At 72.3% G+C, this 114,452-nt stretch carries 97 protein-coding genes and 4 pseudogenes (1 of these 101 cut by a window edge); 41 read left to right on the forward strand and 60 right to left on the reverse strand.

The annotated features are described in order from the left end of the window. Window positions 1-22: 22 nt before the first annotated feature. Window positions 23-805 carry an SDR family oxidoreductase gene (locus RWE79_RS16720; RefSeq protein ID WP_475940872.1) on the forward strand — a complete coding sequence of 261 codons (783 nt, stop codon included), beginning with the start codon at window positions 23-25 and terminating at the stop codon, window positions 803-805. 249 nt (window positions 806-1,054) lie between these two features. Further along, complete coding sequence (locus tag RWE79_RS16725; RefSeq protein ID WP_475940873.1) at window positions 1,055-2,581, forward strand: sodium:solute symporter family protein; 1,527 nt, start codon at window positions 1,055-1,057, stop codon at window positions 2,579-2,581. Between the two features lie 271 nt (window positions 2,582-2,852). Here RWE79_RS16725 and RWE79_RS16730 read toward each other — a convergent pair whose 3' ends face one another. The 14 genes and pseudogenes from RWE79_RS16730 to RWE79_RS16795 form a co-directional block, all read right to left on the reverse strand. Next, entirely contained in the window at window positions 2,853-4,031 is a 1,179-nt protein-coding gene (locus RWE79_RS16730; protein WP_475940874.1) for an IS4 family transposase, read from the reverse strand. A 242-nt stretch (window positions 4,032-4,273) separates the two neighbouring features. Continuing rightward, window positions 4,274-4,588, reverse strand: a complete 315-nt coding sequence (gene trxA / locus RWE79_RS16735) for a thioredoxin (RefSeq protein WP_475940875.1) — start codon at window positions 4,586-4,588, stop codon at window positions 4,274-4,276. Next, window positions 4,585-5,046 (reverse strand): MerR family transcriptional regulator, encoded by a 462-nt coding sequence (locus tag RWE79_RS16740; RefSeq protein WP_475940876.1) that lies wholly within the window; start codon window positions 5,044-5,046, stop codon window positions 4,585-4,587. Before RWE79_RS16740 ends, trxA begins: the two co-directional genes overlap by 4 nt. A gap of 71 nt (window positions 5,047-5,117) precedes the next feature. After that, window positions 5,118-6,224, reverse strand: coding sequence for an ADP-ribosylglycohydrolase family protein (locus tag RWE79_RS16745; protein ID WP_475940877.1), 1,107 nt, complete (start codon window positions 6,222-6,224; stop codon window positions 5,118-5,120). A gap of 124 nt (window positions 6,225-6,348) precedes the next feature. Further along, window positions 6,349-8,938 (reverse strand): annotated as a pseudogene (locus RWE79_RS16750) (bifunctional FO biosynthesis protein CofGH). 252 nt (window positions 8,939-9,190) lie between these two features. Then, a pseudogene (locus RWE79_RS16755) lies at window positions 9,191-9,475 on the reverse strand (roadblock/LC7 domain-containing protein); the annotation flags it as partial. Continuing rightward, on the reverse strand, window positions 9,472-10,272 hold the full coding sequence (locus RWE79_RS16760) for a sensor histidine kinase (RefSeq protein WP_475940878.1): 801 nt from the start codon (window positions 10,270-10,272) through the stop codon (window positions 9,472-9,474). The gene RWE79_RS16760 and the pseudogene RWE79_RS16755, both read right to left, overlap by 4 nt. Before the next feature lie 341 nt (window positions 10,273-10,613). After that, window positions 10,614-11,528, reverse strand: a pseudogene (locus RWE79_RS16765) (nitrate- and nitrite sensing domain-containing protein); the annotation flags it as partial. 170 nt (window positions 11,529-11,698) lie between these two features. Beyond that, a complete protein-coding gene (locus RWE79_RS16770) occupies window positions 11,699-13,432 on the reverse strand; it encodes an N-acyl-D-amino-acid deacylase family protein (protein ID WP_475940879.1) in 1,734 nt (577 codons plus the stop codon). 159 nt (window positions 13,433-13,591) lie between these two features. Beyond that, window positions 13,592-14,719 (reverse strand): LLM class flavin-dependent oxidoreductase, encoded by a 1,128-nt coding sequence (locus tag RWE79_RS16775; RefSeq protein ID WP_475940880.1) that lies wholly within the window; start codon window positions 14,717-14,719, stop codon window positions 13,592-13,594. A gap of 93 nt (window positions 14,720-14,812) precedes the next feature. Then, window positions 14,813-15,589, reverse strand: coding sequence for an SDR family NAD(P)-dependent oxidoreductase (locus RWE79_RS16780; RefSeq protein WP_475940881.1), 777 nt, complete (start codon window positions 15,587-15,589; stop codon window positions 14,813-14,815). Window positions 15,590-15,602: 13 nt separating this feature from the next. Further along, window positions 15,603-16,493, reverse strand: a complete 891-nt coding sequence (locus RWE79_RS16785) for a TIGR03619 family F420-dependent LLM class oxidoreductase (RefSeq protein WP_475940882.1) — start codon at window positions 16,491-16,493, stop codon at window positions 15,603-15,605. A gap of 107 nt (window positions 16,494-16,600) precedes the next feature. Next, window positions 16,601-17,833 (reverse strand): amidohydrolase family protein, encoded by a 1,233-nt coding sequence (locus tag RWE79_RS16790; protein WP_475940883.1) that lies wholly within the window; start codon window positions 17,831-17,833, stop codon window positions 16,601-16,603. Between the two features lie 147 nt (window positions 17,834-17,980). Then, window positions 17,981-18,685, reverse strand: coding sequence for an AMP-binding protein (locus RWE79_RS16795; RefSeq protein WP_475940884.1), 705 nt, complete (start codon window positions 18,683-18,685; stop codon window positions 17,981-17,983). Window positions 18,686-18,959: 274 nt separating this feature from the next. Here RWE79_RS16795 and afsR point away from each other — a divergent pair, with 274 nt between their 5' ends. Together afsR and RWE79_RS16805 are read left to right on the forward strand one after the other, a co-directional pair. Next, entirely contained in the window at window positions 18,960-21,971 is a 3,012-nt protein-coding gene (gene afsR / locus RWE79_RS16800; RefSeq protein ID WP_475940885.1) for an SARP-family global regulator AfsR, read from the forward strand. Between the two features lie 166 nt (window positions 21,972-22,137). Continuing rightward, window positions 22,138-22,275, forward strand: a complete 138-nt coding sequence (locus RWE79_RS16805) for a hypothetical protein (RefSeq protein WP_475940886.1) — start codon at window positions 22,138-22,140, stop codon at window positions 22,273-22,275. A 254-nt stretch (window positions 22,276-22,529) separates the two neighbouring features. Here RWE79_RS16805 and RWE79_RS16810 read toward each other — a convergent pair whose 3' ends face one another. Together RWE79_RS16810 and RWE79_RS16815 are read right to left on the reverse strand one after the other, a co-directional pair. Then, window positions 22,530-23,228: a class I SAM-dependent methyltransferase gene (locus tag RWE79_RS16810; RefSeq protein ID WP_475940887.1), complete on the reverse strand. Its 699-nt coding sequence runs from the start codon at window positions 23,226-23,228 to the stop codon at window positions 22,530-22,532. A 44-nt stretch (window positions 23,229-23,272) separates the two neighbouring features. Beyond that, complete coding sequence (locus RWE79_RS16815) at window positions 23,273-24,838, reverse strand: FadD3 family acyl-CoA ligase (RefSeq protein ID WP_475940888.1); 1,566 nt, start codon at window positions 24,836-24,838, stop codon at window positions 23,273-23,275. An 80-nt stretch (window positions 24,839-24,918) separates the two neighbouring features. On the opposite strand from RWE79_RS16815, the gene RWE79_RS16820 reads away from it, so the two are divergent. From RWE79_RS16820 to RWE79_RS16830, 3 genes are read left to right on the forward strand one after another with little or no spacing between them, the layout of a single operon-like run. After that, window positions 24,919-26,076, forward strand: a complete 1,158-nt coding sequence (locus tag RWE79_RS16820) for a lipid-transfer protein (protein WP_475940889.1) — start codon at window positions 24,919-24,921, stop codon at window positions 26,074-26,076. Window positions 26,077-26,082: 6 nt separating this feature from the next. Next, window positions 26,083-26,490 carry a Zn-ribbon domain-containing OB-fold protein gene (locus RWE79_RS16825; RefSeq protein ID WP_475940890.1) on the forward strand — a complete coding sequence of 136 codons (408 nt, stop codon included), beginning with the start codon at window positions 26,083-26,085 and terminating at the stop codon, window positions 26,488-26,490. After that, window positions 26,459-27,241, forward strand: a complete 783-nt coding sequence (locus RWE79_RS16830) for an enoyl-CoA hydratase/isomerase family protein (protein ID WP_475940891.1) — start codon at window positions 26,459-26,461, stop codon at window positions 27,239-27,241. The genes RWE79_RS16825 and RWE79_RS16830 overlap by 32 nt, the downstream gene beginning before the upstream one ends. A gap of 5 nt (window positions 27,242-27,246) precedes the next feature. On the opposite strand, the gene RWE79_RS16835 is transcribed toward RWE79_RS16830, so the two are convergent. The 3 genes from RWE79_RS16835 to RWE79_RS16845 all read right to left on the reverse strand — a co-directional run bounded on the left by RWE79_RS16835 (window position 27,247) and on the right by RWE79_RS16845 (window position 31,402). Then, the gene (locus RWE79_RS16835; RefSeq protein WP_475940892.1) at window positions 27,247-27,819 is read right to left on the reverse strand and encodes a hypothetical protein; all 573 of its coding nucleotides are present in this window, start codon (window positions 27,817-27,819) and stop codon (window positions 27,247-27,249) included. A 68-nt stretch (window positions 27,820-27,887) separates the two neighbouring features. Continuing rightward, window positions 27,888-30,254, reverse strand: coding sequence for a serine/threonine-protein kinase (locus tag RWE79_RS16840; RefSeq protein WP_475940893.1), 2,367 nt, complete (start codon window positions 30,252-30,254; stop codon window positions 27,888-27,890). A 164-nt stretch (window positions 30,255-30,418) separates the two neighbouring features. Further along, on the reverse strand, window positions 30,419-31,402 hold the full coding sequence (locus RWE79_RS16845; protein ID WP_475940894.1) for a VOC family protein: 984 nt from the start codon (window positions 31,400-31,402) through the stop codon (window positions 30,419-30,421). 177 nt (window positions 31,403-31,579) lie between these two features. On the opposite strand from RWE79_RS16845, the gene RWE79_RS16850 reads away from it, so the two are divergent. Continuing rightward, window positions 31,580-32,227, forward strand: coding sequence for a TetR/AcrR family transcriptional regulator (locus RWE79_RS16850; protein WP_475940895.1), 648 nt, complete (start codon window positions 31,580-31,582; stop codon window positions 32,225-32,227). A 165-nt stretch (window positions 32,228-32,392) separates the two neighbouring features. Here the strand turns inward: RWE79_RS16850 and RWE79_RS16855 are convergent, their stop codons facing one another. Together RWE79_RS16855 and RWE79_RS16860 are read right to left on the reverse strand one after the other, a co-directional pair. Then, window positions 32,393-32,875, reverse strand: a complete 483-nt coding sequence (locus RWE79_RS16855) for a nitroreductase family deazaflavin-dependent oxidoreductase (protein ID WP_475940896.1) — start codon at window positions 32,873-32,875, stop codon at window positions 32,393-32,395. 14 nt (window positions 32,876-32,889) lie between these two features. Continuing rightward, entirely contained in the window at window positions 32,890-34,116 is a 1,227-nt protein-coding gene (locus tag RWE79_RS16860) for an acyl-CoA dehydrogenase family protein (RefSeq protein WP_475940897.1), read from the reverse strand. 52 nt (window positions 34,117-34,168) lie between these two features. On the opposite strand from RWE79_RS16860, the gene RWE79_RS16865 reads away from it, so the two are divergent. Then, window positions 34,169-35,356: a thiolase C-terminal domain-containing protein gene (locus RWE79_RS16865; RefSeq protein ID WP_475940898.1), complete on the forward strand. Its 1,188-nt coding sequence runs from the start codon at window positions 34,169-34,171 to the stop codon at window positions 35,354-35,356. Between the two features lie 166 nt (window positions 35,357-35,522). On the opposite strand, the gene RWE79_RS16870 is transcribed toward RWE79_RS16865, so the two are convergent. The 4 genes and pseudogenes from RWE79_RS16870 to RWE79_RS16885 all read right to left on the reverse strand — a co-directional run bounded on the left by RWE79_RS16870 (window position 35,523) and on the right by RWE79_RS16885 (window position 37,604). Further along, window positions 35,523-36,122: a hypothetical protein gene (locus RWE79_RS16870; RefSeq protein ID WP_475940899.1), complete on the reverse strand. Its 600-nt coding sequence runs from the start codon at window positions 36,120-36,122 to the stop codon at window positions 35,523-35,525. Between the two features lie 25 nt (window positions 36,123-36,147). After that, window positions 36,148-36,738, reverse strand: coding sequence for a GNAT family N-acetyltransferase (locus RWE79_RS16875; RefSeq protein WP_475940900.1), 591 nt, complete (start codon window positions 36,736-36,738; stop codon window positions 36,148-36,150). Between the two features lie 8 nt (window positions 36,739-36,746). Continuing rightward, a pseudogene (locus tag RWE79_RS16880) lies at window positions 36,747-37,155 on the reverse strand (Zn-ribbon domain-containing OB-fold protein). Further along, window positions 37,155-37,604, reverse strand: a complete 450-nt coding sequence (locus tag RWE79_RS16885; protein ID WP_475940901.1) for a DoxX family protein — start codon at window positions 37,602-37,604, stop codon at window positions 37,155-37,157. The pseudogene RWE79_RS16880 and the gene RWE79_RS16885 overlap by 1 nt, the downstream one beginning before the upstream one ends. Before the next feature lie 276 nt (window positions 37,605-37,880). On the opposite strand from RWE79_RS16885, the gene RWE79_RS16890 reads away from it, so the two are divergent. The 4 genes from RWE79_RS16890 to RWE79_RS16905 all read left to right on the forward strand — a co-directional run bounded on the left by RWE79_RS16890 (window position 37,881) and on the right by RWE79_RS16905 (window position 43,148). After that, window positions 37,881-39,059, forward strand: a complete 1,179-nt coding sequence (locus RWE79_RS16890; RefSeq protein WP_475940902.1) for a flavin-containing monooxygenase — start codon at window positions 37,881-37,883, stop codon at window positions 39,057-39,059. 280 nt (window positions 39,060-39,339) lie between these two features. Next, the gene (locus tag RWE79_RS16895; RefSeq protein ID WP_475940903.1) at window positions 39,340-41,547 is read left to right on the forward strand and encodes an acetate--CoA ligase family protein; all 2,208 of its coding nucleotides are present in this window, start codon (window positions 39,340-39,342) and stop codon (window positions 41,545-41,547) included. Next, entirely contained in the window at window positions 41,540-42,376 is an 837-nt protein-coding gene (locus RWE79_RS16900) for an enoyl-CoA hydratase/isomerase family protein (protein ID WP_475940904.1), read from the forward strand. Before RWE79_RS16895 ends, RWE79_RS16900 begins: the two co-directional genes overlap by 8 nt. Window positions 42,377-42,530: 154 nt before the next feature. Beyond that, window positions 42,531-43,148, forward strand: a complete 618-nt coding sequence (locus tag RWE79_RS16905) for a flavin reductase family protein (RefSeq protein WP_475940905.1) — start codon at window positions 42,531-42,533, stop codon at window positions 43,146-43,148. On the opposite strand, the gene RWE79_RS16910 is transcribed toward RWE79_RS16905, so the two are convergent. Then, a complete protein-coding gene (locus RWE79_RS16910) occupies window positions 43,133-44,503 on the reverse strand; it encodes a hypothetical protein (protein ID WP_475940906.1) in 1,371 nt (456 codons plus the stop codon). The two genes, RWE79_RS16905 and RWE79_RS16910, sit on opposite strands and share 16 nt — an antisense overlap. An 82-nt stretch (window positions 44,504-44,585) precedes the next feature. After that, entirely contained in the window at window positions 44,586-46,007 is a 1,422-nt protein-coding gene (locus RWE79_RS16915; RefSeq protein ID WP_475945870.1) for an MFS transporter, read from the reverse strand. A gap of 19 nt (window positions 46,008-46,026) precedes the next feature. Here RWE79_RS16915 and RWE79_RS16920 point away from each other — a divergent pair, with 19 nt between their 5' ends. Further along, window positions 46,027-47,016: a GlxA family transcriptional regulator gene (locus tag RWE79_RS16920; protein ID WP_475940907.1), complete on the forward strand. Its 990-nt coding sequence runs from the start codon at window positions 46,027-46,029 to the stop codon at window positions 47,014-47,016. Here RWE79_RS16920 and RWE79_RS16925 read toward each other — a convergent pair. From RWE79_RS16925 to RWE79_RS16940, 4 genes are read right to left on the reverse strand one after another with little or no spacing between them, the layout of a single operon-like run. Continuing rightward, window positions 47,006-48,055, reverse strand: a complete 1,050-nt coding sequence (locus RWE79_RS16925) for a Zn-dependent alcohol dehydrogenase (RefSeq protein ID WP_475945872.1) — start codon at window positions 48,053-48,055, stop codon at window positions 47,006-47,008. The two genes, RWE79_RS16920 and RWE79_RS16925, sit on opposite strands and share 11 nt — an antisense overlap. Before the next feature lie 14 nt (window positions 48,056-48,069). Next, complete coding sequence (locus RWE79_RS16930) at window positions 48,070-49,542, reverse strand: aldehyde dehydrogenase family protein (protein ID WP_475940908.1); 1,473 nt, start codon at window positions 49,540-49,542, stop codon at window positions 48,070-48,072. Next, entirely contained in the window at window positions 49,539-50,690 is a 1,152-nt protein-coding gene (locus tag RWE79_RS16935) for an acyl-CoA dehydrogenase family protein (RefSeq protein WP_475940909.1), read from the reverse strand. Before RWE79_RS16935 ends, RWE79_RS16930 begins: the two co-directional genes overlap by 4 nt. Before the next feature lies 1 nt (window position 50,691). Further along, complete coding sequence (locus RWE79_RS16940; RefSeq protein ID WP_475940910.1) at window positions 50,692-51,606, reverse strand: SDR family oxidoreductase; 915 nt, start codon at window positions 51,604-51,606, stop codon at window positions 50,692-50,694. A 93-nt stretch (window positions 51,607-51,699) separates the two neighbouring features. Here RWE79_RS16940 and RWE79_RS16945 point away from each other — a divergent pair, with 93 nt between their 5' ends. Further along, entirely contained in the window at window positions 51,700-52,626 is a 927-nt protein-coding gene (locus tag RWE79_RS16945; RefSeq protein ID WP_475940911.1) for a cyclase family protein, read from the forward strand. Between the two features lie 19 nt (window positions 52,627-52,645). Here the strand turns inward: RWE79_RS16945 and RWE79_RS16950 are convergent, their stop codons facing one another. The 4 genes from RWE79_RS16950 to RWE79_RS16965 form a co-directional block, all read right to left on the reverse strand. After that, complete coding sequence (locus RWE79_RS16950; RefSeq protein ID WP_475940912.1) at window positions 52,646-53,110, reverse strand: ATP-binding protein; 465 nt, start codon at window positions 53,108-53,110, stop codon at window positions 52,646-52,648. A 387-nt stretch (window positions 53,111-53,497) separates the two neighbouring features. After that, on the reverse strand, window positions 53,498-54,412 hold the full coding sequence (locus tag RWE79_RS16955) for an acyl-CoA dehydrogenase family protein (RefSeq protein WP_475940913.1): 915 nt from the start codon (window positions 54,410-54,412) through the stop codon (window positions 53,498-53,500). 6 nt (window positions 54,413-54,418) lie between these two features. Beyond that, on the reverse strand, window positions 54,419-55,546 hold the full coding sequence (locus RWE79_RS16960; RefSeq protein WP_475940914.1) for an acyl-CoA dehydrogenase family protein: 1,128 nt from the start codon (window positions 55,544-55,546) through the stop codon (window positions 54,419-54,421). 5 nt (window positions 55,547-55,551) lie between these two features. Next, window positions 55,552-56,745: an amidohydrolase family protein gene (locus RWE79_RS16965; protein ID WP_475940915.1), complete on the reverse strand. Its 1,194-nt coding sequence runs from the start codon at window positions 56,743-56,745 to the stop codon at window positions 55,552-55,554. A 170-nt stretch (window positions 56,746-56,915) separates the two neighbouring features. Between RWE79_RS16965 and RWE79_RS16970 the strand changes: the two genes are divergently transcribed. Together RWE79_RS16970 and RWE79_RS16975 are read left to right on the forward strand one after the other, a co-directional pair. Then, window positions 56,916-58,469, forward strand: a complete 1,554-nt coding sequence (locus RWE79_RS16970) for a class I adenylate-forming enzyme family protein (protein ID WP_475940916.1) — start codon at window positions 56,916-56,918, stop codon at window positions 58,467-58,469. 59 nt (window positions 58,470-58,528) lie between these two features. Further along, complete coding sequence (locus RWE79_RS16975; RefSeq protein ID WP_475940917.1) at window positions 58,529-59,557, forward strand: tetratricopeptide repeat protein; 1,029 nt, start codon at window positions 58,529-58,531, stop codon at window positions 59,555-59,557. Window positions 59,558-59,600: 43 nt separating this feature from the next. On the opposite strand, the gene RWE79_RS16980 is transcribed toward RWE79_RS16975, so the two are convergent. Further along, window positions 59,601-59,975, reverse strand: coding sequence for an STAS domain-containing protein (locus tag RWE79_RS16980; RefSeq protein WP_475940918.1), 375 nt, complete (start codon window positions 59,973-59,975; stop codon window positions 59,601-59,603). A 210-nt stretch (window positions 59,976-60,185) separates the two neighbouring features. Here RWE79_RS16980 and RWE79_RS16985 point away from each other — a divergent pair, with 210 nt between their 5' ends. Together RWE79_RS16985 and RWE79_RS16990 are read left to right on the forward strand one after the other, a co-directional pair. After that, window positions 60,186-60,758, forward strand: a complete 573-nt coding sequence (locus RWE79_RS16985; protein WP_475940919.1) for a sigma-70 family RNA polymerase sigma factor — start codon at window positions 60,186-60,188, stop codon at window positions 60,756-60,758. Then, on the forward strand, window positions 60,755-62,128 hold the full coding sequence (locus tag RWE79_RS16990) for a maleylpyruvate isomerase N-terminal domain-containing protein (protein WP_475940920.1): 1,374 nt from the start codon (window positions 60,755-60,757) through the stop codon (window positions 62,126-62,128). Before RWE79_RS16985 ends, RWE79_RS16990 begins: the two co-directional genes overlap by 4 nt. A gap of 44 nt (window positions 62,129-62,172) precedes the next feature. Here RWE79_RS16990 and purU read toward each other — a convergent pair whose 3' ends face one another. Both purU and RWE79_RS17000 read right to left on the reverse strand, forming a co-directional pair. Beyond that, window positions 62,173-63,042: a formyltetrahydrofolate deformylase gene (gene purU / locus RWE79_RS16995; protein ID WP_475940921.1), complete on the reverse strand. Its 870-nt coding sequence runs from the start codon at window positions 63,040-63,042 to the stop codon at window positions 62,173-62,175. 61 nt (window positions 63,043-63,103) lie between these two features. Continuing rightward, complete coding sequence (locus RWE79_RS17000) at window positions 63,104-63,550, reverse strand: SCO4402 family protein (RefSeq protein WP_475940922.1); 447 nt, start codon at window positions 63,548-63,550, stop codon at window positions 63,104-63,106. A 202-nt stretch (window positions 63,551-63,752) separates the two neighbouring features. On the opposite strand from RWE79_RS17000, the gene RWE79_RS17005 reads away from it, so the two are divergent. Beyond that, window positions 63,753-65,024, forward strand: a complete 1,272-nt coding sequence (locus RWE79_RS17005) for an ABC transporter substrate-binding protein (RefSeq protein WP_475940923.1) — start codon at window positions 63,753-63,755, stop codon at window positions 65,022-65,024. A 6-nt stretch (window positions 65,025-65,030) separates the two neighbouring features. Here the strand turns inward: RWE79_RS17005 and RWE79_RS17010 are convergent, their stop codons facing one another. Both RWE79_RS17010 and RWE79_RS17015 read right to left on the reverse strand, forming a co-directional pair. After that, window positions 65,031-66,302: a hypothetical protein gene (locus RWE79_RS17010; protein ID WP_475940924.1), complete on the reverse strand. Its 1,272-nt coding sequence runs from the start codon at window positions 66,300-66,302 to the stop codon at window positions 65,031-65,033. A 227-nt stretch (window positions 66,303-66,529) separates the two neighbouring features. After that, on the reverse strand, window positions 66,530-67,912 hold the full coding sequence (locus RWE79_RS17015) for a transcriptional regulator (protein WP_475940925.1): 1,383 nt from the start codon (window positions 67,910-67,912) through the stop codon (window positions 66,530-66,532). Window positions 67,913-68,142: 230 nt separating this feature from the next. On the opposite strand from RWE79_RS17015, the gene RWE79_RS17020 reads away from it, so the two are divergent. The 3 genes from RWE79_RS17020 to RWE79_RS17030 are packed head-to-tail and all read left to right on the forward strand — an operon-like array spanning window position 68,143 to window position 71,306. Beyond that, on the forward strand, window positions 68,143-68,811 hold the full coding sequence (locus RWE79_RS17020) for a bifunctional DNA primase/polymerase (protein WP_475940926.1): 669 nt from the start codon (window positions 68,143-68,145) through the stop codon (window positions 68,809-68,811). 48 nt (window positions 68,812-68,859) lie between these two features. Next, on the forward strand, window positions 68,860-69,726 hold the full coding sequence (locus RWE79_RS17025) for an ABC transporter ATP-binding protein (RefSeq protein WP_475940927.1): 867 nt from the start codon (window positions 68,860-68,862) through the stop codon (window positions 69,724-69,726). Then, window positions 69,723-71,306: a transporter gene (locus RWE79_RS17030; protein ID WP_475940928.1), complete on the forward strand. Its 1,584-nt coding sequence runs from the start codon at window positions 69,723-69,725 to the stop codon at window positions 71,304-71,306. Before RWE79_RS17025 ends, RWE79_RS17030 begins: the two co-directional genes overlap by 4 nt. Before the next feature lie 52 nt (window positions 71,307-71,358). Here the strand turns inward: RWE79_RS17030 and RWE79_RS17035 are convergent, their stop codons facing one another. Further along, window positions 71,359-72,339 carry an alpha/beta fold hydrolase gene (locus RWE79_RS17035; protein WP_475940929.1) on the reverse strand — a complete coding sequence of 327 codons (981 nt, stop codon included), beginning with the start codon at window positions 72,337-72,339 and terminating at the stop codon, window positions 71,359-71,361. A gap of 395 nt (window positions 72,340-72,734) precedes the next feature. Next, the gene (locus tag RWE79_RS17040) at window positions 72,735-73,427 is read right to left on the reverse strand and encodes an iron-dependent transcriptional repressor DtxR (RefSeq protein WP_475940930.1); all 693 of its coding nucleotides are present in this window, start codon (window positions 73,425-73,427) and stop codon (window positions 72,735-72,737) included. Window positions 73,428-73,539: 112 nt separating this feature from the next. On the opposite strand from RWE79_RS17040, the gene RWE79_RS17045 reads away from it, so the two are divergent. Beyond that, window positions 73,540-74,301, forward strand: coding sequence for an SIS domain-containing protein (locus RWE79_RS17045; protein WP_475940931.1), 762 nt, complete (start codon window positions 73,540-73,542; stop codon window positions 74,299-74,301). Between the two features lie 79 nt (window positions 74,302-74,380). Here RWE79_RS17045 and RWE79_RS17050 read toward each other — a convergent pair whose 3' ends face one another. After that, window positions 74,381-75,481 (reverse strand): citrate synthase 2, encoded by a 1,101-nt coding sequence (locus RWE79_RS17050; protein ID WP_475940932.1) that lies wholly within the window; start codon window positions 75,479-75,481, stop codon window positions 74,381-74,383. A gap of 159 nt (window positions 75,482-75,640) precedes the next feature. Between RWE79_RS17050 and pdxH the strand changes: the two genes are divergently transcribed. After that, on the forward strand, window positions 75,641-76,261 hold the full coding sequence (gene pdxH / locus RWE79_RS17055; protein ID WP_475945874.1) for a pyridoxamine 5'-phosphate oxidase: 621 nt from the start codon (window positions 75,641-75,643) through the stop codon (window positions 76,259-76,261). Window positions 76,262-76,600: 339 nt separating this feature from the next. Beyond that, on the forward strand, window positions 76,601-77,947 hold the full coding sequence (locus tag RWE79_RS17060) for a PAS domain-containing protein (protein WP_475940933.1): 1,347 nt from the start codon (window positions 76,601-76,603) through the stop codon (window positions 77,945-77,947). A gap of 29 nt (window positions 77,948-77,976) precedes the next feature. On the opposite strand, the gene RWE79_RS17065 is transcribed toward RWE79_RS17060, so the two are convergent. Next, the gene (locus RWE79_RS17065) at window positions 77,977-80,787 is read right to left on the reverse strand and encodes an FAD-binding and (Fe-S)-binding domain-containing protein (protein ID WP_475940934.1); all 2,811 of its coding nucleotides are present in this window, start codon (window positions 80,785-80,787) and stop codon (window positions 77,977-77,979) included. A gap of 82 nt (window positions 80,788-80,869) precedes the next feature. Here RWE79_RS17065 and serC point away from each other — a divergent pair, with 82 nt between their 5' ends. After that, complete coding sequence (gene serC / locus RWE79_RS17070; protein ID WP_475940935.1) at window positions 80,870-81,988, forward strand: phosphoserine transaminase; 1,119 nt, start codon at window positions 80,870-80,872, stop codon at window positions 81,986-81,988. Window positions 81,989-82,026: 38 nt separating this feature from the next. Here serC and RWE79_RS17075 read toward each other — a convergent pair whose 3' ends face one another. Then, window positions 82,027-83,061, reverse strand: a complete 1,035-nt coding sequence (locus tag RWE79_RS17075; protein WP_475940936.1) for a TolB-like translocation protein — start codon at window positions 83,059-83,061, stop codon at window positions 82,027-82,029. 166 nt (window positions 83,062-83,227) lie between these two features. Between RWE79_RS17075 and RWE79_RS17080 the strand changes: the two genes are divergently transcribed. The 3 genes from RWE79_RS17080 to RWE79_RS17090 all read left to right on the forward strand — a co-directional run bounded on the left by RWE79_RS17080 (window position 83,228) and on the right by RWE79_RS17090 (window position 86,507). Continuing rightward, window positions 83,228-83,902 carry a GDSL-type esterase/lipase family protein gene (locus tag RWE79_RS17080; protein ID WP_475945876.1) on the forward strand — a complete coding sequence of 225 codons (675 nt, stop codon included), beginning with the start codon at window positions 83,228-83,230 and terminating at the stop codon, window positions 83,900-83,902. Window positions 83,903-83,936: 34 nt separating this feature from the next. Continuing rightward, window positions 83,937-84,932: an aldo/keto reductase gene (locus tag RWE79_RS17085; RefSeq protein WP_475940937.1), complete on the forward strand. Its 996-nt coding sequence runs from the start codon at window positions 83,937-83,939 to the stop codon at window positions 84,930-84,932. A gap of 240 nt (window positions 84,933-85,172) precedes the next feature. Beyond that, window positions 85,173-86,507: a M28 family peptidase gene (locus tag RWE79_RS17090; RefSeq protein WP_475940938.1), complete on the forward strand. Its 1,335-nt coding sequence runs from the start codon at window positions 85,173-85,175 to the stop codon at window positions 86,505-86,507. A gap of 59 nt (window positions 86,508-86,566) precedes the next feature. Here RWE79_RS17090 and thpR read toward each other — a convergent pair whose 3' ends face one another. The 3 genes from thpR to RWE79_RS17105 all read right to left on the reverse strand — a co-directional run bounded on the left by thpR (window position 86,567) and on the right by RWE79_RS17105 (window position 89,022). Beyond that, a complete protein-coding gene (gene thpR, locus RWE79_RS17095; protein ID WP_475945878.1) occupies window positions 86,567-87,172 on the reverse strand; it encodes an RNA 2',3'-cyclic phosphodiesterase in 606 nt (201 codons plus the stop codon). 21 nt (window positions 87,173-87,193) lie between these two features. Beyond that, complete coding sequence (locus tag RWE79_RS17100; protein ID WP_475940939.1) at window positions 87,194-88,567, reverse strand: MFS transporter; 1,374 nt, start codon at window positions 88,565-88,567, stop codon at window positions 87,194-87,196. 77 nt (window positions 88,568-88,644) lie between these two features. Next, a complete protein-coding gene (locus RWE79_RS17105; RefSeq protein WP_475945880.1) occupies window positions 88,645-89,022 on the reverse strand; it encodes a MarR family winged helix-turn-helix transcriptional regulator in 378 nt (125 codons plus the stop codon). Between the two features lie 198 nt (window positions 89,023-89,220). On the opposite strand from RWE79_RS17105, the gene RWE79_RS17110 reads away from it, so the two are divergent. Further along, a complete protein-coding gene (locus RWE79_RS17110; RefSeq protein WP_475940940.1) occupies window positions 89,221-89,421 on the forward strand; it encodes a ribbon-helix-helix protein, CopG family in 201 nt (66 codons plus the stop codon). On the opposite strand, the gene RWE79_RS17115 is transcribed toward RWE79_RS17110, so the two are convergent. Beyond that, the gene (locus RWE79_RS17115) at window positions 89,388-90,845 is read right to left on the reverse strand and encodes an NCS2 family permease (RefSeq protein WP_475940941.1); all 1,458 of its coding nucleotides are present in this window, start codon (window positions 90,843-90,845) and stop codon (window positions 89,388-89,390) included. The genes RWE79_RS17110 and RWE79_RS17115 overlap by 34 nt on opposite strands. A gap of 195 nt (window positions 90,846-91,040) precedes the next feature. Between RWE79_RS17115 and RWE79_RS17120 the strand changes: the two genes are divergently transcribed. Beyond that, on the forward strand, window positions 91,041-91,361 hold the full coding sequence (locus RWE79_RS17120; protein ID WP_475940942.1) for a DUF2530 domain-containing protein: 321 nt from the start codon (window positions 91,041-91,043) through the stop codon (window positions 91,359-91,361). A gap of 75 nt (window positions 91,362-91,436) precedes the next feature. Continuing rightward, window positions 91,437-93,851, forward strand: a complete 2,415-nt coding sequence (locus RWE79_RS17125; protein WP_475940943.1) for an HAD-IC family P-type ATPase — start codon at window positions 91,437-91,439, stop codon at window positions 93,849-93,851. Between the two features lie 15 nt (window positions 93,852-93,866). On the opposite strand, the gene RWE79_RS17130 is transcribed toward RWE79_RS17125, so the two are convergent. From RWE79_RS17130 to RWE79_RS17145, 4 genes are all read right to left on the reverse strand, one after another. Then, window positions 93,867-94,709 carry a hypothetical protein gene (locus RWE79_RS17130; RefSeq protein ID WP_475940944.1) on the reverse strand — a complete coding sequence of 281 codons (843 nt, stop codon included), beginning with the start codon at window positions 94,707-94,709 and terminating at the stop codon, window positions 93,867-93,869. A gap of 267 nt (window positions 94,710-94,976) precedes the next feature. Beyond that, entirely contained in the window at window positions 94,977-95,759 is a 783-nt protein-coding gene (locus RWE79_RS17135) for a calcium-binding protein (RefSeq protein ID WP_475940945.1), read from the reverse strand. A gap of 147 nt (window positions 95,760-95,906) precedes the next feature. Beyond that, window positions 95,907-99,089: a sacsin N-terminal ATP-binding-like domain-containing protein gene (locus RWE79_RS17140; RefSeq protein WP_475940946.1), complete on the reverse strand. Its 3,183-nt coding sequence runs from the start codon at window positions 99,087-99,089 to the stop codon at window positions 95,907-95,909. 204 nt (window positions 99,090-99,293) lie between these two features. After that, window positions 99,294-100,175, reverse strand: coding sequence for a DUF3027 domain-containing protein (locus tag RWE79_RS17145; RefSeq protein WP_475940947.1), 882 nt, complete (start codon window positions 100,173-100,175; stop codon window positions 99,294-99,296). Between the two features lie 225 nt (window positions 100,176-100,400). On the opposite strand from RWE79_RS17145, the gene RWE79_RS17150 reads away from it, so the two are divergent. The 4 genes from RWE79_RS17150 (at window position 100,401) to RWE79_RS17165 (ending at window position 103,940) form a co-directional block, all read left to right on the forward strand. Further along, window positions 100,401-101,828 carry an MFS transporter gene (locus tag RWE79_RS17150; protein WP_475940948.1) on the forward strand — a complete coding sequence of 476 codons (1,428 nt, stop codon included), beginning with the start codon at window positions 100,401-100,403 and terminating at the stop codon, window positions 101,826-101,828. An 82-nt stretch (window positions 101,829-101,910) separates the two neighbouring features. Then, on the forward strand, window positions 101,911-102,393 hold the full coding sequence (locus RWE79_RS17155; protein WP_475940949.1) for a hypothetical protein: 483 nt from the start codon (window positions 101,911-101,913) through the stop codon (window positions 102,391-102,393). A 9-nt stretch (window positions 102,394-102,402) separates the two neighbouring features. Continuing rightward, window positions 102,403-103,089: a futalosine hydrolase gene (locus RWE79_RS17160; RefSeq protein ID WP_475940950.1), complete on the forward strand. Its 687-nt coding sequence runs from the start codon at window positions 102,403-102,405 to the stop codon at window positions 103,087-103,089. Further along, the gene (locus RWE79_RS17165; protein WP_475940951.1) at window positions 103,086-103,940 is read left to right on the forward strand and encodes a 1,4-dihydroxy-6-naphthoate synthase; all 855 of its coding nucleotides are present in this window, start codon (window positions 103,086-103,088) and stop codon (window positions 103,938-103,940) included. The genes RWE79_RS17160 and RWE79_RS17165 overlap by 4 nt, the downstream gene beginning before the upstream one ends. 33 nt (window positions 103,941-103,973) lie before the next feature. On the opposite strand, the gene RWE79_RS17170 is transcribed toward RWE79_RS17165, so the two are convergent. After that, entirely contained in the window at window positions 103,974-104,357 is a 384-nt protein-coding gene (locus RWE79_RS17170; RefSeq protein WP_475945882.1) for a cold-shock protein, read from the reverse strand. 152 nt (window positions 104,358-104,509) lie between these two features. Here RWE79_RS17170 and RWE79_RS17175 point away from each other — a divergent pair, with 152 nt between their 5' ends. Next, window positions 104,510-104,755 (forward strand): hypothetical protein, encoded by a 246-nt coding sequence (locus tag RWE79_RS17175; RefSeq protein ID WP_475940952.1) that lies wholly within the window; start codon window positions 104,510-104,512, stop codon window positions 104,753-104,755. Here the strand turns inward: RWE79_RS17175 and RWE79_RS17180 are convergent. Further along, window positions 104,734-105,384 carry an HAD family hydrolase gene (locus tag RWE79_RS17180; protein WP_475940953.1) on the reverse strand — a complete coding sequence of 217 codons (651 nt, stop codon included), beginning with the start codon at window positions 105,382-105,384 and terminating at the stop codon, window positions 104,734-104,736. The genes RWE79_RS17175 and RWE79_RS17180 overlap by 22 nt on opposite strands. Window positions 105,385-105,450: 66 nt before the next feature. Next, window positions 105,451-106,416, reverse strand: a complete 966-nt coding sequence (locus tag RWE79_RS17185; protein ID WP_475940954.1) for an HAAS signaling domain-containing protein — start codon at window positions 106,414-106,416, stop codon at window positions 105,451-105,453. 103 nt (window positions 106,417-106,519) lie between these two features. On the opposite strand from RWE79_RS17185, the gene RWE79_RS17190 reads away from it, so the two are divergent. Further along, window positions 106,520-108,964: a helicase C-terminal domain-containing protein gene (locus tag RWE79_RS17190; protein ID WP_475940955.1), complete on the forward strand. Its 2,445-nt coding sequence runs from the start codon at window positions 106,520-106,522 to the stop codon at window positions 108,962-108,964. On the opposite strand, the gene RWE79_RS17195 is transcribed toward RWE79_RS17190, so the two are convergent. Continuing rightward, window positions 108,927-109,544, reverse strand: coding sequence for a VanZ family protein (locus RWE79_RS17195; protein ID WP_475940956.1), 618 nt, complete (start codon window positions 109,542-109,544; stop codon window positions 108,927-108,929). The two genes, RWE79_RS17190 and RWE79_RS17195, sit on opposite strands and share 38 nt — an antisense overlap. 276 nt (window positions 109,545-109,820) lie before the next feature. Between RWE79_RS17195 and RWE79_RS17200 the strand changes: the two genes are divergently transcribed. Beyond that, window positions 109,821-111,494 carry a DNA repair helicase XPB gene (locus RWE79_RS17200; protein ID WP_475940957.1) on the forward strand — a complete coding sequence of 558 codons (1,674 nt, stop codon included), beginning with the start codon at window positions 109,821-109,823 and terminating at the stop codon, window positions 111,492-111,494. 171 nt (window positions 111,495-111,665) lie between these two features. Next, on the forward strand, window positions 111,666-112,580 hold the full coding sequence (murQ, locus tag RWE79_RS17205; RefSeq protein WP_475940958.1) for an N-acetylmuramic acid 6-phosphate etherase: 915 nt from the start codon (window positions 111,666-111,668) through the stop codon (window positions 112,578-112,580). Between the two features lie 42 nt (window positions 112,581-112,622). On the opposite strand, the gene RWE79_RS17210 is transcribed toward murQ, so the two are convergent. The 3 genes from RWE79_RS17210 to RWE79_RS17220 form a co-directional block, all read right to left on the reverse strand. Further along, window positions 112,623-112,838, reverse strand: a complete 216-nt coding sequence (locus tag RWE79_RS17210) for a PIN domain-containing protein (RefSeq protein ID WP_475940959.1) — start codon at window positions 112,836-112,838, stop codon at window positions 112,623-112,625. Beyond that, window positions 112,835-113,029 carry a type II toxin-antitoxin system VapB family antitoxin gene (locus tag RWE79_RS17215; RefSeq protein WP_475940960.1) on the reverse strand — a complete coding sequence of 65 codons (195 nt, stop codon included), beginning with the start codon at window positions 113,027-113,029 and terminating at the stop codon, window positions 112,835-112,837. The genes RWE79_RS17210 and RWE79_RS17215 overlap by 4 nt, the downstream gene beginning before the upstream one ends. 79 nt (window positions 113,030-113,108) lie before the next feature. After that, a protein-coding gene (locus RWE79_RS17220) for a HelD family protein (RefSeq protein ID WP_475940961.1) crosses the window boundary here: on the reverse strand, window positions 113,109-114,452 show its 3' portion. The gene runs 684 nt beyond the window's last position; the window shows 1,344 of its 2,028 coding nt (coding positions 685-2,028); the start codon falls outside the window, past its right edge; its stop codon occupies window positions 113,109-113,111.

Genomic DNA, 114,452 nt, shown 5'->3' on the forward strand with positions numbered 1-114,452 from the left:
AAAAAAGGGGGGAGCCCCCGTCATGCTGCTCCAGGGCAAGACCGTCGTGGTTTCCGGCGTAGGCGCCGGTCTGGGGCACCAGGTCGCGGCCGCCGTCGTGCGGGACGGCGGCCGCGCGGTGCTCGGCGCGCGGACCGGGGAGTACCTCGCCAAGGCCGCCGAGGCGATCGACCCGGAGGGCCGCAGCACGGCCTGGCGGGAGACGGACATCGCGGACGAGCGGCAGTGCGAGGCGCTGGCCGCGCTCGCGGCCGAACGCTTCGGCGGGATCGACGCGGTCGTCAACGTGGCCGCCCTGGACGCCCACTTCGGCGGCCTGGAGGACGCGGACTTCGCCACCTGGCACAAGGTCGTCGACGTGAACCTCTTCGGCACCCTGCGGATGACCCGGGCCTGCCTGCCCGCCCTGAAGGAGCGCGGCGGCTCGGTGGTCCTGATCGGCACCCAGTCCGCCGTCGCGGCGCCCACCCAGGTCCGGCAGGCCGCGTACGCCGCCTCGAAGGGCGCCCTCACCTCGGCGATGTACTCGCTGGCGCGGGAGCTGGGCCCGTACCGGATCCGGGTCAACACGGTGCTGCCGGGCTGGATGTGGGGACCGCCGGTGCAGGCGTTCGTGCAGTACACGGCGCACGTCGAGAGCGTGCCCGAGCAGGAGGTGCTGGCCCGGCTCACCGAGCGCATGGCACTGCCCGAGCTGGCCACCGACAGCGATGTGGCGGAGGCCGTGACGTTCCTGGCCTCCGACCGGGCGCGGGCGATCACCGGGCAGTCGCTGCTGGTGAACGCCGGTGAGCTGATGAGGTAGTTCGGGACGGGGCGTTCCGGCGAAGTACCCGCTCATGGTGGGGCGTCGCGCGGGCCGCCAACAACGCCGAGGTGGGTCAAGAACAGGCAAAATCGTTCTGCTTGCTGACCTATGTTCACGTCCTTGAACTTGTGCGGTCTTGACCACCCCTTGAACAGGCGGTTCAATCTGGGGCGCCGCCCCATGACGGACGTACCGGCGAAGTACGTACCCGTTCACAAGGCGGACCCCTGGAGGGGGTGTCAAGACATGAACAGTCTCGACTGGGCCGTGCTCATCACGTACTTCGGCGTGATGGTCGCCATCGGCCTGTGGTCCCACAAGCGTGTCGACAACGTCAGCGACTTCTTCACCGCCGGCGGCAGAATGCCCTGGTGGCTGTCCGGCATCTCGCACCACATGTCGGGCTACAGCGCCGTGATGTTCACCGGCTACGCGGGCATCGCGTACACCTACGGCATCACCTCGTACGTCACCTGGTCCCTGCCGATCGCGATCGGCGTGGCGGTCGGCGCCAACCTCTTCGCGCCCCGGATCAACCGGCTGCGCTCGCGGCTGCACGTCGCCTCGCCGCTGGAGTACCTCAAGAACCGCTACAACGTGCCCACGCAGCAGGCGCTGGCCCTGTCCGGTGTCCTGCTCAAGATCGTGGACGTCGGCGCGAAATGGGCCGCCATCGCGACCCTGCTGTCGGTCTTCACCGGCGCCTCGCTCAACCAGGGCATCCTGATCACCGGCGCGGTCACCGCGGTCTACTGCACGGTCGGCGGGCTGTGGGCGGACGCGCTGACCGAACTGGGGCAGTTCGTCATCCAGTTACTGGCCGGGCTGGCCATGCTGATCGCCGTGCTCGGCAAGATCGGCGGCTTCAGCGGGCTGTGGACCGTGTGGGACCGGCTGCCGGACGTGCACACGCATCCGACCGCCGGGCCCTACACGGTGACCTTCCTGCTCGCGTACCTGTTCATCAAGACCTTCGAGTACAACGGCGGTATGTGGAACCAGGCCCAGCGCTACATGGCCACCGGCTCCGCCCGCGAGGCCACCCGGTCGGCCCGGCTGTCCTCGGCACTGTGGTTCGTCTGGCCACTGGTGCTCTTCTTCCCGATGTGGGTGGCCCCGCTGCTGGTCAAGGCGCAGAAGCCGGACGCCTCCGACTCCTACGGCCTGCTCACCGAACAGCTCCTGCCGCACGGCCTGCTCGGGCTGGTCGTCGTCGGCTTCTTCTCGCACACCATGGCCATGTGCTCCTCCGACGCCAACGCCATCGCCGCCGTCTTCACCCGCGACATCGCCCCGGTCGTCTCCCGGGCCGCCCGCGAGTGGGACACCCGGGCCGGGCTGCTGGCGGCCCGGATCTCGACCATCGCCTTCCTGGCGCTGTCGATGACGGTGGCGACGCAGGTCAACTCCCCCACCTTCAAGGACATCATCACCATCGTCATCAAGTGGGTGGCGGGGCTCATGGGCCCGATCGCGATCCCGTTCATGCTCGGCCTGCTGCGGCCCTTCCGCAGGTCCGGCCCGACCGCCGCCCTGATCTCCTGGGCCGCCGGTCTGTTCGCCTTCTGGCTGACCAACTACGGCCTGGACGGCGTGCAGTTGCAGATCCAGATCGTCACACCGCTCACCACGTCGCTCGTGCTGTACATCCTCATCGGTTTCGTCAAGCCCGAGGACACCCCCGAGCGCGACGCGGTCCTGGCCCGCATCAACTCCGACGACGACGGTTCCACGGCCGCGGAGGCCGTCCCGGCGGCGACCGGGGCGGAGTGAGGGGGCGTACACCGCCCCGGCCGGGGGCCGGGCTCCGTCCGGCCTAGGGCCAATGCCGTTGCGTTACGGGCTTGCGGGCTGGGGTCTTGTGATGAGGACCGCTTGAGGTCCGGTGCGGGTCGGCTGTGGCCAGGAACGGTGTTCAGTTCGCTTGAGGCGGTAGTTGGACATCTTGCGTTTCACCACGCGGGGCTGGCTGCGGAGGCGTCTGACGGGCAGGAGCCGTTCCAGGAGGTCCTGCTCGAGCATCACCAGTGCTCTGACCAGGAGGTCAGGGGGAAAAACTGCCCGGCGTGACGGTCACGCTGCGCCGGGCAGAGCGCAGCGTTTCGGTGAAGGAGACCCGGTCAGGGCCCAGGCCACGGGTGGCAGCCGTTCTCAGCATGAGTTCCCGCAGAGCGTGGTGGACCAGCAGGTGTGCCCAGATCTGCTGGTGAACACCGTCGGGTGTTTTACTGCTGAGCACGACGCGTGCGCCACGCTGATGGGTTTTGATCTCGGCGAAGACGGACTCGATCTCCCAGCGTTCGCGGTAGAGCGCGGCCAGCTGCCGGGCAGGATACCGTCGGGCGTCCAGCAGGCTGGTGACCAGGCGATAGTCGTCGGTCTCACCCTCACCGGCCCGGTCCTTGAGCCGGTAGGCCAGGACACGGACCACAACCGGCTCCTTGCGGGCCGGGCCGCCGCTCGCTCTGATGTGTGAGAGCCATGACCCGTCGCGGAACTGTTTGGTGACGGGCAGGACGCGGTTGGCGGGCACCCGCCACAGCAGGTCGGCGCCGGTGGCGGTGAACGCCTGCCACAACGGGACGCCAAGGAACCCACGGTCGGCCAGGACCAGCTGACCTGGGCCGGTCGAACGCGGCAGGCGGCCTACCAGAGTGACTTCCCCGGTGCGGCAGCCGGCCAGTTCCGCGTCCAGCACCGCATGGCTGCCGATCTCCACCAGAGCTGCCATCCGCACTTGCGGAAACGCGCTCCTGCCCGACCCGCGGCCACTGCCCGGACGTCCGAAGGCAGTCTCGTTGGCTTCACTGTCCGCGACGTCCCAGCACGTGCCGTCGACGGCGAGCAGCCGCAAGCCCCGCCAGAACGCGCCGGGCGTCGCCTCGGTCGCCATCGGCTTCGCGGTCGTGGCGAACAGCACCCGCAGCGGCTCGGAGCCCAGCCGCTGCCGGGCCCTGAACAGCGAGGACTTCGCCGGAACACGCCAGTTGCCCAGCAGCCCCGAGCCCCGCAAGCCCTCGACGAGATGGCGCATCACTTCCAGATACGGGGCAGGTGAGAACAGGGCCAACGCCAGCACGAAGTACACCACCAGCCGCGCGGGAAGCAGCCGCTGACGTCGCTCGGCACGGCCGCACGCCGTCACCACCCGGTCCACCAAGCCTGGCGGATACACCCAGGTCAACAGGCCGAGACCCGATAAGTCAGACACACTCGCAGCCATCCGAACCACCCCCGGGACGAACTGCCAAGCACAGTACGCCTACAGCAAAGGCAACGGCATTGGGCCTAGGGCGTGTTGCGAAAGTAGCGCCGTCCGCCCGCAGGGCGGGCTCCGCGGCGTCTGGTGCGTGCGATCGCAAGGCGGAGGGTCGTCCTCGTACTGGACGTACTTGGATGATCCCGACAACGCGGCGAGCGTGCGTGCCAGGCGTCGTGGAGCAGGCGGGACTTTCGCAACACGCCCTAGATCACGTCGGCCAGTTCCTGGAGCAACCGGCGCTTGGGCCGGGCGCCCACCATGGACTTGACGGGCTCACCGCCCCGGAACACCATCAGCGTCGGCATCGACAGCACGCCGTACGCGGACTGGGTTTCCGGGTTGGTGTCCACATCCAGCCGCACCACCTTCAGCCGGCCCTCCTCCTCCCGGGCCACTTCCTTCAGCACGGGCTCGATCTGCCGGCACGGCCCGCACCAGTCGGCCGTGAACTCCACCAGGACCGGCAGGTCGGCCCGCAGGACCTCCTCGGCGAAGGTCTCGTCGGTCACCGTCTTCATCGCGTACTCCCATCCCCATCCCCGTCACTGTCACTGTCACTGTCACTGCCGCTGTCGCTGTCACTGCCGCTGCCGCTGCCGCTGCCGCTGTCGCAGCTGAACTCGCACCGCGGTCCGGCCTTCGCCATCCGCGCCTCGATCCCGGCCCGCACCTCGCTCAGGCGGGCGATGCAGTCGTCCAGCTCGGCCAGCTTGCGCCGGTAGACCTCGATCGAGGCCGGGCAGGAGTCGCCCTCCGGATGGCCCGCCCGCAGGCAGTCCACGAACGGCCGGGTCTCCTCCAGTTCGAAGCCGAAGTCCCGCAGCAGCTGGATCTGGCGCAGCAGCCGCAGGTCGGACTCGTCGTAGGCGCGGTAGCCGTTGCCCGTGCGCCGCGCGCGCAGCAGTCCGCGCGACTCGTAGTAGCGCAGGGCACGTGTCGTGGTCCCCGCCCGTTCGGCCAGCTCTCCGATCCGCATGGTCACGACCGTAGACCCTGACGCCGACGTCAAGGCCAGCGCCGGAGCCCGGGCCGGGGCCGTAGCCGGGCCTACGCGGCGGGGTAGCGGTTCAGCCAGACCTGGGAGACGCCGTTCGCGCCGTGCAGCGCGGGGGCCTGGGTCATCTCCATGGCGAAGTCGTCGGCGAGCTGCAGGATGGTGCCGCGGCCTTCGAGCTCGGCGACCCAGGCCGGCGGCAGGGCGGTCTCGCCGTGCTGGACGCCAAGGAGGTTGCCGCAGATCGAGCCGGTGGAGTCGCTGTCGCCGGAGTGGTTGACCGCGAGCAGCAGACCGTGGCGTACGTCCTCGGCGACGAGGGCGCAGTAGACGCCGATGGCGAGGGCCTCCTCGGCGGTCCAGCCCTCGCCGAGGGACTCGACCCGGGACGCGGTGGGCAGGCCCTGGCGTACGGCCCCGAGGGCGGACTTGAGAGCTTCGGTGGTCTCCTCGTGGCCGGCGTGGCCGGCCAGCAGCGCCAGCGCGTGCTGTACGGAGCCGTCCAGGGCGTCGCCGCGCGCCAGGCCGTGCACGATGACCGCGAACGCCCCGGCGGCGAGCATGCCGGTGGGGTGGCCGTGGGTCTGGGCGGCGCACTCGATGGAGAGCTGGAAGACCAGCTCCGGCTCCCAGCCGACCAGCAGCCCGAAGGGCGCGGAGCGCATGACGGTGCCGCAGCCCTTGGAGCCGGGGTTCTTGGGCTTGTCGAGGGTGCCCATGACGTCGTCGCCGAGGCCGGTGAGGCAGGCCCGGCCGGGTGCGCGGCGGGAGTAGAGCCACTCCTCACGGGCGAGCCAGCCGGCGTCCTCGCGGCGCTCGTCGGGGCCCCAGTCGTTCTGCGTGGCGGCCCAGCGCAGATAGGCGCGGTGGATGTCGGTGGGCGGGTGCCAGGCGCCGCTGTCGCGGCGGACCTGGGCGCGGATGAGTCCCTCGGCGGTGAACAGGGTCATCTGCGTGTCGTCGGTGACGGCGCCGCGTCGGCCGAAGGCGGTGACGTAGTCGGTCACGCCTACCTGGCCGTGCGCCTGCCGGATCGCCTCCAGTGAGTCGAACTCCACACCCGCGCCCAACGCGTCGCCGATCGCGCCGCCCAGCAGACAGCCACGCACCCGGCTGCGGAAACCCTGCTGTTCGGCGCGCCCCCATACGGCTGCGCACATGCCCGCACCTCCCAGATCGTCGCCCAGTACTGTAATCGACCAGGAACGGTCAGCTCCCGGTCAAGTACGGAATGTGATCAGTCACCCACGGGCCCACGAGGTTTTTGCCGCTGGTTTTCCGACGCTACTGCCCCAGTACCGGCAGCAGTTCCGGGAGGTGGCCGTCCGAGGCGCGGCCGGCCGCGACGCGTTCGGCGGTGACCTCCCCGTACGTCGTGGACCGCTGCCGGTGCGGACGGCCCGCCGCCTCGGCGATGGCGATCAGGTCCTGGATGGACTTGTACGAGCCGTAGGCCGAGCCGGCCATCCGGGAGATGGTCTCCTCCATCAGCGTGCCGCCCAGGTCGTTCGCGCCGGAGCGCAGCATCGCGGCGGCGCCCTCGGTGCCCAGCTTCACCCAGCTGGTCTGGATGTTGGGGATGTACGGGTGGAGCAGGAGGCGGGCCATCGCCGTCACCGCCCGGTTGTCGCGCTGGGTCGGGCCCGGACGGGCGATGCCGGCCAGGTAGACGGGGGCGTTGGTGTGGATGAAGGGCAGTGTCACGAACTCCGTGAAGCCCCCGGTCTCCTGCTGGAGCCGGGCCAGCAGCCGGAGGTGGCCCAGCCAGTGGTGGGGCTGGTCCACGTGCCCGTACATCATCGTGGAGGAGGAGCGGATGCCCAGCCGGTGGGCGGTGGTGACGACCTCCACCCAGGTGGCGGTGGGCAGTTTGCCCTTGGTGAGGATCCAGCGGACCTCGTCGTCGAGGATCTCGGCGGCGGTGCCGGGGATCGAGTCGAGCCCGGCCTCCTTGGCGGCGGAGAGCCAGTCGCCGATGGACATCCCGGTGCGGGTCGCGCCGTTGACGACCTCCATCGGCGAGAAGGCGTGCACATGCATGTCCGGCACGCGCTCCTTCACCGCCCGCGCGATGTCGAAGTACGCCGTGCCGGGCAGGTCGGGGTGGATGCCGCCCTGCATGCAGACCTCGGTCGCGCCGACCTCCCAGGCCTGCTCGGCGCGGTCGGCGACCTGGGACAGCGACAGGGTGTAGGCGTCGGCGTCGGTGCGGCGCTGGGCGAAGGCACAGAACCGGCAGCCGGTGTAACAGACGTTGGTGAAGTTGATGTTGCGCGTGACGACATACGTCACCTCGTCGCCGACCGCGTCCCGGCGTACGTCGTCGGCGATCGCGCACAGGGCGTCCAGCGCCGGGCCGTCGGCGTGGAACAGGGCGAGGGCTTCGGCGTCGGTGAGCCTGGTGGGGTCGTCGGCGGCGACCCGCAGGGCGGCCTTGACGTCGGCGTCCACCCGGTCCGGGACCAGGCCGGGCGCCGCCTGCTCGCGCAGGGCCTCCCAGTCGCCGTAGACGGCGTCGAAGTCGTCGCGGCGGTCGCCGGTGCGGCCCGTGGTTGTCGATGGTGGCGTGCAGGTCGGTGCGGCCGGTGGCCGTGAAGGCCTCCTCGGGCTCCTGCCACGGCAGGCCCTTCGGCAGGACCTCCGCCACGGCGAGCCCGGTCGCGGGGTCCGCCAGCGCCCGTACGTGCGGGAGCAGCCGAGGGTCCAGCCACGGCTCGCCGCGCTGGACGAACTCCGGGTAGATGGCCAGGCGTTCACGCAGGGAGAAGCCGGCGGCGGCCGAGTGCTCGGCGAGTTCGTCGATCCGGGGCCAGGGACGCTCGGGGTTGACGTGGTCCGGGGTGAGCGGGGAGACGCCGCCCCAGTCGTCGATGCCGGCCCCGATGAGCCTGGCGTACTCGGCGTCCACCAGGTTGGGCGGCGCCTGGAGGCAGGCGGACGGGCCCATGATGTGCCGGGCCACGGCGACGGTGGCGAGGAGGTCGTCCAGTTCCGCGTCCGGCATGCCGCGCATCGCGGTGTCCGGCTTGGCGCGGAAGTTCTGGATGATGAGTTCCTGGATGCCGTGGTAGGCGCGGGCGACCCTGCGCAGCGCGAACAGCGACTCGGCGCGCTCGTCGTACGTCTCGCCGATCCCGATCAGCAGCCCGCTGGTGAAGGGCACATTGCTGCGTCCGGCGTCCTCCAGGACGCGCAGCCTGACGGCGGGCTCCTTGTCCGGGGAGCCGTGGTGCGGGCCGCCGGGCTCGCTCCACAGCCGGGTCGCGGTGGTCTCCAGCATCATGCCCATCGACGGGGCGACCGGCTTGAGCCGCTGGAAGTCGGTCCAGCTCATCACACCGGGGTTGAGGTGCGGGAGCAGCCCGGTCTCCTCCAGGATGCGGATCGAGATGGCCCGTACGTAGGCGATCGTGTCGTCGTACCCCTCGGCCTCCAGCCACTCACGCGCTTCGGGCCAGCGGTCCTCGGGCTTGTCGCCGAGGGTGATCAGTGCCTCCTTGCAGCCCATTTCGGCACCGCGCCGGGCGATGTCCAGAACCTCGTCGGGGGACATGAACATCCCGTGGCCCGCGCGGCGCAGCTTGCCGGGGACGGTGACGAAGGTGCAGTAGTGGCAGGTGTCCCGGCACAGCCGGGTGAGGGGGATGAAGACGCTCTTGGAGTACGTGATGACACCCGGCCGTCCGGCGGCCTCCAGCCCCGCGTCCCGGACCCGGGCGGCGCCCGCGGTGAGGTCCGCGAGATCGGCCCCCCGGGCCTGCAGGAGGACGGCGGCCTCCGCCGTGTCGAGGGCGACGCCGTCACGGGCCCGCTTGAGCGCGCGGCGCATGCTGTTGGCGGTGGGCGGCGTGTTCGGCGCCTCCGGGCGCGGCATGCGTTGCGTCATCCTCAGAGCATAGGTGGGGGGCCTGAGGGGTGCGCTGTCACCTTGATCACGCCCCTTGTTCCGGTGGCTCGGTTCGCCTCCGTTTCGCCCCGCCGCCGTGGGGCTCAGGCGACGGCCAGGGGGGCCGAGCGGAGCTCTACGACGAGCTGGGGGGTGAGGAGTTCTCCGGGCCCGGTCGGCCAGTACGGCCATCTCGTAGCCGACCAGGCCGACGTCGCAGCCCTCGGCGGCGAGGACGCCCAGGCAGGAGCCGTCGCGGATGCGGCCGACCATCAGGAAGCCGCCCAGCATCTCGATCATGACGAGTTTCATGCCGCGGAAGCCGTGCGTGCCGGCGGCGTTCTGGGCCAGGGAGGTGATGCCGGAGACCACGGCGGCGAGGTGGTCGGCCCGGTCGCGGCCGAGGCCGTCGGAGGCGGCCATGAGCAGGCCGTCCGAGGACACGGCGACGGCGTCGGTGACCCCGTCGGCCGTGCGGACGAACTCGGAGATGAGCCAGCCGAAGCTCTGGACGGCGGTGGTCACGGCACGGGGTCCAATCTGTCGTGTCCGGCTTCGGCGCGGGCGATGCCGGCGCGGAAGCCGTTGAGCATGGAGGAGACGTTCTCCGGGGTACGCGGGGGCTTGCGGGCGGCCGGGGCCGGGGTCTCTGACGCGGGGGCCAGGAGCCGCGCCGGGAGGGTGACGAGGGCGGAGACGCCGCCGCCCGGGGTGTCGAAGAGCCGGACCTCGACGTCGAGGCGGCGGGCGAGGCGGCCGACGACGTAGTGGCCGAGGAAGCGGGTCGGGGCCACGAGGAAGGCCTCGTCACCGGAGAGCCGGGCGTTGGAGCGTTCCAGGTCGGGGCCGGGCATGCCGACGCCGTGGTCGACGACGGCGAGGCAGTACTCCTCGCCGTCGGCCCAGCCGTGGACCTCGACGGGCTCGGAGGGCGGGGAGAAGGTGAGCGCGTTCTCGACGATCTCGGCGAGGAGGTGGGCCAGGTCGGCGACGGCGTGCCCGCGCAGCGAGCAGCGTTCGACGGTGGCGACCACGACACGGCGGTACTGCTCGACCTCGGCGACGGCGGACTGCACCAGCTCCAGGCTGGTCGCCGTGCCGTGGGACGTACGGGGGGTGTGCTGGCCGACGAGGACGAGCAGACTCTCGGCGTTGCGCCGCATGCGCGTGGCGAGGTGGTCGAGTTCGAAGAGCTCGGCGAGGGCGTCGGGGTCGAGTTCCTGGTTCTCCAGGCGGGTGATGAGGCCGAGCTGGCGCCGGATGAGGCCCTGGTTGCGGCGGCCGAGGTTGGCCAGGGACTCGGTGGTGTTGCGGCGCAGCACGGCCTGCTCGGCGGCGAGGCCGACGGCTGTGCGCTCGACGCCGCGCAGCGCGGCGGCGACCTTGGTGACCTCCTCGGCGCCGCGCAGTCGCCGTCCCCGGGCGCGCGCCGCTGCCTGGCGACATCGGCGGCGTCGCGGGCGAGCGCGTCCAGGGGACGGGTGATGGAGCGGGAGGCCAGCAGCCAGGACGCGGTCACCAGGGCGACGGCGAGCAGGCCGGCGGCAAGATATTCGAGGAGCTTGGTGGTGGCGTCGTCGCTGAGCTGCGACGTGCGCGTGCGCAGGTCGGCCCCGACCTGCTGCTGCACCTCGTAGAGCGCGTCGACGAGCACGGTCATGTCGTCCCACCACGCGTTGGCGTCGATGCGCAGGGCCGATCCGTCGGCGCCGCGTTCGGCCAGCTGCTCGTACGACTCGGCGCTGTGGGCCGCGACGGAGCTGAAGGCGTTGTCGAGTGCCGCCCGCTGCGCCGCGGTCGCGACCTGCCGGTAGCGCGCGAGGGCGGCGACACGGGTCGCCCGCTGCTCGGTGAATTCCAGGAACTGGCCGCGGGTGAAGGAGCCGGCGGCGAACACGCCGTTCAGTGAGCCGCGTTCGAGGGCGATGGCCTCCTTGGCCGCCGCGAGGGCCTGGAGCGCGGCGAGGCCCTCGCGCAGTCTGCGGTCGCCGCGGGTGGTGGTGTCGGCGGCGGGGTCCTCGGCGTTGAGGGTGGTGATGGCGGCGGTGTAGAAGCGCAGGGTGGTGGCGCTGTCGGCGACATGGATGTCGACGTCGCCCCGTACCGGGGTGAGCCGGGCCAGCCGGTCCTGGACGGCGGTGGCGACGACCGGCTCGTTGCGCAGGTCGTACAGGGCGGTGTCCACCCGCTTGCGCTGCTTGCGCAGTTCAGGGGCGTAGGACTCCTCGCCGCCGAGCAGGCCGTTGGTCAGGCCTCGTTCCCGTTGCAGCTCGTGGACGAGTCCCTGGACGCGCAGCGAGAGGTCGACCTCGGTGCGGGTCTCGCGGGCGTCGTCGAACTGCGCGACCCTCGTCCCGAAGGCCGACCCGGCCATCGCCAGGAGCAGGCAGGTGGGCACGGCCAGTACGACGGCGACCCGGCCGCGGATGGTGCGCCAGCCGGGCAGCGGCCGGTGGCGCGGGACCCGCCGGGCGCGCGGCCGCGCCGGTACGACGGCCGGGCCCGGCGCGGGGAGGGCGGGTCCGGGTGCCGGGTCCGGTGGTCTCCGTGCCCGCGTTCGCTTCGTACGGCCCTTCATGCCGCGAACCTAGTGGCCGCGGGGCGATGGCCGGTTTCCGCCATGTTAGGGATGAGTTGCGCGCCGCTCACAGTGGCTGACGGTGCATCAGGTAACAGTGCCCGCGGCGCTCCGTGCGTGCGCCGTCTCCCCCGCGGGTCCGGGCTTCCGGGCTTCCGGGCTTCCGGGGATCACCCCTTCGTGCTGACCGTCCCGGTGTCCCGGCCCGAGCGCAGTACGGTCCCGGGGATCGCCCCGGTGATCCCGTCGTCCCGGATCGTCTCCACGCCGTTCACCCGCACGCTGACGATCCCCTGGGCCCGCGAGTCCAGGCGCGGGCTGTCGCCGGGCAGGTCGTGCACGAGCGTGGCGACCCCGGCGTCGATCCGCTCCGGGTCGAACAGGACCAGGTCCGCGTGGTAGCCCTGCGCGATCCGGCCGCGCCCGCGCAGCCCGAACAGCCGGGCCGGGTCGTCCGTCAGCATGCGCACCGCGCGGTTCAGCGGGAGGAGCCGGCGCCCGCGCAGGCAGTCTCCCAGGAAGCGGGTCGTGTACGGCGCCCCGCACATCCGGTCCAGGTGCGCCCCCGCGTCGGAGCCGCCGAGCATCACGTCCTCGTGCTCCCAGGTGCGGCGGCGCAGTTCCCAGCTGTCCGGGTCGTTGTCGGTCGGCATCGGCCACAGCACCGTGCGCAGCTCGTCGTTGGCGCAGATCTCCACCAGGGTGTGGAAGGGGTCCTGGCCGCGTTCGGCCGCGACGTCCCTGACCACGCGCCCGCTGACGCCCGCGTTGGCCTCGGTGTACGTGTCCCCGATGACGTACCGCCCGAAGTCGGCCAGCCGCCGGAAGACGCCGGCCTCCGGGCTGTCCGCGCGGCGCAGCATCTCGGCGCGTACGGCGGGGTCGCGCAGCCTCGCGATGCGGTCCGGGAGGGGGAGGGACAGGATCTCGCCCCAGCCGGGGATCAGGTTGAGCGCGCAGAAGGTGCCGAGCGACATGTTCATGGGGGTGAGGATCGGCATGGTGAGGGCGACGATCCGGCCGCCGGCCTCGCGGGCCCGTTCGGAGGCCAGCAGCTGGCGGGGGACGCGTTGCGGGACGGCGGCGTCGATGGTGAGGACGTTCCAGTTGAGCGGCCGGCCGGCGGCGGCGCTCATCTCGACGAAGAGGTCGATCTCGGCGTCCGCGAACTGGTCCAGGCAGCCGGCGACGATCGCCTCGATCTGGGTGCCCTCGTGTTCGCCGACCGCCCGCGAGAGGGCGAGCAGTTCGTCGGGGAGGGCGTGCCGGGAGGCGACGGGGTTGCCGTCACCGTCGGAGTGGGTGGAGGACTGGGTGGTCGACAGTCCCCAGCCGCCCGCCTCCATGGAGCTGTGGAACAGCCGGAGCATCGCGTCCAGCTGGGCCGGGCTCGGCCGGCCGCCGACCGCGTCCGGGCCCATCACATGGCGGCGCAGCGCGCAGTGGCCCACCATGAAGCCCGCGTTGACCGCGATCCGGCCCTCCAGGGCGTCGAGGTACTCCCCGAAGGACTCCCAGCCCCAGTCGACGCCGTCCTCCAGGGCCCGCAGCGACATCCCCTCGACCTTGGACATCATCCGGCGGGTGTAGTCCGCGTCCTGCGGTCGGAGCGGGGCCAGGGTGAAGCCGCAGTTGCCGCCCGCGACGGTCGTCACCCCGTGGTTCATGGACGGGGTCGCGAACGGGTCCCAGAAGAGCTGGGCGTCGTAGTGGGTGTGCGGGTCGACGAATCCGGGGGTGAGGACCAGGCCGGTCGCGTCCCGCGTGGAGCGGGCCGGTTCGGTGGTGGTGCCGGGCGCGGCGATCACGGCGATCCGGTCGTCCCGGATCCCCACGTCGGCGACCTGCGAGGGCGCGCCGGTGCCGTCCACCACGGTGGCGCCGCGTATCAAGTGGTCGAGCATCACGTGTCCCTCTCTGTGTCGGTCGGCCCCGTCGGCGCCCCGTCGGGCGGCCGGAAGCAGGGCGTGGCCGCCGGCCGGGGGCGGACGGCAGGCCGCTGCCGCGCCGCGCCCGGGCCGGCGGCCGGGCGGCGGTCCGGGAAGACGCCGCCCCGTCGGGTGTCACGAACCGGCGGCGTCCCGGAATCGGGTGGTCCGGTGGACCGGGTCCGTGTCGATCTTGGGAATGACGTGCTCGCCGACCAGCCGGATGGTGCGCAGGGTGTCCTCGTAGGGCACGCCCACCGGAAGCCCGAACGAGAGCTGGTCGGCCCCGGCCGCCTCCCACCGCTTGCACTGCGCGAGCGCGTCGTCCGGGTCGCCGCAGATGATGAGTTCCTCGTCGAGCAGCAGCTCGATCAGTTCCTCGGTGTACTGGGGGAGCAGTTCGGGCCACTGCGGGATGTACTCGGGCCGGGGGAAGGTGTCGTGGTAGCGGAAGAGCAGCGACTGCAGATAGTTCAGATTGCTGGTCGCGGCGACCCGCACCGCTTCCTTGCGGGTCTCGGCGACGATCGCGGTCGTCGTCACCATCACGTTGTCGTTGACGTAGTCCCCGACCGGCTCGGCGTCGCGGACGGCGGTCTTGTAGGAGTCGACGACCCACTCCATGTCGGAGACCTTCTGCACGCTGAAGCCCAGCACGCCCAGCCCCTTGCGGGCGGCCATGGCGTACGAGGGCGGCGAGCCGGCGGCGTACCACATGGCCGGGTGCGAGGCACCGTACGGCTTGGGCAGGACCTTGCGCGGCGGGAGGGACCAGTGCTTGCCCTGGAAGCCGGCGTACTCGTCCTGGAGCCACATCTTGGGGAACTCGCCGATCGTCTCCTCCCAGATCTCCTTGGTGGCGCTCATGTCGGTGATGCCGGGCAGGAAGCCGAGGATCTCGTGGCTGCCGGCGCCCCGGCCGCTGCCGAACTCGAAGCGGCGGCCGGAGAGGTGGTCGAGCATGGCGACCCGTTCGGCGACCTTGACGGGATGGTTGACCTGCGGGAGCGGGTTGAAGATCCCCGAGCCCAGGTGGATGCGCTCGGTGGCGTGGGTGAGGTAGCCGATGTAGACGTCGTTGGCCGAGAGGTGCGAGTACTCCTCCAGGAAGTGGTGCTCGCTGAACCAGGCGTACTTGAAGCCGGACTTGTCGGCCTGGATGACGTACTCGGTCTCCTCCATGAGGGCGTGGTGCTCGGCCTCAGGATCGACCTCGGCACGAAATTTGGGTACGTATCCCTGTACGAAGATGCCGAATTCCAAGGGGTCACCATCCCTAGCTTTTCTGACGCATCGTCAGATCTGAACTGACTCTCGCACTGAGCTGACACACCGTCAAGTAGTTGTCGCGTGCTCTCAGAAGACCGAGACCCCGGCCAGCCAGCCGCCGTCGATCACGAACGGCTGCCCGGTGATGTACGAGGAGTCGTCGCTGGTCAGGAAGAGCGCGAGGCGGGCCACCTCCTCCGGGCGGCCGATCCGGGCGAGCGGCACGAGCTTCCCGTACAGCTGGTCCAGCGCCTCCGCCGGAACCCCCTCGCCCGGGTTGGACATCGGGGTGTCGATCGCCCCCGGGCACATCGCGTTGACCCGGATGCCCCGGCCGCCGAGCTCCATCGCGGCGACCCGGGTCATGCCCACGATCGCGGCCTTGGTCGCCGCGTAGGAGGTCACGCCCGCCATGCCGCTCAGCGCCACGTACGAGGCCGTGTTGACGATCGTGCCGCCACCGGCCGCCTCCAGGGCGGGGATCGCGGCACGCATGCCGAGGAAGGCGCCGACCTGGTTGACCTGGACGACCTGGAGGAACTCCTCCAGCGGGGTCGCAGCCAGCTCGTTGAAGCGCAGGATCCCCGCGTTGTTGACCAGTCCGTCGAGCCGCCCGAACGCCTCGGTGGCGGCGGCGGTCGCGGCCGCCCAGTCCTCCTCCCGGCCCACGTCGAGGTGGACGTACCGCACCCGGTCCGCGCCGGACTCCGCGCCGATCGCCGCCGCCACCGCCGCGCCCCGCTCGTCCAGCACGTCCCCGAGCACGACCCTCGCGCCCTCGGCCGCGAACAGCCGCGCCTCCTGCTCGCCCTGCCCGCGCGCGGCCCCGCTGATCAGTACCACCCGGCCGTCCAGCCTGCCCATACCCGTCACTCCCCTACCCGTCGAGCCCCGGCGCCACCTGGACGGCGAACGCCTCCATCTGGTCCAGCAGTTCCGCCGTGCCGCGGCTGCGGAACCGCACCTGGATCTGGTCCACGCCCATGGCGCCGTACTCCCGCAGCGACTCCGCCAGCACCTCCGGCTTGCCGCTCAGCGTCCGCCGCCCCACCCGCCACTCCGGGTCCCCCACGTAGAGCGGCTCCGCGATCGCCCCCACCGTGACCGGGTCCGTACGGCCGGCCCGCTCCCGCAGCTCCCGCAGGCGCGCGATCTGCCCCGGCATCCGGTCCCTGGAATCCCCCTGCGGCAGCCACCCGTCACCCTTCAGCGCGGCCCGCCGCACCGCCGCCGGGGACGAACCGCCCACCCACACCGGGACCGGCCGCCGCACGGGCCCCGGCCGCTGCTCCCCCGCCGCGAACTCCGCCCGTACGGCGTCGATGGCCTCGTCCAGCAGCGGCCCGCGGCGGTCGAAGTCCACCCCGAGGGCCTCGAACTCCTCCCGTACGTGCCCGGCGCCGACGCCCAGGACGAGCCGCCCGGCGGAGAGGTGGTCCACGGTCGCGTACTGCTTGGCGGTGAGCAGCGGGTGGCGCAGGCCGATGACCGCCACATGGCTCAGCAGCCGCACCCGCGTCGTCACGGCGGCGAGATAGGCCAGTGTCGCCACCGGGTCGTACCAGGTCGCGCTCATCGCCGGCGCGAGGCGGGGCGGGATCAGCACGTGGTCGCAGCACCCGACGTACGCGAACCCCAGCCGGTCCGCCGCCCGCGCGACCTCGGCGAGGTCCTCGGGGCCCGCGTCCGCCTCCCACGGTTCGGCGTACATGGTGCTCAGGGACTGCACCGGCAACTGCATACCGTAGACAATCGGGGTCCGGGTCATTCCGCCATCGTCATACCTGACGCACCGTCAGACAAGAGCCGGGGCGGACTCCGGTGACCGGTTCCGCGGCGGCGGCCGCCGCCGCGGTCGCGGAACCGAACCCGGGATCACCCCGGGTTCGCCGCGCCGGACCACAGGCCGTCGGGGGTGAGCCCGAGCAGTTCGATGGCGTTCGTCCGCACGATCCGCTCGACGACATCCGGCGCCAGGTGCCCCATCTGGCTCTCGCCGACCTCGCGGGACTTGGGCCAGGTGGAGTCCGAGTGCGGGTAGTCCGTCTCGTACAGGACGTTGCCGACGCCGATGGAGTCCAGGTTGCGCAGCCCGACCGCGTCGTCGAAGAAGCAGCCGTAGACATGCTCGGCGAACAGCTCGCTCGGCGGGCGCAGCACCTTGTCGGCGACGCCGCCCCAGCCGCGGTTCTCCTCCCACACCACGTCGGCGCGTTCCAGGATGTAGGGGATCCAGCCGATCTGGCCCTCCGCGTACATGATCTTCAGCCCCGGGAACCGGTCGAACTTCCCGGACATCAGCCAGTCGACCATCGAGAAGCAGCAGTTGGCGAAGGTGATGGTGGACCCGACCGCGGCGGGCGCGTCGGCCGAGGTCGACGGCATCCGACTGGACGAGCCGATGTGCATGGCGATGACGGTCCCGGTCTCCTCGCACGCCCGCAGGAAGGGGTCCCAGTCGTCCGAGTGGATGGAGGGCAGGCCGAGCGCCGGGGGGATCTCGGAGAAGCAGACGGCCCGGACGCCGCGGGCGGCGTTGCGGCGCACCTCGGCCGCCGCCAGTTCGGCGTCCCAGAGCGGGATGATGGTCAGCGGTATCAGCCGGCCCCGGGCATCCGGGCCGCACCACTCCTCCACCATCCAGTCGTTGTAGGCGCGTACGCACAGCAGCCCGAGGTCGTGGTCCTTGGCCTCGGTGAAGGTCTGGCCGCAGAAGCGCGGGAAGGTCGGGAAGCACAGCGCGGACTGGACGTGGTTGACGTCCATGTCCGCCAGCCGCTCCGGCACGCTGTAAGAGCCGGGCCGCATCTGCTCGTACGTGATGGCTTCGAGCCGCACCTCGTCCCTGCTGTAGCCGACGGCCGTGTCGAGCCGGGTCAGCGGCCGGCGCAGCCCCTCGTACAGCCACCAGTCGGCGAGCGGGCCGTCGTCGCCGGGCTCGCCCATCTTCGGGGCGAACCGGCCGCCGACGAAGCTGATGGACTTCAGGGGGGCGCGGACGATGCGGGGGGCGGTGTCATGACAGGCCGACGGGAGCCTGTCCCGCCAGACGTTGGGAGGCTCGACCGTGTGGTCGTCCACCGAAATGATCCTCGGGAAGGTCTCCATGAGGACCACGGTAGCGCGAATCTGACGGTCCGTCAGTAACGTACCTCGGTGACGTCCTCGGTAACGTCCGCCGGCGACGTCACCGGTGACGTCCGCCCGTGACGTCCGCCCGTAACGTCCGCCGGCGACCTGTCGTGGCGGCGCCGGTCAGGAGACCAGCGGCAGCAGCATCCGCCAGACCGCCTCCTCCAGGCCGTGGACCGAGGCGGCCCAGCCCACACCCTCCTCCGACGTCCCGGTCCGCGCCGCCCGCTCCAGCTCCCCCAGCGCCTCGCCCAGGTCGCAGTGGCGCAGCGGCGCCTCCAGCCGCCCGCCGCCGATCCCCACGGCCCCGCCCGCGACATACCGCTCGTACGCCACGGCCGAGCGCAGCACGCCGACCGGCTGCCAGGCCGCCGCCAGCCGGTCCACCCGCTCGCCGCCGACCCGGCCGCCGTCGGCCTCGATCACCCGGGTACGCGACCGGTCCACCGCGAGCGAGGTCCAGGCGTCGCCGCCGGTGAGCACCACCGCCGGGCGGCACCGTTCGGCGGCCCGCGCCACGCCGTCCGTGTCACCGGGCCCGGCGGCAACCACCGGCACCGCCGCCATACCCGCGTACAGGCAGCCGAAGAACGCCCCCGCCAGATCCGGTCCCTGCGGGTAGGCCAGCAGGACGCGGCTGCCCGGCGGCACCGCGGGCCCCAGCCCGGCGGCGACCGCCCGGGCCCGCCGGTCCAGGTCTGCGAAGTCGCAGTCCAGGCGCGGCACTCCGACCGGCTGACGCGCCGCCAGGCGCCGCAGCATCGGCCCCGGCAGCATGCGTACGCTGACCGGTGCCGCCTTCCGGTCCTGGTCGTCCGGGCCGGTCACGGCCTCCGGCGCACATCGTGAGCACATGGGTAGCCCGTCACTCCCCCCGACAGATGCATATGAATCGAATTGGCCCGCGGTGACACAGATGGAACCTCAAATTCCCGGTAACACTTGATGCGGTGTCTCCCCCCAGGCACCCCCCGTAGGTGACCCAAACCGGTTGACACGGCAAACTGGCACGGCGACCACTGTTCCGGCTCGCGATGAACGATCGATAAACGCGCCCGTCGCGCCCGGCACCGCCAGGCACGGCAGGCACAGGGGGCAAGGAATGGGGAACGAGACAGGAACGGAGCCCGGTGGCGGGGCCGGTGGCACACCCGGCCCGGCCGGCGCGCCACACCCACCGGCGGCGGGCACGGGCGAACAGGACGGCACCGCCCTGCGCTTCACCGTGCTCGGCCCCGTCCGCGCCTGGCGGGGCGACCAGCCGATCACCGGCATGCCACCACAGCAACGCGCTCTGCTCGCCGCCCTGTTGCTGCGCGGCGGCCGCGCCGCCACCGCCGCCGAACTCCTCGACGCGCTCTGGGGCGAGGAACCACCTCCCACCGCCCTGGCCGCCCTGCGCGGCTACGCCTTCCGGCTCCGCAAGGCCCTCGGCAGCGACGCCCTCACCACCGTCGACGGCGGCTACGCCCTGCACTGCAAACCGGGCGCCCTCGACCTCGGCATCGCCGAGGCCCATGTCTCCGACGGCGAGAAGGCCCGGGGCGCCTCCGATCCCGCCCGGGCCCGCGAGGGGTTCGGCCGCGCCCTCGACCTGTGGGACGGCGAACCACTGGCCGGTATCCCCGGGCCCTACGCCGAGGCCCAGCGCCACCGCCTCACCGAATGGCGGCTCCAGCTCACCGAGACCCGCCTCGACCTCGACCTGCAGGTCGGCTGCCACGCCGAGGCCGTCTCCGAACTCACCGCCCTGTCCGCCGAACACCCGCTGCGCGAGCGGCTCCGCGCCCTGCTGATGCTCGCGCTGTACCGCAGCGGCCGGCAGGCCGAGGCCCTCGGCGTCTACGCCGACACCCGCCGGCTGCTCGCCGACGAACTCGGCGTCGACCCCGGCGCCGAACTCACCGACCTCCACCAGCGCATCCTGGAGGTCGACCCCGCCCTGCTGGCCGCCCCCGCCGCCCGGACCGAGGCCGCCCCCGAACCGGTCCGGCCCGCCCAACTCCCGGCGACGGTCGCCGACTTCACCGGCCGGGCCGCCTTCGTACGGGAGCTGGGCGAGCGGCTGACCACCGACCTGGGCGTCATGTCCGTCTCCGCCGTCGCCGGTATCGGCGGCGTCGGCAAGACCACCCTGGCCGTCCATGTCGCCCACACCGCCCGGGACGCCTTCCCCGACGGCCAGTTGTACGTCGACCTCCAGGGCACCGACGCCCGCCCCGCCGAACCCGAGGTCGTCCTCGGCTCGTTCCTGCGCGCGCTGGGCGTCACCGACGCCTCCATCCCCGACTCGCTCGCCGACCGCGCCGCCCTCTACCGCTCCACCCTGGCCGGCCGCCGCGTACTGGCCCTGCTGGACAACGCCCACGACACCGCCCAGGTCCGCGACCTGCTGCCCGGCACCCCCGGCTGCGCCGCCCTCATCACCAGCCGGGTCCGCATGGTCGACCTGGCCGGCGCGTATCTGGTGGACCTGGACGTGATGAGCCCGGAGGAGGCACTCCAGCTCTTCACCCGCATCGTCGGCCGTGAACGCGTCTCCAGTGAACGCCAGGCGGCCCTCGACGTGGTCGCCGCCTGCGGCTTCCTGCCGCTGGCCATCCGCATCGCCGCCTCCCGCCTCGCCACCCGCCGCACCTGGACCGTCTCCTTCCTCGCCCGCAAGCTCAGCGACGAACGCCGCCGCCTCGACGAGCTCAAGGCCGGCGACCTCGCCGTCAAGGCCACCTTCGAACTCGGCTACGGCCAGCTCACCCCCGCCCAGGCCCGTGCCTTCCGCCTGCTGGCCCTGCCCGACGGCCCCGACATCTCGCTGGACTCGGCCGCCGCCGTCCTCGACATGGACCCGTACGACGCCGAAGAGCTCCTCGAAGCCTTGGTCGACATCAGCCTGATCGAATCCGCCGCCCCCGCCCGCTACCGCTTCCACGACCTGCTCCGGCTCTTCGCCCGCGACTGCGCCGAGCGCCACGAGACCGACGCGTCACGCTGCGCCGCCCTGTCCCGGCTGCTGGACTTCTACCTGGCGTCGGCCGCCCACGCCTACGAGCTGGAGAACCCCGGCGACCGGGTCCTGGACCACCTGGTGCCCAGCACCCGTTCCGGACTGGCCTTCCCGGGCCGCGAAGCCGGCCTGGACTGGCTCTTCTCCGAGGCCCCCAGCCTCCTGGCCGCCGTCCAGCAGGCCGCCGCCGGCGGGTGCGAGGGACCACTGCGGCGCGCCGTCGACCTGCTGCTCGTCAGCCAGGACCTGATGGAGTCCGGCGTCTACGCCCGCCAGTACGAGCAGGCCACCCGGGCCGTGGTCACCACCGCCGCCGACTGCGGCGACACCCTGGTGGAGGCCCGCGCCCGGATCTGGCTCGGCCATCTCAGCGGCCTGTCCGGCCGCTTCGAGGACGCCGAACGCGAGGCCCGGCGCGCCCTGGTCCTCGGGCTGGCCGCCGGCGACCCGATGGCCGGCAGCTACGCCCCCAACCTGCGGGGCAACGCCGCGTTCCCGCTGCGCCGCTTCGAGGAGTGCGCCGCCCACCACACCACGGCCCTGGAGGCCTTCCGCGCGGACGGTAACCGGCACGGTGAGGCCGCCGCCCTCAGCAACCTTGCCCGCGCCCAGATCGAGCTGGGGCAGCTCCCCGCCGCCATCGCCTCCGCCGAGCGATCCCTGCAGATCTACCGCGACCTCGGCGCCGGATTCCGGCTCGCCAACGGCCTCTACGCGCTGGCCGTCGCCCTCACCGCCGACGGCCGGACCGACGAGGCCGTCGCCTGCCTCACCGAGGCCCTGCCCGTCTTCCGGGAGGCCCGGCAGCAGTTCTGGGAGGCCATGGCCCTGTTCCGGATGGCCGAGGCCCAGCTCTCCGCCGCCCGGTACCGGCAGGCGGCGGCGCTGGCCGAGCAGTCCCTCACCCTGCTGCGCGACATCGGCGGAGAGTACCGCTCGGCCAACGCGCTCACCCTGCTGGGCAAGGCCCTGCAGGGCGTCGGCCACGCCGACCGCGCCCGCGCCTGCTGGCGGGACGCCCTGGCCTCGCTGACCGCGCTGGGCGCCGCCGAGGCCGATGACGTACGCAGGCTGCTGGGTGATCCGTCGGCTCCGGCCGTGGCCGTCTGACCGTCAAACCTCCTGCGCCGGCGCCTCGACGCCGCCGTTTATCAGTTGATTATCGGCGGCTGCCAGGATTCCATCACTGCGAGAGCTGCCCGCCTGGTGGCGCACGGGGGTCGTTGCCAGGCGGGTCTCGCACCCGGCACGGACGACAACAACCAGGGGAGACAGTATGAGCGAGGCCACGCAGGAGACCACGGAGGCCGAGGAGACCACGACGGTCACCACTTCCGACGAGGACACCACCGACGAGCCCACCGTCAAGGCCGACGACACCACCGTCAAGCCTGACAACTTCCACACCCCCTGACCGGCGTCGTCGCCGACGGCGACGACGCCACGGGGGGCGCGGGGGACCAGCGGGGGGACACGGGGAGCACGGGGGACCAGCGGGGGGCACGGGGGACCAGCGGGGGGAACGGGGGGCACGGGGGAACGGGGGGAGCACGGGGGAACACGGGAGAACGGGGGGGGAAGCACGGGGGCAGGGGGCACAACCGGGGGATGAGGACCGACCGTGGCGCGGAGGGGGCGCCGCGGCCGGTCCTTTCAACGTGTGCGCGGCTACCGCTTGACGCACGTGTAGGCGCCGTAGACCGAACCCGCGTACGCGACATCCGTGATCTCGAATCCGGCGGCGGTGAGCATCGGCTCCAGAAGCCAGCGGTAGGTGCTGAATTCGGTGCGCAGGTGCTCCGCGTAGTCCTCGCGGGTGTAGCCCTGCGCGGAGTCCTTCACCGCGCCGTCCATCCAGCGCTCCAGGACGGTGTCGGCCTCGGACGGCTGGAAGTCGAAGACAAGGTCACGCAGGCGCAGGACGCCGCCGGGGCGCAGCATGCGCGCGACGCGGTCGAGGGCGACGGCCTTCCAGAAGTCGGGCAACTGGTGCAGGGCGTTGCGGGTGTGGACGGCGTCGGCGGGCGGCCCGGAGTGCTCGTACGAGAGAAATCCGGCATGCGCGAAGCTGACGTTCGACAGCCCGGCCCCGGCGACCCGCTCGCGCAGGGCGTCCTGCATGGCCGGGGAGACGTCGACCGCCACCACCCGACCGAAGCGGCGGGCAGCGGCCAGGGTGAACTGGCCGGTGCCCGCGGCGAGGTCGACGACCGTGGCCGTACCGCCGATGCCGTGTGCGGCGAGGGCGGCGAGGTCGGGGGCGGGGTCGGGACGGCCCTGCTTGCGGTCGTAGCCGGCGACGAAGGCCTTGTCGAGGTGCTCATGGCCCGCGTATGCGAGTTCGTCGAGGTGCCAGGGCTTGGTCATGCCGCGCATTGTGGCCCGGCCGGGGTCCGCGCCGCCTCCGGATTTCAGGGCCTCGCACGCAGCTGGGTCTTGACCACCTTGCCCGCGGCGTTGCGCGGCAGCTCGGCCAGGAACTCCACCTGCCGGGGCACCTTGTAGTTGGCCATTTCCCGCCGTGACCAGGCGATGACCTCGTCCGCCGTGAGCGACGCGCCCTCGCGCCGGACGACATACGCCTTGCCGACCTCGCCGAGCCGCCCGTCCGGGATACCGACGACCGCCGCTTCGACGACGTCCGGGTGGCGGGCCAGCGACTGCTCGATCTCGGCCGGGTAGGCGTTGAAGCCGCCGACGATGAACATGTCCTTGATGCGGTCGGTGATCCGCAGGTTGCCGCCCGCGTCCATCACGCCGACGTCCCCGGTGTGCAGCCAGCCCTCGGGGTCGACGGCGGCGGCGGTGGCCGCGGGGTCCTCCCAGTAGCCCGACATGACGTTGTAGCCGCGGACCAGCACCTCCCCGGGCAGCCCGGGGCCGTCGGACAGCACCCGGACCTCGGTTCCGGGTATGGCGCGGCCGGAGGTGGCGGCGATGACCCCGGCGGGGTCGCCGCGGCGGCACATGGTGGCCATGCCGGTGGTCTCGCTCATGCCGTAGGCGGTCAGTACGGTGGCCACCCCCAGTTCGCCGCGCAGCCGTTCGACGAGGCTCAGGGGCACCACCGCCGCGCCGGTGACGACCAGGCGCAGGGTGCCGAGGTCGTGGGCGCCCCGGGCGGGGTGGTCCAGGATCGACTGGTGAAGGGTGGGCGGGCCGGGCAGCACGGTGACGTGTTCGGCGGCGATGTTGGCGAGCACGGTGTCGATGTCGAAGACCGGCTGCGGGATCATCACGGCGCCGCGCATGAGGCAGGCGATGATGCCGGCCTTGTAGCCGAAGGTGTGGAAGAAGGGGTTGACGATCAGATAGCGGTCGCCCTCCTCCAGTCCGGCCAGTTCGCTCCAGGTGGCGAAGGCGCGCAGGGTCTGGGCGTGGGTGATCATGGCGCCCTTGGGGCGGCCGGTGGTGCCGGAGGTGAAGACGATGTCGCAGATGTCGCCGGTCCGGACGGCCTCGGCCCGCTGCCGTACGGTGGCCGCCGGCACGGTGTCGCCGGCGGCCAGGAACTCCTTCCAGGTGCGGTAACCCTCGGGCGCGGTGTCGGACAGGACGACGACCTGTTCCAGGTCCGGCAGTGCGTGCTCGGCCTGCGCGCGGCGCAGCGAGGCGACGTACGAGGTCTCCAGGAAGGTGCCGGTGACGAAGAGCAGCCGGGCGCGGGTGCGGGCCAGGACGTGGGCCGCCTCGGTGCCCTTGAAGCGGGTGTTGAGCGGCACCAGTACGCCGCCGGCCGTGACGGCGCCGAGGGCGGCGGCGATCCAGTCGGCGGTGTTGGGTGCCCAGACGGCGACCCGGTCGCCGGGCCGGACGCCGGCGGCGATCGAGGCGGCGGCGGCCCGCTCGACGCGCTCGCCGAGTTCGGCGTACGTGATGCGCTGCCGTCCGTCGACCACCGCCTCGCGTCCGGCGTACCGCTCGGCGGCGTACCGCACGAGCCGGGGGATGGTGCCCCACTCCAGGTCACCGCGCACGATACCTCCCGGGTTCCGGGTTGCCGCCTCGTAGCCGACCCCTAGCTGACTATCCGTCAGATTAGCGATAGCCTGACGGAATGTCAGCCGTGAGGGACCTCAAGGACGCGACAGCGATAGCCGGTATCGGCCAGACACCCTTCGCCAAGCACCTCCCCGAGTCCGAGAAGACACTCGCCTGCCGGGCGATCCTCGCCGCCCTCGACGACGCGGGGATCGACCCGTCGGAGGTGGACGCCTTCGCCTCCTACACGATGGAGGAGACCGACGAGGTCGAGATCGCCAAGGCCGTCGGCGCGGGCGATGTGACCTTCTTCTCCAAGGTCGGCTACGGAGGCGGCGGTTCCTGTGCGACCGTCGCCCACCTCGCCGCCGCCATCGCCACCGGCCAGGCCACCGTCGGGATCGCCTGGCGCTCCCGCAAACGCGGCAGCGGCCCCCGCCCCTGGACCAACACCGCCGCCCAGCTGCCCACCCCCGCCCAGTGGACCCGTCCCTTCGGCCTGCTGCGCCCGGCGGACGAGATCGCGATGCTGGCCCGCCGCCACATGCACGAGTACGGAACGACCCGCGACCACCTCTTCAACGTCGCCCTGGCCTGCCGCAACCGCGCCAACTGCAACCCCGCCGCGATGATGTACGACCGCCCGCTCACCCGCGAGATGTACATGACCGCCCGCTGGATCAGCGAGCCGCTCTGCCTCTACGACAACTGCCTGGAGACCGACGGGGCGCTGGCCTGCGTCGTGGTCGGCGCCGAGCGCGCCCGCGACTGCCGGCAGCGCGCGGTCTACGTCCACTCCGCCGCCCAGGGCCTGCCCGCCCAGCACCACGGCATGGTCAACTACTGGACCGACGACCCGCTGACCGGGCCCGCCTGGACCGCCGCCCGCCATCTGTGGAAGCACGCCGACCTCACCCCCGAGGACATCGACGTCGCCCAGATCTACGACGCCTTCACCGCCCTCATACCGCTGTCCCTGGAGGGCTACGGCTTCTGCGCCCGCGGCGAGGGCGGCTCCTTCACCGAGGGCGGCGCCCTGGAGATCGGCGGCCGGCTCCCCCTCAACACCGCCGGCGGCGGACTGAGCGAGGCGTACGTCCACGGCTTCAACCTGATCACCGAGGGCGTCAGACAGCTGCGCGGCACCTCCACCGCCCAGGTCCCCGGCGCCGCCACCTGCCTGGTCACGGCGGGCGAGGGCGTACCGACATCCGCCCTGCTGCTGAGGAGTTGACCACGCATGCTGCGACCCGTCCCCGACGACGACGGCGCGCCCTTCTGGGAGTACGCCCGCCGCGGCGAACTCCGCGTCCAGGCCTGCGGCTCCTGCGGCCGGCTGCGCTTCCCGCCCCGCCCCTGCTGCCCGCACTGCCGGTCGTTCTCCTGCGAGTGGCGCCCGGTGAGCGGCCGGGGCCGGATCTGGTCGTACGTGGTCCCCCACCCGCCGCTGCTGCCGGCCTACGCCGCCCAGGCCCCGTACAACGTCATCCTGGTCGAACTCGCCGAGGACCCCCGCATCCGTCTGGCCGGCAACCTCGTCACCGCCCCGGACGCGGCCCTGAACTCCTTCGACCCGGCCCGCATCCGCATCGGCGCACCCGTGAAGGCGGTCTTCCATGACGGCATCCCCCGCTGGCTTGCGCTCTGAGACGGTGCGGGACGGCGTCGCGCTGGTCACCCTCGACCGCCCCGCCCGCCACAACGCCATCGACCTGGCCATGGCCGCCGGACTCGGCGCCCTGTGGCGGGAGTTCAGGCAGGCGCCGGACATCCGCGCCGTCGTCCTCACCGGCGCCGGCGACCAGGCCTTCTGCACCGGCTTCGACCGCTCCGCCGAGGTGCCCCAGCCCTCGTCGCCCTTCTCCGCCGACGACCCCCTGCTCACCATCGGCCCCAAGGCCAACGACCTGTGGAAACCGGTCATCGCCGCCGTCAACGGCATGGCCTGCGGGGGCGCCTTCTACCTGCTCGGCGAGAGCGAGTTCGTCATCGCCGCCGACCACGCCACCTTCTTCGACCCGCACACCACCTACGGCATGGTCAGCGCCTACGAGTCCATCGCCATGGCCCAGCGCATGCCCTACGGCGAGGTCATGCGGATGTCCCTGATGGGCACCGCCGAGCGGGTCTCCGCCCAACGCGCCCACACGACCGGCCTGGTCAGCGAGGTCGTCCCCGGCCCCGGACTGCTCGACGCCGCACTGCGCGCCGCCGCCGTCATCGCCGCCTGCCCCACCGACGCCGTCCAGGGCACCGTCCGCGCCGTCTGGTCCGCCCGCGAGGCCGCCCGGTCGCACGCCTTCGGCCAGGCCCCGCACCTCATCGCGCTGGGCAACCTCCCGCCGGAACGGCAGGCGGAGCTCTTCACCGGCCGCCGCGGCGGCTTCCGGATCCGCTGAGCCGGTCAGCGCACGGCGGTGACCCGGCAGGTCAGCTTCCCGTCGTCCAGCGACGGATCGGCCATCGCGACCTTGGTCGTCACCCGCTTGCCGGCACGGACGGTGACCGTCTTCGTACCGGTGCCGACCTCGGTCCCCACGGTGTCGTAGAAGGCCATCTCGATCACGTAACCACCGGTGCTGCCACGGCTGTTGTCGAGCTCGACCTGCGAGATCCCGTCGCCGTCGGCACAGGAGACGACGGTCGCCGTCGGGGTGGTGCTGCTGTAAGTGCTGCCGGTACTGCTGGTGGTGCTGCCGGTGCTGTACGTGCTCCCGGTGCTCCCGGTGCCGTACGTGCTGCCGGTACTGCTGCTGGTCGTACCGGAGTAGTCGTCGTCGGAGTCGGAGTCGGAGTCGGAGTCGGACTTGTACGAGTGCGACGTGGAATGGCTGCTGCTGCAACCGCCGCCACCACTGCTGCTGCTGTGCCCACGGCTGACGCTGTGCCCGTGCCCCCGGGTCTGGAACCCGGTCAACGACACGACCACCACGGCCAGTACGCATACCAGCCGCAACCTGCCCGGACGACGCCGCATGATACGAACCCCCGTTGAACCCGACAAACGGCGTTCACCCTAACAGCAGCCCGGTCCGGGCCCCCGGCTCAACCGCGTCTGGCCGCCGCCCCCGTGCCCTTGACCGCGTCCAGGGCGTAGACACAGCGGTCCTTGCTGCTCGCGTAGACGACGCCACCGCTGACGACCGGCGAACCGGTGATCTCACCGCCCGTCTCCAGCTTCCAGCGCAGCTGGCCGCCGCCCGCGTCCACGGTGTAGAGGCAGTGGTCCTTGGAGCCGAAGTGCACCCGGCCGTCCGCCGCCACCGGGGAGCCGACGATCTCGGCCTGGGCGGCGAAGCGCCACTTGGGGGTGCCCGAGACCGCGTCCAGGGTGTACAGCGCGCTGCCGGCCCCCAGCATCACCGAGCCGCCGGCCACCAGCACCGGCTCCACCGACTGCCGCTGCTCGGTCGCGACCCGCCACCGGTCCCGGCCGTCCACCGGGTCCAGGGCGTAGACCGTCCCGAGGTAGTCCGCGACATACACCCCGCCGCCGGTGACGCCGGCCCCGGGGACGTACGTCGGCGGCCCGAACATCACGGCGGGTGCGTCGAAGCGCCAGCGCTCCCCTCCCGTACGGGCGTCGAGGGCCAGGACGCGGGCGCCCGCCGTGACATAGACGGCGCCGTCCACGACGACCGGCCGGGTGGGCATGCTGCCCGGGGCCCCGGAGCCGGCGCCGACCGGGAAGTTCCAGATCTCCGCGCCGGACGCCGCGTCCAGCGCGTGCAGCCGTCCGCCGCCGTGGAAGTAGACGACACCGCCGACCACGCACGGCCCTGACTCCGGCGACTCGAACTCGGTCTGCGCGCCGCCGCGCTCCCAGCGCAGCCGCCCGCCGGCGGCGTCCCAGGCCTGGACGCCCCCGCCTCGCGTGCCGGTGACGACGGTGCCGCCCTCGGCCCGCAGCGAGTAGATCCAGCCGTCGACACCGGTACGCCAGCGCTCGGCGCCGTCGGCCGCGTCCAGCGCGTACAGGCTCGGGCCGTCCGAGCCGTGGATACGACCCCCGTCGACGGCCATGGTCCAGGCGACGTCACGGGTCTTGAACTGGCGCCGCCCGGTGGCCACGTCCAGGGCGTGCACCTCGAAGGAGGTCACATACAGCCGGCCGGAGGAGACCACCGGGGTGCCCCACACATCGTTGGACATCCGGAACCGCCACGGCCGCCACTCCCCGGGGGGCGGCGCCTGCACCGGCACCGGCGCGGCAGCGGGCAGCGGACCCGGCCCGGCGGCCTGCCCCGGACCACCGGCCCGGCCCGGACCACCGGCCTGCGCACCGCCGCCACCGCGGCCGACCCACCCCGGAACCGGGGGCTGCGCCTGCTGGTCCTTGCGGTCGGCGACCCGGAGCCCGGGGCCGATGGGCGCCGACCCGGCGAGCTGCACCGGCCCGGGGGCGGCCGCCGCGTGCCGTCCGGCGGGCTGCGGCTCGACCGGAGGAGCAGGCACCGGCTGCGCCTGCGGGGCCGCCGCGGGCCTGGGCGGCACCGGCTGAACCCCGGGCCGCCCGCCACTGCGCCGCTGCTCTATCAACGCGACGGCGTCCGTGGGCAGCCACGCCGACGCCGTCCCGGTGTCGTCACCGCCCGCCGACGAGAACAGATGCGGCGCCAGCTGCGCCTGAAGATCGGCCGGGCTCGGCCGCTTGTCCGCCTCCATGCGCATGCACGACTCGATCAGCGGCCGCAGCTCAGCGGGCAGACCCTTGAGGTCGGGCCCCTCCCGCAGCAGCATGAACACGGTCTCGACCGGATTGGCCCCGTGGAAGGGCGCGTGCCCGGTGGCCGCGAAGACCAGCGTCGACCCGAGCGAGAAGACATCACTGGCGCCCGTCACGCTGCGTGAGTCCTTGGCCTGTTCCGGCGACATGTACGCGGGCGTACCCACGGCCACATTGGTCATGGTCAGCCGGGTGTTGGAGACCCCGCTGGCGATCCCGAAGTCGATCACACGCGGCCCGTCCTCCACGACGAGCACATTGGACGGCTTCATGTCCCGGTGGACCAGCCCCGCCCCGTGGATGGACTGCAACGCCTCGGCGACGCCGGCCGCCAGCCACCGTACGGCCTGGGCCGGCAGCGGTCCGGACTCGTTGACGATCTCCTCCAGGGAGGGCGCCGGTACGAAGGCCGTGGCCAGCCAGGGCACCGCGGCCCGCGGGTCGGCGTCGACGACCGCGGCCGTGTAGAAGCCGCTGACCGCCCGGGCCGCCTCGACCTCGCGCGCGAAGCGGACCCGGAAGAGCTGGTCCTCCGCGAGTTCCGCACGTACCGTCTTGATCGCCACCCGCCGGCCCGAAGCCGATCGTGCCAGATAGACCAGACCCATGCCGCCGGCGCCGAGCCGGCCCAGCACCTCGAAAGGGCCGATCCGTCTCGGGTCGTGCTGCGTCAGCTGCTGCACCACTGCCCTGTCACCTCCCCGTGGGTTCCCCCCGTCCCGGGGTCCGGTAACTGATTCTTCCTGGGATGAGTATCAGTTGCGAACCCGGGGCGGTGTCGACACGGCGATTATTGAGACGCTCTGCCGTTACCCAGGGGTACGTCCGGCGTGCGCACACGGTTCACCGGCTACCCCGGCAGCTGCCCGACGGCGGCCTTGGCGTCGATGATCGCGAAGTTGGCGCCCTGGTCGTCGGTGACCGCCGCCCAGCGCCCGAAGGGCGAGTCCGCCGGGCCCCGGGTCACCCGGCCGTGTAGTCGCCGAATCGCTTCCACGGCCCGGTCGGTGTCCTCGACTGCGAAGTAGACGTTGACGTGGGGCGGCAGTTCGACGGGGAACTCCGGGCCCATCAGGCAGCGCCCCAGCACCGCGTTGGCCGGTGTCGCCTCCTTGCCCTCCGGCGCGAAGATCCGGTAGTCGAAGCCCCCGGCGCCGCCGCGCTCTCCGGGCTCCTCGCGCTCTCCGGGCTCTCCGGACTCTTCGGGCTCTTCGGGCTCTTCGGGCTCTCCGGGCTCTTCCGGCGCTTCGACTTTCGTGGGCGCTTCGGCCTTCGTGGGCGCTTCGGCCTTCGCGGGGGCTTCGGCCTTCGCGGCCTCCTCCGGCTCCGCGCCGGTGGAGATCTGCTTGCCCGCGTAGCCGAACACGGCCTCGTAGAAGGCGTCCACGCGCTTCGTCTCGCGCGTGTAGATCTCCGCCCAGGCGTACGAGCCGGGTTCACCGCTCTTCTCGAAGCCGGTGTGCGTACCGCCCTGCCACACGGCGAAGACCGCGCCACCCGGATCGGCGGCCATCAGCATCGTGCCGTACGAACCGACCAGCACCGGGTCAGTGACGAGCTGTCCGCCCTGCTCGACGATCCGGCGGGCGGTGGCCCGGGCGTCGGACGAGGCGAGGTGGAGGTTCCAGACGGTCGGCATCCGACCGTCGGGCTTGGGGGCCAGCGCCGCGACATTGCGGCCGTCGGCCGCGAACGCCTGGGTGTAGTAGCCGTACTCCTTCTCGCCCTCCTGGAAGGTCCAGCCGAACAGCTCCCCGTAGAACCGCTTACCGGCTTCCAGGTCGGGCAGCATGGCGTCCGTCCAGCAGGGGACACCATCGGCGTAACCGGCCATGGACTGATCCTCTCGATCCGCGTCGATTCGTCACTTCAGACGGAGTGTCTGACTTGACACGCTATCGGGGGATCTCCAACCCCGCCCGGGGAAGATTCGAACACACGCTCCCTTGGCGGGCCTCCCCATTTGCAGGCACCGAATCGCGCGCTGATCACCGACCCGTAAACTGACGGCATGACAGGACAAGTTCGCACCGTCGACGGCCGTGTGGCAGGGCGCCGGGGACAGGCGACGCGGCAGAAGCTGCTCGACTGCCTCGGTGAAATGCTCAGCACGTCACCGTACCGGGACGTCAAGGTCATCGACGTCGCCCGGATGGCGGGTACCTCCCCCGCAACGTTCTACCAGTACTTCCCCGATGTCGAGGGCGCCGTCCTCGAACTCGCCGAGGAGATGGCCAAGGAGGGCGCCGGCCTCACCGAACTCGTCGCCGGACGAACCTGGGTCGGCAAATCCGGCGCGGCCGCCGCCGACGAACTGGTCGACGGCTTCCTCTCCTTCTGGCGCCGCAACGACGCGATCCTGCGTGTCGTCGACCTCGGCGCCGCCGAAGGGGACAAGCGCTTCTACAAGATCCGTATGAAGATCCTCAACGCCGTCACCAACTCCCTTACCGACGCGGTCAAGGAGCTCCAGGCGAAGGGCCGGGTCGACAAGGACGTCAGCCCCGCCGCCATCGCCGGCTCCCTGGTGGCCATGCTCGCCGCGGTCGCCGCCCATCAGAAGGGCTTCCAGAGCTGGGGCGTCAAGCAGGCAGAGCTGAAGCCCAATCTCGCCCTGCTCGTCCATCTCGGCATCACCGGCAAGAAGCCGACGCGCTGATCACCACCATGGCCGTCCATTGCGCCGCTTACGCCGGTCCACATCGATTACGAAGTCCTGCCCGCCACAACGCGGGCGCCGAAGCACCGGTCCTCGGGGGAGGTTGCCGGTCGTCGGCGCCCGCGTTCGACTGTCCGGCGGGCGATGACCGGGGACTTGAGGGATTTACGGTTTCGCGGTGCCGGGCAGTCGCGGGGTCAGCCGGAAGAGCCTGATCTCCCGTTCGACCCGGGCCGCATACGTCCCGTAGGGCGGCCAGAAGCGCAGCAGCGCCGCCCACGCGGCCTCCCGCTCCTCACCCCGCAGCAGCGCGGCCCGTACCGGGATGTCCTGCCCCTTCCAGTTCACCTCGGCCTCCGGGTTCCGGAGCAGGTTCACCGTCCAGGCCGGATGACCGGGCCGCCCGAAATTGCTTCCGATCAGCACGAACGTGCCGCCGTCCTCGGGCATGCAGGCCAGCGGCGTACTGCGGGGCAGCCCGCTCCTGGCCCCTACGGCCGTCAGCACGACCCCGGGCAGCATGCGCGCGCTCAGCAGCACCCGGCCGCCGCTCAGCCGGTGCACGGCCTTGTCCAACGCCGGTATGACGTGCGGCGCGACCTTGGCGAAGCCCCGCGTGGACGAGACCCGCTGAACGAGCGGCGTCATACGCCGGATGAGACTCACGCCGCCACCTCCCTCTCGTATCCCTCGAAGATGCCGGCCAGCTCCGCCGCGTACCGGCGCAGCGCGTGCACGGGCCCGAACAGCAGCTCGTCGGAGGCCGCCCGCTTGAAGTACAGATGCGCGTGGTGCTCCCAGGTGAAGCCGATGCCCCCGTGCAGCTGGATCGCCTCGCCGGCCGCCGCCCGCAGCGCCTCCAGCCCCTGCGCCAGCGCCAGCCGCGCGCTCACCGGGCCCAGCTCCCACGCGGCGTAGTACGCGGCCGAGCGCGCCGCCTCCACCCGTACGTACAGGTCGGCGAGCCGGTGCTTGACGGCCTGGAAGGAACCGACCGGCCGCCCGAACTGCTCCCTGACCTGTACGTACTCCACGGTCAGGGCCAGCGCCTGGCCTGCCGCGCCGACCGCTTCGGCCGCGAGCGCGGCGGCGGCGGATACACCCGTACGGGTGAGCGCGGGTCCGGGGTCGGCCGCCTCCGCGCCGCCCAGCGGCTCGGCGGGTACGTCCCGGAGCTGGACGCGGGCCTGCGGCCGGGTCTCGTCCAGCACCGTGAGCCGGGTCCGTACCAGGCCCGGGGCGCCCGCCCGTACGAGGAACAGACGGGTGCCGCCGCGGGCGTAGCCGCCGACGTGCGCGGCCACCAGCAGGACCCCGGCGCTGTGGCCGCCGTGCACCTGGTCGACCTGCCCGTAGAGCCGCCAGCCGCCCTCAGGGGCGCCGTCCGGGGCGTGGGTGGCGCCGGCGCCGCCCGGAGCGCCGGTGCGCCGTGCCTGGACGCCGCCGGTCCGGCCGCCGCCCGCCCACTCGGGGCCGGCCGCGCCGGTGAGGCCGAGCCCGGCCTGCGGGGCGGCGAGCGCGGCGGTGAGGGTGCCGTCGGCGAAGGCCGGGAGCAGGGCGCGCCGCTGGGCCCCGGTGCCGAGTCCGGCCACCAGCGGCGCGGCCAGCAGCGCGGTGCCGAGCAGCGGTGACGGGAGCAGTGCGCGCCCGGTCTCCTCGCAGGCCAGGGCGAGTTCGGTGGGCCCGAAGCCGGCGCCGCCGTACTGCGGCGCGAGGGCGAGGCCGGGCAGCCCGAGGTGCGCGGCGAGCCGTTGCCGCCACAGGTCCTCGTCGTATCCGGCGGTGGTCCGGACAGCGGCCTTGACGTCGTCCGGACCGCACCGCTTGTGCAGCAACTCCCGCAGGGTGCGCCTGATCTCACCCTGTTCCGTCGTGAACTCCGCATCCATGGCGAGCGGCTCCCGTCTCCCGTCCCATCAAATCTGATGTACCGTCAGATTCATGTCGCTTCAGGGTACTGGCAGCAGCCGGAAAGTCGCCGTCCTCGGTATCGCCCTTTCCGACTGCGGGCGCGTCGACGACGCCACCTCGTACGCCCTCCACGCCCAGGCCGCCCGGCGCGCCCTCGCCGACTCCGGGCTGCCGCGCACCGTCGTCGACGGCTTCGCCTCGGCCGGGCTGGGCACCCTCGCCCCCGCCGAGGTCGCCGAGTACCTGGGCCTGCGCCCCACCTGGGTCGACTCCACCGCCGTCGGCGGCTCCACCTGGGAGGTCATGGCCGCGCACGCCGCCGACGCCATCGCCGCCGGACACGCGAACGCCGTCCTCCTGGTCTACGGCTCCACCGCCCGCGCCGACCTCAAGGCCGGCCGCCGGACCGCCAACCTCTCCTTCGGCAACCGCGGTCCGCTCCAGTTCGAGGTCCCGTACGGCCACACCCTCGTCGCCAAGTACGCGATGGCCGCCCGCCGTCATATGCACCAGTACGGCACCACGCTCGCCCAGCTCGCCGAGGTCGCCGTCCAGGCACGGGCCAACGCCGCCCGCAACCCCGACGCGATGTACCGAGCCCCGATCACCGTCGACGACGTGCTCTCCGGCCCGCTGATCGCCGACCCGTTCACCAAACTGCACTGCTGCATACGCTCCGACGGGGGCTGCGCGGTGCTGCTGGCCGCCGAGGAGTACGTCGCGGACGCCGTGAAGCCGCCGGTGTGGGTGCTGGGTTCCGGCACCGCCGTCTCCCACACCTCGATGTCCGAGTGGGACGACTTCACCGTCTCCCCGGCCGCCGTCTCCGGCCGGCTCGCCTTCCAGCGGGCCGGGGTCACCCCCGCCGACATCGATCTCGCCGAGCTCTACGACGCCTTCACCTACATGACCCTGGTGACCCTCGAAGACCTCGGCTTCTGCGCCAAGGGCGAGGGCGGCCCGTATGTCACCGACGGCAAGGGCCGGCTGACCATCGACGGCGACCTGCCCGTCAACACCGACGGGGGCGGCCTCTCCGCCTGCCATCCCGGCATGCGCGGGCTGTTCCTGCTCGTCGAGGCCGTCCGCCAGCTGCGCGGCGAGGCCGGCGACCGCCAGGTCAGGCGCCCGGACGGCGGCCTCCCCCGGCTCGCCGTCGCCTCCGGGACCGGCGGCTGGTTCTGCTCGTCCGGAACGGTCGTGCTGGGGCGGGACTGACCGGCGCCCGGCCAGCGGGCTGCGGGTACGGGCTGCGGGCTGCGGGGTACGGGGTACGGGCTGCGGGGTACGGGGTACGGGGTACGGGCTGCGGGGTACGGGGTACGGGCTGCGGGCTGCGGGCTGCGGGCTGCGGGCTGCGGGCTGCGGGCTGCGGGCTGCGGGCTTATGCCGGTCCGGCCTGTTCCTCGTACCGGACCCGCACCAGGCCGCCGTACGCGGCGCGCAGCAGTCGCTCGGCGGTCCGCGGGTCGTCCACGCCGCACACCACATGGCCCCGCTCATCGGCCCCGACCGAGCGGAGGCCGAATCTGCCGTCCCAGCGGTCCCATTCGCCGCTGATCCGCCCGGCCGGCGCCTCGGCCCTCGTACGGGAGGCGCGGGTGTCGTGCAGTCGCACGACGACCCGGCCCGGAACGCCCCTGCACAGCGCGGCGTCGAACGCGGCGGAGGGCACCCGGTACACGTCCACCCGCTGGGTCTCCACCTCCGGCTCCACGCCGGAGTAGTACCTCGCGTACCGGCTCCGGGCCGCCAGCTCCCCGATGTACGCGACCGCCTGCTCGACCGCCGACCCGTCCACCCAGGGCGAGCCCATGTCCGCCGTCTCCTCCGGGGCCGGCGTGCTCACGGACGCCGTGACGCCCGCCCCCGGCCCGGTGCAGTCGGAGCCCCGCCCCGCCGCCCCGATCTGCGAGCCGCACCCCGCCGCGGCCACGGCGGCCACCGCGATCTCGGCCCGGGTGAGCCGCTCCCTGGTTCTCATGCCCCTTGGATGCCGGAGAGGGCGATCAGGTTCCACCGGACGGGCGAGGTGAAGGTACGGGCCCCGGGTCCGTGGCGAGGCGGGCATGGAGGTGGATGTCGCGGGGCCGGCCGGCGGTGTCGATCATGGCGCCGCGCAGCAGGCCCTCCAGTGCGTACCCGCAGCGCCGGGCGACCCCGCAGGAGGCGTGGTTGCCGATGGCGTGGCCGAGTTCGAGCCGGTGCAGGCCGAGGTCGCGGAAGGCCCAGCGGGTGCCCGCTTCCAGGGCCCGGGACGCGATGCCGCGCCCCCGGCCCTCGGGGAGGACCCAGTACGCGACGCGGGCGCTGCGCATCGTGCGGTCGATCATGCCGATACCGAGCTGCCCGAGGGTGATCCCGCCCTCGGTGACCGCGAAGTTCGCCGAGGTGCCGCTCCGCCAGCCCTCGGCCCGGCTCCGGATGAAGCCCCGGGCGCCCCGCTCTCCGGGTTCGGGGGCGTTCGCGGTGTTCCAGCGGCGGTACTCCGGGTCGGCCAGGCCTCGTACCGCCACGGCCAGGTCGTTCTCCTCCCAGGGCCGCAGCAGCAGTCCGTACGCCTCCAGTTCGACTGGCTCCAGCTCTACGGGTTCCGGCATGCGGTCATTCAAACAGCCGGGCGGAAGACCGGGACGGCGGGCGCCCCCCGCTCCGGGACGGGCGGCCGGAAGTGCGCCCGCAGCGGCATCCCGATCCGCAGCGCGCTCTCCTCGCAGTCCGTGACCTCGGTCATCATGCGCGGCCCCTCCGCCAGATCGACGACGGCGGCGACATACGGGACGCGGTCGCGGTAGGGCGGCAGGTCGTTGCGGTGGACCACGGACCAGGTGTAGAGCGTGGCGAGCCCGGACGCCTGCTCCCACAGGACGTCCTCGCTCCAGCAGCTCGGGCAGAACTCGCGCGGATAGTGATGGGCGGCGCCGCACGCCGAACAGCGCCTGACGAGCAGCCGTCCGGTGGCGGCGGCGTCCCAGTAGTGGCGGGGTGAAGGCGTCAACCTCGGGAACGTCGGTCATCAGAAGATCCCGAGGGCACTGTCGAGCGACCACGTCTGCCAGCTCATCGCGAACAGGGCGACCAGCGAGATCAGCGCCATCATCGCGTTCTGCCCCTGCTCGGCCCAGTCGTGGATCATGAGCACCAGGTAGAGCAGATTGAGCAACAGCCCGCCGACCAGGGCCACCGGGGTCAGGAAGCCCGCCGTGAGGCCGAGGCCGAGCGCGAGTTCGGCGTAGACGACGACATGGGCCATCACCTTGGGGCGCGGCGAGACCACGGCCGCGAACCCGCCCTGGACCACGCTCCAGCGGTGCTTGGCCGCGACATCGGAGGCCCAGGCGATGCCGGTGCCGCGTTCGAACCAGCCCTTCTTGTCCTTGTGCCGCCAGCTCTCCAGCCACCACAGGCCGAGGCCGATGCGCAGCACGGCGAGCCATTCGGGGCCGGTGAGCCAGATCGTCCGCATGGCGAGCCCTCCTGGAGCACATTTTCTGACGACACGTCAGTTGACCGGATGAGGGGCTCCCCGCGCAAGGCCCCGGGACCGGACCGCGCTACCTTCCGGTAGGACAATTCACACGACCTGCACGTCCCCCGCCCGTCCCCCGCCCGTCCCCCGCCTGTCCCAACTCCCGCCCTCACACCCGTCCCCGCACCTTCTCGCGGGCTTACACACTCCCCCGCTCGTCCCCGCGGGGCCGCTCCACCCGAAGCGGCCCGCGCCGCACTCCCGGAGGCCGCCATGACCGACACCCCCGCATCCGCCGCATCCGCCGCCGCCCCCGACGCCATCGTCATCGGCGCCGGCCCCGGCGGACTCGCCGCCGCGGCGGCCCTGCAGAGGCGTGGCATACGCACCCTGGTCCTTGAGCGGTCGGAAGCCGTCGGGGCCTCCTGGCGGCAGCACTACGACCGCCTCCATCTACACACCACCAGACGCCTGTCCGGCCTGCCCGGCTTCGCCATCCCCCGGGCGTACGGACGCTGGGTGGGCCGGGACAACGTGGTCCGCTACCTGGAGCAGTACTCCGAGTTCCACGACCTGGACGTGGCCACCGGCATCGAGGTCGCCCGCGTCGAACCCGTCGCCGACGGCCCGAACGGCGCCATCACCGGCTGGGCCCTGCCGGCCACCGGAGGCCGCCGGCTGACCGCCCCCAACATCGTGATCGCCACCGGCCACAACCACACCCCGCGGATACCGCAATGGTCCGGCCGCGAAGGCTGGAGCGGCGAGCTGCTGCACGCCTCCCGCTACCGCAACGGCGAGCCCTACCAGGGCCGCGACGTACTGGTCGTGGGCGTCGGCAACACCGGCGCCGAGATCGCCGTGGACCTGGTCGAGGCGGGCGCCGCCCGTGTACGCCTGGCGGTGCGCACACCCCCGCACATCATGCGGCGCTCCACGGCAGGCTGGCCCGCCCAGGCCACCGGCATCATGGTGCGCCGACTGCCGACCCGGCTGGTGGACCGGATCGCCCCGTACGTGGAGCGGATCAGCACGCCCGACCTGGCCGGGTTCGGACTGCCGCGCCCGGACAACGGCCTGTACTCCCGCGTCCTGGACGGCTCCATCCCGGTGCAGGACGTCGGCCTGATCGCCGCCGTCCGCGCCGGCACGGTCCAGCCGGTCGCCGCCGTCGAGGGTTTCGACGGTGACGACGTGCTGCTCGCCGACGGCACCCGCCTCGCCCCGGACGTGGTGATCGCCGCGACCGGCTACCGCAACGGCCTGGAGCCGCTGGTCGGCCACCTCGGCGTCCTCAACGAGCGCGGCCGCCCCCGGGTGCACGGCTCACGGACCCCCAAGGAAGCACCCGGTCTGTACTTCACCGGCTACACCAACCCCATCAGCGGCATGTTCCGCGAGATGGCCATCGACGCGGAACGGATCGCCAAGGCCGTGGCCGGACGGCGATAGGGCACCTCCTTTCCCGGGTATCACGTCAGCGAACGAGTGCGGACGCCGGGCGGCCCGCACCCCGCATCGCCGCGGTCCGGCGGGCCGGCCGGCCCTCTCCCCCTCAGCCGGCCGGCCCGTCCCCGGCCCGCGCCCGGCCCGTGTTCGGCCCGTGTTCGGCCCACCCTTGGCGGCACCCCGCAGCTTTCCCCCTCCCCCGACCATTCCTGACGGTCCGTCAGTTCAGTTAACCTGACAGTACGTCAGTTCTGTGGACCTTCGAGCAGGAGCGGGCGAGACCATGCTTGGATCGACATACAGCACCCGCGACCCCGACCCCGCCGGCCCCGGTCGCATCGCTCCACGCCCGGACGACGTGGACGTCGGCGGCCGCCCGCTGCACTCCGCCGTCCCCGACCTGGACCGGTTCTTCCGGCCCGAGGCCGTGGCCGTCGTCGGGGCGTCCGACACCGAGGGCCGCCCCAACACCGGCATCACGCGGCAGTTGATCGCCTGGGCCGAGCGGGTCGGCGCCCGGCTCCACCCGGTCAACCCCGGCCGCGCGACCGTCTTCGGGCTGCCCTGCCACCCTTCCGTGGCGGAACTGCCCGAGCACGTCGACCTCGCGGTGCTCCTGGTCGCCGACCCCCTTCCCGTCATCGAGCAGCTCGGCGAGGCCAAGGCCAGGTTCGCCGTCGTCTTCGCCTCCGGCTTCGCCGAGACCGGTGAGCAGGGCGCCGCCGCCCAGGCCCTGCTGGCCCGGGCCGCCGCCCGCGCCGGACTGCGGCTGCTCGGCCCCAACACCAACCTCAACGCCTTCGAGACCTTCCGCGAGGACCTCACCGGACCCGCCATCGCCCTGATCACCCAGTCAGGCCACCAGGGCCGCCCCGTTCACACCCTCCAGGAACTCGGCATCCGGCTCAGCCACTGGGCCCCCACCGGCAACGAGGCCGACCTCGAAACCGCCGACTTCATCTCCTACTTCGCCCAGCAGCCGGACACCGGTGCCATCGCCGTCTACGCCGAAGGACTCAAGGACGGCCGCTCCTTCACCCTCGCCGCCGACCACGCCGCCCGCAACAAGGTTCCGGTGGTCATGGTCAAGGTCGGCCGCACCGAGGCCGGGGCCCGTACCGCCGCCTCCCACACCGGCAAACTGACCGGCGCCGACGACGTGATCGACGCCGCCTTCCGGCAGTTCGGCGTCATCCGGGTCGACGGCCTGGACGAGCTGCAGGACACCGCCACGCTGCTGGCCCGGGCCAGGCCGCCGACCGCCGAGGGCGTCGTCGTGTATTCGATATCCGGCGGCACCGGCGCCCATTTCGCCGACCTCGCCACAGCGGCCGGGCTTCCGCTGCCGGCCCTCTCGCAGGAAAGGCAGGCCGAACTGCACCAGTGGATCCCGGAGTATCTGAACGTGGCCAACCCGGTCGACAACGGCGGCCACCCGGTGGGCGACTGGCGCGGCCGCAGAATCATCGACGCGATCCTCGCCGACCCCGATGTCGGCGTCCTCATCTGCCCGATCACCGGCCCCTTCCCGCCGATGAGCGACAAGCTGGCCCAGGACCTGGCCGACGCGGCGGAGACGACCGACAAGCTGATCTGCGTGATCTGGGGCTCCCCCGTCGGCACCGAGGACGCCTACCGCCACACCCTGCTGGGCTCCTCCCGGGTCGCCACCTTCCGCACCTTCGGCAACTGCATCACCGCCGTACGGGCCTACCTCGGCCACCACCGCTTCACCGCCGCCTACCACTCCCCCTTCACCGATGCCCCGCGCACGCCCTCGTCCTCGGCACGCAAGGCGCGCGGCCTGCTCCACCCGGGCACACAGCTCAGCGAGCACGCGGCGAAGCAGCTGCTGCGGGCGTACGGCATCCGCGTCCCGCGCGAGCAACTCGTCACCAGCGCCGCCGGATCCGTCCGGGCGGCCGGTCTCGTGGGCTACCCCGTCGTCATGAAGGCCTCGGGGGCGCGCATCGCCCACAAGAGCGAACTCGGCCTGGTCAAGGTCGGCCTCACCTCCGCCAGCCAGGTCCGCGACTCCTATCGCGAACTCACCGACATCGCCCGCTACGAGGACGTCGAACTCGACGGCATTCTCGTCTGCCAGATGATCGAGCGCGGCGTCGAGATGGTCATCGGCGTCACCCACGACCCCCTCTTCGGCCCCACCGTGACCGCCGGCCTCGGCGGCGTGCTCGTCGAAGTCCTCCGCGACAGCGCCGTCCGCGTGCCGCCCTTCGGTGAGGCCACCGCCCGCGACATGCTGCGCGAACTGCGCGGCGCACGCCTGCTCGACGGCGTACGCGGCGCGCCGCCCGCCGATGTCGACGCGCTCGTCGACGTCATCCTCCGCGTCCAGCGCATGGCCATGGAACTCGGCGACAGCCTCGCCGAACTCGACATCAACCCGCTGCTGGTCCTGCCACGCGGCCAGGGCGCGGTGGCGCTCGACGCACTCGCCGTCTGCCGTCAGGAGCTGCTCCCCCATGACTGATTCCCCCCGTGAAGAACCGGTTGGTCCTGTTGATCCCGTTGATTCAGTTGTACGGCACGCCACTGACAACGGGGTCCTGTGGATCACCCTCGACCGCCCCGAGGCCATGAACGCCCTGACCTGGGAGCACCGTGAGCGCCTCATCGGCCTGCTCGAAAGCGCCTCCGCAGACCACGCCGTTCGGGCCGTGGTCCTCACCGCCACCGGCCGGGCCTTCTGCGCCGGTGCGGACCTGCGGGCCGCGACCGCCGGCACCGGCGAACCGCTGCCCGGCGACACGGCGCGCACGATCCGGCGCGGGGCCCAGCGCCTGGTCGCGGCGGTTCTGGACTGCGAGAAGCCGGTGCTGGCCGCCGTCAACGGGATCGCGGCCGGGATCGGCGCCCATCTCGCCCTGGCCTGCGACCTCGTGATCGCCGCCGACACCGCCCGGTTCGCCGAGGTCTTCGTCCGCCGCGGTCTCGTCCCGGACGGCGGCGGTGCCTATCTGCTGCCGCGCCTGGTCGGCCCGCAGCGTGCCAAGGAACTGCTCTTCTTCGGTGACGACCTCCCGGCCCCGGCCGCCGAACGCCTGGGCCTGGTCAACCGCGTCGTCCCCGCCGACGACCTCGACAAGACCGCCCGCGCCTGGGCCGAACGCCTTGCCTGCGGCCCCACCCGGGCCCTCACCCTCACCAAACAGCTCGTCAACGCCTCCCTGGACACCGACCGTACGACCGCCTTCGCCGCCGAAGCCGCCGCCCAGGAACTGAACATGGTCACGGCCGACGCCCAGGAAGGCGTGCGCAGTTTCGTCGAGCGGCGCTCACCGCGCTTCCGGGGTCATTAACGCGGCCGGGTGCGGAGGGACGGCGGGCGGCAGGACGGCGGGCGGCAGGACGGCGGGGCAGCAGGACAGCGGGGCAGCAGGACAGCGGGGCAGCAGGACGGCGGGGCGGCAGCCCTTCCTATCTGATGGAACGTCAGCTCTAATGGATACTGTGATGGGACACGCAGGCATGGCGGCGACCGCCGTGCGCTATCTCCGCTCGGTCGGCGCCCTGACGGTCACGGAGCCACCGAATCCACTGCCACGCCCCGAACTGCGGGCCGTACGGGCGGACGAACGGGCACCGGTCGATCCCGGCGCGTTCCGGCGCGTGCTGGGCACCTTCGCGAGCGGCGTCACCGTCGTCACCTCGCCGGGCGATGACGGCGAGGGCCCCGCGGGCTTCGCCTGCCAGTCGTTCGCGTCGCTGTCCCTCGACCCGCCCATGGTGGTCTTCATGGTGGCCCGTACATCCACCACCTGGCCGCGCATCGCCCGCGCGGGTGTCTTCTGCGTCAACATCCTCGGGGCGGACCAGGCGTCGCTGTGCCGGGGCTTCGCGGTGAGCGGCGCGGACAAGTTCGCCGGCGTGGCATGGGATCCGTCCCCCGCGACCCGCTCACCGCGGCTGCGCGACGCGCCCGCGTGGGTCGACTGCACGATCCACGCGGTACACACCGGCGGCGACCATCTGATCGTCGTCGGCCGGGTGGAGGACCTGGGCTGCGCCCCCGGCGACGCCGACCCGCTGCTGTTCCACCAGGGCCGCTTCGGGAGCTACGTGCGCGCGTAGACCACGATCCTCCGCGTGTTGCCGGACTCCTCGGCGACGAAGAGCCCCCGGTCGCCGTAGACCGCCACGGGTATCTCCAGCCCCTTGGTGAGCGCCTTGGCCGAGCCCGAGGTGAGCGACACCGAGACCGGCGTCCCCGCTTCGTCGTCGAACGCCGACTCGCCCGTCATCCCGTACGCGATGCCGTCGTCCCCGACGGTGACGAGCCGGACGGCCTCTCGGTCCTCGCTCTCCGCGAAGCAGCGCCCCTTCCCGGTCTTCAGGTCGAAGGCGACCACGTCGTAGACCAGGTATCGGCCGCTCGGCGACAGTCTCACCGGCGTCCGGTCGTCGTTCAGGAGCTTCTCGTCGGCGCAGGCCACCTGGGCTCGCACCTTGCCGGTGGCCGCGTCATGGACCGCCCACAGGTCCGCACCGTCGTCCTGGGCCGTCCACGTGGCGATGACGTCGCCCGCGGCGCCGGTCACCACATGGCCGTTCACCCCCGAGGTGACCTCGGTCGCGGCGCCCGCCGGGGCTACGTCACGGCTGTACCAGCGGCCTTCCACACCGAAGCCCCCGTTGCTGTTGGAGATCACGGGGCCGTACGCGGAGGCAGCCACGAAGTTTCCCTCCACACAGCCCGTGTACTCGCATCCGACCTCGACTTCCCCCGGGTCGTCGTAGCGGCCGACCTTGCCGGAGACCATGTCGACCACGGCTGCGAAGTCATCGCCGTCCCACGTGATCAGCAGACCGGCGCCACCGTCCCGGACCTTCAGGTCGGCCCGATGGTCGTCCACGTCCTTCACCGGGACCCTCACCGTGCGCGCGGGCGCCACCGGGTCGCCCTTGGCGTCGGCGGGGTAGATCAGGACCTCGACGATCTCCTTGCCCTTGTTCAGGTCGTCCTTGCCGACCGTCCCGTGCGCCCAGGCCACCACGTAGTCGCGGCCGCCCTGGCGGACCACGACCACGCCCGGGATCTCCACCGCGTCGCCGTTCCCGGCGGACGGGTCGTCCACACTCGCCGGCGGCTGCCAGGGCTTCCCGCGCCAGCGGATCCCGCCCGTGCCGACATCCCGGACCACCGGCACGTAGCCGTCCTCGGAGGAGTCGAGATACGCGACGCCGTCCGACCCCTGGGAAGCGGCCACCGGTACGCTCCGGACCTCCTCCGGCATCCAGGTCAGAGCCTGTTCCCAGCCCTTCGTACGGTCGTAACCGGCCGGAACGGCGATCCTGGTCAACGGCGAGGCCGACGTCCCGTGCCCGGGCTGGTCCTTCCCACCCGCGCCTTTGCCGGCTCCCCCGCCGCAGGCCGTCAGGGACACCGCAACCACCGCGATCACCAGCGCACTTGTCGGAAAACGCACCTGGGCCCTCCCTCCGTGCCGGAAGGAGGGCCCGGCCAACGCGGTCGTCCCCCGGCGACACGATCAATGTGCCGCCAGGCTATCAACCGCCTCGGACAGCCAGTGGTGTTGCCGTCACCGCCACACTGCCCCGCCGCCGGATCACCAGCGCCATCAGGGCCGCCACCGCGCACAGCGCGCCGGAGCTGTACCAGACCACGTCGTACGAGCCGAGGGTGTCACGCGCAACGCCGCCGAGGTAGGCGACAAGAGCGGCGCCGACCTGGTGCGAGGCGAGGACCCAGCCGAAGACGATGGCGCCGTCCTCGCCGTAGTGCTCACGGCACAGCGCGATCGTGGGCGGGACGGTGGCGACCCAGTCCAGGCCGTAGAAGACGATGAAGAGCACCATGGGCGGATGCACGGTGCCGGCCATCAGCATCGGCAGGAACATCAGCGACAGCCCGCGGAGTCCGTAGTAGACCGCCAGCAGCCGGCGCGGGCTGAAGCGGTCGGTGAACCACCCCGAGGCGACGGTCCCGGCGATGTCGAAGACACCGATGACCGCGAGCAGCGAGGCGGCGGCCGTCACCGGCATGCCGTGGTCGTGGGCGGCGGGCACGAAGTGGGTTTTGACCAGACCGTTCGTAGAAGCGCCGCAGATCGCGAACGTCCCCGCCAGCAGCCAGAACGTTCCTGTACGGGCCGCCGCGAACAGCGCCCCGACCGCCCGCCTGGCGGCGCCCGGAACGGGCAGCGGCTTCGGCGTGAAGGCCTCCGCGCCGTACGCCGCCACACCGACGTCGGCCGGGTGGTCGCGCAGCAGCAGCCACACGAAGGGCACGACAGCCAGCGCCGCGCAGGCGACGGTGAGGGCGGCCGGGCGCCAGCCGGAGTGCTCCACGATGACCGACAGCAGGGGCAGGAAGACCAGCTGGCCCGCCGCACCGGCCGCCGTGAGGATGCCGGTGACCAGGCCGCGCCGTGCGACGAACCAGCGGTTGGTGACGGTCGCCGCGAAGGCCAGCGCCATGGAGCCGCTGCCCAGGCCCACCAGCACCCCCCAGCACAGCACGAGTTGCCAGCTCTGGGTCATGAAGACGGTCAGGCCCGCCCCGACCGCGATCGTGGTGAGGGCGCAGGCCACCACCCGGCGGATGCCGAACCGGTCCATCAGCGCTGCGGCGAAGGGTGCCGTGAGCCCGTACAGGGCGAGGTTGACCGAGACGGCGAAGCCGATCATGCCGCGTGACCAGCCGAACTCGGTGTGCAGCGGGTCTATGAGCAACGAGGGGAGCGAGGCGAATCCGGCGGCCCCGATCAGCGTCACAAACGCCACCGCCGCTACCGGCCAGGCGCGGTGGACGCGGGGTTTCCGGGGCCTGCCGCGCAGCGGCGGCCCCGCGTCCTGGACGACGCTCTGCGCAGGGGACTGAACGAGAGGCTGAGCGGCTGGTTGCGGTGTCTGCGTCACCGGAACAGCTTCCGCCCCCGGATCGCACAAAACGAGTGGCCCGATGGCCATGATCTGCAAGGATCGAGCCATGGCCGCCAGCAGTGTGAAGCGCGTACAGCCCCACCGCGTCGCCGTCCTTGTGCAGAACGGCGTCATCCCCTTCGAGCTGGGGATTCCCTTCCGGATCTTCCCCAAGGCGAGGACCCCGGAGGGCGAGCCGCTGTACGAGGTGCTGACCTGCACCCCGGGCGGCCCGGGCGCGGTGCGCGCCGAAGCCGACTTCGAGATCTCCGTGCCTCATGGGCCCGAGGCTCTGGAGAGCGCCGACACCGTGATCGTCCCCGCCGCGCACGAACAGTCCAGCGCTCATACGGAGGGCCGCAACCCGGAGCCGCTCGCCGCCGCCTTCGAACGTGTCCGGCCCGGCACCCGGCTCGTCTCCATCTGCACGGGCGCGTACTTCCTGGCCGCCGCCGGACACCTCGACGGCCTGCGCGCCACGACCCACTGGAGCAGCGCCGAGCACTTCCAGCAGCTCTTCCCGAAGGTCAAGGTCGAGCCGGAGGTCCTCTACGTCGACAACGGCGACATCCTCACCTCCGCGGGCGTCGCCTCCGGCATCGACGTGTGCCTGCACATCGTGCGCCGCGACCACGGCACCGCCGTCGCCAACGCCAGTGCCCGCGCCAGCGTCGTACCGCCGCACCGCGAGGGCGGCCAGGCCCAGTACGTCCAGCGGCCGGTGCCCGAACCCCAGCTCGCCACCACCGCCGCCGCCCGCGCCTGGGCGCTCTCCCGCCTCGACCGGCCGCTGACCCTGCGCGAGCTGGCCGACCGCGAGTCGATGAGCGTACGGACCTTCACCCGGCGCTTCCGCGAGGAGGTCGGAATCAGCCCCGGGCAATGGCTCGTCGCGCAACGCGTCGAACGCGCCCGCGGACTCCTGGAGTCCAGCGACCTGTCCGTGGACCAGGTCTCCCGGGAGGCCGGCTTCGGTACCTCCGCCTCCATGCGGCAGCACCTGCAGTCGGCACTCGGCGTCTCGCCGACCGCCTACCGTCGGACCTTCAGAAGGTGAGCACGCCACGCGCGACGCGGCCGTGGTGGGCGTCGTCGGCCGCCTTGGCGAAGTCCTCGACCGGATAGGTCCTGGTGACCAGTTCGTCGAGCAGCAGCCGGCCCTGCCGGTAGAGCTCGGCGTACAGGGCGATGTCGCGCTGCGGGCGCGAGGATCCGTAACGGCAGCCGAGGATCGCCTTGTCCAGGTACATGGAGGAGACCAGGAAGGACGCCTCGGCGTCGGAGGGCGGCACCCCCAGCAGGACGGCCTGGCCGTGGCGGTCCAGCAGATCGACGGCCTGCCGGACGAGGGCGGTGCGCCCGACGCATTCGAAGACGTGGTCCGCGCCGGTGGGGAGCAGACCTCGCACCTCCTGCGCGGAGGGCACGAAGTCCGTGGCACCGAACTGCCGCGCCACCGCCTCCTTGCCGGGATTGGTCTCGACGGCGACGATCCGGACCGCCCCCGCGAGCCGCGCCCCCTGCAGGACGTTGAGGCCGATGCCCCCGGTGCCGATGACGACCACCGTGTCTCCCCGGTCGACCCTGGCCCGGTTGAGGACGGCGCCGACGCCGGTGAGCACCCCGCAGCCGATCAGGGCGGCGGAGGTGAAGGGGATGTCGTCGGGGATGCGCACGGCCTGCACGGCCCGGACGACGGTGCGCTCGGCGAAGGCCGAGTTGGAGGCGAAGTTGAACAACGGCTCGCCCCGCCGGGTGAACGGCCTTACGGGGCGGCCGATCGCCTTGCGGCACATGGTCGGGCGGCCCCGGTCGCAGTCGGCGCACGTACCGCAGTTGGCCAGGGTGGAGAGTGCGACATGGTCCCCGGCGCGGACATGGGTGACCCCGGCGCCGACCGCGTCCACGGTCCCGGCGCCCTCGTGGCCGAGCACCACGGGAACGGGGAAGGGAATCGTGCCGTCGATCACCGACAGGTCGCTGTGGCACAGGCCGGCGGCCCGGATGCGTACCAGGACCTCACCGGGGCCGGGGTCGCGTACTCCGAGGTCGTCGACGACCTCGGCGGCCGTCCCGTCGAAGATCACGCCTCTCATGCCGCTCGTCGGACTCATGACCACACCACCGACTGGAGTTCGCTGTACGCGTGCAGGCCGAAGGAGCCGCCGTCCCGGCCGACCCCGCTCTCCTTGAAGCCTCCGAAGGGCGTCTCGGGGTGTCGCTGGGCGGTGTTGATACCGATGTTGCCGCTGCGCAGGCGGGCGGCGACGGCCCAGGCGTGGCCGGGGTCGGCGGAGAAGACGTAGTCGTAGAGGCCGTAGGCGGTGCCGTTCGCGATGGCGACGGCCTCGTCCTCGCTGTCGTAGGCGATGGCGACGACGACAGGACCGAAGATCTCCTCCTGGGCGACCGTCATGTCCGGGGTCACGTCGGCGATGAGGGTGGGGGCGGCATAGAAGCCGGGTTTGAGGTCGGGCCGTTCACCGCCGGTGACGACGCGGGCGCCCTGCTCGCGGGCGCCGGCCACATAGGCCTCGACCCGATCGCGCTGAGCCGCGCTGATGAGGGGGCCGACGACGGTGGACTTGTCCACAGGGTCCCCGATTGTCAGTGACCGAGCGTATTGTTCAAGTGTGGTGATCACCAGTTCGTACTGATCACGGTGTACCAGCACGCGTGTTGGCGCCGTGCAGATCTGACCGGAGTGGAATGCCCATGTCGAACCGACAGCTGATATCGCCGCGCTGAGGGCCCGGCCCTCCTTCGCGGCCGCGTCCTGAAGGACCAGCGCCGCGCCCTTGCCGCCCAGTTCCAGCAACGTCCGCTTCATGGCGGCTCCCGCCGACCGCGCGATCGCCTTCCCGACCGCCGTCGATCCGGTGAAGCTGATCATGTCGATGTCCTCGTGCGCGACGAGCGCCTCACCGGCCCGGCTGCCCGATCCGGTGACGACGTTGAACACCCCGTCGGGCAGGCCTGCTTCCTTCATGACCTCTCCCAGGAGCAGGCAGGTCAGCGGATCCTGCTGGGCCGGTTTGGCGACGACCGTGTTCCCCATCGCCAGCGCGGGGGCGACCTTGCCCGCGAGATTGACCACCGGGAAGTTGTAGGAGGTGATGCAACCGACGACACCCACCGAACGACGCACGGCGGCGGCGCCGACGAGTCCGCCCGCGGCGAGCGGCGTGGCCCTGACAGGCTGCGGTGCCAGCGGGATCGTGTCCGGCTCCACGGCACCGCGCGCATAGCGCCGGAAGCGCTCGACCGCCTGAGGAATCTGCATGCTCGACGCGACCCGGATCGTCGCCCCCGTCTCCGACTGGAGCAGCGGTACGAGATCCGCCGACCGCGAGGCCAGGACGTCCGCGATCCGCTCCAGGACCGCGGCGCGCTCCCGAGGGCTCGTACGGGACCAGTTCCCGTACGCCTCCCGGGCCGCGCGCACCGCGGCGTCCACCTCCGCCGGGCCCGCCTCGGGGGCCTGCCCGACGGTCTCCTCCGTGGCCGGATTGACAACTGCATAGTGTGCCTGCGCCTGTTGCCACCGGCCGCCGATCCAGTGCCCGTATCTCTTCGAGCTCATCCTCGGGGCTCCTTCGGGAGGCCGAGCACCCGCTCGGCGATGATGGTGCGCTGGATTTCGTCCGAGCCGCCGTAGATCGTGTCGGCACGGCTGAAGAGCAGAAGCCGCTGCGCCTCGCCGGGTCCGTACGGCGCCTCCGGCGACCACGCGGCCGTCCCGGCGGCCGAGGCCGCCCCGCCCACCGCCACGGCCAGTTCACCGAGCCGCTGGTGCCAGCCGCCCCACAGCAGTTTGGCCACGCTGGGCGCGCCGGCCGCCCGCAGATCATCGGTGCCGGTGCCCAGCGTGCGCAGGGCGTTCCACCGCATGGTCTTCAGCTCGGCCCACTGGCGGATGACACGGTCGCGCAGGACGGGGTCGTCAGCGGCACCGGAGGCGACGGCCTCGGTGATCACCTTGTGCAGTTCGAGCCCGAAGCCGATCTGCTGGACCAGCGTCGAGACCCCCCGCTCGTAGCCGAGCAGCGCCATGGCCACCTGCCAGCCGTTGCCCGCGCCGCCCACGACGTGCCCGGAGGCGGCCCGGGCACCGTCGAACCAGACCTCGTTGAAGTCGGCCTCGCCGGTCAGCTGACGGATCGGTCTGACCTCGATCAGGCCGGGCTGGTCCATGGGCACCAGCAGCAGGCTCAGCCCGTGGTGGCGCCGCGTCTCCGGGTCGGTCCTGGCCAGCACGAAGCACCAGTCCGCCTCGTGCGCCAGGGAGGTCCAGATCTTCTGCCCGGTGATCCGGTAGCCGCCGTCGCCGTCAAGGACGGCCGCCGTGCGGATTCCGGCGAGGTCCGAGCCCGCACCCGGCTCGCTGTAGCCCTGGCACCACAGTTCCTCGCCGCGCGCGATCGCCGGGAGGAAGCGGTCCCGCTGCTCCTGGCTGCCGTGCGCCTCCAGGGTCGGGGCGAGCAGGTTCTCGCCGATGTGCCCCGACCGGCCGGGGGCGCCCGCCCGGGCGTACTCCTCGCCCCAGGCGACCTGTTGGGCCAGGTCGGCACGGCGGTTGCCGTAGTCGCCCCGCCAGCCGAGCCCGATCCATCCGTCGGCACCCAGCTGCTGTTCCCAGGCCCGGCCTCCGGACCGCTCCGGGTGCGCGGCGAGCCACGCGCGGGCCTCCGCTCGGAAGGTCTCGGCCTCCGGGCCGAGGGCGAAGTCCACCTCAGGCCTCCGGCGCGCCGGAGGCACGGGACGCGGCGGCCGCCCGCATCGCTTCGAGCTGCGCCAGCATCGGCATGGGGTCGACGCCCACGGTGCCGGGCAGGCAGTCCGCGATCCGCTCCGGCGTCCAGCCCCCGCCCTCCGCGTACGCGGAGCGCAGTTCACGCGGCTGGGCCCATACCGCGATCTTCGGTCCGGCCACGGTGTAGACCTGCCCGGTGATACCGGCCGCGCGGTCGCTGAGCAGGAACACCACCATGGCGGCCACGTCCTCGGGCTCGCCGATCTCCGTCAGCTCCATGGGCACATTGGCCGACATCCGGGTCCGTGCCACCGGGGCCACGCAGTTGGCGGTGATCCCGTAGCGGTTCAGACCGAGTGCGGCGCTGCGCACCAGGGAGATGATGCCGCCCTTGGCCGCCGAGTAGTTGGCCTGGGAGACGCTGCCCTGGTGATTGCCGCTGGTGAAGCCCACCAGCGTCCCGGCGCCCTGGCGGCGCATGACGGCGCCGGCCGCGCGGAAGACGGTGAAGGTGCCCTTGAGATGCGTGGCTATGACGGGATCCCACTCCGCCTCGGCCATGTTGAAGAGCATGCGCTCCCGCAGAATGCCCGCGACGCACACGGCTCCGTCGATCCGCCCGTAGGTCTCGACGGCCGTCGAGACGATCCGTTCGCCGCCCGCCATCGTGGACACGTCGTCCGCCACGGCGACGGCCTCACCGCCCGCCGCCTCGATCTCCTTCACGACGGCGGCGGCGACCTCGCTGGCCGGCTCGCTGCCGTCGATGGCGACGCCGTAGTCGTTGACGACGACTTTCGCACCCTCGGCGGCACAGGCCAGAGCCACCGCCCGTCCGATGCCACGCCCGGCGCCGGTGACCGCCACGACTTTGCCCGCAAGGAAATTACCCACGTCCCGTCCCGCCCCTTCTCAGAGTTTCTGACGGACCGTTAGATTTTAGGTGCACAGAGGACACCCAGCACAAGACCCGGACCGGAGGCATCCGTGACACTCCCCGCCGAGTTCCACGACATCGCCAAGCGCGTCAACAACTGGGGCCGCTGGGGCGAGGACGACGAGATCGGCACCCTCAACCTGATCACCGACGACGTGGTCCGGCAGGCGGCGGCCACCGTCCGCACCGGCCGCCGGATCCCGCTGGCACTCCCCCTGCAACAGGACGGCGTGCAGACCGGCATGATCCCCGGCCGGGTCAATCCACTGCGCACGATGGTGATGCTGAACTGGGAGATGTTCGGCCCCGGCACCGTCGCCACCAGCGACGACGTCGTCACCATGGGGCTGCAGGCGGCAACGCACTGGGACGCCCTCACCCACGTCTCGCACTCCGGGCGGATCTACAACGGCCGCCCCGCCGACTCCATCACCGCGCACGGCGGTGCCGCCTTCAGCGGTATCGAGAAGGTGACCACCCTGGTCTCCCGCGGCGTCCTGCTCGACGTGGCCCGCGCCCGGGACCTGATCAGACTGCCGGGCGACCACGCCGTGACTCCCGAGGATCTGGAGGCCGCCGAGGAACTGGCCGGTGTCACGGTCCGGTCCGGCGACATCGTGCTGGTCCGCACCGGACAGATCCAGCTCTGCCTCGCCGGGGACAAGCACGCGTACGCCTTCCCGTCACCGGGGCTGTCGGTACGCACGCCCGAGTGGTTCCACGCGCGCGACGTGGCGGCCGTCGCCAACGACACGCTGACCTTCGAGATCTTCCCGCCGGAGGTCGAGAACCTCTGGCTGCCCGTCCACGCGCTCGACCTGGTCGAGATGGGCATGCTCCAAGGTCAGAACTGGAATCTGGAGGCCCTGTCCACAGCCTGCGCCGAGGCCGGGCGGTACGAGTTCCTGCTCGACGCCACACCCGAGCCCTTCGTCGGGGGCACCGGCAGTCCGGTCGCACCGGTGGCGGTCCTGTGAGCCGTCGGCGCCGACCGGCCTAGGCGGAGCGGCCGAGCAGCCCGCCGGCCCGCATGGGCACGGTGACCGACGACAGCGCGGCGGCGCGGTCGATCTCGCACCAGATCTGCTTGCCCTCGCCCTCGCGCTCCCAGCCCCAGCGGTCGGCGAGGCCGTCCACGAGTTCAAGCCCGCGGCCACCGGTCTCGTCGTTGTCGGCATGTCGCGGCCGGGGCGGGCAGCCACTCGAATCGGCGACCTCGACCCGCACGGTGTCGCGCTCCGGGCACTGGTCCGAACCGAAGAGCATGCGCAGAACAGCCGGGCAGCCGGTGTGCACGACAGCGTTGGTGACGAGTTCGGAGATCAACAGGACCAGCGTCTCGGCGAGCGGCTCGTCGGCCCCTATTCCGGAGCCCAGGAGCCGGGAGCGCGCCCACCGACGGGCCCGCCCCACCTCGGCAGGGTCGGGACCGACCTCAAGCTGAACCTGAAGGACCTGCACCGCTCACACCATCCGAACCGGCGGACACATCGCCTCGCGCCTCGCCATGGTCACCGAACGTGACCTCGACACAACACAGCATGATTTACCTGCGGTCACCCCAACAAGCGCTTCCGGCATATTCCAGCGCAAAGGGGTGCGAGTGCTGCATACTGTGCGGGGTTCATTACGGGACGAAATCGAACAGGACGACATGAGCGGCACCCTCACTCGCAGGGTCACAACGCTCTCATCCCTCTCGCGCCTCTTCACCACACGCACCCGACGGAGCGTACCCGAGCCGGGCCGCGACTCCACCGCGTGACGAGTCACACCTCGGACACAACCCGATATCGGCACTCGGTCGCCCTTTATTCCCGGCATATAAGACAAAGACCAATAAAGGCCTCATATGGTTCCATTCACCAACCCGTCCGCCACGGCCTCCTCGTAGACACCGGCGGGCAGCCCGCGGGTCGCGAGCACCCAGGCCCGCTTGATGTGGAGATGCACCTCGGCCTCCCAGGTGAAACCCATCCCGCCGAAGACCTGCAGACAGTCACGGGCGTTGCCGGCCGCGGCCTCACGAGCCAGCACAATCGCCGCCAGGTGGTCCCCGGCCAGCTCGGTCACCGCCGCCGCATAGACGGCCGTACGGGCCATCTCCAGCCGCACCAGCATCTCCGCGCACAGGTGCTTGATGGCCTGGAACGCCCCTATGGGCCGCCCGAACTGCTCTCGGGTCCGGGCGTGTTGCACCGCCAGGTCGAGCGTCCGCGCCGCGCTCCCGATCTGCTGCGCGCAGGTCAGCAACTCGGCCTCGGATCCGGTCCGGTCCGCGGCGTCGCGCACCACCCGGTGCAGTGGAGTGAGCGGATCGACCGACCGGACCGGCTCGACCACGGTGAGGGGGCCGAGCACCTCTCCGGCTCCGAAGCCCTCAAGGACGCGGTCCGCCTCCTCCAGCCACTCGACCACGTCCCCGTCCGCCGCGGTGACCACCACCTCACCGGTGGCCGCGCCCGGCACGATCCCGGCGGCCAGGTGCGAGGCGACCAGCGGTCCCGGCAACAGCGCCCGGCCCGCCTCCTCGAAGACCAGGACCGCGTCCACCAGCCCGAGCCCCACCCCGCCCCGCGCCTCCGGCAGCCGCAACGCGAACAGGCCCGCGTCACCCAGCGCCCGCCAGAGCGCCCGGTCCAGACGGGGCGGCCCGGAGCCGGCCGCGTCCTCCCGCAGCCGCTGGGGCGGATAGAGCCGCCCCAGCAGTTCCCGGGTCCCCGTCCGGAGCGCCGCCTGGTCCTCGGTGAGCCTGAAGTCCACGGCCGCTCACGTCCCCTTGGGCAGGCCGAGGATCCGCTCGGCGACGATGTTCCGCTGGATCTGCGAGGTGCCGGCCGCGATGGTGTACGACAGCGAGGACAACCGGTCGGCGATCCAGGGGTGGTCCCTGTCCAGCGTGCCGGCCCCGGGCCCGAGGACCTCGGCCGCCGCGTCGTACAACTCCTGCCTGGCCTGCGAGTAGCGCAGCTTGAACACCGAGCCGCCCACGCCCGGCGCACCCGCGCTGACGTTCCACTGGATCAGGCGCCACAGCACCGAGAACTCCAGCGCGAGGCGGGCGAGGCGCCTGCGCAGCACCGCGTCCTCGTCCCACACGCCCCGCTTCCGCGCCTCGCGCGCCAGTTCCCCGAGGACCCGGCGGCAGGCGACCACCTCACCGACGAAGGCCGTGCCGCGCTCGAAGGAGAGGGTCACCATGCTGACCCGCCAGCCGTCGTTCTCGGCCCCGACCCGGTTCGCGACGGGCACCCGCACCTCGTCGAGGAAGACCTCGGCGAACTCCGCCGTCCCGGCGAGCGTGCGCACCGGGCGGACGGTGATCCCGGGGGCGTCCATGGGCATCGCCAGCCAGGTGATGCCGCGGTGTCTGGGCGCCGAGGGATCGGTGCGCACAAGCAGTTCGCACCAGTCGGCGACCTCGGCGTGCGAGGTCCAGATCTTGCTGCCGCTGACCACGTAGTCCTCGCCGTCGCGCACCGCGCGGGTGCGCAGGGAGGCCAGATCCGAGCCCGCCTCGGGCTCGCTGAAGCCCTGGCACCACACCTCGTCCCCGCGCAGCACGGCGGGCAGCCAGCGCTCGCGCTGCGCGGGTGTGCCCTCGGCGGCCACCGTCGGCCCGGCATGCAGCAGTCCGACGAAGTTCGCTCCCACATAGGGGGCCCCGGCCCGCTCGGTCTCCTCCAGGAAGATCAGCCGCCGGGTCGGCGGGGCGTTCCAGTGCAGGTCGGCATATCCGGCGTCGTACAGCGTGCGCTGCCAGTGGGTGTCGTACGCCCGCCGGGCGGTCCAGTCCGACGGGTCGGGCGCGGCCGGCTGCGTGGGCAGGGTCCTGGCCAGCCAGTCGCGCAGCTCGCGCCGGAAGGCCTCCTCGGCATCCGTGTATCCCAGGTCCATCCCGGCTACCAACGGTCCGGATCCAGCCCGAGCATCCGGATGGCGTTACCGCGCATGAGCTTGTGGACGGTCTCGTCGTCCAGGCCCTTCACATGGTCGAGGGCGACCTCCTTGGTGTGCGGGAAGGTCGAGTCGACGTGCGGGTAGTCGGTCTCGAAGGTCGCGTTGTCACGGCCCACGACGTCCAGTGACGCCACCCCGTGCTTGTCGCGGAAGAAGCAGCAGAAGATCTGCCGGTAGTAGTACGTCGACGGGGGCTCGGGGATCAGGTCCCGTACCCCGCCCCAGGCGCGGTGCTCCTCCCACACGTCGTCCGCACGCTCCAGGGCATAGGGGATCCAGCCCATCTGGCCCTCGCTGTAGGCGAGCTTGAGCCGGGGGAACTTCACCAGCACCCCGCTGAAGAGGAAGTCCATCATCGAGGCCATCGCGTTGTTGAAGCTCAGCGAGGCCTGGACGGCGGGCGGGGCGTCCGGGGAGGCGGCGGGCATCTGGGAGGAGGAGCCGATGTGCATGTTGACGACCGTGCCGGTCTCCTCGCAGACGGCGAAGAAGGGGTCCCAGTAGCCGGAGTGGATGCTGGGCAGACCGAGGTGGGTGGGGATCTCGCTGAAGGTCACCGCCCGGACCCCTCGCGCGGCGTTGCGGCGGATCTCCGCCACCGCGAGGCCGATGTCCCACAGCGGGATGAGGCACAGCGGGATCAGCCGGCCGCCGCTGTCGCCGCACCACTCCTCCACCATCCAGTCGTTGTAGGCGCGCACGCAGGCCAGCGCCACCTCCTTGTCCCTGGCCTCGGCGAAGGTCTGCCCGCAGAACCGCGGAAAGGTCGGAAAGCACAGGGAACCCTCGACGTGGTTGAGGTCCATGTCCGCCAGGCGCGCCTTGGGGTCCCAGCAGCCGCGCCGCATCTCGGCGCGGGTGATGCCCTCCAGGGTCATCTCGTCGCGGTCGAAGCCGACGGCCGCGATGTTGCGCTTGTACGGGAACTTCAGGTCCTCGTAGATCCACCAGTCGGTCGGTGGCCCGTCCGGGTCCATGGTGATCTGGTACTTCCCTCCCACATAGGCGAGTTCCCCGATTCCGGCGGTGAGCGGCTGCGGGCCCCGATCCCGGAATTTGGCGGGCAGCCAGGTCTCGAAGAGGTGCGCGGGCTCGATCACATGATCGTCGACACTGATGATCCGGGGCAGTTCCATCGGCCTCTCCCACGTATCTGACTATCCGTCAGATCCAAGGTACGCCCCGCCAGGACGGCCGTCCATGCGCGAAGTGGCCGCCCCGCCTCTGGACCCGCACACCGGGCGGTCCTACGCTCCGGACGAAGCAGATCTGACTGACCGTCAGCAAATAGCCGGGGAGGCAAGCCGTGGACGACACCGTCAGGGCCCTCAGTGACTCGCCCACCTTCTGGGCACTCGTCGCGGGCCGCGCGGCCGCGAGCCCGCAGGCACCCGTACTGATCGACACCGAGGACCGGCAGCTGACCTTCGGCGAACTGGCCGACCGCGCCGAGCGGGTGGCGGCCGGCCTGTACGAGCTGGGCGTGCGGCCCGGCAGCAGGTTCGCCTGGCAGCTGCCGACCCGCATCGAGAGCGTCGTACTGTCCCTTGCCCTCGCCCGGCTCGGCGCCGTCCAGACCCCCGTGATCCCCATCTACCGGGACCGCGAGGTCACCCACATCCTCCGCCGGACCCAGGCCGGCTTCTTCGCCGTGCCCGGCCAGTGGCGCGGGTTCGACTTCACCGCGATGGCCCACCGCGTCTTCCGGGAACTCCCCGAGCCGCCACAGCTGATCACGGCCTACGACCGGCTCCCCGAGGGGGACCCGGCGCTGCTGCCCGACCCGCCCACCGGGCAGACCTCCCGCACCGACGGCCCCGGGGAGAGCGACGCCGTCCGCTGGATCTACTGGACCTCGGGCACCACCTCGGAGCCCAAAGGCGTGCTGCACACCGACCGCAGCCTGATCGCGGGCGGCTCCTGCCTCGCCCACGCCCTGGAGATGCGCCCCGACGACGTCGGCTCGATCGCTTTCCCCTACGCCCACATCGGCGGCCCCGACTACCTCGTCATGCTGCTGCTCTACGGCTTCCCGGCGCTGCTCCTGGAGAAGTTCGCGCTGCCCGACTGCCTCGACGCCTATCGGCGGCACGGCGTCACCATGGCCGGCGGCAGCACCGCCTTCTACTCCCTCTTCCTCGCCGAGCAGCGCAGACTGCCCCCCGGCGAGAAGCTGATCCCCACCCTGCGGCTGCTCTCCGGCGGCGGCGCCCCCAAGCCGCCCGAGCTCCACCACGAGATCGTCCGCGAACTCGGCTGCCGGCTCACCCACGGCTACGGCATGACCGAGGCCCCGATGATCACCATGGGCTCGCCGCACGACCCCGAGGAACGGCTGGCCACCACCGAGGGCCGCCCCCCGGCGTCCATGCGCATCCGCATCGTCGACGGCGAGGTCCGGCTGCGCGGGGAAGCCGTCTGTCAGGGGTACACCGATCCACTGCTCACCGCCGAGGCCTTCGACGCCGACGGCTGGTTCCGCACCGGCGACCTGGGCCGGCTCACCGACGACGGCTACCTCGTCCTCACCGGCCGGCTGAAGGACATCATCATCCGCAAGGGCGAGAACATCTCCGCCCGGGAGATCGAGGAACTGCTCTACGCACACCCCGGCGTCGCCGACGCCGCCGTCATCGGTCTGCCCGACCCCGAACGCGGGGAGCGCGTCTGCGCGGTCGTCGAACAGCCCGTCGGCGCCGGGCCGGTCGGCCTCGGCGAGATCACGGCGTATCTGCGCGAGGCGGGTCTCGCCACCCACAAACTGCCCGAACAGCTGGAGATCGTGGAGGCCCTGCCGCGCAACGAAACCCTGCGCAAAGTACTCAAATACAAGCTGCGCGAACGCTTTGCGAAAAGCTGACACAGCCAGGGGTTTCAACCGGTGCCCACGCGCAACACGGCGGCTGTACCCTCCTGCGCATGACGGAGATATCCGCGGCGGAGGCCGACGCGGAACAACCTCTCGCCCGGCTACGGCTCGGCGAAGCAGCCCTGGACGCCGGGGAACTCAACCAGGCACGCGAGCACTTCGCCGCCGCCGAGGAGCACTTCGCGGACGGCCCCGCCGCGCAGCTCGCCGCGGCGGTACGCGGAAGGGCGGTCTCCCACCTGCTCGCAGGGGAGGTCCGCTACGCCTCCCACCTGTTAGAGCAGGCCATCGCCCGGCTGGAGCTCGACGAGTACCCCGACCCCGGCGCACTGCTGCTGCTCCACGTCGCGGCCATCGGCCCCTACACCGATCTCGGCGCCTACGCCCGCGCCGCCCGCGCCGCCGAGCAGGCACTCAACCTCGCGCCCGCCGCCACCGACCCCGCGCTCGTCGCCCTGATGCACCGCAGCATCGCTCGCACCCTGATAGTCGCCGGCCGCACCGGCGAGGCGGAGACCTCGCTGGCCAAGGCCCAGGAGATCTTCCAGCGGCTGGAACTCCACACCGACCTGGCCCACTGCCACTGGATGCGCGGATACGTCCACGCGCAGGACAGCGACCTCGAACAGGCCGAACGCGAACTGCGCACCGCCCGCGACATGCTCGCCGCGGGCAACGCGGTGCTCTTCACCGTCCAGGTGGAGGTCGAACTCGCCGACGTACTGCGGCGCCGTGGCAAGGGCCCGGAGGCCGAGCGCCTGCTGCAGGCGCTGCTGAACGAACTCACCCCGTGGCGCGGCGCCGTCCACGCGGGTGGCGCGCACCGCCTGCTCGGCCTGCTGGCGGACGAGCGCGGCGACCACGAGACGGCCGAGGAGCACTACGTCTCCGCCCTGGCCCTGCTCGAACGGGCCGGCGCCGCCGGGGACCTGGCCGACATCTGCCGGCTCCTGGGCGATCTCTTCCGCCGTACGGGCCGTGTCGAGGCGGCGCTCGACGCCTACCGCACCGGACTCGGCCACCGGGCCGCGATCGGCACCACCACTCTGGGCCCGGCGCCGGCCGGCCCCGATTCCTGACCCGGGGGCGGCTGCCCGCACCGACGGCCGGGCGTTCGGGAGCCTAGGCCGACAGCGGGCTGGCCGCGTCGTCTGTGGCCGCGGCGAGGTCGGGGAAGACCTCGAAGAGGCGGCGCACCCCCAGCGCCGACAGGACCCGGTTGACGTGCGAGCCGTCCAGACCCCCGTCGGGCGGCAGGATCAGCCGCAGCCGGCCCGCGCAGGAGCGCATCAGACGGCGGGCGGCGATCAGGACGCCGACCCCGCTGGAGTCGCAGAACCGTACATCCGCGAGGTCGAGAACGATGTCCCGGCGGCCGTCCGCCACCGCGTCGTGCACATGCTGGCGGACCGCGGGCGAGGTCACGAGGTCCATCTCGCCCGCTACGGAAACCACCGCCCAGCCGCCGTGTTCGGCCTGCGTTACCTTCAGCGCCACTGTCCTGCCTTTCGTCCGGCAGTGGGTCCAACGACTTTATGCCCTGCCTGCAGGCCGTTGGCGCAAGCATCCGGTCACACCCGCATAACGCATTATCAAAACCGGTCTGTTCTGGCAGCAGGTTGCCGCAAAGGGGCGTACGCCGTCGGAACCGGCGGTTACATTCGATCTGAGGACAAGGCCGATGAGGGGGATCAGGGGGACAGCCGCATGGTGACACCCGCACCACCTCGATGGGACCGCAAGATGCAGCAGCGGCTGGCCCGGGGCGAGGAGGCCGCCCTCGGCGAGCTGTACGACCGGTTCGCCTCGCTCGTGCACAGCCTCGCGCACCGCGTGATGGACGACGAGGACGCCGCCGCCCAGATCACCCGCGAGGTCTTCGGCTACGTCTGGGAGAATCCGGACGCCTACGATCCCAAGCACGGCTCGCTGCGCTCCTGGATCGCCGGTCTCACCCAGCGGCAGGCGGTGCACCGCCTGCGGCAGTCCGAGAACACCGGCGAGGGCACACCGGAGGAGGTCGAGGCCAGGGTGCGTGAAGCGACCGCGGCGGCCCGCGCCGACTACATCGTGACCTCCATGCCGGCCCCGCTGCGAGAAGCCCTCGACCGGGCCTACCGCCATCGCCTGGACTACCGGCAGACCGCCGCCGACCTGGGCGTCACCGAGGACGAGGCCCGGCGCAGACTGCGGCTCGGGCTGCAGCTGCTGTCCACGGCCATGGACCAGCCCGCACAACTCAACGGGCCGCACGGCCGAGGACGGGGAAGGCTGCTGTGAACGGCCCGGCCGACAACGGCGACACGCCCTCCCACGGCGGCACCCCGCTGCCCCGGGTGCCACAGCCGCGCGAGGCAGCCGAGGACGCGGGCACACTCCCCGCCGTACCGGAACCGGCCGGGCCGCCCCGCCGGCAGTCGCCCGGTTCGTCCGGTCCGCCGGACAGACCTGACAGACCTGACGAACCTGACGGGCCGGGCGGGCCGGGCGGGCCGGATGTCCACCATCCCGCAGTGTCCGGCCCCGGCTTCTCCGAACCGTTCGCCCCGCCCCTCATGCCGGCGTACGACCACAACACTCTGCGGTCCCTGCTCGGCGCCTGGGCACTCTCGGCCTGCTCGCGCGACGAGGCCAACGCCGTCGAGGCACACCTCACCGACTGCGCCGCCTGCGCGGAGGAAGCGCTCCGCCTTCGGGACGCGGTGGGGCTGCTGCACCAGGAGGAGTCCCTGGACCTCGACCCGCTGCTGCGCGCCCGGGTCCTGGAGAACTGCCTCGGCCGCCGCCCGGCCCGGATCCCGGTCCCCGAGTGGGCCGCGCCCTACGACGCCGAGACCGCCCGGCTCGACGCCTTCCTCGGGGATCTGGGCGAGCCTGAGTGGAATGTGCCGATCAGGCTGTTCTGGGCGCACGGCGAGCGGGTGCTGACCCTCTGCGGCGTGCTGGCCCACCTCGGCTCGGTCGACGGCATCGTCGCCACCTCCCTCGGCCTGGACGACCCGCTCGGCCCCGGCGACCAGCCCCGCACCATGCTGGCCCGCACCGAGCTGGCCGGCGAGCGCTGCAAGCACCACCCGCCGTCGTTCGTGCGCGACAAGTGGCGTAACCAGACCCGCACCATCGTGCGCACCCTGTCCTTCGCGGGCTCCGGCACCGGCGGACTGCCCGTCGACTACGAGGACTTCACGATGCCGATGCGTGACGCCCTGATAGACCGGGCCTTCGAGTGCTGGATCCACGCCGAGGACATCGCCACGGCCCTGGACTATCCGTACAAGCCTCCGGCCCCGCGCCATCTCAACCGGATGATCGACCTCGCCGCCCGCATGCTCCCCACCGCGATAGCCGAACGGCGCAGGGCGGGACTGGCCGTCTCCGCGGCCAGGCTGGTCGCCGCGGGCTCACCGGGACGCGCGCTGCACCTGCATGTCGAGGGTCCCGGCGGCGGCCGGTGGAACATCTCGCTGGACTCCCCGGGCGCGGTGGCCTCCGAGAACAACATCGTCGCCGAGATCGCCGTCGACCAGATCGACTTCTGCCAGCTCACCGCGGGCCACCTCGAACCCGAACGGATCGCCACCGGCGCGAAGGGCGACCTGGCGGCGATCCGGGACGTGCTGTTCGCGGCGGCGAGCCTGTCGCGACTCTAGGACCGGACCGCGGCGGGGCCGGGGCCCGGGGAGGGGGCCCGGGTTCAGGCGAAGACGACCGTACGGCGGCCGTTGAGCAGCACCCGGCGCTCGCTGTGCCACTTCACCGCGCGCGCCAGTGCCTGGCACTCGACGTCACGGCCGATGGCGACCAGCTGCTCGGGGGTCACCTCGTGCCCGACCCGCTCGACCTCCTGCTCGATGATCGGCCCCTCGTCGAGGTCGGCGGTGACGTAGTGCGCGGTGGCACCGATCAGCTTCACACCGCGCGCGTGCGCCTGGTGGTAGGGCTTGGCGCCCTTGAAGCTCGGCAGGAAGGAGTGGTGGATGTTGATGATCTTGCCGGACAGCTCCTTGCAGAGGTGGTCCGAGAGCACCTGCATGTAGCGGGCGAGCACGACCAGTTCGACGCGCTCCTTCTCCACCAGCGCGAGAAGCTCCGCCTCCGCCTCCGCCTTGTTGTCCTTCGTCACCGGGATGTGGTGGAAGGGCACGCCGTAGGAGCCGACCAGTTCCTGGAAGTCGGTGTGGTTGGAGACCACCGCGGCGATCTCCACCGGCAGGGCGCCGATCCGGGTGCGGAACAGCAGGTCGTTCAGGCAGTGCCCGAACTTGCTGACCATGAGGACGATCCGCATCCGCTCCTCGGCCTGATGGATCTGCCACTCCATGTGATAGGCGTCACCGATCGCCGCGAAACTGGCCCGCAGCTTGTCCGCGGTGACCGGCGCGTCGGCCGAGAAGTGCACCCGCATGAAGAACAGACCGGTGTCGTGGTCGCCGAACTGCTGGCTGTCCTCGATGTTGCACCCGGTCATGAACAGGTAGCTCGACACGGCGTGCACAATGCCCTGTTTGTCGGGGCACGACAGGGTCAGGACGTACTGCTCGGGCTTCGACTTCGACTCGTTCACGGGGCTAGCGTCGCATATGGCCCTTGTGCCGGGCCAAAGCCGTCCGCCAGGCGGTACGGCCTCAGGCGCTGCGGGTGTAGATCTTCAGCAGCTCCAGCGAGCGCGGCGGGGTGTCCGGGTCGTCCCCGTCGGCCTCGGCGAGGCGCACATGGGCCTCACGCGCGGCCCGTACCGCCTCCGGCCAGGCGTGATGCTCCAGATAGGTGGCGATCGGGGCGTCGGCGCCGACCTGGTGCAGGATCTTCAGCACGCGCAGCACCGTGACATCGACCATCGCGGCCTCCTGCGAGTCGCGGAAGATCGTCCCGACGTACTTCTCGGCGGACCAGTTGTCGAGCCAGGTGTCCTCGACGAGCCGGTACACGGCATCCGTGACGTCGCCATACCCCGGCCGTCCGGCCAGCCAGCACTCCTGCTGGAAGACCGGATCGCTGATCATGTGCAACGCCGAGCGCACATTGGCCCGCCAGCGCCACCAGGGCATGTCATTGAGCGGCATGCCACCCATCGTGGATGAGCGGGTACCTCGGCGGGAAGACTTTTGCTGACTCTGCACGATGCACGATCGTACGGGTCTCCGGTTTCGCCCCGGTTCTGCCCCGGTTCCGCCCGGGTTCCGCCCCGGTGAGCACAGGCTGTTCATGTGATGATTACTCTCTGTTTCCCAGCGTTCACCCCTGCGTTGGGACCGAGGCGGAATCTTCACGTTCATGCCGTCCAGGACCGTACTGCTGAGCACCGCCATGTCCAGTGCCCTGCTGCTCGCCGGCTGTGGCGTGATCCCGGGGAGCGCGGGGGACTCCCCGAGGACCGTCCTTGTCATGACCTGGGCTCCGGAGAAGACGGACGCCTCCAACATGCCGGGGATGCCCGCGATGGCGAAGGCGTACGCCAAGTACGTCAACGCCAAGGGCGGCATCAACGGCCGCACCCTGAAGGTCATCACCTGCAACGAGCACAACAGCAGCTCCGGTGCCGCCGCCTGCGCGCAGCGCGCCGTGGACGAGCGGGTGGCGGCGGTCGTCGGCTCGTACAGCCAGTACAGCTCCACCTATCTGTCCGCGCTGGAGGCCGAGGGCATCCCGTACCTCGGCGGATTCGGCGTCACCGACGACGAGTTCGACAGCCCGTTGTCCTATCCGGTCAACGGCGGCCTGACCACACTGCTCGCGGGCAACGGCCGCCAGCTGGCCCCCAAGTGCTCCTCGGTCGTTCTCGTACGGCCCGACACCGCGGCCGGCGACCAGTTCCCGGCGTTCCTGGACGCCGGGCTGCACGCGGGCGGCCGCCCGGACGCCACCGATGTGCGCGCCGCCGAGAACTCCACGGACTACACCGCGACCGCCGAGCAGGCGATCGGCGACGGCAAGGACGGGGCCGACCGGTGCGTCACCGCCGTGCTCGGCGAGAAGACCCCGACCTTCTTCGACTCCTTCCGCCGCGTGACCGTCACCGATCCCGGCACGGGCCAGAAGAGCGCGCCCAAGGCCCGGATCGCCTCCGTTCTCGGCAGCGTGCAGCAGTCGACGGTCGACGGCAGCGGCGGCGCCACCGGCCCCCTGGAGGGCGCCTACGTCACCGGCTGGTACCCGCCGGCGTCCGACGCGCGCTGGGCCCCGATGAAGAAGGCCGTCACCACCTATGCCTTCGGCGACAACCGGATCGACGCCGACGACCCCGGCGCGCAGACCACGTGGATCGCCTACACCGTCCTGACCAGCGTCATCGAGTCCATGGGCGCCGACCGCAGCGTGGACGCCACCTCGCTCAAGCACGCCCTGGACAACGCCCACGGCATCTCCACCGGCGGCCTGACGCCCAGCCTCGGCTGGCGGGACAAGGACATGGTCGCCGTGCAGGACCATCCCCGGATGTCCAACGGCAAGGTCACCTACCAGGTGGTCTCCGACGGACGCCTGGTCGCGGTGCGCAAGGGCTTCACCGATGTGACCGGGACGCTGGAGGACGCACCGCGCGACTGAGCGGCCTCAGAGCTGGGTGGCCGAGCGCTGCGTCAGGCCGTACTGCTTGGCGATGGCGTTCCACAGCTTGACGGCGGTGTTCTTGTTCTGCGAGGCGGTGCCGCTGGACCGGGCGCCGGCGGCGCTCTGGCCGCTGTTGCGGGCCGAGCCGTGCTTGCAGAACTTGCCGCTGTTGCCGGCCACCTGGTCGCCCCAGGACGCGTAGTGGTTGTCCGCCTCGGCGGAGGCGTTCCAGGCCTTGGTGAGGGCGGCGGTGAGCTTCTGGTGGTCCGGGAGCTTGTCGACCGAGAGGCCGCCGAGCTGGGTGACCAGGTTCTTGCGCTGGGTCGCGGCCGCGCGCAGGTCGGAGGCGGCCGAGGTCACGTTCTGGCAGGACTGGATGTTCGACACGGCCCTGACCACCGAGCTGCGGCTGCTGCCGCTGGTCTTGAGCAGCGCGTCCAGCTTCTTCGCCTGCTGCTCCGCCGCGCTCTCGCCGCCGCCCGAGCCCGGCGACGCGGACGCGGAGGTGCCGGCCGAGGCCGACGGCGACCCCGCCGACGCCTGCTCGTCGTCCCCGCCGCCGCTGAAGACGGCTCCCGCCGCCAGGCCCACCACCGCGCAGCCGACCACCACGATGCCGATCAGCACCGCGGGGGACAGCTTCTTGCGGCCGGCGGGCGGCGGCTCGTAGGACTGCTGCTGCTGTTGCTGCGGGGGCTGCTGGTACGGCTGCTGCTGATAAGGCTGTTGCGGCTGAAAGGCCGGCTGGGCGGCGGGCGGGGGGCCGTCCTGCCGGTAGAGGTGCGCGAAGTCGTCCTGCGGCGGCGGCTGTTCGGCCTGGGCCTGCGCCGGGTAGCCGTACTCGTCGAACCGCGGCAGATGCTGGGTCGGCTCGAAGACGACCTCGGGCTGCGGCTGCGCGGGTACCGGCCGCAGCACCTGCGTGGCGTCCGTCACGGGCGGCATGGCCTGCGGATACGGAGGCAGCATCTGCGTCGCGTCCGCCGGTCCGGGAGCCGGCGCAGGGGCGGCCGGGGCCTGCGGGTAGGGCGGGAACATCTGGGTGGCGTCGCCGTCGGACTGGGGCATGAACTGCTGCGGCTGCTGCTGCGGCATGTACCCGTCGAACGGCGAGTAGGTGCCCTGGGGAATCTGCGGCGTCTGGGCAGCCTGTGGGGCGACGCGTGGGTCCTGTGGGTCCTGTGGGGCCTGCTGCGGCTGGCCCCAGGGCTGACCGCCGACCGGCGCCACGTCCCACGGCTCACTGTGCGGGGGCAGCACAACGCCCTCACGCACCTCCGGCGTATCCTCACCGCGCCCGCTGTGCCTCACCGGAACTCCTGCCTCCACGCACGTACGGAATCGTCGGCTCACGCTACCGGGTCGCGTTCGCGGCCCACCACGCCTCCGGGCGGAGGAATCCGGCCGGGCGCCCCGATCGCACTCCATATCCGCCCAATTGGGCTGGCCGGGGCCCTCCGGCCGACCGGTGTCGGTCCCGTAACGATTCCGTACGAGGACGGCTAGGCGGCCATCTCCTGCTCCTCCAGCCGCGCGCCGAACTCACGGACCACGGCCTCCTGGGCGTACGGCTCCAGCCGTTGGCGCAGGTCGTCGAGGTATTCGGCGCCACGGGTGGACCGCAGGCCGCCGAGGAGTTCGACGGCCTGGGTGCCGGTGTGGCAGGCCTGCTCGATCTCGCGCTGCTGGACCTGGGCCTGGGCCAGGACCAGCAGACCGATCGCCCGGCGCCGGACCTTGCCGGAGCCGTGACCGGCCAGGGCCTCCTCGGCGCGGCGCACGGCCAGGACGGGCTGGGCGAGATCGCGGTGGCAGTGGGCGAGTTCGTCGGCGAGATAGGCCTGGCTGTAGTGGGCGATCCAGTCGGGGTCGTCGTCCGGATCGCTGCGCTCCAGAGCCTCGACCGCCTGGCCGGCGACCGCCGCGCAGGCCCGGGCGTCGCCCAGCAGCGCGTGCCCCCGGGCCTCGGCGGCGTAGAACATCGCCTGGGCGGTGGGAGTGACCTGACCCCGGGTGCCTTCCTGCGCGGCACGGGCGAGTTGGGCGATCTCGCGCGGGTTGCCGAGCTGGGCGGCGAGATGGCTCATCCCGGCGGCGAGCACATAGCCGCCGTACGCACGGTCCCCGGCGGCCTGGGCCAGGCGCAGGGCCTGGATGTAGTAGCGCTGGGCCAGGCCCGGTTGGCCGGTGTCGACGGCCATGTACCCGGCCAGCTCGGTCAGTCTGGCGACCGCCGCGAAGAGCAGCCGGCCGGTCGACTCCCGGTAGGAGCCCGCGAGCAGCCCGGAGACGACGCTGTTGAGGTAGTGCACGACGATCGGGCGGACGTGCCCGCTGCCGAACCGGTGGTCGAGATCGGTGAGGGCCCGGGTGGTGGCCCGCACCGCCTCCACGTCGGACATGCCGACCCGGGGCCCGCCCGCGCGGGCGACGGCGCCGTCGGCGCGGGTGATCAGCCAGTCGCGGCTGGGCTCGACGAGGGCGGAGGCCGCGACCGTGGAGCCGGTCAGGAAGTCGCGGCGGCCGACGTCGCTGCGCCACAGCTCGCAGGCCTGCTCGATGGCGCCCGGCACCGTGGGCGAGAAGTGCAGACCGACCCCGGTCGCCAGGTTCTTGCCGTTGGCCATGCCGATCTCGTCGATGGTGACCGTACGGCCGAGCTTGCGGCCGATGGCCTCGGCGATGACGGCCGGGGCGCGTCCGCGCGGCTGCTGTCCACGCAGCCAACGGGCCACCGAGGTCTTGTCGTAGCGCAGGTCGAGGCCGTGTTCGGCACCGCACATGTTGACCCGGCGGGCCAACCCGGCGTTGGAACAGCCTGCTTCCTGGATCAGCGCCTGCAACCGTTCGTTCGGCTGCCGCGCCACGAGCGGACGTGCGGCCATGGGGTCCCCCTCATTCACTGCCGCGGCTCCGGCATCGTCAAGATCCATGCCCGGGGCACGGCCTCCGAATTCGCCGCAATCTCGTTTATTTGCGTCGTGATGCATGTCTACGCACCCAAGGGTGATTACCCGGATCATGGGGACGTCTCTCCTGCGCGCCCCCGCCCGTGCACCCGTGCGCCCGTTATGAGACCGCTTCGGTGCCCTACGCGCGTAACTGCCCGTAACCCATGTACAGCGGCACAGTTGTGAAGGTCGTGGAAGACACCATCACGACCGACGGCCAACTGCTCGAAGCGGCGGTGCGATACGTCGAGGAGCGGCACTGGGACGTACTCCCCGGCGCCTGGCTCCGGGACGACCCCCGCTCCGGCGCACGCTGCTCGTGCGGGGAGCCGCGCTGCGGAGCGCCCGGCGCACACCCCAACCGCCCCGACTGGGCGGCGCAGACGGGCGGCACCGTGACCGTACGGCGGATGTGGACGGAGGAACCGCGCTCCTCGGTCCTGCTGCCGACGGGACGGACCTTCGACGCCATCGACGTCACCGAGTCGGCCGGCTGCCTGGCCCTGGCCCGGATGGAGCGGATGGACCTGCCGCCCGGCCCGGTGCTGTCCACCCCCACCCGCCGGCTGGTCTTCCTCGTGCTGCCCGGCGCCGCCGCCAAGGTCCCCGACCTGCTGCGCCGCCTCGGCTGGCCGCCCGAGTCCCTCGACCTCACGGTGCACGGCGAGGGCGGCTACGTGCCGGCGCCACCGACCCGGCTCGCCGGCGGGTCGTCCGTGCAGTGGGCCCGCCGGCCGACCGCTCTCAACCGCTGGCTGCCGGACGCGGCGGAGCTGCTGAGCCCGCTGGCGTACGCGTGCGGGCGCGAGGCGGCGGCATCGCGCGGCCGCTGACGGCACACGGGACGGCGGGTCTCGCGCGGGCGGCCGTACGCTGGGCCCGTGCCGAATGATGTTGTGACGCGAGGGCTGTGGAAGCGGTTCGGTCAGCAGGTGGCGGTGGCCGGCGTCGATCTGACGCTGCCGGCCGGGCGCTTCATCGGCCTGGTCGGGCCCAACGGCGCCGGGAAGACCACCACGTTGTCCATGATCACCGGGCTGCTGCGCCCCGACGGCGGCACCGTGGAGATCGGCGGCGCGGACGTCTGGCGGGATCCGGTCGCCGTCAAGGCGCGGATCGGTGTACTGCCCGAGGGGCTGCGGCTGTTCGAGCGGCTCAGCGGGCGCGAGCTGCTGGCTTACACGGGCAGGCTGCGCGGCATCCCCGGCGCCGAGACCGACCGCCGCGCCGCCCAACTGCTCGACGTGCTGGATCTGACGGCGGCCCAGCACAAGCTGGTGGTCGACTACTCCACCGGCATGCGCAAGAAGATCGGCCTCGCGGCGTCGCTGCTGCACAACCCCGAAGTGCTGTTCCTGGACGAGCCGTTCGAGGGCGTCGACCCGGTGTCGGCCCAGGTCATCCGGGGCGTACTGGAGCGCTACACGCGGTCCGGGGCGACGGTGGTGTTCTCCTCGCACGTCATGGAGCTGGTGGAGAGCCTGTGCGACTGGGTCGCGGTGATGGCCGCCGGCCGGATCGTCGCGCAGGGACCGCTCGCCGACGTGCGCGGCGAGGCACCCACCCTGCAGGACGCCTTCCTCGCCCTGGTCGGGGCGACCGGGCGGATCAGCGGCGAGGATCTCGACTGGCTGGGCGGACCGGGCGGCTCCGAAAGCTCCGGCGACTCCGGCGACTCCGGCGACGCGGGTGGACCGGGCGGCTCGGGCGGCTCGGGCGGCTCCGCGGCACCGGAGCGTCGGGGGTGACCGGCCTGACCGGCACCTTCGTCCGGCTGAAGCTGGCGGTCATCCGCAACGGCCTGCGCCAGTCGACCGGCCGCACCGTCGGCTGGGTCCTCGGCACGCTCTTCTCCCTGCTCTACGCCCTCGCCACGACTGCCGGGCTCATCCTGCTGCACGGCAACGAGCACGCGCCGACGGCCGCCGCCGCGCTCGCCGTCGCCCTCGCCCTGGGCTGGGCCGTCATGCCGCTGTTCCTCTTCGGCGGCGACGACACCCTCGACCCGACCCGGCTGGCGATGCTGCCGCTGCGCCCTCGCCCGCTGGTCACGGCCCTGCTGGTGTCGTCGCTGGTCGGCGTCGGCCCGCTGGCCACCCTGCTGGTCACCGTGGGTGCGGCCGTCGCCCTCACGGACGGCGCGGCGTCGGTGGTGGCCGCCGCCGTGGCCGTACCGCTGGTGCTGCTGCTGTGCGTCGCGCTGTCGCGGGCCGTGGCGGCGGGCAACACCCGGCTGCTCACCAGCCGCAAGGGCCGCGACCTGGCCGTGCTCAGCGGGCTGTTCGTCGCGGTCGGCGTGCAACTGGTCAACCTCGCGGTGTCCTCGCTGTCCTCCTCCGGCGGCCTGCGCCGGATCGCCTCGATCGACTCCGTCCTGCGCTGGATCCCGCCCGCCCCGGCGCTGGACGCCGTACGGTCGGCGGCGCACGGCTCGTACGGGCAGGCGGTGGGCCAGCTCGTGTATGTGGCCGCGGTGCTGGGCGCCGTCCTGGTGTGGTGGCACCGCAGCCTGCACCGGCTGATGGTCACCCCGGACGCCTCCACGCTGGCCGCCGCCACCGTCAGCAGCCGTCCGACCGGGCTGCACCGGCTGCTGCCCGCCGGACGCACCGGCACCGTCATGGAGCGTCAGTTCCGCTACGCCTGGCGCGATCCCCGGGCCAAGGCCGCCTGGGCCACGGCCCTGGCCGTGGGCCTGCTGCTGCCGGCTGTCGCGGCCGTGCAGCACGGCAGCGTCTACACCACCTGCTGGGCCGCCGCGCTGCTCGGCCTGCAGATGTACAACCAGTTCGGTGGTGACGGCTCCGCCTTCTGGACGGTGGCCGCGACGATCGCATCGCCCGACGACGCCCGCGCCGAGCTGCGCGGACGGGCGGCCGTCATCGCGGGCGTCACGATCCCGTACGTCGTCCTGGTGACGGTGGGCGCGGCGCTACTCCTGCACCGCGCGGACGCCGTCCCCGAGGTCCTCGGGCTGTCGCTGGCGCTGCTCGGCGCGCTCATCGCCACCGGTGCCTGCACCAGCGTCCGCTTCCCCTACTCCATGCCTCAGGAGACCCGCTTCGGTGGCGGCAACGCCGCCCCGGGCCAGGGCGGACTGGCCACCCTCAGCCTGCTGGCCGGTGGTGCGGCCGGCGCCCTCCTGGCCGCGCCCGAACTCGCCCTCGTCATCACCCTGCACCTGTCCGGGCAGCACGGCCTGCTGTGGCTCGCCCTCCCCGCCGGCGCTCTCTACGGAGCCGGGCTGGCCGTCGCCGGGCTGCGCTTCGCCGCGCCCCGGCTGGCGCGGCGGCTGCCGGAGATCCTGGCCGCGGTCGGCAGGGGCTGAGCCCGGTCCGGCGCCGCCGGGGCGGCCCGCGGCCGCGTCGGACCCGGCCGCGTCAGACCCGGGCCGTCCCGGCGCTGCCGGCGGCCCCGGCCACCTCCGCGAGGAAGCTTTCGACGGCCTCGTACCAGGGACCGGGCTGATCCCAGGGCAGGAGATAGCCGGCGTCCGGTATCTCGGCGTAGGACCCGCGGGGAAGGACGCGGACCATCTCCTGGGCCTCGGCGCGGCCCAGTTCACCGTCCCAGCCGCGCACCACGAGGGCGGGGCAGCGCACCTGGGACAGCTCCTCCCAGTGCGAGTCCGACACCCAGGGCTCACGGGAGCTGAGCATGTGGCGGCGGGCGAAGACGGGCCACCAGCCGTCGGCGCGCTGTTCCATCAGCTCGGCGAAGAACTCGCCGCGGGTGGGCCGGGGTGCCTCCACCCAGGGGTCGTCCTCGGCGAACCAGCGGCGGGCGGCGTCGAGCGAGACGAAGGGCAGCGGCCAGCTCTCGAACCACTCCTCCCAGGCGTGCTGGCTCTCCTCGCCCAGGGCTGAGGCGCGCATGTCGCAGATGATCACCGCGCTCACCAGGTCCGGACGGCGGGCGGCGAGCTGCCAGGCGGTGAGGGCGCCCATGGAGTGGCCGATGAGAACGGCGGGGCCGAGCCCGAGCTGTTCGATCGCCGCCTCGGCATCCGAGACGTACGCCTCCCGCGAATACGGCCCCTCGGGCTTGCCGCTGCTGCCGTGGCCGCGCTGGTCGAGCGCGACGGCTCGATACCGGGGGGTGAGCCGGCGGGCGGTACCGGACCAGTGCGAGGCGCGGCCCATCAGGCCGTGCAGAAGCAGCACCCCGGGGCGGCCCCGAATGCCGGAAGGCAGGTCGGCGACCGGGGCGGCGGCCGGGTCAGGAAGCGGGGTGGAGCCCGGGGCAGCGGGGAGGCCTGCGGTGCCTTCGGGGGGCGAGGGCGCGGGGACGGGATGTGCGGCGTACTCCCACGCGGACAGCGGGACGGAGTCCGCTCCGCTGATCTCGATGCGCCTGGCCATGTGCCGCACCCCCTTCGTGACTGGACTGAACAATCACGCTATCGAACTCAGGTTCGAAACGCCTCTTCACGCGCGCAACACCGCTCTTTCGAGTGACAACGCTCAAGGATTGGGGGCTCACGCCGAGGGGAGGACTCCAGCGGGACGCGGTACGGAGGGGAAGACGGACCGCGGGGACCCACCCGGGAAGCTCGGGGTTCCGGGTGGCTCCAGGGGAGCCCCAGGGGAGGGACAGGGGAGGAGGGGCCCCGGCGCCGCAAAGCGCCGGGGCCCCCGAACCGTCCAGGCCCCCTCCAGGCCCCCGTCCAGGATCCCGTCCAGGACGCCGTCCAGGCCCCCTTGACCGACACCCCGGCCCCCGCACCGCCCGTCGCCCCGCTCGGCCGGCGGCTCGGCTACCGCTTGGCCACGAAGACGTGCGAGGCGACCTCCGAGGTCAGCTCGGCCGCCTCTCCCCCGCTGCCGACCAGCACACCGCCCGCCGACTGCGTCACACTCACCACGGCGCCCGGCTGCACACCGGCCCGCCGCAGTGTGTACATCAGCTGCGCGTCCGTCTGGATCGGCTCGCCGATCCGCCGTACGACCACACTGGAGCCGGCCGGCCCCGGGTCGAGCTCGGCCAGGCTGACCATGCCCTCGTCCAGGAAGGGGTCGGCGCCGTCCTTCTCGCCCAGTTCCTCCAGGCCCGGGATGGGGTTGCCGTACGGCGACTCCGTCGGGTGCCGCAGCAGCTCCAGGACGCGGCGCTCGACCGCCTCGCTCATCACGTGCTCCCAGCGGCACGCCTCCGCGTGCACGTGCTCCCACTCCAGGCCGATCACGTCGACCAGCAGGCACTCGGCCAGCCGGTGCTTGCGCATCACCCGGGTCGCGATCCGGCGGCCCTCCGCCGTCAGCTCCAGGTGCCGGTCCCCCGCGACGTGCACGAGCCCGTCCCGCTCCATCCGCGCCACTGTCTGGCTGACGGTGGGACCGCTCTGATCCAGCCGCTCGGCGATTCGGGCGCGCATGGGGACCACACCCTCCTCCTCCAGCTCCAGGATGGTGCGGAGATACATCTCCGTAGTGTCAATGAGTCCTGACATGCGTGCCCCTCGATGGCTGGTGCGTGGCCCTGCACCAATTCTGACGCATCGCGCCGACAACCGGCCCCGGCATGGTTGACACCGGCCCCGGCAGCGCTGGAGGGTCCTCGGCATGAGTGATCCGGACGGACAGTACGCAGAGCGGTATTTCGACGCCGCCATCGCTTTGCTCCAGCGCGTGCGCGACGGCGAGAGCGGACCGATCGCCGCCGCAGGCACCGCCCTGGCCGACACCGTCGCGGCCGGTGGCCGGATCTTCGCCTTCGGCGCCGGCCACTCCTCGCTGGCCGCCCAGGACCTGGTCTACCGGGCCGGCGGACTCGCTCTGGTCAATCTGCTCGCGGTCCCCGGCACGGTCGGTGTCGACGTCATGCCCGCGACCCTCGGCTCGGCCCTGGAACAGGTCGAGGGGCTCGCCAGGGTCGCCCTCGACACCTCCCCGGCCCGGGCCGGGGATCTGCTCGTCGTCGTCTCCCTCTCGGGGCGCAACGCGCTGCCGGTGGAGATGGCCCGGCACGCCCGCTCGCTCGGGCTCACGGTCATCGGCGTCACATCGGTCGCATACGCGAAGGAGACCACCCCGCGCAACGCGTCCGGGACCTTCCTCAAGGACCACTGCGACGTGGTCCTGGACTCCAGGATCGCCGTCGGCGACGCGGAACTGACGGCGCCGGGCATCCCGGCGCCGTTCGCCCCCGCCTCGACGGTCGTGACGAGCGCCCTGCTCCAGGCCGTGGTGGCGACGGCCGCTGTCACGCTCGCGCGGCGCGGCATCACGCCGCCCATGCTGCGCTCTGGCAACGTGGACGGCGGACACGAGTGGAACGCGGCGCTCATCGAGACATACGGCGACCGCATTTTCTGGCAGCGCTGACGGCGCCCACCGCCATGGCGCCGCCTGCGCGCGGCCGCCCGCGCGCGGCCGTCAGTGCGCGGCCATCAGTGCGCGGCCATCAGTGCTTGATGTCGCCGTACCCGATCACGTCGCGCGGGTCGCGCGGCCCCGGACCCAGGTAGCGCGCCGAGGGACGTACGAGACGCCCGGTGCGCTTCTGCTCCAGGATGTGCGCCGACCAGCCCGCGGTGCGCGCGCAGGTGAACATCGAGGTGAACATGTGTGCCGGGACCTCGGCGAAGTCCAGCACGATGGCCGCCCAGAACTCGACGTTCGTGGCCAGCACCCGGTCCGGGCGCCGGGCGTGCAACTCTTCCAGAGCCGCCTTCTCCAGGGCCTCCGCCACCTCGAAACGCGGGGCGCCCAGTTCCTTGGCCGTCCTGCGCAGCACGCGCGCCCGCGGGTCCTCGGCGCGGTAGACGCGGTGCCCGAAGCCCATCAGCCGCTCGCCCTTGTCCAGGGCCTGCTTGACGTACGCGACGGCGTCGCCGGTGCGCTCGATGTCCTCGATCATGCCGAGCACGCGCGACGGCGCCCCGCCGTGCAGCGGTCCCGACATGGCGCCGACCGCGCCCGACAGCGCCGCGGCGACATCGGCGCCCGTCGAGGCGATGACGCGGGCGGTGAAGGTGGAGGCGTTCATCCCGTGCTCGGCCGCCGACGTCCAGTAGGCGTCGACCGCCGCGACATGCTTGGGGTCGGGCTCGCCGCGCCACCGCACCATGAAGCGCTCGACGACCGAGTGGGCCTTGTCGATCTCCCGCTGCGGCACCATCGGCAGGCCCTGCCCGCGCGCCGACTGGGCGACGTACGACAGCGCCATCACGGCGGCCCGGGCCAGGTCGTCACGGGCCTCCTCGACGTCGATGTCGAGCAGCGGCTTCAGCCCCCACACCGGCGCGAGCATCGCGAGCGCGGACTGCACGTCCACCCTGATGTCCCCCGAGTGCACCGGGATCGGGAACGGCTCGGCGGGCGGCAGCCCGGGGTTGAAGGCGCCGTCCACCAGCAGGCCCCATACGTTCCCGAAGGAGACATGCCCCACGAGGTCCTCGATGTCGACGCCTCGGTAGCGCAGGGAACCGCCTTCCTTGTCAGGTTCGGCGATCTCCGTTTCGAACGCGACGACTCCTTCGAGTCCGGGTACGAAGTCGGACATCAGGCGGCTCCTCTTGATGCGGTCGACAGGCTTGGTACTGACGTGTGGGTAATGCCCCGCCCGTCCAGGGGAAGAAACGATATCTCTTGATGTCAAGAGGCCATAGGGCAAGATGTGCGCGTGCAGCACCTCCATGACCAAGCTCACGATCCGGCCGCCATGCGCAGGCAGTACCGCGCCCAGGGCCTGGCCGAGGACGCCCTCGCCGCCGATCCGTACACCCAGTTCGCCCGCTGGTTCGCCGACGCGGTCAACAGCGGCCTCACCGAGCCCAACGCCATGGTCGTCTCCACCGCCGACCCCGAGGGGCGGCCCGGCTCCCGCACCGTGCTCCTCAAGAGCTACGACCACCGCGGCTTCGTCTTCTACACCAACTACGAATCGCGCAAGGGCCTGGAACTCGCCGCCAACCCGCACGCCTCCCTGGTCTTCCCCTGGTATCCGCTGGCCCGCCAGGTCATCGCCTCCGGACCGGTCGAGCGCGTCTCCCGGGAGGAGACGGCCCTTTACTTCCGCAGCCGCCCGCACGGCTCCCAACTCGGCGCCTGGGCCTCCGCGCAGTCCCGCCCCGTCACACGCGAGGAGCTGGAGCGGCGGTACGACGAACTCGCCGCCCGCCACCCCGAGGGCACCGAAGTCCCGGTCCCGCCGCACTGGGGCGGCTTCCGGGTGCGCGCGGACCGCGTCGAGTTCTGGCAGGGACGGGAGAACCGGCTGCACGACCGGCTGCGTTACGACAACGGCGACGGCACGTGGAGCGTCGTACGGCTGGCCCCGTAGAGCCCGTAGAGCCCGTAGAGCCACCGCTCCCGAAAGCGCGGCGGAAAAGCAGGCGACCCGCGGGCTGCTCCCCGGAGCGCATGCGCTCCGGGCACCGGCCGGACCTATCCGGCGAGCCCGCGGGTCGGGTGACTGCGTGGTTCTGGCCCGGCGCGCGCTACGCGCTGGGCGTGGTGCGCGGCCTCAGCCCGCAGCCACCTCACGCGTCCGAGTGCTACTCATTCTCGGGACCACCTCCCTTCGTGTGTGCTCGCAACCTTAGGAAGCGGTCCGCGGCGTCACAAGTGATTTATGCAAAACGGGTGTGTCCTGGGTCACATCGGAGTTGAATGATTCGACGTGCAGTCATTCGATGCGACGCCGCTCAGTGACGGGGACGAGCAACTGCTCGCCGCCCTCCTCGACGGTATGGAGGCGGGTCTGTGCGCCTTCGACCGCGACGGGACCATCACGCACTGGAACTCCGAGGCCGCCCGCATCCTGGGCTGGACCCCCGAGGAGGCCGTCGGCCGCCACGGCTTCTCCGGGTGGGCGGCCCGCAACGCCGACGCCGACGAGGTGCTGGCGCGGCTGCTGGGCGTCATGGAGGGGCCGGGACGGCAGGTCCATGAGTTCGCCCTGCTGACCAAGGACGGGCACCGGGTGCTCGTGCGGACCCAGTCCGCGGCCGTCCAGTCGGCCGGTGGCCGGCCCGTCGGCGTCTACTGCGCCTTCTCCGAGGTCCACGCGCAGATCGACATGGAGCGCTCCATCGCCCTCAGCGAGGCGCTTTTCGACGACGCGTCATCCGGTGTCGTCCTCATCGACGCCGACCTGCGGCCCGCCGTTGTCAACGCCTACGCCGCGCGCGTGCTGCACAGCAGCCGCGACGCCATTCTCGGGCGGCCGCTCGGCGACCTCCTCGACCAGGGCGTCGAGGAACTGGAGACCGCCCTCCAGCACGTGCTGGCCGAGGGCGCCCCGCCCGCCCCCTCCGATCTGTGGGTCAGCCTGCGCGGCGGCGACGACGGCGGCCGACGGCACTGCTGGCGCAGCGGCTTCGTACGCCTGGGCTCCCCGCTCGGCGAGGAGCCCGTGCCGTTGGGCGTCGGATGGCTCTTCCACGACATCACCGACGCGAAGCTCGCCGAGCAGGAGGCCTCGCTGCTGCGCTTCCGTACGAACCAGATGCAGCGGGCGGCGCGGGCCGCCGCCGAGTGCGAGGTGCCACTCGAAGCCGCCACGACCTACGTCGACTTCGCGCTGGCCGGGTTCGGCGAGCACGCCTACGTCGACCTGCTCGCAGAATCCGGCTCGGGCCGGCTCGTGCGCATCGCGGCCACCCCCTCGGGCGGGGCGGCCGGCCCCTGTCTCCCCGTCACCGGGGCGATCCCCGTCCGGTACGGCGAGGGACACCCGGCGCTCCAGGCGGTGGAGCGCTGCGGCGCCATCAGGGCCGGCTTCGGCCCCGAGCCGGCGCCCGCGGCCGACCGGCTCAACAGCTGGGCCGCCGCCCGACGCTGGCCCGACGGCACGATGCACGCGCTGTGCGTCGTCCTGCGCAGCCGGGGCCGCACCCTGGGCGTCCTGACCTTCCTGCGCGGCACCGGGCGGCGGCAGTTCGACCGTACCGACGCCGCCTTCGCCGAGGATGTCGCCCTGCGGGTCGCCGCCGCGCTGGACATGGCGCCGCCGGCGGTGCGTTAGCCGGGGCGGTGCGCCGGCCGGGCCGCGCGTCAGGCCGATCGGCGCCCGGCCAGGGCGTCCGCCAGCAGCTCCGCGAGGTGGCGGGCGCGTACGCCGCCGAGCTGGTCGAGCTGGGTGCGGCAGGAGAAGCCGTCGGCCAGGACGGCCGCGTCCGGCGGGGCGTCCCGGACGGCGGGCAGCAGCCGCTCCTCCGCGCAGGCGACGGAGACCTCGTAGTGGCCGCGTTCGAAGCCGAAGTTGCCTGCCAGGCCGCAGCAGCCGCCGACCAGGGTGCCCGTGAGGCCGGCCCGCTCGCGGAGCCTGCGCTCGGCGGCATCGCCCAGCACGGCGTGCTGATGGCAGTGGGTCTGACCGGTGACGGGACGGTCCAGGCGGGGCGGCGCCCAGTCGGGCGCGTACCGCTCCAGGGCCTGCGCGAAGGTGACCACCGAGGTGCTGAGCGCGTTGGGGCCGAGCAGTTCCCGCAGGTCGGCCGTGAGCGCCGCCGCGCAGCTCGGTTCCAGTACGACGACCGGCAGCCCCTGCGCGAGGAGCGGAGCCATCCGGTCGAGCGTGTCGCGCATGACGCGGCGGGCACGGTCGAGCTGGCCGGTGGAGACCAGGGTGAGCCCGCAGCAGACGTCGTCCGGCGGGAGCAGGACCCGCAGTCCGGCGGCCTCCAGGACGGCGACGGCCGCCCGGCCGACCTCAGGGGAGAGGTGCTCGGTGAAGGTGTCGGGCCAGAGCACGACCGTGGTGACCCCGCCGGCTCCCCCGGCCTCGGGAGCCCGCGGAGCGTCCGGGGCCCCGGCGGGCCGCCGTCGCCACCAGCGGGTCAGGCGCTGCGCGGCGAGTTCGGGAATCGCGCGCTCGGGCGCGACCCCGGCCAGCCGCCTGCCGAGCGCGGCCAGCGGCCCGACCCGGGCCAGCGCGTTGGCCGGCCGCCGCAGAAAGGACGGCAGCGCTCCCAGCCACAACGGCAGCCGGCCCATCGAGTAGTGCGCGGCGGGCCGCAGCCGCCCCGCGTAGTGGTGGTGCAGGAACTCCGCCTTGTAGGTGGCCATGTCGACGCCGACCGGGCAGTCGGAGCGGCAGCCCTTGCAGGACAGGCACAGGTCGAGCGCGTCCCGCACCTCCTCCGAGCGCCAGCCGTCCCGGACCACCTCGCCGGCGAGCATCTCGTGCAGGAGCCGTGCCCGCCCCCGCGTGGAGTGCCGCTCCTCGCCCGTTACCCGGAACGAGGGGCACATCACGCCCACCGGAGCGGCCGTGTCGCGGCACTTGGCCACGCCCACACAGCGCCGTACGGCCGCCGAGAAATCGCCTCCATCACCCGGATAGGTGAACTTCACGTCGACCGGTTCGCGGGGCAGGACCTCGAAGCGGAGATTCGCGTCGAGTGCGTACGGTCGTACGAGCATGCCGGGATTCAGCCCGCCCGCCGGGTCCCACAGGTCCTTGAAACGTCCAAAGAGTGCGACCATCTCGCTGCCGTACATCCGCGGCAGCAGCTCGGCCCGTGCCTGGCCGTCGCCATGCTCCCCGGACAGGGAGCCACCGTGCGCGACGACCAGGCCGGCCGCCTCCTGCGAGAAGCGCCGGAAGCGGGCGACCCCGGTCTCCCGCACCAGATCGAAGTCGATCCGCACATGGATGCAGCCGTCCCCGAAGTGGCCGTACGGCGCTCCTCGCAGACCGTGCTCGGCCAGCAGCGCGCGGAAGTCCCGCAGATACGCCCCCAGGCGGGCCGGCGGCACCGCGCAGTCCTCCCAGCCCGGCCAGGCCTCGCTGCCGTCGGGCATCCGGGTCGCCGTCCCGGCGGCATCCTCACGGATCCGCCACAACGCCCGCTGCGCGGCCGGGTCGGTGACCACGACGCCGCCGTCCGCCCCGGCGGCGCGCAGCAGGGCCCGCGCCTCCCCCACGTCCGGCATCTCCACGAACAGCCACGCGCCCCCGGCGGGGAGCAGCTCGCGGGCAGCCGCCCCTCCCACCAGGTCGGCGGCCATCCCCTCCACCGTCAGCGGCCGGTACCGCAGCAGCCCGGCCGCGGCGTCGGCGGCCGCGCTCTCGTCGGTGTGGCCCAGCACCACGAGCACCGGTGCGGCCGGCACCGGAACCAGCCGCACCACCGCCTCCGTAAGGACCGCGAGGGTGCCCTCGCTGCCGATCAGGGCCCGGGTCAGGTCGCGACCGCGCTCCGGCAGCAGTGCGTCCAGGGCATAGCCGGAGATCCTGCGCGGCAGTTCGGGGAAGCCGGTGCGCAGCAGCGCGAGATTCGCGTCGACCAGCTCCCGTACGTCCGCCCGCAGCGGCTGCCGGCCGCCGCCCGTGCGGAGCGTCCCGCCCCCGTACGTCAGGGCGTCCAGCGCCAGCACGTTGTCGGCCGTCGTCCCCCAGGCCACCGAGTGCGAGCCGCACGCGTTGTTGCCGATCATCCCGCCGAGCGTGCACCGGGAGTGCGTCGACGGGTCCGGCCCGAAGGTCAGCCCGTACGCGCCCGCCTCGCGCCGGAGATCGTCCAGCACGACGCCGGGCTGCACGCGGGCCGTACGGGCCTGAGCGTCCAGTTCCACGATCCGGGTCATGTGGCGGGTGAAGTCCAGCACCACGCCGACGCCCGTCGCCTGGCCCGCGATCGACGTTCCGCCGCCCCGGGCCACGACCGGTGTGCCGTGCTCACGGCACACCGCCAGGGCGGCCGCCACGTCGTCGGCGTCGCGCGGGGCGACGACCCCGTCGGGGACACGGCGGTAGTTGGAGGCGTCCATCGTCATCAGGGCCCTGCTCTGCGCGTCGAAGGCCACCTCGCCGCGTACCGCCCGGCGCAGCGCCCGCTCCAGCTCCTCGCGATCAGCCATGGCCCCAGACTGCCCCCTATGAACACGTCTCATCGGGTGGACCCCGCCCCGAAACCAGCCTGTAACGGATTAGGCTGCGGCCGTGGCCGATATCCAGATTCCCGCTGACATCAAGCCCGCCGACGGTCGCTTCGGCTCGGGTCCCTCCAAGGTTCGGCCGGAGGCGCTGACCGCGCTCGCCGCGACCGGCACGTCCCTGCTCGGCACGTCCCACCGCCAGGCCCCGGTGAAGAACCTGGTGGGCCAGCTCCGGGAGGGCGTCCGGCAGCTCTTCTCCCTCCCCGAGGGATACGAGGTGGTGCTCGGCAACGGTGGCTCGACCGCGTTCTGGGACATCGCGACCCACGGACTGATCCGTCAGAAGTCCCAGCACCTCAACTTCGGTGAGTTCTCGTCGAAGTTCGCCAAGGCGGCCAAGCTCGCGCCGTGGCTCGACGAGCCGACCGTGATCTCCTCCGACCCGGGTACGCACCCCGAGGCGGTCGCCGAGGCGGGTGTGGACGTCTACGGCCTCACCCACAACGAGACCTCGACCGGTGTCGCACTGCCCGTCAAGCGTGTCGCGGGAGCCGACGAGGGCTCCCTCGTCCTGGTGGACGCCACCTCCGGCGCGGGCGGCCTGCCGGTCGACATCACCGAGACCGACGTCTACTACTTCGCTCCGCAGAAGTCCTTCGCGGCCGACGGCGGCCTGTGGCTGGCCGTCTTCTCCCCGGCCGCCCTGGAGCGGGCGGAGGCGATCTCCGCGTCCGGCCGCCACATCCCGGCGTTCTTCGACCTGCCTACGGCGATCGACAACTCCCGCAAGAACCAGACGTACAACACCCCGGCGCTGGCGACCCTCTTCCTGCTCAACGACCAGCTGGAGTGGATCAACAGCCAGGGCGGTCTGGACTGGGCGGTCGCGCGTACCGCCGACTCCTCCTCGCGCCTGTACAACTGGGCCGAGAAGTCCTCTCACGCCACCCCGTTCGTCACCGACCCGGCGAAGCGCTCGCAGGTCGTCGGCACGATCGACTTCGCCGAGGGCATCGACGCCGCCGCGATCGCCAAGGTGCTGCGCGCCAACGGCATCGTCGACACCGAGCCGTACCGCAAGCTGGGCCGTAACCAGCTGCGCGTCGCGATGTTCCCGGCCGTCGACCCGGCGGACGTGGAGGCGCTGACGGCGTCGATCGACTACGTCATCGACCACCTCTGATCCCTGCTGATCTCCGGTGCTCCCCGCGGGGGCACTGATCAGCGTCCGGTGGGGCGGCGCCGCATGCGCCGCCCCACCGCCATCACCGCCGCGACACCGGCCAGGGTGATCAGCCCGACCGTGAGGCGGGAGTGGCGGCCGAAGGGGCCGTCCGCACCGGTCGGGTCCGCGGCCGAGGCACCGGGCGCGCCGGAATCCGAGGCGGACGCCGACGCCGATGTGACCGAGTCCGGCAGGTCGTCCCCGCTCAGTCCCACCCGCGTCACATCGCTGCCCGCGCCCTCACTGCCGTACATCAGCGCCCGCCCGTCCGGGGTGAAGGTCACCGACTCGCCCTGCCGCTGCAGCGGTACGTCGACATCGCCGATCTCGTGCGGGGCACCGGCCGACCAGCGGTACATCCGCGCGTCGAAGTAACCGCGCACCACCAGCCGGGTCCCGTCCGGCGAGAACGCCGCGTCCGTCGCCCACAGCGGGACGGCGGCGATCCGGTGGAAGAGGTTGACGCCGCTCGCGCCGAGGGTCTTCGGGCCCTCGTACAGCCCGCCGCCGTCCTCGTTCTTGCTGACGATGTAGGCGCGGCCGGTCTTCGGGTGGATCACCAGGGACTCGGCGTTGCGGGCGCCGCCCTGGTAGCGGACGACGTACTGGGTCGCGGTGACGGTCGTGTCCTTGAGCCGGGCGGGCTCGGGGAAGCGGTAGATCCACACGTGGTCCCAGCTGCCGCCGAGGTTGTCGCCGATGTCGCCGACGTAGATCTGGTTGCCGGGGCCGATCGAGATGGCCTCGACGTCGCGCGGGCTGCCGATGCCGCGGAGGGTGACGGTGGCGACGGTCTTCCCGGTGGCGGAGTCCACGGCGTAGACGTAGGGCCCGTCGTCGCTGTCGTTGTGGGTCCAGTAGATGCCCGGGTGGAGGTGGCTGGCGGCGAGCCCGCTGGACTCGGTGATCCGTGGGTCGGTGAGGGTGAAGGAACCGGGCGAACCGTCGTCGGCCGAGGCCGGGGCGGTGCCGGCGGTGAGGCCGAGCAGGACGCAGACGATGGCGATGAGCGGTGCGTTACGACGGCGCATGCGCCAAGCCTGCCATTGCCGGGCCCGGCGCCGTGGCGGACCTCACTCCGCCGCGCGTGGCCCGGCGGCGATCACATCCGCGATGATGCAACGTGCTCCGGGCACCGGTCCCGGCGGATGGTCGGACCGACCCGGACCCGGACCCGGAGGCAACACCGTGCGTTTCATGTTTGTCGGCGACAGCATGACGATCGGCGCGGCCGGTGACTACACCTGGCGCTTCCGAATGTGGCAGCACCTGCGCGGTCTCGGCGAGCCCTTCGCGATCGTCGGCCCGCACACCGCGCTGCACGACATGGCGGCGGACGCCCCGCTCTCGTACGACTACGGCGACCCGTCCTTCCCCGAGCGGGCCCGGCGCCATCTCGCCGGCTGGGGCGAGGGCTGGGTGCACATGGCGCCGGTGATAGCGGACGAGGTCAGGACCCACCGGCCGGACGTGCTGCTGATCTCCCTCGGCCTGATCGACCTCGGCTTCTACACCAACGCCGAGCAGACCGAGGCGAATCTGCGCCTCTTCGTCGAACAGGCACGGACCGCCAACCGCGAGATCGCGGCCGTCCTGCTCCCGGTCATCCCCAACACCCGTGCGGAGCTCGACCCGGACTTCGCCGGGCAGTGCGAGGAGCTCAACACCCGGATGGCCAAGGCCGTCGCCGACCTGGACTCGACCGCCTCACCACTGCTGATGGCCTCCCGGCCGGCCAACTACGACATCCTGCTCGACACCTACGACGGCACCCATCCCAACGCCTCCGGCGAGCACCGCCTCGCCGCCGCCTTCGCGGACGCCATGCACCAGGCGTGGGGGGTCGGTTCTCCGTACGAAGGAGCCCCTTGATTGGAGCGCACTCCAAGCGATTGGCTAGTCGTTCATGGAGTACACACAGCTCGGACGCACCGGTCTCAAGGTCAGCCGACTGGTCCTCGGCACAATGAACTTCGGTCCTCAGACGGATGAGGCCGACAGTCACGCGATCATGGATTCGGCGCTCGACGCGGGCGTCAACTTCTTCGACACCGCCAATGTCTACGGCTGGGGCGAGAACAAGGGCCGCACCGAGGAGATCATCGGCAGCTGGTTCGCCAAGGGCGGCGGCCGGCGGGAGAAGACGATCCTGGCGACCAAGGTCTACGGGAACATGTCCGCGACGGACAGCCCCTGGCCCAACGAGGACAAACTGTCCGCCCTCAACATCCGCCGTGCCTGCGACGCCTCGCTCAAGCGGCTCGGCACCGACTACATCGACCTCTACCAGTTCCACCACATCGACCGGGCGACACCCTGGGACGAGATCTGGCAGGCGATCGACCTGCTGGTCCAGCAGGGCAAGATCCTCTATGTGGGATCCTCCAACTTCAACGGCTGGGGCATCGCCCGCGCCAACGAGGCGGCCGCCCGCCGCAACTCGCTGGGCCTGGTCAGCGAGCAGTGCCTCTACAACCTCGTCGAACGGCGGGTCGAGATGGAGGTCCTTCCGGCGGCCCAGGTCTACGGTCTCGGCGTCATCCCCTGGTCCCCGCTGCACGGCGGTCTTCTCGGCGGCGCGCTGCGCAAGGAGCGCGAGGGCGGGGGTGCCCGCTCCACCTCCGGCCGCAGCGCCGACGCCCTGAAGAACTCGTCCCTGCGCGAGCAGGTCCAGGCGTACGAGGACCTGGTCGACAAGCACGACCTGCAGCCCGGTGACGTGGCACTCGCCTGGCTGCTGACCCGGCCCGGGGTGACCGGCCCGATCGTCGGCCCGCGCACCCAGGAGCAGCTGGACTCCGCGCTGCGGGCGGTCGAGCTCAAGCTGTCGGACGAGTTCCTGGCCGCCCTGGACGAGGTCTTCCCGGGCACGGGCCCGGCACCGGAAGCCTTCGCCTGGTGACACCGGTGACACCAGCGACACCAGCGACACGGGTGGCACCGGGCACGGCAGCGGCCTGAGGGGCGCCTGAACGGCCCAGGGGCCGGATCGGCGGAAGAATGGGCGGGGAGGGCGACCTCCCCGCCCGATTCTTGTGGAGCCGCGTCCGGTATGTGGTCTTGACGTGGTGCACAGAGAAACCACAGCATCATGTCCACGTCAAACAGACGGCACGTTCCCCCACACGTACCGGAGTCTTCAGTGTCCTCAGCAGACCGCACCCGCCTACGCCTCCTGTGCCGCGCGGCCGCCGCAGCGGTGACGGCCACCGTCCTGGTCGCCATAGCCCCGGCCTCGGCCGCGCCCGCCACCCCGGCCGCCGTCGGGACCCTGGCGGCACCCGACATCTCCGTGACCAACGTCAAGGCCCACCTCACCCAGCTCCAGTCGATCGCCACCGCCAACGGCGGCAACCGCGCCCACGGCCGGACCGGCTACAAGGCCTCGGTCGACTACGTGAAGGCCAAGCTGGACGCGGCCGGCTTCACCACCACGCTGCAGACCTTCACCTCCAGCGGGTCCACGGGCTACAACCTCATCGCGGACTGGCCCGGCGGCGACACCGACAACGTGATCATGGCGGGCGCCCACCTCGACTCCGTCACCGCCGGCCCCGGCATCAACGACAACGGCTCCGGCTCGGCGGCCATCCTGGAGACCGCGCTGGCCGTCGCCAGCACCGCCTACCAGCCCACCAAGCACCTGAGATTCGCCTGGTGGGGCGCCGAGGAGCTGGGCATGATCGGCTCGAAGTACTACGTCAACAACCTCTCCACCACCAACCTGGCGAAGATCGACGGCTACCTGAACTTCGACATGATCGGCTCCCCCAACCCCGGCTACTTCGTCTATGACGACGACGCCACGCTGGAGGCCGTGTTCAAGGACTGGTTCACCGCCAAGGGCATCGCCACCGAGGCCGAGACCGAGGGTGACGGCCGCTCCGACCACGCGCCGTTCGACAGCGCCGGCATACCCGTCGGCGGCCTGTTCAGCGGCGCCGACTACATCAAGACCACCGCCCAGGCCACGAAGTGGGGCGGCACCTCCGGCAAGGCCTTCGACGCCTGCTACCACGCCTCCTGCGACACCTCGTCGAACATCGACACCACCGCGCTGGACAACAACAGTGACGCCATCGCCAACGCGATCTGGACCCTGAGCGGCACGACCACCACCCCGCCGACCGGCACCAGCTTCGAGAACACCGCCGACGTCACCATCGGCGACAACAGCACCGCCGTCGAGTCCCCGATCACCGTCACCGGCATCTCCGGCAACGCCCCCGCGGCACTCGCGGTCGCCGTCGACATCAAGCACACCTGGCGCGGCGACCTGGTCATCGACCTGGTGGCACCCGACAGCAGTACCTACCGCCTGAAGAGCTCCAGCAGCAGCGACTCGGCGGACAACGTCATCACGACGTACACCGTCAACGCCTCGACCGAGACGGCCAACGGCACCTGGAAGCTGCGTGTGCAGGACGTCGCGTCCCAGGACACCGGCTACATCGACAGCTGGAAGCTCACCTTCTGAGTGCGGCGGTGACGACCACCACGGCCACCAGCAGCACCAGCGCGACGGCCATCACTCGGCTACGGGTCTTGGGATCCACGTACCGAGACTAACGGGCCCGCCTCGCGCCCCAGCGGGCAGGTCCTGAGCACCTCGTAACGCGGCTGCGCCCCCGGCACCCCGGTGGCGGGGGCGTGGCTGCGTACGAGGGCGACGGCGTCCACCGTCCAGGGCGTACCCGCGAAGCCGGCCAGCGCCTGCGCGAAGGGCCGCAGCCGCACCTGGCCGTGGGTACGCTGCCGGGCCAGCGTGAGGTGGGCGTGGAAACGGTGCTCGGCGGCGACCGCCACCCCGGCCCTGCGGGCCGCCGCCTCCACGGAGCCGGCCAGCCGCGCCGGATCGGCCCCGGCCACCGCGGCCCACAGCGTACGGTCCCCGAAGTGCCCGCCCCCGGCCAGCGCGGACCGGTACGGCTCGTGCCGGCGGGCGGCGCGGTCCAGCCGCTCCCCCAGCGCCGGGAGCAGTTCCCCGGCCACCTCGCCGAGGAAGGCCAGCGTGAGGTGCCATCCCGCCCGCTCGGTCCAGCGCAGCGCGTCGGCGTCCGGCAGCCCGTGCAGCTCCCGGACGGCGTGGTCCAGCTCCCGCATCACCCGCTCCGGCGGCATCACCGCCGCGAAGAGCCGCACCCGGCCGTCCTGTCCCGACACCTACGCCGCCGGCGCGAGCTCGGGCTCTGAGACGGGTTCAGCCGGTTCCCGGGGGACGAAGGCGATCAGCCTTCGGTCTTTTCCCCGGCCGCCGTGCAGGTCGATCTTGAGGCGCAGCCCGCCGACGCGAGCCAGGACCAGGCCGACGGCGACCGCCGCGGCGGCCGCGATCAGGCCGCCGGACAGGAAGCCGACGCGGGCTCCGTAGGTGTCGGTGACCCAGCCCATGACGGGTCCGCCGATGGGGGTGCCGCCGACGAAGACCATCATGAACAGGCTCATGACGCGGCCGCGCATGACGGGGTCGGTGGCGAGCTGGACGCTGGCGTTGGCCGTCGTGTTGAAGGTCAGCCCGAAGATCCCGATCGGGGCCAGCAGCAGGACGAACATCCAGTACTCCGGCGCCATCGCGGCCACCGCCTCCAGGATGCCGAAGCCGAAGGCCGCGGCGACCAGCAGCCGCATCCGGGTCTTGCCGCGCCGGGCGGCGAGCAGCGCGCCGACGACCGATCCGACGGCCATCAGAGTGTTGAACAGCCCGTACATTCCGGCGTCGCCGTGGAAGACGTCGTCCACGAAGGCGGAGAGCCAGATGGGGAAGTTGAAGGCGAAGGTGCCGATGAAGCCCACCAGCACGATCGGCCAGATCAGCTCGGGCCGGCCGGCGACATAGCGCAGGCCCTCTCTCAGCTGGCCCTTGCCGCGCGGGGCCCGCTCGACCACATGCAGCTCGGAGGCGCGCATGAGCAGCAGGCCGGCCAGCGGGGCCAGGAAGGACAGGCCGTTGAAGAGGAAGGCCCAGCCGCTGCCGACCGCGGTGATCAGCGCACCGGCGACGGCGGGGCCGATCAGCCGGGCGGACTGGAAGTTGGCGGAGTTCAGCGACACCGCGTTGCGCACGTCGGCCGGGCCCACCATCTCGACGACGAAGGCCTGACGGGTGGGGTTGTCGACGACGGTGACCATGCCGAGGCCGAAGGCGATGGCGTAGACGTGCCAGACCTGGACATGGCCGCTGAGGGTGAGCGCGGCCAGGGTGAGCCCGAGGGCGCCCATGGCGGCCTGGGTGGCGAGGAGGATCTTCCGCTTGGAGCAGCGGTCGGCGATGACGCCGCCGTAGAGTCCGAAGAGCAGCATCGGCAGGAACTGCAGGGCGGTGGTGATACCGACCGCGAAGGAGGAGCCTGTGAGGCTGAGCACCAGCCAGTCCTGGGCGATGCGGGACATCCAGGTACCGGTGTTGGAGACGATGCCGCCGGCGGCGAAGAGCCGGTAGTTACGGTTTCTCAGGGAGCTGAACGTTCCACCACGGCTGCCGGCGGCCGTGACGGTGTTCGGTTCGGGTGCGGCGTCTGATGCGGCTGCCGAACTCAATCGGGGTTCGCCTCCTCGTTCACAGGTCACAGCTGACAGGTGACAACGTGTTGGTTGCTGTTCGTCAGGAAACTTCCTTACAGATGCGCGAGCTTCTCCAGGACGGGTGCGGCCTCGCGCAGCACCGCGCGCTCCTCATCGGTGAGGCGCTCGGTGAGCTGCGACAGCCACACGTTCCGCTTGCGACGGCTCTCGACCAGCATGGCCTCGGCCTGCTCGGTCTGCCTGACGACGACCTGGCGGCGGTCGTCCGGATGGGGGTCCCGGCGGACCAGGCCCTTGCCTTCGAGCATCGCGACGATGCGGGTCATCGACGGCGGCTGCACGTGCTCCTTGCGGGCCAGCTCCCCCGGCGTGGCGGAGCCGCAGCGGGCGAGCGTACCCAGCACCGACATCTCGGTCGGGCTGAGCGATTCGTCCACATGCTGGTGGCGCAGCCGCCGCGACAGCCGCATCACGGCGGAGCGCAGCGAGTTGACCGCGGCGCGGTCGTCCTCGGACAGTTCGGTCACGATAGTTAGGTTAGCTCATTACCTACGCTAAGGAAACTTCGGCGTGGCACCCAAACGCATCTGTGCCCGAACTCACCCGTCCGAGTGAGTTCGCCCCGGAAAGAGCCACACGGTGGGGTATGGGGGCCGGACCCTGACTCCATGACTACGAGGGTGCTCAGCATGCGCATAGACGGGGAGCTGCTGGACCGGCTCCGCACACACGCCGCCAAACACGGAATGAGCGTCCAGGACTACATAGTCCGGACGCTCATCCGCGATGACTTCGACGAGCGGCTCAAGGCCTCCGTCGACGAGACCGAGCGCTTCTACGACGCCAGACCCAGCGCCGGCATCAGGTAGTAGAAGGCGAAGACGCCCGCCACCACGTACAGCGCCGCCGGCACCTCACGGCCCCGCCCGACGGCGAGCCGCAGCACACAGAAGACGATGAAGCCGATACCGATGCCGTTGGTGATCGAGTACGTGAAGGGCATCAGCAGCATGGTCAGGAACGCCGGGACGGCGATCGTGTAGTCGCTCCAGTCGATGTCCCGGATGCCGCCCGCCAGGATCAGGAAGCCGACCGCGACCAGCGCCGGTGTCGCCGCCTGGGCCGGGACCATGGTGGCGATCGGCGTGAGGAACAGCGCGACCACGAACAGCAGGCCCGTGACGATCGAGGCCAGGCCGGTACGGGCGCCCTCACCTGCCCCGGCCGTCGACTCGGCGAAGCAGGTGTTGGCGGAGCTGGAGGAGAAGCCGCCGGCGGCGGTGGCGATGCCGTCGACCATCAGCACCTTGTTCATGCCGGGCAGGTCACCCCGGGAGTCCAGCAGGCCCGCCTCGTCGCTGACACCGAGGATCGTGCCCATCGCGTCGAAGAAGCAGCTCAGCAGCACGGTGAAGACGAACAGCACTCCCGTGACGATGCCGACCTCGTGGAAGCCGCCGAAGAGGCTGACCTTCCCGATGAGCCCGAAGTCGGGCGACGAGACCGGGTTGCCCGGCCACTGCGGCACGGTCAGGCCCCACGCGCCGGCCTTGACGTCCACGGCCGCGTTGACGATCAGTGCCAGCCCGGTCATCGCCACGATGCTGATCAGGATCGCGCCCGCCACCTTGCGGATGATCAGGACCAGGGTGAGCAGCACGCCCAGGATGAAGATCAGCACCGGCCAGCCGTCGAGGTGGCCGTCGCCGCCGAGCTGGAGCGGGACGGTGGTGTGCGCCGCGTCGGGCATCCGGGTGACGAATCCGCCGTCGACCAGGCCGATCAGCATGATGAACAGGCCGATACCGATCGCGATCGCCTTGCGCAGACCGATCGGAACGGCGCTCATCACGCGCTCCCGCAGTCCGGTGGCCACCAGGAGCATGATCGCGAAGCCGGCCAGTACGACCATGCCCATCGCGTCCGGCCAGCTCATCCGCGGGGCGAGCTGGAGCGCGACCACGCTGTTGACGCCGAGCCCGGCGGCGAGCGCGATCGGCACATTGCCGACCACACCCATCAGCAGCGTGGTGAAGGCGGCGGTGATCACCGTGGCGGTGACCAGCTGGCCGTTGTCCAGGTGGTGACCGAACTTGTCGGTGCCCGAGCTGAGGATGATCGGGTTCAGCACGATGATGTAGGCCATCGCGAAGAAGGTGGCCAGGCCCCCGCGAACCTCGCGGGAGATGGACGATCCCCGTTCGGAGATCCGGAAGAAGCGGTCGAGCCCGCCGTTGGGAGGCTCGGAAGGCAGCTGGGCGGCGTCGACAGACGCCGTGGCCGAGGGGGACATGCGGGTCCTTGCGGGGTGCGGGTGCCGAGGTTGATCCGAGCCGGTCAGAGATCCGTCAGAGATCAGTCAGAAGTACGTTAGGAGCTTCGTACGAATGAATCCGGTCAGACCCGGACCGTTTCAGTATGAACATATATACGGCGTGAGCGCTATCTCCGCGCGTAGATGAGCGGCTGGAGCGCATACGCTGTGCGCATGCGCATGAGCAAGTGGACGACGCCGGAGCGCGAGGCTCCCGAGCCCCTGGAGGCGAACGACGTCGCGACCGTGACGATCGGCACGATCGTCTGGTTCGCTCTCTTCGTCGTCCAGCTGCCCTTCTACGGCTGGTACGCCGACCACGGCCACGCCTGGATGATCTGGACCTGCCTGGCCGGTGCAGGCCTGGGTCTGATCGGCCTGACCTACGTACGCGCCCGGCGGGCCGCGCTGCTGCGCGAGGCGCTGCGGCGGCCGGCCGACGGGGGCGCCGGCGAGGACGACACCACCGCCGGCCCGGGTCAGCCTCAGGGATGACGCCGACCCCTGGATGACCCGCAGGACGCGGGACTCGGGGGGTGGCGGAGCCGTTCCGCACGTACCGTCGAATTCATGACGGATCGCGTGGAGACCGAGGCCGTGCCCGGAGCGGTCGGCACCCGTGGCCTCACGACGGCCGAGGTCGCCGAACGGGTCGCGCGCGGAGAGGTCAACGACGTACCCGTGCGCTCCTCCCGCTCGTTCGGGGAGATCGTCCGGGCGAACGTCTTCACGCGGTTCAACGCGATCATCGGCGTGCTGTTCCTGATCATCCTGGCGGTCGGCCCGATCCAGGACGGGCTGTTCGGCTTCGTCATCGTCGCGAACACCGCGATCGGCATCGTCCAGGAGTGGCGCGCCAAGCAGACCCTCGACAGCCTGGCCGTCATCGGCGAGGCGAAACCCACCGTGCGCCGCGACGGCGTGGCCGCGCCCGTGCCGACCTACGGGATCGTCCTGGACGACGTCATCGAACTCGGCCCCGGCGACAAGGTGGTGGTCGACGGCGAGATCGTGGAGTCCGACAGCCTGGAGATCGACGAGTCCCTGCTCACCGGCGAGGCCGACCCGGTCGTCAAGCAGCCCGGGGCCGAGGTCATGTCGGGCAGCTTCGTGGTCGCGGGCGGCGGCGCGTTCCGGGCCACCAGGGTGGGCCGGGAGGCGTACGCCGCGCAGCTCGCGGAGGAGGCCAGCCGGTTCACGCTGGTCCACTCCGAGCTGCGCAGCGGCATCAGCCGGATCCTGAAGTACGTGACCTGGATGATGGTCCCGACCGCGATCGGGCTCATCATCAGCCAGCTGCTGGTCGAACGGCACGACTGGCGCGAGGCCGTGCTCCGCATGGTCGGCGGCATCGTGCCGATGGTCCCCGAGGGGCTGGTCCTGCTCACCTCGGTGGCCTTCGCCATCGGCGTCGTCCGGCTCGGCCGCAAGCAGTGCCTGGTGCAGGAACTGCCCGCGATCGAGGGGCTGGCCCGCGTCGACGTGGTCTGCCTCGACAAGACCGGCACCCTCACCGAGGGCGGCATGGACGTCACCGAGCTGCGGCCGCTGGCCGGATCCGACCAGGCCTACGTCAAGCGGGTCCTCGGCGCCCTCGGAGCCGCCGACCCGCGCCCCAACGCCAGCCTGGAAGCGGTCATCGCCGCCTTCCCGGAGCCGGAGCCGCCCTGGCGGTGCACCGAGTCGCTGCCCTTCTCCTCGGCCCGCAAGTTCAGCGCCGCCGCCTTCAACGAGCCCGACGGCGTCAGCAGTACGTGGCTGCTGGGCGCCCCCGACGTCCTGCTGGCGCCAGGTGACCCGGCGCTGGCCGAGGTCGACCGGCTCAACGACGGCGGCCTGCGCGTCCTGCTGCTGGCCCGCGCCCACACCGACCCGGACACCCACAAGGACCTCGACGACCCGGCGGTGACCGCGGCGGTCGGCCCGGCCGCGCTCGTCGTCCTGGAGCAGCGGCTGCGTCCCGACGCCGGCGACACCCTGCGCTACTTCGCCGAGCAGCAGGTCCACACCAAGGTGATCTCCGGCGACAACGCGGTCTCCGTCGGCGCCGTCGCCGGAAAACTGGGCGTCCCCGGCGCGGAACGGACCGTCGACGCCCGCCGGCTGCCCGCCGAACAGCACGCGATGGCCGCCGAGATGGACCGGGCCACCGTGTTCGGCCGGGTCAGCCCGCAGCAGAAGCGGGAGATGGTCGGCGCGTTGCAGTCCCGCGGCCACACCGTCGCGATGACGGGCGACGGCGTCAACGACGTGCTGGCCCTCAAGGACGCCGACATCGGCGTCGCGATGGGCTCGGGCAGCGAGGCGACCAGGGCGGTCGCCCAGATCGTGCTGCTCGACAACAGCTTCGCCACCCTGCCCTCGATCGTCGCCGAGGGCCGCCGGGTCATCGGCAACATCACCCGGGTGGCGACCCTCTTCCTGACCAAGACCGTCTACTCGGTGCTGCTGGCGGTGCTGGTGGCCGTCTGGCAGGTGCCCTATCCCTTCCTGCCCCGGCATCTGACGCTGCTGTCCACGCTCACCATCGGCGTGCCGGCCTTCTTCCTGGCCCTCGCCCCCAACAAGGAGCGCGCCCGGCCGCACTTCGTACGCCGCGTGATGCGCTACTCGCTGCCCGCCGGGCTCATCGCGGGCTTCGCGACCTTCGTGACGTATCTGCTGGCCCGGCACCACTATCAGGGCGCGGGCGCCCTGGAAGCCGAGACCAGCGCGGCGACGCTGACCCTCTTCCTGGTCTCGATGTGGGTGCTGGCCATCGTCGCCCGCCCCTACACCTGGTGGCGCGTGCTGCTCGTGCTGGCCATGGCCGTCGCCTTCCTCGTCGTCCTCGCCGTCCCCTGGCTCCAGGACTTCTTCGCCCTCAGGCTGGTCGGCACCCAGGGCCCCTGGACCGCGGTGGCCGTGGCCGCCGTGGCCGGCCTGGTCCTGGAAACAGTGTGGCGCCGGGTCGCCGTACTGGACGGTGACCCGGCGCCGGGGTAGAGCCAGGGGTGAGAGCTACTTGACGTCGACGAAGTCGCCGGTCGCCTTGACGGCGCCGGTGGTGCCGTTGCCCGCGTAGACGAAGCGGTAGTAGCCGTCGGACTTGGCCGTGGTGGTGGCCTTCAGAGCGCCGGCGGTGCCGCTGGTGACGCTCTTGAGGGTGGTGTAGGTGTCGCTGCCCTTCTTGCGGAACTGCAGCTGCACCGACTGGCCCTTGTAGGTCGAGTAGGCGCCGGTGTTCCAGTTGGCGCGGGTGAGCTTGCCGGTGACCGTGATGGTCTTGCCCTTCTTGACCGGCTCGGGCGCGGCGTTGGCCGTCAGCTTGGCGTTGCGCTTGATCTTGGCGGAGCCGGCCGCGTCGTCGTACGCCTGAGCGACGTCGTCGCTGTCGGTGGTGGCGGCGAACAGCTTCCAGGTGCCGGCCACACCGTTCTCGTACAGGCTGTACGAGGCGTCGATCGCCACGGTGGCCTTGCAGTTGTAGACGGTCGCGTCAGCGGCCGTCGCGGTGCAGGTGGAGTTGCCCGGAGCGTCGATCTCGCCCGTGATCGTCTCCGTGTCGGTGCCCTGCCACAGCGCGACCCAGGAGTTGAGGAAGCCGTCCGGGCTGGTGACGGTGTACGTGACGCTGACGGACTTCTTGGTGGTGGTGCCGAGGACGATGTCCTTGCCGCTGTTGATGACACCGTTCGAGAAGGTGTCGTTACCGACCGCGACCTGAGCCCGCATGGACTTCGAGGTGACGGAGCCGAGCGTCCTCGTTCCCGGGCGCACATCGGCCTGAGCGACGGCCGGAAGCGCGAGGGCGGACAGGATGACGGCGCCGGAAACAGCGGCGACGGTGGCGCGTACGCGCATATTGCGATCCCCCACAGTGAATGATCGGGCCCCGCCGAATTCCCCCCGGCAGGGGCCCCTTGACCATCGCATCGTACATATCTACGAGACCGGCGGGCACCGGATATCAGCCATCCCGGATGACCGGATCACGCCGGAAAGCCGCCCCTGGGGGTGGCCGGCGCGGTGATCTCGTTGGCTCACCGGGTCCGTCCGGTGCCCGCTTCGTCCCCGAGCGCCGGGGCCGGCCGATGTCCGGCCGGCCCGGCGATCGACGGACCGACGGCGCTACTTGACGTTCACGTAGTCCGTGGCGGAGCTGACCGCGGAGGTGCCGGTGGTGCCGGCGTAGGACCAGCGGTAGTAACCGTCGGACTTCGCCTTGGTGGTGGCCTTGAGGGCACCCTTGCTCGTCGTCGTGACGGTCTTGAGCGTGGTGTAGGTGCTGGTGCCCTTCTTGCGGAACTGGAGCTTCACCGAGCGGTTGGCGTAGCCCGTGGAGCCGCCCGAGGCCCAGTTGGCGAAGGTGAGCTTGCCGGTGACGGTCAGGGTCTTGCCCTTCTTGACCGGCTCCGGGGTGGCGTTGGCCGTGGCCAGCTTGGACTTGCGCTGGACCTTGGTCTTGGCGGCCTTGTCCTTGAAGACCACGCCGTCGCCGGTGTCCTCGTTGTAGTCGTTCGGGATCACCGCGACCGCGGCGTACCAGGTGCCGGCCAGCGCGTTGTCCTTGATGTCGTCGACGGCCTTCACCTTGAAGGTGACCGTGCAGGTCGACGTGGTGCTGCTGACGACGACGCACGACGGGTCGTCGCTGGTGGTCGCGATCTCGTCGCCGGCGGAGTTGTGCAGATAGGCGACACCCGCGAGCTCGATGCCGGAGTCGTCACTCGCGGTGACGGTGGCCTTGAACGTCTTGGTGCTGGAGGCGTCGAGCACGATGGCCTTGCCGCCGTTGACGGCAGCGCTCTTGACCGTGGCCGGGCTGTCGGTGTCGGCGTGCGCCGCCGGTACGGCGAAGGCGGAGAGGGCCAGAGCGCCGGTGACGGCGGCTGCGGCGGTACGTATACGCATGTTTCCCCACATGACTCAGGACGTCACGCGGCGCCCGACGGGCGCAGCACATGAACGTCAACTGGCCGAAACCTTAGTCCCCCACCGGATCTTCACAACAGCTCCCCGTGTCTTCCCACCGGCTTCCAGGTGAAGATTTTGAACTGCTCAGTCGAACCAGCGGTCACGGGCCAGTTCCTCGGTGCGGGTCGGGTCCTCCAGGAGTGCCGCGACCTCGAAGCGCCGCTGCCACTGTCCGGCGGCCCAGGCCAGGCCGGCGGCGACGCCTTCGACGGTGGCGGCGTGCAGGGTGCCGTCGGCCCAGCGCCAGTCGAGTTCGAGGCGGCCGCCGTCGCCGTCGTCGACCAGCAGCTCCTCGTGCTCGACGTACGACAGGGGGGCGCCCGGCAGGAGTTCGCGGACGGCGTCCGGGACGGCGTGCGGTTCGCCGCGGGAGACGACGGGGGCCGGGCAGGCCTCACTGAGCCGGCGGACCTGGAGGAGCTCTGCGAGGTCGGCGGCGCGGGAGGGCGGGACGGGGAGCAGGGCGCGGCCGGTGGCCAGCGGGAGGAGGTCGGGGGCGTCGGCGACCAGGGTGTCGGCGGCGTCGACGACCGTCACCCGGTGGCCGTCGACGACGGCGCGGAGCTCGTCGGGGAGGGTGACCTGCTCGGGGTCGAGGGCGGCCAGCTCGGCGTAGAGCCGGTGGAGCCGGCCGGGGGTGACGGTTCGGGCGGGGTCGGCGAGGCGGGCCAGCAGCTCGGCCGCGCCGCCGGGTTCGTCCAGGAGGGCGGCGGCGGTGGTGCGTACCCCCAGGGCGCGCAGCACCTGCTCGTCGGCGGCGCCGGCCTCGACCTCGTCGTAGAGCCCGGCGAGCAGCGGGTCCGATCCGGCGGCGCGCAGGCCCACCGGGCGGCGGCCGTCCAGCACCGGGTGGTCGCGGAGCCACCAGGCCGCGTAGGGGCGGACGGACTCGGTGGTGCCGTCGGGGAGGAGGACACGGACGGGCTGGGTGATGGCGTCCCGGAGCGGGGGCCGGGAGAGCATGGCGAGGGCTTCGGGCCAGGCGTCGTCGTCGACCAGGTCGAGGTCCCGGACGGCGATGATCTCGGTGGCGACGGGCGGGACGTCGCTCTCGGGGAGGTGGTCGAGTACGTCCTCGCACCACACGTCGACCGCGTCGAGCAGGCCGGCGTCGTCCGGCTCGGCCCAGTCGCTCTCGCGGGGCTCCAGCTCGTCCGGGTCCAGGACCACGTCGGCGGCGCGGACCAGCGCGAAGGTGGCCAGGACGCCGACGGCGGTCAGCGGCTGCTCGCCCCAGCGGGCGGCCAGGTCGGCGTCGACGGCGCCGAGTTCGCCGTCCCGGACGACCCTCTCGAAGGCACTGCCCGGCAGGACCAGCTCGCCGGCGGGGGCCGGCTCGCCCTCGTCGTCGGTCAGGGCGAGCGCGGCCAGCCAGGGTTCGTCGCCGGGGGCGAGCCGGGCGGCCCGGACCAGGCCGAGGACGACCTCGGCCAGTTCCTCGGAGTCCAGCGCCTCGTCGTCCCAGGACTCGCCCGCGTCCAGCGAACCGGCCACGGCCGCCCGCACCTGCGGGGTCGTCAGGACCGCCCGGGGGGTGGCAGGGGTGGCGCCCAGCTTCTCCAGCAGGGGGTGGGCGGCGTCGGGGTGGGCCACCTTCAGGCCGAGCCGGGCCAGTTCGGCGGCGGCGGGCAGGGCGTCGCGCTCGGCCGGCGCGGTGTCCCCGTACAGGCTGTCCATCTCGGGGAGGGGGAGCAGGATCTGCCGGGGCCCGATCGCGGTCCGCCCGTCCGCCAGCGGCACCGGCAGGCCGCTGAGCCGGTCCGGGTCGGTGCCGGTGAGGGAGTCGTAGAGCCGCCGCCACCAGGGCGCGGGGCGCTCGGCGCCGGCGAGGCGGTCGATGGCGTCGCCCAGCGGGAGGCGGGCCACGCCCAGGACGCGCAGTTCGGGGCGCCGTTCCAGGCCGGCGGGCAGCAGGCTGGGGAAGACCTCGGCCAGGACGGCCACCGTCGCCGCGCCCGCGCCTTCCAGGACCTCGGCCTCGACGGGGCGCAGCGCCACCGGGAGGGCTTCCGGGTCGTCCTTCTCCACCGCGACGGCGCGGGGCAGGAAGGCCGTGCGGGGCAGTGCGGCGAGGATGTGCCGGCGCAGTTCCGCGTCGAGTTCGCCCTTGCCGAGCGGGCCGGGCACCAGGTCCACGATGCCGGCGGTGACCGGCTGCCAGGCGCTGAGCAGCCGGACGTACGCCTGCGCGGCCCGGTCGATCAGGAAGTCGGTGAGCGGGCCCGGTGCGGCGTGCCGGCGCGTCGGGTCCAGGGGCAGCGAGGCGACCAGCAGGGCGGGCAGGCCCAGCGGCTCGTCGGTGGGGGTCGGGGCGTGCACGAAGCCCGCCGTACGGGGGCGGGCGGGCGCGCCGTCCGCGTCGACCGGGACCGCCCAGGTCAGCGACCACACGGGCCGCAGCCGCTCCTCGACGGGGCGGTCGGCCAGCAGTGCGGCGTCCAGCCGTCCGCCGTCGCTCACGGTGCGCCACCGGGTGCTGCGGGCCGCGCCGTCCGCGCTGTCCTCGACCAGGACGGTGCCGTCGTCCTGCTGACGGCGCGTCAGGGTGCGTACGCCCTCCGGCGTGTCGACGACGACCTCGTCCAGGCCGGTGAGGGTGAGCAGCAGCGCGTCGTCGATCCCGGCGAGCAGCCGCTCGGCCAGGTCCTCGGCGGCGCCGTCGCGCAGCGGCAGCACGACGACCGTGTCGTACTCCTCGGGCGCGGTGCCCTCGGCCGGGAACGGGAGCCGGAGCAGCGGTACGTGGCCGTCCCTGCGGCGCAGTTCGTCGGCGAGCGCCGGGGTGCCGGCCACCAGGTCGCGGGCCTCGGCGAGGGACCAGCGGACGCCGCCGCTGCGGCTGACGACGGCCGGCTCGTCACTCACCGCGAGCACGGCGGAGAAGCCGACGCCGAAGCGGCCGACGGTGCCGCTGTCGTCGGCGTCCTCGCGCTTGGCGCTCGCGCGCAGCGTCGACAGCGACTCGACACCGGCGACATCGAGATGGGCGCCGGTGTTGGCGGCGGCGAGCACGCCCTCGCGCAGCGTCAGACGGAGCCGGCCGCGGGTCCCGGCCCGTACGGCGGCGTCCGCCGCGTTCTGGGCCAGTTCGATGACCAGGCGGTCCCGGTACCCGCCGAGCGCGAGGTCCTCCTCGGCGTTGGCGTCCTCCCTGAACCGCGCCGCCGAGGCCGCCCACGCGTCCAGCACGCTGCGGCGCAGCCCGCCGGTCCCGAACGGATCCGCCCCGCCGTCCGGCTCCCGCCGCACCACTCCCGTGCCGCTCACGTCGTCATCTCCCTCAGCGATCTTCTGGCGGAGCGAAGCCCTGCCCGGGGTGCAAGGTATCGCGCCGGGCGCGGTGCAGGGTTCCACGGCCGGTGCGCGGGCGTGAACGCCTCGTCGCGAGGTGCGGCCCGGTGGCCGTTCGTCCTCGATCGCCGGGCGGGCTGGATTTTCAGCCCGCCCGGCGATCGAGGACACCGGGCCGGATCAGGAGTGGCCGAGTTCCTCGGCGGGGCCGTTGTCCTCCACGGAGCCGTGGCGGTCGGGATGCAGCGGCATCGGCTCGATCGCGGTCTCGTCCAGCACCGGGGCCGGCGGCTGCGGCGGCCGCGGCATGACGGCGGCTTCGGAGTGGCCGCCGCAGCCGTAGGTCAGGGCGACGACGCGCCCGTCGGCCGGGGAGAACTCGTTGGCGCAGACACCGAAGGCCTGGCGGAGCGAGCCCGCCATGGGGACCAGGAAGCCGCAGCTGACGCAGGGGGCGGGGGCGGCCTGGGCCATCGGGGTCTTCGGGCCGTAGTTCTCGTCCCAGCGGTCGGCGGCGGTGTAGAGCCCGAACCGGGACAGGACGCGGGGGCGGCCCATGCCGAGCTGTTCGGCGACGGCGCCGATGGTGCCGACGGCGGGCGGCCCGGCGGGTTCCAGGGCCACGTCGTCCTCGCCGGCGGCCTCCGCGACCTCGGCCACCACGGAGTTCGGCGGGGGGGTGTCCTCGCCGGACCAGCCGGGTTCCAGCCGGAGGTCCTCGGCATCGGTCGGCAGCAGGTCGCCGGGGCCCATGTCACCCGGACGGAGTCGTTCGCTCCAGGGAACCCACTCGGGGGCGAGCACCGCGTCCGGACCGGGCAGCAGCACGGCCTCGTCCAGGGTGATGGTCTTGGCGCGCGAGGCGCGGGTCAGCGTCACCGCCCATCGCCAGCCCCGATAGGCGGGTTCGCGACAGTCGAAAAGGTGCGTGACGACACGGTCGCCCTCGGCCACCGCCCCGAGGTGGTCCCCGACCGAGTCGGGCCCGAATGCCTCTTCGGCAGCCGAGAGAGCGACATCGACCGCCTCGACGCACAGGCGGTCAGGGGTACGGCTTCGCATCGCAGCACTCACAAGAATCGATTCTCTCCTACGCCGTTTCACGCGTACGCCGACCGGAGGGCGGGTGATGGCGGAGCGGACCTGGGGACCGCGTCGACGCCACCTTCCGGACAACCTCGGGCGCACCTGTTGACACCATTCTGCGGGATCGCACGCTATCGGTGCGCACCGCATGCGCAAAGGATGGGGTACGGAACAGGTGATGATGGCGTCCGGTGGGGCAGTATGACCAGCGTGGCACGCACGGTGACGTCCGGACCCGGACCGATTCGCAAGGCGGGAAACGCCCTCGCGCGCGCCGCGCACCGTTCGGGGAGCGCGACGCGGCGTCGCGTCCGCCGTCATACGCATGCGGGCGGCGCGGGCGAGTCCGGCCTGGCGAAACTCATCGAACTGCACGCCGTCAACTCGGCCGGCGACATGCTGATCACGATCGCGCTCGCCAGCACGATCTTCTTCTCCGTCCCGACCGGCGAGGCCCGCGGCCGCGTCGCGCTCTACCTGCTGGTGACGATGGCGCCCTTCGCGCTGCTCGCCCCGGTGGTCGGCCCGCTGCTGGACCGCATCCCGCACGGCCGCCGCGCCGCGATGGCGATGTCGATGCTGGCCCGCGCGATTCTCGCCTGGACGATGGCCGGCGTGGTGACCACCGCGGGGCTGGAGCTGTATCCGGCAGCGCTGGGCGTCCTGGTCTGCTCCAAGGCGTACGGGGTGGTGCGCAGCGCGGTCGTGCCCCGGCTGCTCCCGGGCCGTACGACGCTGGTGAAGGCCAACTCACGGGTGACCCTGGCCGGGCTGCTGGCGACGGCCGTCGCGGCCCCGGTCGGCGGGCTGCTGCACCTGCTCTCGCCGGGCGCGCCGCTCTACGGCGCCTTCGTGATCTTCGTGGGCGGCACGCTGCTGTCCTTCTCGCTCCCGCACAAGGTGGACTCCGCCAAGGGCGAGGCCCGCGCCCAGCTGACCGCCGGTGACCATCCGCACCTGCACAAACACGGTCAGGCGCCCGCCCAGGAGCCGGGGCCGGGGCCGGGGCCGGATCCGAGGCCGGATCCGGGTGCCCGGCCCGGGCTGCGCACGGTCGGGCCCGCCGTGCTCAACGCGCTCGGCGCGAACGCCGCGCTGCGCTTCCTGTCCGGCTTCCTGACGCTGTTCCTGGCGTTCCTGCTGCGGGAGCATCCGCTGGGCGGCCTGAGCGCCGCCCTGTCGCTGTCGGTGGTCGCCGTGGCGGCGGGCGTCGGCAACGCCTTCGGCACGGCGCTGGGGTCGTGGCTGCGGGCCCGGGCGCCCGAGAAGATCATCGCGACGGCGCTGCTGGGCGCGCTGGTCGCCGTCGCCTCGGCCGCCGCCTGGTACGGGACGCCGACCATCACCCTGCTGGCGGCCGTGGCGGGTATCTGCCAGGCCCTGAGCAAGCTCTCCCTGGACGCGACGATCCAGCGCGACGTGCCCGAGCAGTTCCGTACGTCCGCCTTCGCCCGCTCCGAGACCGCGCTGCAACTCGCCTGGGTGATCGGCGGCGCCCTGGGCATCGTGCTGCCCCTCAACGGCACCGTCGGTATGGCGGTGGCCTCCGTCGTGGTGGCCCTGGGCTTCGCGGTGGCCCTGCGGGGGCTGAGCGGCCCGTCGCGGGCGCCCCGGACCAGGGCGGCCTGACGGAGGCGGGAGGGCGGCCGGGAGAGGGAACACGGCGTACCCCGTGGCGGCGCGGCGGCGACCGCCCGGTAGCCTCACCCCCATGAGCATTCGCCGCCGTGCCGCCGCCATCGGTGTCGTGTCCCTCGGGCTGGTCGCCCTCTCCGCCTGCGAGAAGCCGACCCCGCTGGCGACCGTCACCGTGGGCGACAAGACCGTGACCACCGAGGCCAACGCCAAGTGCTACTCCGATGGCAACAACCTCACCAGCGCGGCCTTCACCGCCTGCCTGAACAAGGTCAAGCCCACCAAGACGATCACCGTCCAGGCGGGTGACCAGGTGCGTATCGGTGTCGACCCGAAGGTCGCCGACAAGGGCTGGCTGGTGGCGGCGGGGCTGTCGCAGAAGACCGACGTGCTGACCGGCAAGACGTACTGGTCGCTCGGTGAGAAGGACTCGCTCTTCACCGACGCCTCGACCGGCACCAGCGCCGACTCGGTCACCCTGAACATCATCGAGACGGCCGGCAAGAACGCCAAGAACTACCTTGGCGTCTGGAAGGTCAAGCTCGTCAAGAAGAGCTAGAAGGCACCCGTGGCTGTCCGTCTGCTCGTCGTGACCGCCGTGGCGGCCGAGGCCGACGCCGTGGCTCTCGCCCTCGCCGGCACGGGCCACGACGTGCTCGCCGCCGGGGTGGGTCCGGCGGCCGCCGCGGCCGGTACGGCCACCGCGCTGGCCACCGCCCCGGGCGGCGCCCGGTACGACCTGGTGGTCTCGGCCGGTATCGGCGGCGGGTTCCAACCGCTGGCCCCGGTCGGGTCGCTGGTCGTCGCGGACGCGATCGTCGCGGCCGACCTGGGCGCGCAGACCCCCGGCGCCCCGGACTCCCCCGACGCCCCGGACGGATTCACCCCGGTCGACCGGCTCGGGTTCGGCCGCACCGTCCATGTGCCCCCGGAGGGGCTGTCGCGGGCGGTCGCCGAGGCGCTCGGCGCGGCCCACGGCCCCGTACTCACCGTCTCGACGGTCACCGGCAGCGCCGCCCGCGCCGCCGAACTGGCCGCCCGTCACCCCGGGGCCGCCGCCGAGGCCATGGAGGGCTTCGGGGTGGCGGAGGCGGCGGCCCTGCACCGCACGCCCGTCCTGGAGATCCGCGCGATCTCCAACCCGGTCGGCCCGCGTGACCGCGCCGCCTGGCAGATCGGCCGGGCGCTGTCCGAGCTGACGCACGCGTTCCGCGTCGCCGCTCCCGTACTCGACGCCTGGGAGGCCCGACCGTGACCACGGACGACGCACTGCGGATCTCGTACTCGCCCTGCCCCAACGACACCTTCGTCTTCCACGGCTGGGCCCACGGCCTGGTACCGGGCGCGCCGCCGGTCGACGTGTCCTTCGCCGACATCGACATCACCAACGGCATGGCCGAGCGCGGCGAGTCCGACATCCTCAAGGTCTCGTACGCGGTGCTGCCCTACGTCCTCGACCGTTACGCCCTGCTGCCCTGCGGCGGCGCGCTCGGCCGTGGCTGCGGGCCGCTGGTGCTCACCCGGGAGCCGGGGGCGTCGGCGGACCTGGCCGGAAAGACGGTCGCGGTGCCGAGCGAGCGGTCCACGGCGTATCTGCTGTTCCGGCTGTGGGCGGCGGCCGAAGTGCCGGGCGGGGTCGGCAAGATCGAGGTCCTGCCGTTCCACGAGATCATGCCGGCCGTGCGTGACGGCCTGGTTGACGCCGGTCTGGTCATCCACGAGGCCCGCTTCACGTACCAGAACTACGGGCTCCACAAGCTCGCCGACATGGGCGAGCACTGGGAGGCCACCACCGGCCTGCCCATCCCGCTCGGCGCGATCATCGCCAGGCGGTCCCTGGGGCAGGCCCGGCTGCGCGGGATCGCGGACGCCATCCGGCAGTCCGTGGCGATGGCCTGGGACGAGCCCGAGGCCTCGCGCGGGTATGTCCTGGAGCACTCCCAGGAGATGGACCCGCGCGTCGCCGACCAGCACATCGGGCTGTACGTCAACGAGTTCACCGCCGCCCTCGGCGAGGACGGCTACGCGGCGGTACGGGGGCTGCTGACCCGCGCGGCGGCCGAGGGACTGGTGCCGCCCCTCGGCCCGGGCGCGCTGGAGTTCTGAGCCGGCCGGCGAACAGGCGGGCCCGGCCGGCGGCTAGACGTCGAGCTGGTCGGCCACGACGCGCAGTACGGAAGCGATCTTGTGGCCGTGGGCCTTGTCCGGATAGCGGCCGCGCTGAAGGGAACGCGCGACGTCCTCCAGCAGCGTCGTCAAATCCTGCACGATGGGCAGCAGTTCGTCCGGCTTGCGGCGCTGGGCGGCGGCGACCGAGGGCGCCGGGTCGAGGAGGATCACCGAGAGTGCCTGGTCACCGCGTTGACCGGCGACGACGCCGAACTCCACGCGCTGGCCCGGCTTGAGCGTGGCCACCTCGTCCGGGAGTACGGAGGAGTGCACGAAGACGTCGCCGCCGTCGTCGCGGGAGAGGAAGCCGAAGCCCTTCTCGCTGTTGAACCACTTGACCTTGCCGGTAGGCACGTCCGACCTCGTCATCGATGTAGTGAAACGGGGAACTACTGACATTGAAGGCGGACCGTCCGAAGACCCGCCGGACCATAGGCTAGTGGCACCGGGGCATGTGTCCAGACGCCGTGGTGCCGCTCGTCCGGCCAACGACCTACCCTTGTCGGGTGACGCATGAAACCAAGAACGCGGGCGATGTCCTGGTACGTACCGGTGCGGTCGTCTTCCTCGTCGGCGCCCTCGGCACACTGGCCACGGTGGCCCCGCTCTTCCTCGGCTCCGACCCGCTCCCGACCGCCGCCTATCTGGTGTCGATGCTGATGGCCGTCGGCTTCGCGCTCGCCCTGGCCGGGCTGCTGCGCTCCGCGCTGTCCCAGCGCCGCCCGAGGACTCAGGCCACCTCCGCCAGGTAGCCGGCGAACCACTCCGGGAACTCCGTCAGGTCCCCCAGCACCACGTCCGCGCCCGCCGCGCGCAGACCGGCCGCGTCGACCGGCCCGGTGGCCACCCCGACGGACAGCGCGCCCGCCGTACGGGCCCCGCGCACATCGCCTGTGTGGTCGCCGACGTACACCGTGGCGCCGTGCTCGATCAGCGCGGCCCCCTTGCCCTCCGCCCACAGGTCGCCCACCACCACGTCCGCCGCGATGCCCAGGTGCTCCAGGTGCCGTACGGCGTTCCGCCCGTACTTGGCCGTGACGACCACGGCGCGGCCGCCCGCCTGCCGGATCGCCGCGACGGACTCCCGGGCGCCGGGCATGGCCAGGGTGGCGGTGATGGCGTGCACGGGGTAGATCTCGTTCCGGTACGTCTCCGCCACGGCCGGGATGTCCCGCTCCGGGAACCAGTGGGCCAGCTCGTCCACCAGCGGCGGCCCGAGCCGGGTGATGGCCAGATCGGCGTCCACGTAGACGCCGGTCGCGGCGGACAGGGCCTCGAAGGCGGCCTTGATGCCGGGGCGGGAGTCGATCAGGGTCATGTCGAGGTCGAAGCCGACCGTGACAGCGCTCGCGGGCCGGGGGGCGTCGGGTCGGTGATCCATACCGGAAATTCTCGCAGACCGCCGCGGACGCGCCTCGGCCCCTCTGCGCCCCTGCGCCTCAACGCCTCAGCGCCGTACGCTGCCGCGCCAGAGCAGGAACGCCGCCGAGGCGCCCGCCGCGACCCGCACCACCACCGGGAACGCGTCGACGATCGCGGTGTCCAGCTGGCCCTTGGCGATCGGCTCCCCCCAGCGGCCGTCCGTCCGGCCCCACAGCCACACCAGGGTGCCTGCCGCCACCAGCCCCGGCAGGGTCAGTGCGGCGAACTTGGCCTGGCGTCGGGACAGCCCCGGCACGTAGTACGCGAGCAGCCAGCCCAGTCCCAGCGGGAGCCACGAGCCCAGCACCGCACCGGCGACCAGCAGGAGCGCGGCCAGCGTCGGGAGCAGCGCGGGCCGCCTGCGCGCCGTGACGGCCGCCACCGTCACGTCGGCCGGCCGGCGCCGGCGGAGAAGCCGCCGCCGGCGCGCCGACCGCGATGTGCCCGTGCCGCCCGCCCGGTCCGTCCCGGCCGTCTCCTCCGCCTCGGCCGCGTCCTTTCCGGCGGCGGGCGGGGGCTCCAGCGGGATCGTCAGGCCACCGGTCATCCCCGGGAGGCCGGACAGCTCCTCCCCCGGCCGCATGGGCCGGTCGTCCGGGCCGGCGGGTCCCAGCGGGATCGTCAGACCACCGGTCGTTCCGGGCAGACCTGACGGCCGCGCCGGCCCGTCCCGCCGCGCGGGTGCGTCCCCGAGCGCCGGCCCGTCCCGCCGCGCCGGTTCGTCCCCGCGCCTGCGCTCGTCCCCGCGCGGCGGCTCGTCCCGCTGCGGCGGCACCCCGGCCGCCGCCTCCACCACCGCGTCCGGCGACCCCAGTCTGCCCAGGATCCGCCGCACCGCGGCCGGGCTGTCGCCCGCACCGCGCTGCCGGTCGATGTCCTTGCGCAGCTCCGTCACCAGCCGCACCCTGCGGTCGGCGGTCAGCTCTGTCTGAGCCAGGTCGCCGACCCGGCTCAGGTAGTCGAATATCAGGTGATCGCTCTCGGCACCCACGCCCCCGATTCTCACCCACCGGGGGCCGGTCCGGGGCCGGAACCGGGTTCGTGAGCACGCGCGGGCCGGTGACCCCGGAGCCGTCGCGGCTAATGTTGATGGGATGAGCAGCATGCAACGGCCCAGGACGCTCGCGGAGGCACTCCGTGCCCGGGGGGACGACGCCCTGCGGGAGCTCCTGCGGGCGCGCCCCGACCTGCTCAACCCGGTGCCGAACGACCTGACGCAGCTGGCGACCCGGGCCGGCACCCGGGCCTCCGTCGTACGGGCCCTGGAGCGGCTGGACCGGTTCACGTTGCAGACCGCGGAGGCCCTGGCCGTCGCGCCCGACGGCTGCGACTACGAAACCCTGCGCGGGCTGATGCGGGGCCACGAGGCCGTGGACGCCACCCTGCCCGGGGCCGTGGAGACCCTGCGTGCGCTGGCACTGGCCTGGGGCGACGAGGACACGCTGCGGCTGGTCCGTACCGCCCGTGACCTGCTCGCGCCCATCGCCGGGGCGCCCTCGCCCACCGGCCTGGGGCCGACGACGGCGGAGGCCACGGCCGGCGTGCCCCATGCCGCGGTGCAGAGCCGGATGTCGCCGGGCCGGCTCCAGCAGATCCTGGCGAACGCGGGGCTGGAGCCGACCCACGACCCGGTGAGCGCGGTGGCGTCGCTGACGGAGCTGTTCGCGGACCGGCCCCGGATGGCGGCGCTGCTCGCCGGGGCCCCGGAGGCGGCCACCGGCGTCCTGGACCGGCTCGCCTGGGGGCCGCCGTTCGGCGAGGTCACCGATGTGACGGCGACGCAGGCGCACATCCGCTGGCTGCTGGACCGGGCGCTGCTGCTGCCCTGGGGGCCGAGGAACGTGGTGCTGCCGCGCGAGGTGGCCCTGTATCTGCGCGACGGCCGGGCCCACCGCTCACCGGAGCCGGTGCCGCCCGGGGTCGAGCCCACCGCGCACGATCCACAGGCTGTGGACGGCACCGCCGCCGGCCAGGCCTTCGCCGCCGTGCGGACCGTCGAGGAGCTGCTCAAGCACCTGGAGCTCAACCGGGCGCCGGTGCTGCGCGCCGGAGGTCTGAGCGTGCGCGAACTGAAGCGCACGGCGACGGTCCTCGACGTTCCCGAGAACCTCGCCGCCTTCTGGCTGGAACTCAGCTACGCGGCCGGGCTGCTGGCCTCCGACGGTGAGCTCGACGAGGCGTACGCGCCCACCCCGGCCTACGACGACTGGCTGAGGCTGTCCGCGCAGGACCGCTGGACGGTGCTGGCCACGGCCTGGCTGACGGCCACCCGCACCGCCGGACTGGTCGGCGGCCGCGACGCCAAGGGCCGGGCGCTCAGCGCCCTCGGCCCGGAACTGGACCGCTCACTCGCCCCCGAGGTGCGGCGCCGGCTCCTGGAGCTGCTCGCCGGGCTGCCGCCGGGCGCCTCCGCCACGCCCGACGCACTGCTGGCGCGGCTGCGCTGGGAGCGGCCGCTGCGCGGCAACCCGGGACCGGACACCCTGCGAGCGGACCTGGTGCGCTGGACGGTGGCCGAGGCGGAGCTGCTGGGGCTGACCGGCCGGGGCGCGCTGGCCGCGCATGCCCGCGAGCTGCTGGCGGGCGCCGACGCCGCGGCGGCCCTGGCCCCGCTGCTGCCCCGGCCCCTGGACCACATACTGCTCCAGGCCGACCTGACCGCGATCGCCCCCGGCCCGCTCCAGCCGCACCTCGCCGAGACGCTGAACGTACTGGCCGACATCGAGTCCAAGGGCGGCGCGACGGTCTACCGCTTCACGCCCGGCTCGGTGCGCCGCGCCCTGGACGCCGGCCGGACCGCCGCCGAACTGCACGCCTTCCTGGCCGCGCACTCCCGCACGCCCGTCCCGCAGCCGCTGACCTACCTCGTCGACGACGTCGCCCGCCGGCACGGCCGGCTCCGGGTCGGCGCGGCCTCGGCGTATGTACGGTGCGACGACGACACCCTGCTCAGCGAGCTGCTGGCGGACCGCCGGGCGGCCGGTCTGGGCCTGCGACGGCTGGCGCCGACCGTGCTGGCCGCCCAGAGCGACCCGTCGGCCCTGCTGGAGCGGCTGCGGGCGATGGGGTTCGCCCCGGCCGCCGAGTCAGCCGACGGCGATGTCCTGATCACCCGCGCCGACGCGCACCGCACCCCGTCCCGCTCGGCGCCGGTCCCGGTCGCCGACGGGCCGCCGGTCCCCGACGGCACGCTGCTCGGCGCGGCCGTCAAGGCGATCCGGGCCGGCGACCGGGCCTCGACCGCCGTACGCAGGGACACCGTCCCGGCGCCGGGTGGCGGCCGCGGCGGCGCGGCCGGGGGGCTGCCGCGCAGCGCCGCCGCCGAGACCCTGGCCACCATGCAGGCGGCGGTGCTCACCGGCGAGTCGGTGTGGATCGGTTACGTCAACGCGGACGGTGCCGCCAGCCAGCGGGTGATCGGCCCGGTGCGGGTCGAGGGCGGCTTTGTGACCGCGTACGACCACACCAGCGACGAGGTCCGCACCTTCGCCCTGCACCGCATCACGGGCGTCGCGGAGCTGGCCGACGACCCCGCCTGAACGCGGCGATCCGACCGCCCAGGCCCGTGCCGGCGCCCGTACCGGCAGCGGCCGGCGCGGGCTTGGGGGTCTTCGCGGGCCGCACCGGCTTCGCCGTCGTCGTCGGCTTGCGGGTCCTGACGGCCCGCGAAGACTCCTCCTCGGCCCTGCGCGCCGCCGGGGCCGGCCTGCGCCGGTGCACCGCCCGGCCGAGCCGCCGGCCCAGCAGCAGATAGCCCAGCAGGGCGCCGGAGGTGTTGAGGATGACGTCGTCGATGTCGAAGGCCCGGCCCGGTACGACCGCGCCCTGGACCAGCTCGACCAGCACCATCACCGTGGCCGTGGCCAGCACCACCCGCAGCGCCCCGCGGGCCTTGGGCGCGATCACCGGCAGCAGCAGCCCGAAGGGCACCCCGAGCGCCAGGTTCCCGCCGACCTGGCGGACGGCGCCGGCCGCCGTGTAGCGCTCGAAGTACTGGCGCAGCGAAGCGCCGGGCCGCAGGTTGGAATGCGCGATGCCCACGGAGGCGTTGGACGGTTCGAGGGTGGCCTTGGCGAGCAGCGCCGCGAAGATCACCATCAGTACGAAGCCCACCGCCATGGCCAGCCACCTGACCAGTGCGGCCGCGAAGGAGCGCCTGGGTTCCGCGGGGGCGGGGGTGTCCTTCTCCCGCTGGTTCCGCGTGAACGGCCGGAAAGTCCTGCGGCTGTCTCCGCTCTCCGTGCCGGCTCTGCTGTCTGTGCTGTCTGTGCTGGCTCTGCGTGCCACTGGGTCCCCCCACGGGATCGGCTGACGGGCGACGGCCTTCGAGCGCCTACCCACTGCCGTCGCCCGTACGCACTCCGCGCCCGGACGGCGATGGTGGACACTGGAAGCTTGCCCCGACCACCAACCGGAAAGGCGGCGGCGTTGAACAACGGCCAAGGGCCTCTCATCGTCCAGAGCGACAAAACGCTCCTCCTGGAGGTCGACCACCCCGACGCGGACGCGTGCCGCCGGGTCATCGCGCCCTTCGCGGAGCTGGAGCGGGCCCCCGAGCACATCCACACCTACCGGGTCACCCCGCTCGGCCTGTGGAACGCCCGCGCCGCGGGCCACGACGCCGAGCAGGTCATCGACGCGCTGGTCTCGCACTCCCGCTACCCGGTGCCGCACGCCCTGCTGGTCGACATCGCCGAGACGATGTCCCGCTACGGCCGGCTCACCATCGCCAAGCACCCGGTGCACGGGCTGGTGCTGACCACGACCGACCGCCCGGTCCTGGAGGAGATCCTCCGCTCCAAGAAGATCATTCCGCTGGTCGGCACCCGCCTCGACCAGGACACCGTCGCCGTCCACCCCTCCGAGCGCGGCCAGATCAAGCAGGTCCTGCTCAAGCTCGGCTGGCCCGCCGAGGACCTGGCCGGTTACGTCGACGGGGAGGCCCACCCGATCGAGCTGGCCGAGGACGGCTGGTCGCTGCGCCCCTATCAGAAGCAGGCCGTCGAGGGCTTCTGGCACGGGGGCTCCGGCGTGGTCGTGCTGCCCTGCGGCGCCGGCAAGACGCTGGTCGGGGCGGGCGCGATGGCCACCGCCAAGGCGACCACCCTGATCCTGGTCACCAACACCGTCTCCGCCCGCCAGTGGAAGCACGAGCTGGTCAAGCGGACCTCCCTCACCGAGGAGGAGATCGGCGAGTACAGCGGTACGAGGAAGGAGATCCGCCCGGTCACCATCGCCACGTACCAGGTGCTCACCACCAAGCGGAAGGGCGTCTACTCCCACCTGGAGCTGTTCGACTCCCGCGACTGGGGGCTGATCGTGTACGACGAGGTCCACCTCCTGCCCGCACCGGTCTTCAAGTTCACCGCCGACCTGCAGGCCCGCCGGCGGCTCGGCCTGACCGCGACCCTGGTCCGCGAGGACGGCCGCGAGTCGGACGTCTTCTCGCTCATCGGGCCCAAGCGCTTCGACGCGCCCTGGAAGGAGATCGAGGCGCAGGGTTACATCGCGCCGGCCGACTGTGTCGAGGTCCGGGTCAATCTCACCGACTCCGAGCGGCTGGCCTACGCCACCGCCGAGACGGAGGAGAAGTACCGCTTCTGCGCGACGACGGCGAGCAAGCGGAGGGTGACCGAGGCCCTGGTCGCCAAGCACATGGGCGAGCAGACGCTGGTCATCGGCCAGTACATCGACCAGCTCGACGAGCTGGGCGAGCATCTGAACGCGCCGGTCATCAAGGGCGAGACCTCCAACGCCCAGCGCGAGAAGCTCTTCGAGGCCTTCCGGCAGGGCGAGATCTCCGTCCTGGTGGTCTCCAAGGTGGCCAACTTCTCGATCGACCTGCCCGAGGCGACCGTGGCCATCCAGGTCTCCGGCACGTTCGGCTCCCGGCAGGAGGAGGCGCAGCGGCTCGGCCGCGTCCTGCGTCCCAAGGCCGACGGCCACGAGGCGCGCTTCTACTCGGTCGTCGCCCGCGACACCGTCGACCAGGACTTCGCCGCCCACCGGCAGCGCTTCCTGGCGGAACAGGGCTACGCCTACCGGATCGTCGACGCGGACGACATCTGACCACTCCGGGATATCCCGGGACACCCCGGGACACCCCGGGCCGGGCCGGACGGTTCGCGGCGCCCGGCCCGGGGGACAACAACGCGCATGCGCGAGGAACCACACACGATGACGGACGGCCCGGACGACGCGGACGGGCCTGACGGGCCGGACGGGCCTGACGGGCCGGACATGCCTGGGGATGACACCTTCGCCGCCCTGGCCACGGAGGCCCACCGCCCCGAACTGGCCGAGGTCGACCGGCAGTCCACGGTGGAGATCGCCCGCCTGATGAACGCCGGGGACGCCACCGTCCCGGCCGCCGTCGCGGCGGCGCTGCCCGCCATCGCGGCCGCCGTCGACGCGATCGCCGAACGGATGGCCCGTGGCGGCAGGCTGATCTACGCGGGCGCCGGCACCGCCGGCCGGCTCGGGGTCCTGGACGCCAGCGAGTGCCCGCCCACCTTCAACACCGCCCCCGAGCAGGTGGTCGGGCTGATCGCGGGCGGGCCCGCCGCGCTGGTCACCTCCGTCGAGGGTGCCGAGGACAGCAAGGCGCTGGCGGCGGCCGAGCTGGACGAGCTGGAACTGACCGCCCAGGACACCGTCGTGGGCGTCGCCGCCTCCGGCCGTACGCCCTACGCCGTCGGCGCCGTGGAGCACGCCCGCGCCCTCGGCGCCCTGACCGTCGGGCTGTCCTGCAACGCGGGTTCCCCGCTCGCCGCCGCCGCCGAGCACGGCATCGAGGTCGTCGTGGGGCCCGAATTCCTCACCGGCTCCACCCGGTTGAAGGCCGGCACCGCGCAGAAGCTGGTCCTCAACATGATCTCGACCATCACCATGATCCGGCTCGGCAAGACCTACGGGAACCTGATGGTCGACGTCCGCGCCTCCAACCGGAAGCTACGGGCCCGGGCCCGGCGCATCGTCGCCCTCGCGACCGGGGCGGACGCCGCCGGGACGGAGGCCGCGCTCAGCGCGACCGGCGGCGAGGTCAAGGCGGCGATCCTGGTGATCCTGGCCGGAGTCGACGGGCCCACCGCCACCCGTCTCCTGACCGGCGCGCACGGCGACCTGCGTGCGGCGCTGGCCGCCGTGGGCAGTTGACCGGGGCCCCGGGTCCGGGCGGGCGGGCGGGCGGCGGTCGGTTCAGTCCGCGTCGCCGGGCGGTACGACCCATCGGACCGGCTGGTCGGTGACTGCTGCGATCGTGTCGAAGTCGCCGTCGTAGTGAAGGACCGTGACGCCGTACCGCTCCGCGGTGGCGGCGATCAGGCCGCGCTCCAGCAGGGGGAGCAGGACCGCTCTCACCTCCGGGTGCCTGCCCCGCGCCCAGACGCTGTTGTCGACCGGGTACTTCGTCACCGCCACGCGCTCGCCGCCACTTCTGGATCGGCAAGGTCCGCCAAGGCACCCTCGTCCAGCATTTCCATGAAGCGGCGCCGCTCGGCGGCGGCGACGAACTCCTCCAGGGCGCCGTTGACCGTCGCACGCTTGCCGCTGGTGCCCAGTATGTCGGCAGCCTCCTGAACAAGTGCGTCATCGAGGTCGATCATGGTCCGCGACATCCGACAACCTCCATGCATAAAGTTGGCGCACTTTCATATGCCGGCGTACGGCGATATCAGGCATACGTTATTCGGCGAGGGCCGCCGGCAGCGGCGCCGAGTGGACGACCGCCAGCCCGGAGACGGCCCGGGTGAGTGCCACGTAGAGCCGCCGCAGGCCGGTACGTTCGTCGGGCTCGCCGTCGACCACGGCGGCGGGCTCGTCCAGGACGACGTAGTCGTACTCCAGGCCCTTGGCCAGGGTGGCCGGGACGAGGGTGAGCCGGGCCTGCGCGGTGGTCTCGTCGCCCGGGGCCAGGTGGCCGAGCCCCGCGTCGGCCAGGGCCGCGGCCAGCACGGGGACGCGGGCGTCGGCGGTGATGAGGCCGACGGAGCCCTCGTGGTCCAGCGCCTCGCGGCAGGCGGCGACGACGGCTTCGGCCAGGCCGTCGGCAGGGACCGGGCGTACCGAGAAGTCGCCGGGGCTGTCCCGGACCGAGGTCGCCTCGGTCAGGCCGGGGGCGATGGCGGGCAGCAGCCGGGAGGCGTAGGCGATGACCGAGCGCGGTACGCGGAAGCCCCGGGTCAGCTCCTCGACCGGGGCGCCGGACTTGCCGAGGTGGGCGAGGGCCTCCTCCCAGGTGGCGGTGGCCCACGGGGTGGTGCCCTGCGCGATGTCGCCCAGGACGGTGGCCGAGCCGGTGGAGCAGCGGCGGCCGACCGCCCGGTACTGCATCGGGGACAGGTCCTGGGCCTCGTCGAGCACGACATGGCCCAGCGAGTGGGTGCGCTGCACCAGGTCCGCGGCCTCGTCGACCAGGACCGCGTCGGCGGCGGAGAAACGCGCGGAGGCCGGGCCGCGGGCCGGCCTGGTCCACAGGATCTCCTTCTGCTCCTCCTCGGTGAGGAGGCCGTCGGCGCACTCCGCGAGGAACCCGGGGTCGGAGAGCAGCCGCATGACCGTCTTCGCCGGGTCGACGGCCGGCCAGGCCCGTTTCACGGCCGCCTTCACGGCGGCGTTGCGGGCCACCGCGTCCTGGACCCGGTCGTCGGGCGCCTCGCCGGACTGCTCCATCCGTACCAGCACGGAGTGTGCGATCCGCTGCGGCAGCGCCTCGCGGGCGGCGCCGTAGCGGATGTCACGTTCCATCAGCTCCCGCACCAACTCCTCGACCTCGTAGGCCGGGACGCGCCAGCGCCGCGAACCGCGGACCACCACGACCGGCTCGACGGGCATCGTGATCCCGGAGCGGACGGCCCTGCGCAGCACCTCCGCCATACGGGCGTCGCCCTTGATACGGCCCGCGGCGGCGGTGTCGGTGCCCCGGACCGGGACATGGGCGACCAGGTCGTCGACGGTGGCCTGCTTGATGCCGATCTCGCCGAGGGCGGGCAGGACCTGCTCGATGTACTGGAGGAAGCTCGCGTTGGG

It is taken from the genome of Streptomyces sp. RLA131, assembly GCF_056270125.1.

Coding starts and splice junctions, on each gene's coding strand:
- RWE79_RS17075 (WP_475940936.1), bottom strand. CDS start 83,061: ATGCGCCGTCGTAACGCACCGCTCATCGCCATCGTCTGCGTCCTGCTC.
- RWE79_RS16905 (WP_475940905.1), top strand. CDS start 42,531: ATGGGACACGCAGGCATGGCGGCGACCGCCGTGCGCTATCTCCGCTCG.
- RWE79_RS17050 (WP_475940932.1), bottom strand. CDS start 75,481: ATGTCCGACTTCGTACCCGGACTCGAAGGAGTCGTCGCGTTCGAAACG.
- RWE79_RS17040 (WP_475940930.1), bottom strand. CDS start 73,427: ATGTCAGGACTCATTGACACTACGGAGATGTATCTCCGCACCATCCTG.
- RWE79_RS16770 (WP_475940879.1), bottom strand. CDS start 13,432: ATGCTCGACCACTTGATACGCGGCGCCACCGTGGTGGACGGCACCGGC.
- RWE79_RS16740 (WP_475940876.1), bottom strand. CDS start 5,046: ATGCGGATCGGAGAGCTGGCCGAACGGGCGGGGACCACGACACGTGCC.
- RWE79_RS16930 (WP_475940908.1), bottom strand. CDS start 49,542: ATGAGCTCGAAGAGATACGGGCACTGGATCGGCGGCCGGTGGCAACAG.
- RWE79_RS16985 (WP_475940919.1), top strand. CDS start 60,186: ATGGTGACACCCGCACCACCTCGATGGGACCGCAAGATGCAGCAGCGG.
- RWE79_RS16835 (WP_475940892.1), bottom strand. CDS start 27,819: ATGCGGCGTCGTCCGGGCAGGTTGCGGCTGGTATGCGTACTGGCCGTG.
- RWE79_RS16875 (WP_475940900.1), bottom strand. CDS start 36,738: ATGCCGGAACCCGTAGAGCTGGAGCCAGTCGAACTGGAGGCGTACGGA.
- RWE79_RS16960 (WP_475940914.1), bottom strand. CDS start 55,546: ATGGACCTGGGATACACGGATGCCGAGGAGGCCTTCCGGCGCGAGCTG.
- RWE79_RS17135 (WP_475940945.1), bottom strand. CDS start 95,759: ATGCGTATACGTACCGCCGCAGCCGCCGTCACCGGCGCTCTGGCCCTC.
- RWE79_RS17145 (WP_475940947.1), bottom strand. CDS start 100,175: ATGCGAAGCCGTACCCCTGACCGCCTGTGCGTCGAGGCGGTCGATGTC.
- RWE79_RS16860 (WP_475940897.1), bottom strand. CDS start 34,116: ATGGATGCGGAGTTCACGACGGAACAGGGTGAGATCAGGCGCACCCTG.
- RWE79_RS16780 (WP_475940881.1), bottom strand. CDS start 15,589: ATGGGCAGGCTGGACGGCCGGGTGGTACTGATCAGCGGGGCCGCGCGC.
- RWE79_RS16865 (WP_475940898.1), top strand. CDS start 34,169: ATGTCGCTTCAGGGTACTGGCAGCAGCCGGAAAGTCGCCGTCCTCGGT.
- RWE79_RS16870 (WP_475940899.1), bottom strand. CDS start 36,122: ATGAGAACCAGGGAGCGGCTCACCCGGGCCGAGATCGCGGTGGCCGCC.
- murQ (WP_475940958.1), top strand. CDS start 111,666: ATGCCTGGGGATGACACCTTCGCCGCCCTGGCCACGGAGGCCCACCGC.
- RWE79_RS17195 (WP_475940956.1), bottom strand. CDS start 109,544: ATGGCGGTGGGCTTCGTACTGATGGTGATCTTCGCGGCGCTGCTCGCC.
- RWE79_RS17155 (WP_475940949.1), top strand. CDS start 101,911: ATGAGCATTCGCCGCCGTGCCGCCGCCATCGGTGTCGTGTCCCTCGGG.
- afsR (WP_475940885.1), top strand. CDS start 18,960: ATGGGGAACGAGACAGGAACGGAGCCCGGTGGCGGGGCCGGTGGCACA.
- RWE79_RS17080 (WP_475945876.1), top strand. CDS start 83,228: ATGTTTGTCGGCGACAGCATGACGATCGGCGCGGCCGGTGACTACACC.
- RWE79_RS16810 (WP_475940887.1), bottom strand. CDS start 23,228: ATGACCAAGCCCTGGCACCTCGACGAACTCGCATACGCGGGCCATGAG.
- RWE79_RS16745 (WP_475940877.1), bottom strand. CDS start 6,224: ATGTGCGCAGCCGTATGGGGGCGCGCCGAACAGCAGGGTTTCCGCAGC.
- RWE79_RS17000 (WP_475940922.1), bottom strand. CDS start 63,550: ATGGGTGGCATGCCGCTCAATGACATGCCCTGGTGGCGCTGGCGGGCC.
- RWE79_RS17005 (WP_475940923.1), top strand. CDS start 63,753: ATGCCGTCCAGGACCGTACTGCTGAGCACCGCCATGTCCAGTGCCCTG.
- RWE79_RS17045 (WP_475940931.1), top strand. CDS start 73,540: ATGAGTGATCCGGACGGACAGTACGCAGAGCGGTATTTCGACGCCGCC.
- RWE79_RS16790 (WP_475940883.1), bottom strand. CDS start 17,833: ATGGAGACCTTCCCGAGGATCATTTCGGTGGACGACCACACGGTCGAG.
- RWE79_RS16885 (WP_475940901.1), bottom strand. CDS start 37,604: ATGCGGACGATCTGGCTCACCGGCCCCGAATGGCTCGCCGTGCTGCGC.
- RWE79_RS16975 (WP_475940917.1), top strand. CDS start 58,529: ATGACGGAGATATCCGCGGCGGAGGCCGACGCGGAACAACCTCTCGCC.
- RWE79_RS16720 (WP_475940872.1), top strand. CDS start 23: ATGCTGCTCCAGGGCAAGACCGTCGTGGTTTCCGGCGTAGGCGCCGGT.
- RWE79_RS16785 (WP_475940882.1), bottom strand. CDS start 16,493: ATGACCCGGACCCCGATTGTCTACGGTATGCAGTTGCCGGTGCAGTCC.
- RWE79_RS16725 (WP_475940873.1), top strand. CDS start 1,055: ATGAACAGTCTCGACTGGGCCGTGCTCATCACGTACTTCGGCGTGATG.
- RWE79_RS16965 (WP_475940915.1), bottom strand. CDS start 56,745: ATGGAACTGCCCCGGATCATCAGTGTCGACGATCATGTGATCGAGCCC.
- RWE79_RS16890 (WP_475940902.1), top strand. CDS start 37,881: ATGACCGACACCCCCGCATCCGCCGCATCCGCCGCCGCCCCCGACGCC.
- RWE79_RS17085 (WP_475940937.1), top strand. CDS start 83,937: ATGGAGTACACACAGCTCGGACGCACCGGTCTCAAGGTCAGCCGACTG.
- RWE79_RS17190 (WP_475940955.1), top strand. CDS start 106,520: ATGAGCAGCATGCAACGGCCCAGGACGCTCGCGGAGGCACTCCGTGCC.
- RWE79_RS17110 (WP_475940940.1), top strand. CDS start 89,221: ATGACTACGAGGGTGCTCAGCATGCGCATAGACGGGGAGCTGCTGGAC.
- RWE79_RS16920 (WP_475940907.1), top strand. CDS start 46,027: ATGGCCGCCAGCAGTGTGAAGCGCGTACAGCCCCACCGCGTCGCCGTC.
- RWE79_RS17130 (WP_475940944.1), bottom strand. CDS start 94,709: ATGCGCGTACGCGCCACCGTCGCCGCTGTTTCCGGCGCCGTCATCCTG.
- RWE79_RS17035 (WP_475940929.1), bottom strand. CDS start 72,339: ATGGCCAGGCGCATCGAGATCAGCGGAGCGGACTCCGTCCCGCTGTCC.
- RWE79_RS16895 (WP_475940903.1), top strand. CDS start 39,340: ATGCTTGGATCGACATACAGCACCCGCGACCCCGACCCCGCCGGCCCC.
- RWE79_RS17150 (WP_475940948.1), top strand. CDS start 100,401: ATGACCAGCGTGGCACGCACGGTGACGTCCGGACCCGGACCGATTCGC.
- RWE79_RS17125 (WP_475940943.1), top strand. CDS start 91,437: ATGACGGATCGCGTGGAGACCGAGGCCGTGCCCGGAGCGGTCGGCACC.
- RWE79_RS16830 (WP_475940891.1), top strand. CDS start 26,459: ATGACGGCATCCCCCGCTGGCTTGCGCTCTGAGACGGTGCGGGACGGC.
- RWE79_RS17015 (WP_475940925.1), bottom strand. CDS start 67,912: ATGGCCGCACGTCCGCTCGTGGCGCGGCAGCCGAACGAACGGTTGCAG.
- pdxH (WP_475945874.1), top strand. CDS start 75,641: ATGCGCAGGCAGTACCGCGCCCAGGGCCTGGCCGAGGACGCCCTCGCC.
- RWE79_RS17065 (WP_475940934.1), bottom strand. CDS start 80,787: ATGGCTGATCGCGAGGAGCTGGAGCGGGCGCTGCGCCGGGCGGTACGC.
- RWE79_RS17105 (WP_475945880.1), bottom strand. CDS start 89,022: ATGCGGCTGTCGCGGCGGCTGCGCCACCAGCATGTGGACGAATCGCTC.
- RWE79_RS17115 (WP_475940941.1), bottom strand. CDS start 90,845: ATGTCCCCCTCGGCCACGGCGTCTGTCGACGCCGCCCAGCTGCCTTCC.
- RWE79_RS16845 (WP_475940894.1), bottom strand. CDS start 31,402: ATGGCCGGTTACGCCGATGGTGTCCCCTGCTGGACGGACGCCATGCTG.
- RWE79_RS16855 (WP_475940896.1), bottom strand. CDS start 32,875: ATGACGCCGCTCGTTCAGCGGGTCTCGTCCACGCGGGGCTTCGCCAAG.
- RWE79_RS16900 (WP_475940904.1), top strand. CDS start 41,540: ATGACTGATTCCCCCCGTGAAGAACCGGTTGGTCCTGTTGATCCCGTT.
- RWE79_RS17180 (WP_475940953.1), bottom strand. CDS start 105,384: ATGGATCACCGACCCGACGCCCCCCGGCCCGCGAGCGCTGTCACGGTC.
- RWE79_RS16820 (WP_475940889.1), top strand. CDS start 24,919: ATGTCAGCCGTGAGGGACCTCAAGGACGCGACAGCGATAGCCGGTATC.
- RWE79_RS16825 (WP_475940890.1), top strand. CDS start 26,083: ATGCTGCGACCCGTCCCCGACGACGACGGCGCGCCCTTCTGGGAGTAC.
- RWE79_RS17120 (WP_475940942.1), top strand. CDS start 91,041: ATGCGCATGAGCAAGTGGACGACGCCGGAGCGCGAGGCTCCCGAGCCC.
- trxA (WP_475940875.1), bottom strand. CDS start 4,588: ATGAAGACGGTGACCGACGAGACCTTCGCCGAGGAGGTCCTGCGGGCC.
- RWE79_RS17215 (WP_475940960.1), bottom strand. CDS start 113,029: ATGATCGACCTCGATGACGCACTTGTTCAGGAGGCTGCCGACATACTG.
- RWE79_RS16730 (WP_475940874.1), bottom strand. CDS start 4,031: ATGGCTGCGAGTGTGTCTGACTTATCGGGTCTCGGCCTGTTGACCTGG.
- RWE79_RS16925 (WP_475945872.1), bottom strand. CDS start 48,055: ATGAGAGGCGTGATCTTCGACGGGACGGCCGCCGAGGTCGTCGACGAC.
- RWE79_RS17020 (WP_475940926.1), top strand. CDS start 68,143: ATGTACAGCGGCACAGTTGTGAAGGTCGTGGAAGACACCATCACGACC.
- RWE79_RS16915 (WP_475945870.1), bottom strand. CDS start 46,007: ATGGCCATCGGGCCACTCGTTTTGTGCGATCCGGGGGCGGAAGCTGTT.
- RWE79_RS16850 (WP_475940895.1), top strand. CDS start 31,580: ATGACAGGACAAGTTCGCACCGTCGACGGCCGTGTGGCAGGGCGCCGG.
- RWE79_RS16805 (WP_475940886.1), top strand. CDS start 22,138: ATGAGCGAGGCCACGCAGGAGACCACGGAGGCCGAGGAGACCACGACG.